The organism is Pseudomonas sp. FW305-20 (assembly GCF_058788075.1).
Window position 1 is genome coordinate 1 of sequence record NZ_JBYTAJ010000003.1, and the last position, 115,343, is coordinate 115,343.

The following is a 115,343-nucleotide window of genomic DNA, read 5'->3' on the forward strand; positions in this document are numbered from 1 at the left end:
GCCTTGCTGAAAGGGCAAAGCGAATATCAACCAAAAGCCAGTTGAGGGCTTTCCCTCAACCATAGAATCTCCCACAGGGGATTTTCGCTGGATCATGGAGATTGATCGCCGAATGCCTTTATCATGCGCCCCATGATTAAAGATCCCTTTGCAAGACTCGGCCTGGACCGTGAAGTCCTGACTGTCAGCCAGCTCAACGGCCGCGCGCGGGTGTTGCTCGAAGACGTGTTCAGCAACATCTGGGTCGAAGGCGAAATCTCCAACCTCGCCCGTCCGGCGTCCGGCCACGTGTATTTCACCCTCAAGGACAGTGGTGCCCAGGTGCGTTGCGCACTGTTCCGGCAGAACGCGGCGCGGGTGCGTCAGGCATTGAAGGATGGCCTGGCGGTCAAGGTACGCGGCAAGGTTTCGCTGTTCGAGGGCCGTGGCGACTACCAGTTGATCCTCGATACCGTGGAGCCGGCCGGCGATGGTGCGCTACGTCTGGCCTTTGACGCCCTGAAGGAAAAACTCAGCGCCGAAGGCCTGTTCAGCGCCGAACGCAAAGTGCCGCTGCCCGCGCATCCGCAACGCATCGGCATCATCAGCTCGCCCACCGGCGCGGTGATTCGCGACATCATCAGCGTATTCCGCCGCCGTGCTCCGCAGATCCAACTGACGTTGATCCCCACTGCCGTGCAGGGTCGCGAAGCCACTGCGCAGATTGTCCGCGCATTGAAACTGGCGGACGCCCGCGGTTTCGATGCCTTGATCCTGGCCCGTGGCGGTGGTTCGCTGGAAGACCTTTGGTGCTTCAACGAAGAAGCCGTAGCGCGCGCCGTGGATGCCTGCGTGACACCGATTGTCAGCGCCGTCGGCCATGAAACCGACGTATCGATCAGCGACTTTGTGGCCGACGTCCGCGCCCCGACGCCGTCCGCCGCCGCCGAACTGCTCGCGCCGGATTCCAGTGACCTGGTCCGTCGGCTCGAAAGCCTGCATCGACGGCTGGTGATGCGTATCCGCGACCGCTTGATGCGTGATCGACTGCGCCTGGAAGGCATGTCCCGCCGTTTGCGTCATCCCGGCGAACGTCTGCGCCAGCAAGCGCAGCGTCTGGACGATCTGGACATGCGCATGCGCCGCGCGTTCGAACGCAGCCTCAATACCCGTCGCGAACGGTTGATCCGCCTGGAAACCCGCCTCGCCGGGCAACATCCGGGACGGCAACTGGCGATGCTCCGTCAGCGCCTCGACAGCCTTGCCGAGCGCCTGCCCCGTGCCATGCGCGAAGGGCTAAAATCCCGTCGCCTGCAACTGCAAAGCCAGATGCAGACGCTGCATGTGGTCAGCCCGTTGGCGACCCTTGGCCGTGGCTACAGCATCTTGCTGGACGAACGCGGTAACGCAATCCGCAATGCCGCGCAAACCCACACCGGCCAGCGCCTGAAAGCCAAACTAGGCGAAGGCGAACTGCAAGTGCGGGTCGAAGACAATCACCTGACGCCTGTCACCCTTTCTTTACTGGATTGATCCATGCCGCGTTTTTTAGCTCCGCTGCTGTTGCTGTGCCTGACCTTCAATGCCCACGCCGACAGCTACATCACCCGCCTGTTGAACAAACCGGTGCCGGGCGGCGTGGCCGTGGTCGATCTGGGCGCCTCTGCCCAGGCGCCGAAGGCCAGCTATCAAGGCAAACCGGTATTGGTGGTCAAGGAACAGAACAACTGGCTGGCGATTGTCGGTGTGCCGCTGACGGTTAAACCGGGCACGCAGCAGGTCAGCAGTGGCGGGCGGAATCTGAGCTTCACGGTCGGCTACAAGAAATACCCGGAACAGCACATCACGTTGAAAAATAAGCAGCAGGTCAACCCGGATCCGGAAAACCTCAAGCGCATTGAACGCGAATTGGCCGAGCAGATAACTGCCTACCGCACGTTCAGCCCGAATACGCCGAGCAATTTGCTGTTGGACAAACCGGTGAACGGGCCGCTGTCGAGCAAGTTCGGCGTGCGCCGTTTCTTCAACGGAGAAGAACGTAATCCCCACTCTGGCCTGGATTTCGCCGTGGGCGCTGGCACACCGATCAAGACCCCGGCTGCCGGCAAGGTGATTCTGATCGGCAACTACTTCTTCAACGGCAACACAGTGTTTGTCGACCATGGGCAGGGGTTTATCAGCATGTTTTGCCACATGTCGAAAATCGACGTGAAGGTTGGTCAGCCATTGGCCCGTGGTGGGGTGGTCGGGAAAGTGGGCGCCACCGGGCGCGCGACCGGGCCGCATATGCACTGGAATGTCAGCCTGAATGATGCGCGGGTGGATCCGGCGATTTTCATTGGGGCGTTTCAGCCTTAAATTGCCGTTGAGACGACCGGCCTCATCGTCGGAACGCCGCCCGGAGCAGGCTCACTCCCACATTGGATTTGTGTTCACCACAGATCAACTGTAGGAGTGAGCCTGCTCGCGATGGCGGCGTAACAGACACCATCTATTCCGCTTCCAAGTCCTCAATCCCATGAATCTCCCTGTGCGCCAGGCACTCCTTGATCCACGCCCGGGTTTCCTCCGAAAAGCCCGCCAACTCTTCAGCGCTGATCAACTCATGCGTACACAGCCCCAGCAAGTGAGCAGGCGCCTCATTGCGTGAGTGACCGAACACGCCAAACGCCCAATACAGTTCCTGTTGACCTGCCTTCAACCTTTCCTCACTGGCTTCAATCCGCTCGTATGGCGCGATGCTTTTATCCAGCACTAAGCGCTCGACCTCATCCATGATGCGGATGCACAGCCGCTCATGGGCCAACGGACGCAGCGCACTGTAAAGCTTCCAATCCGACTCGTTCATTGTCGACTCCTGCCTGCCAGTAGTCCTCGGTGAGGCTTTAAGAATAGCCGCGCCGGCACGCCCCATCACCGAAAGCCTTCAATTGCGCATCGCTCAAACCTCGCGCAAACATAAAAACAATCAGCGCCCTTCACCGCAATAAAATCTCGATAACCACGACTTTTCGAGGATTCCTCTCAATTTTTTTCGACCGCTTGCCATCCTTCACCCTCGCGGTTAGGGTTGAGGGCATGAAAACCTCTCACACCCTCATTCAGCTTCGCCAGCACCGCAGCCTGTGCCTTGTCAGTGCACGACTGCCAGGCTGAATCGCGGTGCCTCGTCCTACGCTTTATCCCCAGAACATTTGATCCACCGGCAGGCCGCCTTTTTTCGGCCCACACAATAAGGATTTCCCGATGAGCATGCTCAAAGACCCGTCTTCGAAATACCGCGCGTTCCCGACCATCGACATCCCGGACCGCACTTGGCCATCGAAGACCATTACCGCCGCGCCGATCTGGTGCAGCTCCGACCTTCGTGACGGTAACCAGTCGCTGATCGAGCCAATGGACGCGGTCAAGAAGCTGCGTTTCTGGAAAACCCTGGTGTCGGTCGGCGTTAAAGAAATCGAAGCGTCGTTCCCGGCGGCTTCGCAAACCGACTTCGACTTCGTGCGCACCCTGATCGAAGGCAACCACATCCCGGACGACACCACCATTCAGGTGCTGACCCAGGGCCGTGAAGATTTGATCGAGCGCACCTTCGAATCCCTGCGCGGAGCGAAGAAAGCCATCGTTCATTTGTACAACGCCACCTCCCCGTCCTTCCGTCGCATCGTCTTCAACCAGGACAAGGAAGGGGTCAAGGCCATCGCCGTGAACGCGGCCAAGCTGTTCGTCAAATATGCCGCCCAGCAGCCAAACACCGAGTGGACCTTCGAATACTCGCCAGAAACCTTCAGCGCCACCGAGCTCGAGTTCGCCAAGGAAGTCTGCGACGCCGTCATCGAAGTCTGGAACCCGACGCCTGAGCACAAGGTGATTCTCAACCTGCCTGCCACTGTCGAATGCGCGACCCCGAACATCTATGCCGACCAGATCGAATGGTTCGGCCGTCACATCAACCGTCGTGACAGCGTGATCATCAGCCTGCACACCCACAACGACCGTGGCACTGGCGTTGCGGCTACCGAACTGGGCCTGATGGCCGGCGCCGACCGTGTCGAAGGCTGCCTGTTCGGCAACGGCGAGCGTACCGGTAACGTCGACTTGGTCACCGTGGCGTTGAACCTCTACACCCAGGGTATTCACCCTGAGCTGGACTTCTCCGACATCGACGGCGTGCGCAAAGTCGTCGAAGAATGCAACCAGATCCAGGTGCACCCACGTCACCCGTACGTCGGCGACCTGGTGCACACCGCGTTCTCCGGTTCCCACCAGGACGCCATCCGCAAGGGCTTCGCCCAGCAAAAACCGGACGCCCTGTGGGAAGTGCCGTACTTGCCGATCGACCCGGCCGACATCGGCCGCAGCTACGAGGCGGTGATCCGCGTCAACAGCCAGTCGGGCAAGGGCGGTATCGCTTACCTGCTGGAACAGGAATACGGCATCAGCTTGCCGCGTCGCATGCAGATCGAGTTCAGCCAGGTGGTGCAGCGTGAAACCGATCGCCTGGGCCTTGAGATGACGGCTCAGCAGATCCATGCCCTGCTGCACAGCGAGTACTTGCAGGCCAACACCCCATACGCGCTGGTCAGCCATCGCCTGCAGGAAGAAAACGGTCACAGCGCCGTGGAAGTGGAAGTCTCGGGCAAAGGTCAGGGTGAAACCAACCTGCACTGGCGCGGCAAGGGCAACGGTGCCCTGGAAGCGCTGGTGGCCGGTCTGCCGATTCCGGTTGAGATCATGGACTACAACGAACACGCCATCGGTTCGGGCACCAATGCCAAGGCGGCGGCCTACATCGAACTGCGTGTGAACGGCGAGCGTGCGGTGCACGGCGTCGGTATCGATGAAAACATCACCACCGCCAGCTTCAAGGCTTTGTTCAGCGCGCTTAACCGCTCGCTGAGCCAGCCGGAAGCGAAAGCGGCGTAAGCCTTCGCTGCAATGCAAAAGGCCCCTAGGTGAAAACCTCGGGGCCTTTTTTTGCTGATCGTTCCCACGCTCTGCGTGGGAATGCAGCCCGGGACGCTCCGCGTCCCATCAGAAGCCGAACGCAGAGCGTCCGTTGAGGCATTCCCACGCAGAGCGTGGGAACGATCGGTTACGTGAACTCGAAGGTATCGGCATCCAGATTCGCCGGAAACCGCGTGCGGTAAGCTTGAAGATCGGCAGCATTCAAAACAACCTGAAACACCCCGTCCGCCTCGCCTGCACTGAGCAAAGTCTCCCCCTGAAAATCCAGCACCTGACTGTCACCGGTATACGCAAAACCCTTTCCGTCAGTACCCACGCGATTCACCGCCGCCACATAGCAAAGGTTCTCGATCGCTCGCGCTGGCAGCAAACGGTTCCAGTGCTGACGCCGCGCCCCCGGCCAGTTGGCGGTGTACAGCAGCAAATCAGTGTCCTGAGCATCGCGGCTCCAGACCGGGAAGCGCAGGTCGTAGCAAATCAGCGGACGCACGCGCCAGCCCTTGAGTTCGAACTGCACCTGACGCTCACCCGGTGTGAAGTGGTTGTGCTCGCCGGCCATGCGGAACAGATGGCGCTTGTCGTAGTGCAACACCTCGCCGTCCGGCCGCGCCCACAACAGGCGATTGCGATGACTGCCGTCAGCCACCTGGACGATGATGCTGCCGGTGATCACCGCATCCAGTTTCGCGGCCTGAACCCGCAGCCATTTACTGGTGGGACCGTTTTCCGGCTCGGCGAGGGTCTCGGACTCCATCGAAAAACCGGTGGTGAACATCTCCGGCAGGATGATCAAATCCGCCCCGCGAGCCTGTTCCAGCAACGGCTCGAAATGCTCCAGATTGGCCTGACGATCGTGCCAGGCCAGGGTGGTCTGGATCAGCGCGATGTTCAGATTGGGCAGCGCACTCAGATCACGCATAGTTTTTCCGCTGCTTCACGCAGGGTCTCCTCACGTTTGGCAAAGCACAGGCGCACCAGGCGCTGGCCTTCGGGTGGGGTCTGGTAGAACACCGAGATCGGGATGCTCGCCACGCCATGTTCGCGGGTCATCCACAACGCCATCTCGACATCGTTGAGGTCCGGGCGGATCTGCGAGTAGTCGACCAATTGGAAATACGTACCGGTCACTCGGGTGAAACTGAAGCGCGACGGCATCAGCAGATCGCAGAACAGATCGCGCTTGGCCTGATAGAACGCCGGCAGTTCTTCAACGTGTTCCGGGTGCTCGGCCATGAAGTCGGCCAAAGCATATTGCAGCGGCGTTACACCGCAGAAACTGACGTATTGGTGAACCTTGCGCAGCTCCGCTGTGAGGGCCGGCGGTGCGACCACGTAGCCGGTTTTCCAGCCAGTGACGTGATAGGTCTTGCCAAAGGAGCTGACCACGAAAGCACGCTGATACAGCTCTTCGTGATTCAACACGCTGACGTGGGGCACGCCATCGAACACCAGGTGTTCGTAGACTTCGTCGCTGACGATGTAGATGTCGCGATCTCGAATCAACGCCGCCAGCTGATCCAGCTCTGCACGATTGATCAGCGCGCCACTTGGGTTATGCGGGGTGTTGAGGATGATCATCCGCGTGCGCGGCGAAATGGCTTCACCGAGCTTCTGAAAGTCGATGGCGAAGTCATTCAGGCCCAACGACACATGAACGCAACGACCACCGGCCAGTTCAACCGAGGGCTCGTAACTGTCATAGGCCGGGTCGAACACAATCACTTCGTCGCCGCTGCGAATAACGGCTTGAATAGCGCAGAAGATCGCCTGGGTTGCGCCGGGCGTGACGGTCACTTCATGGTCGACATCCACATTGACGCCGTAGCTGCGGGCGATCTTCGCCGCAATCTGCTGACGCAATGCCGGAAGGCCGGTCATCGGCGAATACTGGTTGTGGCCATTGGCGATATGCCGACCGACCGCATCGCACAGGGCTTGCGGGGCATCGAAGTCGGGGAAACCCTGGGACAGGTTCAGCGCCCCGGTTTGCGCCGCGAGCTGAGACATCTGCGTGAAGATAGTGATGCCGACATTCGGCAGCTTACTGGTGATCATCGGTGATTCCCTGCTCAACACCCGGCTCTAACGGCGGCGCGGGAGAGCCCGAGAATAGCCCAGACGACGCCCATAAAAAAAGGGCGCCATTGGCGCCCTTCTTCTAAAACATTCACCGCATAACCCTGTGGTGAGGGGGCTTGCCCCCGTTGGGTGGCGTAGCCGCCCCAAAACCATCCACTGCGGTCTGTCAGATTGACCGCGGAGCTGGTTTTACGACTGCTGCGCAGTCGAACGGGGCGATGCGGCGTTCCGACAAGCCCCCTCGCCACAACAAGCCCCCACACAAAATGGGGCAAGCCGTGAATCAGCGCTTGTCGCGGCGCTTCTTGTCGGCTTTCTTGTGGTGCGACATCATCCGGCGCTTCTTGTTGACCTGGCGGTCGGTCAGCGAGTTCTTGTTGCCTTCGTACGGGTTCTCGCCGCCCTTGAACTCGATGCGGATCGGCGTACCGACCAGCTTCAAGACACGGCGATAAGTGTTTTCCAGATAGCGCACGTAAGACTTCGGCACCTTCTCGATCTGGTTACCGTGAATCACGATGATCGGCGGGTTAGCCCCACCCAAGTGGGCATAACGCAGCTTGATCCGACGGTTGTTGACCATCGGCGGCGCATGCTCACCGACCGCATCTTCCAGAATCGTGGTCAGGCGGTTGGTCGGCCAGCGGGTGACCGCAGACTTGAACGAGTTCTGTACGGAGGCGTAGAGGTTGCCCACGCCCGTGCCGTGCAGGGCCGAGATGAAGTGAATGTCGGCGTAGTCAACGAAGAACAGTCGACGTTGCAGCTCGACCTTCACGAAGTCGCGCTCGCTCGGCGTCATGCCGTCCCACTTGTTGATCGCGATGACCAGCGCACGACCCGACTCAATGGCAAAGCCCAGCAGGTTGAGGTCGTGGTCGACCACACCTTCGCGGGCGTCCATCACAAAGATCACCACGTTGGCATCTTTGATCGCCTGCAAGGTTTTGACCACGGAGAACTTTTCAACTTCTTCGTGGATCTTGCCGCGCTTGCGCACGCCGGCGGTGTCGATCAGCGTGTACTTCTCGTCGTTACGCTCGAACGGGATGTAGATACTGTCGCGCGTGGTGCCGGGCTCGTCATAGACGATTACCCGGTCTTCACCGAGCATACGGTTGACCAGGGTCGACTTGCCGACGTTCGGACGGCCGATGATCGCGATCTTGATCCCGTCTTTTTCGCTTGGGCCAGGAATGCGCTTGGCTTCCTCGCCTTCGGCAACGATCTCTTCCTCGCCTTCTTCCGGCTCGTCATCGTCTTTCGGGAAGTCGCTGAGGGCGATTTCCAGCATCTGGGTGATGCCACGACCATGAGCACCGGCGATCGGGATCGCGTGGCCCATGCCCAACGGGGCGAATTCGGCGCGAGCCATTTCAGGGTCGATGTTGTCGACCTTGTTGGCAACCACGTAAGAACGCTTGTTACGTTTGCGCAAATGCTCGGCGATCATCTGGTCGGCGGCGGTGAAACCGGCCTTGGCATCTACCAGGAACAGAACGACATCCGCTTCTTCAATGGCCAGCAGCGACTGCTCGGCCATTTTTTCGTCCATACCGTGCTCGTCACCGGAGATACCGCCGGTGTCGACCAGAATGTAGGAACGCCCTTGCCACTTGGCCTCACCGTATTGGCGATCACGGGTCAGACCGGACAAGTCGCCGACGATGGCGTCACGAGTCCTGGTCAGGCGGTTGAACAAGGTGGACTTGCCGACGTTCGGTCGGCCCACCAGGGCGATTACGGGAACCATGCGGCTCTCCACTTCGTTATTTCAGAAAATACAAAAGCCGCTGCGAGGCAGCGGCTGGTGCTCGGGGCAGCGCTTGAGGGCGCTGCGAACCTTGCAGAGCAAGGCTGCCTGGGGTTAAACCCCAAGCATAGTCAAACCTTTACTTAATGGTCAGGGCTTCCAGCTTGCCACTGTTGCCATACAGATAAATCGTGTCACCCACCACCAGCGGACGGGCACGCAGGCCATCGCTGTCGATGCGCTCGCGGCCGACGAAACGACCGTCCACCTGGCTCAGCAGATGCAGGTAGCCTTCCATGTCGCCGACTGCAACGTAGCTGGAGAACACTTCCGGAGCCGACAGTTGACGACGAGCCAGCGAATCGTTGCTCCACAAGGCTGTGGTGGAACGTTCGTCGACGCCTTCAACGGTGCCCGAAGACAGACTCACGTAGACGTTGCCAAAACCCTGGGCGACACCGGCATAGCTGGAAGCATCACGCTGCCAGAGCTGACGACCGCTTTGCAGGTCCAGTGCCGCAACGCGACCCTGGTAGCTGGCGACGTACAGCGTTTCGCCGGAAAGCAGCAGGCCGCCGTCGATATCGACAACGCGCTCCAGTTCCGAACGACCCTGTGGAATTGCTACACGTTGTTCCCACACCGGCACGCCGTTGGAAATATCGAGAGCGACCACTTTACCGGTCGACAGGCCAGCCACCGCGAGGCGGTTGGTGACGATCGGCGCGCTGGTGCCGCGCAGGGTCAATACCGCTGGAGTGCTGTCATACAACCAGCGCTGGTTGCCGGTAGCGGCATCCAGACCGATCAGACGGTCATCCTGAGTCTGAACGACAACGACATCACCGTTGTTGGCCGGCGGTGCGAGGACTTCACTGGACACGCGAGCGCGCCATTTCTCTTCACCGTTGATGGTATCCAGGGCAACGATTTCGCCCTTGATCGTACCGATCAGGAGTAGACCGTAACTGACGCCGACAGCGCCGGAAACAGGCAATTCGAGATCTTTCTTCCATTTGACGTCGCCATTGCTGCGATCCATCGCCATCACCACACCGGTGACGTCGGCGGCATAGATGGTATCGCCATCGATCGCCGGAACCAGCATGTTGTACGACTGGCCCTGACCGTCACCGATCGAACGACTCCACTGCTTTTGCAGAACCACTTCTTCTTTGAAGTCGGTCAACTCGGCCGGCGGCAGTTCTTTTTTGCTGTTGCTGCTGCAACCCGCGGCCAATATGGCCAGAGCCAGCAATGCTGCATGTTTCCAACGAATCACGTCACGCATCCCCTTTGGCCAGATCGTCCAGCTTGATTTGCAGGCCACCCACTGCCGCTTCATCCGACAGTGCCGCCTTGGCTTTTTGATACGCCGTGTTCGCTTCGTCGGTACGACCCAACTGCACCAGCAGGTCGCCCTTGAGTTCTTCGCGAGTAGCCAGGAATGCTTTATCGGCATCGCCTTCGAGCAGTTTCAGGGCTTCATCGGCCTTGTTCTGCGCGGCCAGCACCTGCGCCAGGCGCTGACGAGCAATTTCGCCCAGCGCCGGGTTGGCCGGCTTGGCAACAATGGCTTTCAGCTCGCCGGCTGCGTCATCCAGCTTGCCGCTGTCGACCGCAACTTTTGCCATGAACAGGCTGCCGTACTGCGCGTAAGCGCTACCGCCGAACTCGCTGTTGAGCTTGCCGGCCAGGTCCGCAACACGGGCAGCATCAGGCTTGCCGTCAGGCGTCAGCGTGGTTTCCAGCAGTTGCTGATAGAGCACCGAGGCGCCTTGCGACTGAGTGCTCTGATACTTTTGAAAAGCCTGCCAGCCGAACACGATGACCAGCGCCAACAGGCCGCCAGTGACCAGGGGCTTGCCGTTGCGTGTCCACCAGTCCTTCAACTCCGCCAGATGTTCGTCTTCGGTACTCGACACCCCAATACTCCTTAATCGCTAAATCGGCTGTTTGACAGCTTCAACCCTGCACGACGCAGGTGGCCAGGTGTGCTGCAAGCGCATCCCAGGCAATGCTTTGTTGTTCGCCCTGGCCACGCAGGGGTTTGAAACCTACCACTTGCTGGGCCATTTCGTCGTCACCGAGGATCAGCGCGTACAACGCACCACTCTTGTCGGCTTTCTTGAACTGGCTTTTGAAGCTGCCGGCACCGGCATTCACTTGCAGGCGCAGGTTGGGCAATTGATCACGAACACGTTCACTCAGGGCCAGGCCGGCCAACTCGGCGGCTTCACCGAAGGCGCAGAGGTAGACGTCGACCTGACGGGAAATCTCTTCCGGGATCTGCTCCAGGGTTTCAAGCAACAGCACCAGGCGCTCGATGCCCATGGCGAAACCAACGCCAGGGGTCGGCTTGCCGCCCATCTGCTCCACCAGACCGTCGTAACGACCACCGGCACACACAGTGCCCTGGGCGCCCAGTTTGTCGGTGACCCATTCGAAAACGGTCTTGCTGTAGTAATCCAGCCCGCGAACCAGCTTCGGGTTGATCACGTAAGGAATGCCGGCGGCGTCCAGGCGAGCCTTGAGGCCCTCGAAGTGCACGCGGGATTCTTCGTCGAGGTAGTCGGCCATTTTCGGCGCGTCAGCCAACACGGCTTGAGTGTCAGCGTTCTTGGTATCCAGAACCCGCAAAGGGTTGGTTTTCAGACGCCGCTGGCTGTCTTCGTCCAGCATGTCCAAACGGGCCGAAAGGAACTCGACCAACGCTTCGCGATAACGACCACGGGACTCGGCAGTGCCGAGACTGTTGAGTTCAAGCTTGACCGCATCACGGATGCCCAGCTCGCCCCACAGGCGCCAGGTCAGCACGATCAGCTCGGCGTCGATGTCCGGACCGTCGAGGTTGAAGACTTCGCAACCGATCTGGTGGAACTGGCGATAACGGCCTTTCTGCGGACGTTCGTGGCGGAACATCGGGCCGATGTACCAGAGCTTCTGCACCTGGCCACCGCCGGTGATACCGTGCTCGAGCACCGCACGCACGCACGCCGCTGTGCCTTCGGGGCGCAGGGTCAGGGAGTCGCCGTTGCGGTCGTCGAAGGTGTACATCTCTTTTTCGACGATGTCGGTCACTTCACCGATGGAGCGCTTGAACAGCTCGGTGAACTCGACGATCGGCATGCGGATCTGCTTGTAACCGTAGTTATCCAGCAAACGCGAGACGGTGCCTTCGAAATGACGCCACAGGGGAGTCTGCTCGGGCAGGATGTCGTTCATGCCACGTATGGCTTGCAGAGACTTGCTCACTTTAAAATCCTTAAATTCGTTCGGCTCTTTAGTCAGGCTCAGCCACGCGCGATCAAGGCAGCGTCAGCTTCGACCTTTTCGGCCGCTTTCTGGCGGATCAAGCGTTCAAGCTCATCCACCAGATTGTCATTCGTCAGTTTCTGCGCCGGCTTGCCATCGATGTAAATCAGGTTTGGCGTGCCGCCGGTCAAGCCGATATGGGCTTCCTTGGCTTCACCCGGTCCGTTGACCACGCAACCGATGACCGCGACATCCAGCGGCACCAGCAGGTCTTCGAGGCGCCCTTCCAGCTCGTTCATGGTCTTGACCACATCGAAGTTCTGCCGCGAGCAGCTCGGGCAGGCGATGAAGTTGATGCCACGGGAACGCAAATGCAGGGATTTGAGAATGTCGTAGCCGACTTTCACTTCCTCGACCGGGTCGGCCGCCAACGAGATGCGAATAGTATCGCCAATCCCTTCGGCGAGCAGCATACCGAGGCCCACGGCGGATTTCACTGTGCCTGAACGCAAACCACCGGCTTCGGTGATGCCCAGGTGCAGCGGCTGGACGATTTCCTTGGCCAGCAAGCGGTAAGCGGCGACGGCCATGAACACGTCGGAAGCTTTCACACTGACCTTGAAGTCCTGGAAATTCAGGCGCTCAAGGTGTTCGACGTGACGCAGGGCAGATTCAACCAGCGCAGCCGGAGTCGGCTCGCCGTATTTCTTTTGCAGGTCTTTTTCCAGGGAACCGGCGTTCACGCCGATGCGGATGGGAATCCCGCGATCGCGAGCGGCATCGACTACCGCACGCACGCGGTCTTCGCGACCGATGTTGCCCGGATTGATGCGCAGGCAGTCAACGCCCAGTTCGGCTACGCGCAGAGCGATCTTGTAGTCGAAGTGGATGTCGGCAACCAACGGCACCTTGACCAGTTGCTTGATCTTGCCGAAAGCCTCAGCGGCATCCATGTCGGGCACGGAAATACGCACGATATCGACGCCAGCCGCTTCCAGACGATTGATCTGGGCCACGGTGGCGGCGACATCATTGGTGTCGCTGTTGGTCATGCTCTGCACAGCGATAGGCGCATCGCCGCCAACAGGCACGTTACCGACCCAGATCTTGCGAGATTCGCGACGTTTGATTGGAGATTCGCCATGCATGACTTATTGACCCAACTTCAGGCGAGCAGTCTCGCCACTGGTGAACGGAGCGACATCAACCACCTGCCCGTTGTAGCTGACCTGCGCGCCGCGGGCGAAGCCCAGACGCACGGAAAACGGTGGCTTGCCGCTCACGGAAACGTTTTCGCCTTTGCGCTTGAGACCGCTCAACAACACCTTGCCGGTGCCATCGGTCACTTGCGTCCAGCAATCGGCAGTGTATTGCAGTTGCACCTGACCCTGGCCGGCAACCGGAGCAACCGCTGCCGAAGGGGGAATGGTCGGAGTAACCGAAGCGCTCGCAGGCGGGGTTGATACCACAGGAGCTGTCGGGGCTGGCGCGACTGGAATGGAGACAACCGGAGCGGTGCTGTGGGCAGGTGCAGCAGGCGCTGGTGCAGCCGGTGCAGCCGCTTCAGTTTCGGCCGGTGCTTCAGCCGACGTATCGGCTTGCGGCAACGCAAGAGCGGTGGTGCCGTCAGCCTGACCTTGCGCGACAGCCTGGTCTTCCGGCTCGTCCAGCGGATGGATCTGGGTAGTGCCGTCAGCGCCTTCGACTTCCACGTGTTCCGGGCTCAGGCTAGTCAGGTCTTTGGTACGCAATGAGGTCTGATCCTGCCACCAGACAAAACCACCACCGATCACTGCAAACAGCAACAGCAGGCTGACCACTCGCAAAATGGTGTGGGAAACCCGAACCGGCTCTTCGATACGTCCCAGGCTATGGACGTTGCTGCCTTGGGAGTCGGTGCCGGTGGATTGGTCGAACTGCTGGACCAGTACGGTTTGATCCATGCCGAGCAATTTCGCGTAGGCGCGAATATAACCGCGAGCAAAGGTATGCCCAGGCAGCTTGTCGAAAGCGCCGGCTTCCAGATTGCTCAGGGAATTGACGGTGAGGTTGAGCTTGAGGGCCACTTCGGCCAGCGACCAGCCATTGCTTTCGCGAGCCTGGCGTAAAGTTTCACCGGGATTAACGCGATTCGCTGCTACAACTTCGGGATGCGCCGCTTTCATCATTGCTCCGACAGGTATTGCTGATATTCCGGCGTACCGGGATAGAGTCGTTTTAGTTGCAGGCCAAAACTGGCGGCCTTGTCGCGATCATCAAACACTTTTGCCAGCCGAACGCCGAGCAATAGACTACGTGCATTTTGCTCGGTGAGCAGGCTAAAACGATCGTAATAGTCGCGCGCGGGCACATAATGCCTGTCTTCGAAGGACAACTCAGCCATTTCCAGCAATGCACGCGGTTGTTGGCGATTCAACCGCAGGGCTTTTTCCAGCTGCTGCTGCGCCAGATCGCGCTGCCCCAGCTTCGAAGCGGTCATACCGAGGTTCTCGAACACCCGCGAACGCTCAGGATACAAAGTGTCAGCGGCGGCCTGTTCAAAGCGCTCGTAAGCTTCTTTGTAGCGTTTCTCTTCGAAAAGAAAACTGCCGTAGTTGTTCAGGATTCGCGCATCGTTGGGGCTGGAAGACAGCGCCTTGCGAAAATGCTTATCCGCCAGCTCCGGCTCCATCTCTGCCTGGAATACCAGACCCAGCGCAGCGTTGGCATCCGGGTCCGAGTCATCCAGGTCCAGGGCTTTTTTCAACGGTACTTTCGCCCGTTCGGTCATGCCCTGCTGCAAGTACCCCAACCCCAGCTGCACATAGGCAACACGCGCTTCATCGCGGCCCTTGCTGGTCTTCATCGGGTTGAAATCGCCCGACAGGACACAACCAGCACACAGGCTGGCCAACAGCAAAAGCAGCGCGAAGCGCAGGGACATAGAGATCCTCTCTTAATTATTGTTCGCAGCGTTCTGTGCGATATCGTTTTCGGCGCTCAACTCGCGCACGGCGATATAACGTTCGCTGCGACGGGTGCGATCCAGCACCTGTCCTACCAATTGGCCACACGCGGCATCGATGTCTTCACCGCGGGTGGTGCGGACGGTGACATTGAAGCCGGCATGGTGAAGCTGATCCTGGAAACGACGAATCGCGTTGTTGCTCGGACGCTCGTAACCGGAATGCGGGAACGGGTTGAACGGAATCAGGTTGATCTTGCACGGGATGTTCTTGAGCAACTCGATCATCTCAACGGCATGTTCAACCTTGTCATTGATGTCCTTGAGCAAGGTGTACTCGATGGTCAGCACGCGCTTCTCGCCCAGGGACGACATGTAGCGCTGGCACGACTCGAGCAGCATCTTAAGCGGATATTTCTTGTTGATCGGCACCAATTGGTTACGCAATGCGTCGTTCGGTGCGTGCAGGGACAACGCCAGGGAGACGTCGATGTGCTTGGACAGCTCATCGATCATCGGCACCACACCCGATGTAGACAGGGTTACGCGGCGCTTGGAGATCCCGTAGCCCAGGTCATCCATCATCAGATGCATGGCGGCCACGACGTTGTCGAAGTTCAGCAGCGGCTCACCCATGCCCATCATCACCACGTTGGTGATGGCACGGTCGGCGGTCGCCGGGATGCTGCCGAACGATTTATTGGCAATCCACACCTGGCCGATCACTTCGGCGGCGGTGAGGTTACTGTTGAAACCTTGCTTGCCGGTGGAGCAGAAACTGCAATCCAGGGCACAGCCTGCCTGGGACGAAACGCACAAAGTGCCGCGTTTGCCCTGGGGAATGTACACGGTCTCGACGCAGCTGCCGGACGCCACGCGCACCACCCACTTGCGGGTGCCGTCGGTGGAAATGTCCTCGCTGACAACTTCAGGACCGCGAACTTCGGCAATAGCCTTGAGCTTGTCGCGCAAGGCCTTGCTGACGTTCGTCATGGCGTCGAAATCATCGACGCCAAGGTGGTGAATCCATTTCATTACCTGACCGGCACGGAAACGCTTCTCCCCGATCGAGTCGAAGAATTTTTCCATTTCCTGTTGAGTCAGACCCAGCAGGTTAGTTTTTACAGTCGATGTAGTCATGGATTCACCTTCACTCTTAAGCCAATGCTTAGCGAGTGGTTACTTCAGTAGCTGCGAAGAAGTACGAGATTTCGCGAGCAGCAGCGGCTTCGGAGTCCGAACCGTGTACAGCGTTGGCGTCGATGGAATCAGCGAAGTCAGCGCGGATGGTGCCGGCAGCAGCTTCTTTAGGGTTGGTAGCGCCCATCAGCTCACGGTTCAGAGCGATAGCGTTTTCGCCTTCCAGAACCTGAACGACAACCGGACCGGAGATCATGAAAGCAACCAGGTCGTTGAAGAAACCACGAGCGCTGTGCTCAGCGTAGAAGCCTTCAGCTTCCGCTTTGGACAGTTGCTTCAGTTTCGAAGCTACAACGCGCAGGCCAGCTTTTTCGAAACGAGTGGTGATCTCGCCGATAACGTTTTTTGCAACAGCGTCAGGCTTGATGATGGAGAAAGTACGTTGAACAGCCATGGTGTAACTCCAGAAACGGTAATTTGCGAAAAATTAAACCCGCGAATTATACGCGGGTTCTTGGGTATTGCCTAACTGCATACGGCGCAGACTCAGTCTGCTTCTTCGATCCAGGCGGCCTGAATGGCTTCAAGCACCTTCTCGCCACCGCGGGTCGGATCATCACTGAACTCCGGCAATGCCAGCACCCATTTGTGCAGATCGACGAAGTTCACATAACGCGGATCCACATCCGGCTTGGATTCAGCCAGCTGGATCGCGATTTCCAGCACATCAACCCATTTCAGACTCATTTCAGTTCCTTGAATCAGTGCGGCGCTTCAGCCGCATGGTTGACCGAGTATTTTGGAATTTCGACAGTCAGGTCTTCATTCCCGACAATCGCCTGACAGCCTAGACGCGATTGCGCCTCCAGACCCCAGGCACGATCCAGAAAGTCTTCTTCCAGCTCATCCGCTTCTTCCAGCGAGTCGAAACCTTCGCGGATGATGCAATGGCAGGTGGTGCAGGCGCAGACGCCGCCACAGGCGCTTTCCATCTCGATATGGTGTTCGTGGGCCAGCTCGAGAATGGAGATGCCAGGCTCGGCCTCCACCACCATGCCGTCCGGGCAAAACTTATCGTGCGGCAGAAAAATGACCTGTGGCATCGTTATTCCTCAATCTCATTCAGGTTGCGCCCCGCCAGCGCGGCTTTCACCGTCGAGTCCAGGCGGCGAGCAGCAAAGGCGTCGGTCACTTGCGACAGACGCTTGGTCTGCTGCTCGATGGCGTAACCATCAGTACCTTTCATCAGTTCGGTCAGTTCTTGCATCTGCAATTCGATGACCATGCGCTCTTCGGCGTCGAGCAAGCGCTCGCCATCGACGTCGAGGGCGCCCTGCACCGCTTCGATCAGGCGCTGCGCATCGACCTGCTGTTCACGCAAGACACGAGCGACCTTGTCGTCGCTGGCGTGCTTGAAGGAATCCTTGAGCATCTTGGCAATTTCGCCGTCCGTCAGACCGTAGGACGGCTTGACCTGGATGCTGGCCTCAATGCCCGAACCCAGCTCGCGGGCAGAAACATTGAGCAGACCGTCGGCATCGACCTGGAAAGTCACGCGAATCTTCGCCGCACCGGCCACCATCGCCGGAATGCCGCGCAATTCGAAGCGCGCCAGGGAGCGGCAGTCGCTGATCAGCTCGCGCTCGCCCTGCAATACGTGGATCGCCATGGCCGACTGGCCATCTTTATAAGTCGTGAAGTCCTGAGCGCGGGCAACAGGGATGGTGGTGTTGCGCGGAATCACCTTCTCCATCAGGCCGCCCATGGTTTCCAGCCCCAGGGACAACGGAATCACATCGAGCAGCAGCAGTTCATCGCCATCGCGCTTGTTGCCGGCCAGCGTATCAGCCTGGATCGCGGCACCGATGGCCACCACTTGATCCGGATCGATTTCGGTCAGCGGCTCGCGACCGAAGGCTTCTGCGACGGCTTCGCGGACGCGAGGCACACGGGTCGAACCGCCCACCATGACCACCGCATGCACTTCGTCCAGCTCGATGCCGGAATCACGCACAGCGCGGCGACAGGCTTTCAGGCTGCGGGCAACCATTGGTTCGATCAGCGTATTGAAGGCTTCACGGGTCAACTCGGCTTTCCAGTCGCCATAAGTGACTTCAACGGACGAAGCATTGGTCAGCGCTTCTTTGGCCGCACAAGCGGTTTGCAGCAGATTGCGTTGCGCACCCGGATCGAGGTCGGCGGACAGACCGGCGCTCTCGATGATCCAGCCAGCGATGGCATGGTCGAAGTCATCGCCGCCCAGCGCGCTGTCGCCGCCGGTAGCCAAAACCTCAAACACACCGCCGGTCAGGCGCAGGATCGAAATATCGAACGTGCCGCCGCCCAGGTCATAAATGGCGACCAGGCCTTCAGCGTGCTGATCCAGACCGTAAGCCACGGCGGCGGCAGTCGGCTCGTTGAGCAGCCGCAGCACGTTAAGGCCAGCCAGTTTGGCCGCATCCTTGGTGGCTTGACGCTGAGCATCGTCGAAATAGGCCGGAACGGTGATTACCGCACCTACCAGTTCGCCACCCAACGTCGCTTCGGCGCGCTGACGCAGCACCTTAAGGATATCGGCGGAGACTTCGACCGGGCTTTTCGGGCCCTGGATCGTGTCGATGAACGGCATGTGCGACTCGCCGCCGACGAAGCGGTACGGCAGTTGATCGCCCAATTGCTTGACGTCGGACAGACCACGACCCATCAAGCGCTTGACCGACAGCACGGTGTTCAAAGGGTCGGTGGCGGCAGCCAGCTTGGCCGACTCGCCCACTTCAACGCGATCAGCGTGGTAGCGCACCGCGGACGGCAGGATGACCTGCCCGTCAGCGTCAGCCAGAGGCTCGGAAAGACCACTGCGTAACGCAGCGACCAGCGAATTGGTAGTGCCCAAGTCGATCCCCACAGCCAGACGACGCTGGTGCGGTTGAGGACTTTGGCCGGGTTCGGCGATCTGCAGTAGGGCCATCGTTATCAGGACTTATCTGTATATCAGGCGTGCGACCGGAGCGGCACTGGGTTAATCGTCGAGGCGCTCTTCTAACTGGCGCACTTCGTAGGTGAGCTTGTCGAGGAACTGCATGCGCCGCATCAGGCGTTCGGCCTGTTCACGTTGCGCTGCATCATCCCAACAGGCCGCGAAGCTTTCGTTCAGTTCATCCTGCGCAGTCTTCAGGCGACGCTTGAACACTGCAACACCCGCCAGGTCGGCGCTGTCTTGCAGGTCTTCGAGCTCTTCACGCAGCTCCATCTGCTGCAGAAGAAACTCCGGATCATGCACCGTGACCTCCAGCGGCAGCTCGCGACCGCCCATGGCGAGCAAGTAACGCGCGCGCTTTGGGGGACTTTTGAGCGTCTGGTAGGCCTCGTTGAGGCTCGCGGATTGCTCTAGCGCCAGCCGCTGCTCGCGCTCGGAAGCGTCTGCAAAGCGGTCCGGATGAACACCGCGCGCCAACTCACGGTAGCGCGTGGCCAACTGATCGAGATCCAGACGGAAGCTCGGTTTCAGCTCAAATAAAGCGAAATGACAAGGAGTACCCACGAGCAGCCTCAGATATTGAAGCTTTCGCCGCAGCCACATTCACCGCGAACGTTGGGGTTGTTGAACTTGAAGCCTTCGTTCAACCCTTCCTTGACGAAATCGAGTTCGGTACCGTCCAGGTAGGCCAGGCTTTTCGGGTCGATGATCACTTTCTCGCCATGACTTTCGAACACCTGATCCTCTGCAACCACCTCGTCGACAAACTCCAGCACGTAGGCAAGGCCGGAACAGCCTGTAGTGCGAACACCCAGACGAATTCCTTCACCTTTGCCGCGCCCGTTGAGGGAGCGTCGCACGTGTTGAGCAGCCGCTTCTGTCATGCTGATAGCCATCGGTGACTCCTTACTCGTCGCCAAATCTTGAAAGTCAGATCAAGCCTTTCTTCTGCTTGTAGTCGCGAACGGCCGCTTTGATAGCGTCTTCAGCAAGTACGGAGCAGTGAATTTTTACTGGCGGCAGAGCCAGTTCTTCGGCCAGCTGAGTGTTTTTGATGGTCTCTGCTTCATCCAGAGTCTTGCCTTTCATCCACTCGGTCGCCAGGGAGCTGGAGGCGATAGCCGAACCGCAACCGTAGGTCTTGAACTTGGCGTCTTCGATGATGCCTTGCTCGTTGACCTTGATCTGCAGGCGCATCACGTCGCCGCACGCCGGAGCGCCGACCATGCCGGTGCCGACATCTGGGTCTTCCGCGTCCATCTTGCCGACGTTGCGCGGGTTCTCGTAGTGGTCGATGACCTTTTCGCTGTAAGCCATGATTCTTAATCCTCACTCATCAGAGAGTCGCTCTTGAAGCCCTGCGCCCGAAGGTTCGCAGGGCCGGTTTGCGGCGACTTGAAATCAGTGTGCCGCCCACTCGATTTTCGAAATGTCGACACCGTCTTTGTACATGTCCCACAGCGGCGACAGAGTGCGCAGCTTGGTAACGGCCTCGCAGACTTTCTGCGCGGCGTAGTCGATTTCTTCTTCGGTGGTGAAACGGCCGAAGGTGAAGCGAATCGAGCTGTGTGCCAGTTCGTCGTTGCGGCCCAGGGCGCGCAGTACGTACGAAGGCTCAAGGGAAGCCGAGGTGCAGGCCGAACCGGACGAAACCGCCAGATCCTTGAGCGCCATGATCAGCGACTCGCCTTCAACGTAGTTGAAGCTCAGGTTCAGGTTGTGCGGTACGCGGGCGGTCATGCTGCCGTTGATGTACAGCTCTTCCAGGCCTTCGACCTGCTTGAAGAAGCGGTCACTCAGGGCCTTGATGCGGATGTTCTCGGCAACCATGTCTTCCTTGGCTACGCGGAAGGCTTCGCCCATGCCGACGATCTGGTGAGTCGCCAGGGTGCCGGAACGCATGCCACGTTCGTGACCGCCGCCGTGCATGGTCGCTTCGATGCGAACACGCGGCTTGCGGCTCACGTACAGTGCGCCGATGCCTTTAGGGCCGTAAGTTTTGTGGGCAGAGAACGACATCATGTCGACTTTCAGCTTCGACAGGTCGATATCGACCTTGCCGGTGGACTGAGCAGCGTCGACGTGGAACAGGATGCCCTTGGAGCGGGTCAGTTCGCCGATGGCTGCGATGTCGTTGATGGTGCCGATTTCGTTGTTCACGTGCATGACCGAAACCAGGATGGTGTCGTCGCGCAGGGCGGCTTCGATCATCTCCGGAGTGACCAGGCCATCAGTGCGAGGCTCGATGTAGGTGACTTCAAAGCCTTCACGCTCCAGTTGGCGCATGGTGTCGAGGACAGCCTTGTGCTCAATCTTGGTGGTGATCAGGTGCTTGCCTTTGGTGGCATAGAAATGCGCCGCACCCTTGATTGCCAGGTTGTCGGACTCGGTGGCACCGGAGGTCCAGACGATTTCACGCGGATCGGCGTTGACCAGGTCAGCGACCTGACGACGAGCGTTTTCGACGGACTCTTCAGCTTTCCAGCCGAACACGTGGGAACGGGACGCCGGGTTACCGAAGTTTCCGTCGACCAGCAGGCATTCACTCATCTTTTGCGCGACACGCGGATCAACCGGGGTGGTCGCAGAGTAATCAAGGTAAATCGGCAATTTCATGGACTATCTCCTAAATCAGGCTGGCTGGCGTGCCGCTAGCTCTTTGGCTGTCATTCGACGGCGGACGCTTCAATCTTGTCCAGGCGTGGCGCCTTGCTGTTGCAACGGCGCTGATCCTGACGCTGGGCTACTTCTTGTACCTCACGGCGAGTGACAAGGTCAGCCAAGCTGATACCGCTGAGAAATTCGTGAATCTGCAGGCTCAGATCGCACCACAAGTGGTGGGTCAGACAGGTGTCGCCTTGATGGCAATCACCCTGGCCCTGGCATTTGGTGGCATCGACCGATTCGTTCACCGCATCGATCACCTGGGCGACCTGGATACCCTGCATGTCGCGCGACAGCTGATAGCCGCCGCCCGGACCACGGACGCTGGACACCAGATTGCTGCGGCGCAATTTGGCGAAGAGCTGTTCGAGGTAGGACAGGGAGATGCCTTGGCGCTCGGAGATATCGGCCAGGGACACCGGCCCGTGCTGCGCGTGCAACGCCAGGTCAAGCATGGCGGTCACGGCGTATCGGCCTTTTGTAGTCAGTCGCATGGACAATTACCACGGAATTCGGAATGGGGCGAGTATGCAATTCCCGAGTATTTAAGTCAACTATAAGACCTAGTGCTTTACTCGGGATTACCCGCAAAAGAGCGGCCGCATCATAACAAAGGCTGGCGGCGTACAGCCAGCAATTGCGCGTTATCGTTCATCGCGAGCAGGCTCACTCCCACACCAGACCTTCGTCGAACACAGAATATGTGGGCACAGAAGATCCAATGTGGGAATGAGCCTGCTCGCGATTGAAGTCGACGCGGTTTAGCTGGCCTGGCTCTGATCCTTGTCCTTCACACAGGCAAAGTCTTCTTCGCGCAGCTCAGGCAGATCTTTCGCACAGTAATTACTGCCCAGGTCTTTCAGCGCCCCGCACATCCCCTCCAGGCGCCCATCAACCGCCTGCAAATGATCGAGCAACTGATTGATGGCACGCGCCACCGGGTCCGGCATGTCTTCACCCACCCCATAGGCATCGAAACCGATCTTCTCAGCCATGGCCTTGCGCTTGGCGTCCTGCTCTTCATCGGACTTGACGATGATCCGGCCCGGAATCCCCACCACTGTCGCCCCGGGCGGGACCGCCTTGGTGACCACGGCATTGGAACCAACCTTGGCGCCGGCACCGACAGTGAACGGGCCAAGCACCTTGGCCCCCGCTCCGACCACTACGCCATCTTCAAGCGTCGGGTGGCGCTTGCCCTTGTTCCAGCTGGTGCCGCCGAGGGTTACGCCCTGATAAAGGGTGACGTCATTGCCGATCTCAGCAGTTTCACCGATGACGATGCCCATGCCATGGTCGATAAAGAAGCGACGACCGACCTTGGCACCCGGATGGATTTCGATCCCGGTCAACCAGCGACCGAAGTTCGACACCAGTCGCGCCAGCCACTTCCAGCCCATGCCCCACAGAGCTGACGACAAGCGGTGGATCCAGATGGCGTGCATGCCCGGGTAGCACGTCAGAACTTCAAAGGCGTTGCGCGCTGCCGGATCACGATGGAAAACACTCTGGATATCTTCACGCAAACGCTCGAACATTTTTAATCCTTCCGCTTAAGAAGCTCACCACGGGCCGCTTTCTGGGTTTCCGTGAGAATGCCACGCAATATATTCATTTCCGCCCGGCTGACCGAGCTGCGTCCGTACAACCGGCGCAGGCGCGCCATCAAGTGCCGAGGCTTTTCCGGATCGAGGAACTCAATGGCCACCAGGGTTTGCTCCAGGTGCTCATAGAATCGCTCCAGCTCATCCATGGTCGCCAGCTCAGCGCTTTTGACGGAGGCCACTTCTTCCTTCTCGACCTTGCTTGGCTGGCCTTGGGCCGCCAGCCAGGACATGCGCACTTCATAACTCAACACCTGCACCGCCGCCCCAAGGTTCAGCGAACTGAACTCAGGGTCTGATGGGATGTGCACGTGATAATGACATCGCTGCAGCTCTTCATTGGTCAGGCCGGAATCTTCTCGACCAAAGACCAAGGCAATCTCGGCACCCTGCGCTGCCTCCTCGACCACTTTCACGCCGCATTCGCGGGGATCGAGCAACGGCCAGGGAATGCGACGGTCACGGGCGCTGGTGCCGAGCACCAGATTGCAGCCGACCAAGGCATCTTCCAAGGTGGCGACGACTTGCGCGTTTTCAAGGATGTCACCGGCACCGGAAGCACGAGCATCGGCCTCGTGGTGCGGGAACAACCGCGCTTCGACCAGCACCAGCCGCGACAGGCCCATGTTCTTCATGGCACGCGCAGCACCGCCGATATTCCCGGGGTGGCTGGTATTGACCAGGACGACACGAATGTTTTGCAGCAAGGGAGGCGCTCTCGAACACTTTAATGGGGAGCAGAATCTTACAGCTCAACCTACCGTTAAGCTATGAAAGCGAACACCGACCTTCTCCTGTAGAAACTTTCTGATAGAATGCCCGGCTTTCTTTAACAACCTTAGGTGACACATCCATGCAGCCCATGCTGAATATCGCGCTGCGCGCCGCCCGCAGCGCCAGTGAATTGATCTTCCGCTCCATCGAGCGCCTGGATACCATCAAGGTCGACGAAAAAGACGCCAAGGATTACGTATCCGAGGTGGATCGCGCCGCTGAGCAAAAAATCATCGACGCGCTGCGCAAGGCCTACCCGAATCACTCGATCATGGGTGAAGAAACCGGCATGCACGCCGGCACCGGGATCGAAGGCGAAGAGTACCTGTGGATCATCGACCCACTGGACGGCACCACCAACTTCCTGCGCGGCATTCCTCACTTCGCTGTCAGCATCGCCTGCAAATACCGCGGTCGCCTGGAACACGCTGTGGTTCTGGACCCGGTTCGCCAGGAAGAATTCACCGCCAGCCGTGGTCGCGGCGCTCAACTGAACGGTCGTCGTCTGCGCGTTAGCGGCCGCACCAGCCTGGACGGCGCCCTGCTGGGTACCGGCTTCCCGTTCCGCGATGACCAAATGGACAACCTCGACAACTACCTGGGCATGTTCCGCGCCCTGGTTGGCCAGACTGCCGGCATCCGCCGCGCGGGCTCGGCAAGCCTGGACCTGGCTTACGTAGCGGCCGGCCGTTTCGACGCCTTCTGGGAGTCGGGCCTGTCCGAGTGGGACATGGCTGCAGGCGCCCTGCTGATCCAGGAAGCTGGCGGCTTGGTGAGCGACTTCACCGGCGGTCACGACTTCCTTGAGAAAGGCCATGTCGTTGCCGGTAACACCAAATGCTTTAAAGCAGTACTGACGGCCATCCAGCCGCACCTGCCGGCCTCGCTGAAACGCTAAGCGAGCAGCCACAAAAAAGCACCTCTCGGGGTGCTTTTTTTATGCCTGAAATCCAATTCCCGAAAACACCACAGGTTCAATGTGGGAGCGGGCTTGCTCGCGAAAGCGGTGTATCAGCCACCGTCAATATTGAATGTGAAGCCGCCTTCGCGAGCAAGCCCGCTCCCACAAGGGATTGGTGGTGAGGCATAAATCCCGGGCACAAAAAAAGCACCCCGCAGAGTGCTTCTTTTTGATTTTGGCAATCAGCTGATTATTGAGCTGGAGCCGGCTCGTTCTGCGACAGGACCAATTTACCGTCCTTGTCGACCGGAATCTGGTTGCCCGGATCGCGATCCATCCGCACTTTGCCTTCCTTGCCATCCAGCGAATAACGCACGTCGTAACCTACAACCTTGTCGCTGATGTCATGCACCGTGTTACAGCGGGTTTGAGTCGTGGTGTAGGTGTCACGCTCCTGCATGCCTTCCTGCACCTTGTTACCCGCATAACCGCCGCCGACCGCACCGGCCACTGTGGCGATCTTCTTGCCAGTACCGCCGCCGATCTGATTACCCAACAGACCACCCGCCAGCGCACCAACCACCGTACCGGCGATCTGGTGTTGATCTTTTACCGGCGCTTGCCGGGTAACCGCTACGTCCTTGCACACTTCACGTGGCGTCTTGATTTGCGTCTTGACCGGTTCAACGGCTAGAACTTGCGCATATTCAGGGCCGCTATTAACCAGCTTGTAGGTGGCAACAGCACCCCCGGCTGTTACACCGACAGCACCCAATACCGCACCAACCAGCAACGACTTGTTCACATGAACCTCCTGACCATCACATACGGGACAAGCCCGCGCTTCTCCCAGCCTTGGAGCATAAAAAAAGGCGCGAGTTCAATACTCGCGCCTTTTCGGCCGACAGCTGGAAAACGATAGCCGTTATGGGCGGTCGTCGACTTCCTTGTCGGTAGCCACTGCCGGGATCAGATCCTCGGTGCTCAGGTTCAGCCAGATCAGCACGACGTTGGCGATGTAGATCGACGAGTAGGTACCCGCCAACACACCGATAAACAGCGCTATAGAGAAGCCGAACAGGTTGTCGCCACCAAAGAACAACAGGGCCGCGATCGCCAGCAAGGTGGAGATCGACGTCGCCATGGTCCGCAGCAGGGTTTGCGTGGTCGAGATGTTGATGTTCTCGATCAGGGTCGCCTTGCGCAGTACGCGGAAGTTCTCACGAACCCGGTCGAACACCACGATGGTGTCGTTGAGCGAGTAACCGATAATCGCCAGCACCGCCGCCAGCACTGTCAGGTCGAAGGTGATCTGGAAGAACGACAGGATACCGATGGTCACGATCACGTCGTGAATCAACGAAACGATGGCACCGACCGCGAACTTCCACTGAAAGCGGAAAGCCAGGTAGATCAGGATGCCGCCGAGCGCCATCAGCATGCCGAGGCCGCCCTGGTCGCGCAGCTCTTCACCGACCTGAGGGCCGACGAATTCGACGCGCTTGACCGTTGCCGGGTTATCGCCGCCAACCTTCAGCAGCGCTTCTGCCACTTGATGACCCAGCTGCGGGTCTTCACCTGGCATACGCACCAGCAAATCGGTAGTCGCACCGAAGCTCTGAACGACCGCATCGTTATAACCCGATGTAACCAGCTGCTCACGCACCTTGGTGACGTCGGCCGGACGCTCGTAGGTCAGCTCGATGAGCGTACCGCCGGTGAAGTCCAGGCCCCAGTTCATGCCCTTGGTGGCGACACTGAACAATGCCAGTGCCGTGAGGAACAATGTGACGCCGAACGCAAAGTTGCGAACGCCCATGAAGTTGATTGTACGTAACATGGCAGCCCCTTAAATCCACAACTTCTTGAAGTCACGACCGCCGAAGATCAGGTTGACCATCGCGCGGGTCACCATGATGGCCGTGAACATCGAGGTAAAGATCCCGAGGGACATGGTCACTGCGAAGCCCTTGACCGGGCCGGTGCCCATTGCAAAGAGAATCCCGCCGACCAACAAGGTTGTCAGGTTGGCGTCGAGAATCGCGGTGAATGCCCGGCCGAAGCCTTCGTTGATTGCCCGTTGCACGCTCATGCCCGCCGCGATCTCTTCACGTATCCGCGAGAAGATCAGAACGTTGGCGTCGACGGCCATACCCATGGTCAACACGATACCGGCGATACCCGGCAGGGTCAGCGTTGCACCCAGCAGCGACATCAGGGCCAGCAGCAGCACCATGTTCACCGCCAGCGCGACGGTGGCGATGATGCCGAAGAAGCGGTAGATGGCGATGATGAACAGCGAGACAAACAGCATGCCCCACAGCGATGCATCGATACCTTTGACGATGTTGTCGGCACCCAGGCTTGGGCCAATGGTGCGCTCTTCAGCGAAGTACATTGGTGCAGCCAGACCACCGGCACGCAGCAGCAGCGCCAGTTCGGACGACTCGCCCTGACCGTTCAGGCCGGTGATGCGAAATTGAGCACCCAGCGGCGACTGGATGGTCGCCAGACTGATGATCTTTTTCTCTTCCTTGAACGTCTGGACCGGCACTTCTTTCTCGACGCCGTTAACCACTTGCTTGACGTAAGAGGTAACCGGACGCTGCTCGATAAAGATCACGGCCATGCTGCGACCGACGTTGCTGCGAGTCGCACGACTCATCAGCTCGCCACCGTGGCCATCCAGACGGATGTTCACTTCCGGCGTGCCTTGCTCGCCGAAGCCAGCCTTGGCGTCAGTCACCTGGTCGCCCGTGATGATCAAGCCACGCTCGATCTGTGCGGGCGGACGATTGCCTTCACGGAACTCGAAGGTTTCGGAAGTGGCTTTCGAAGCGCCTGGCTCGGCAGCCAGACGGAACTCAAGGTTGGCCGTCTTGCCGAGGATACGCTTGGCTTCGGCGGTGTCCTGCACGCCCGGCAGCTCAACCACGATGCGGTTGGCGCCCTGGCGCTGAACGATTGGCTCGGCAACACCCAGCTCGTTGACGCGGTTACGTACCGTGGTCAAGTTCTGCTTGATGGAGTATTCGCGGATTTCCGCCAGCTTGGCCGGGGTCATCGCCAGACGCAGTACCGGCTGCCCATTGAGGTCGGCCGGAACAATATCGAAATCGTTGAAGCTCTTGCGGATCAGCGCACGGGCTTGTTCGCGGGCTGCTTCATCAGTGAAGCCCAACTGAATGGCACCGTTGAGTTGCGGCAGGCTGCGATAGCGCAGTTTCTCTTTACGCAACAGGCTCTTCACATCGCCTTCGTACACTTTCAAGCGAGCGTCGAGGGCTTTGTCCATATCCACTTCCAGCAGGAAGTGCACGCCACCGGACAAGTCCAGACCCAGCTTCATCGGGTGCGCGGCCAGGCTGCGCAGCCATTGCGGGGTGGTTTGTGCCAGGTTCAGTGCAACGACGTAGTCATCACCCAATGCCTTGCGCACGACGTCTTTGGCAGGTAGCTGGTCTTCAGCCTTGGTCAGACGAATCAGACCGCCCTTGCCGTTTTCCGCCAGGGTGGCAGCCTTGACGTTGATCCCGGATTCCTTGAGCGCTGCGCTCACACGATCCAGATCAGCCTGATTGACCTGCAGCGAAGTGCTTGCACCGCTGACCTGAATGGCCGGGTCATCAGGATATAGATTGGGAGCGGAATAAATCAGACCGACCGCTAGCACCGCCAGGATCAGAATGTATTTCCACAGAGGGTATTTGTTCAGCATCACGCCGCCCGCTTATGACGCGGGGCGCCTTGCGCGCCCCGTCGATTGAGTAGAAGTTGGAACTTAGATCGCTTTGAGCGTGCCTTTTGGCAGCGTGGCGGCAATGGCGCCTTTCTGGAACTTCATTTCGACGGTGTCGGAGACTTCCAGTACAACGAAGTCGTCGGACACTTTGGTGATCTTGCCGGCGATACCACCGGTGGTCACAACTTCGTCACCTTTTTGCAGGCTGCCCAGCAGGGTTTTCTGCTCTTTGGCGCGCTTGGCCTGTGGACGCCAGATCATCAGGTAGAAGATGACCAGGAAACCGACCAGGAAAATCCACTCAAAGCCGCCGCCCATTGGGCCTGCAGCAGGTGCAGCAGCGTCAGCCATGGCATTAGAGATAAAAAAGCTCATTTAGCACTCCAGTTGCAAATGTTGAATCTTGGGGTCAGAAAACTCAGTCCAAAGGCGGAACAGGTAACCCGCGTTTGGCGTAGAAGGCATCGACAAAGGCGGCCAATGTACCCTGTTGAATAGCCTCGCGCAAACCAGCCATAAGCACCTGGTAATGGCGCAAATTGTGGATGGTATTCAACATGCTACCCAGCATTTCGCCACACTTGTCCAGATGGTGCAGATAAGCACGGGAGAAGTTCTGGCAGGTGTAGCAATCGCAGGTCGGATCCAGCGGCGAATCATCATGGCGATGGAACGCGTTACGGATCTTCAGCACGCCTGTATCAATGAACAGATGCCCATTGCGAGCATTACGGGTTGGCATCACGCAATCGAACATGTCCACACCGCGGCGCACACCCTCAACCAGATCTTCCGGTTTGCCAACGCCCATAAGGTAACGAGGTTTGTCAGCCGGCATCTGACCCGGCAGGTAATCCAGCACCTTGATCATCTCGTGCTTCGGCTCGCCCACCGACAGACCGCCAATGGCCAGGCCATCGAAGCCGATCTTGTCGAGGCCTTCCAGGGAGCGCATGCGCAAATCCTGGTGCATGCCGCCCTGAACGATGCCGAACAGTGCCGCCGTGTTGTCGCCATGGGCTTCTTTCGAACGCTTGGCCCAACGCAACGACAGCTCCATCGAGACCCGCGCGACGTCTTCGTCGGCCGGGTACGGGGTGCATTCGTCAAAGATCATCACGATGTCCGAGCCCAGGTCGCGCTGGACCTGCATCGACTCTTCCGGGCCCATGAACACTTTGGCGCCGTCGACCGGAGAAGCGAAGGTCACGCCCTCCTCCTTGATCTTGCGCATCGCGCCCAGGCTGAACACCTGGAAACCGCCGGAGTCGGTCAGAATCGGGCCTTTCCACTGCATGAAATCGTGCAGGTCGCCGTGCTTCTTGATCACTTCGGTGCCAGGGCGCAGCCACAAGTGGAAGGTGTTGCCCAGAATGATTTCCGCGCCCGTGGCGGTGATATCCCGCGGCAACATGCCCTTGACCGTACCGTAGGTGCCCACCGGCATGAAGGCCGGGGTTTCTACGGTACCGCGTGGAAAGGTCAAACGACCGCGACGAGCCTTGCCGTCGGTAGCAAGTAACTCAAACGACATACGACTCATACTGTTTCCTCAGGGCCGCGTGGCGCCGGATTACGGGTGATAAACATCGCATCACCGTAGCTGAAAAAGCGGTAACCATGCTCCACCGCTGCTTTATAGGCAGCCATGGCTTCGGGATAACCGGCAAACGCCGAAACCAGCATCAACAGCGTGGATTCGGGCAAATGGAAGTTGGTGACCAGGGCATCGACCACATGAAACGGCCGGCCCGGGTAGATAAAGATGTCGGTGTCGCCACTGAACGGCTTGAGCACGCCATCACGCGCGGCACTTTCCAGGGAACGCACGCTGGTGGTGCCCACCGCCACCACGCGACCACCGCGAGCGCGGCAGGCTTCGACGGCATCGACCACGTCCTGGCCGACTTCCAGCCATTCGCTGTGCATGTGGTGATCTTCGATCTTCTCGACACGCACCGGCTGGAAGGTGCCAGCGCCGACGTGCAAGGTCACGAACGCCGTCTCGACGCCCTTGGCGGCAATCGCCTCCATCAGCGGCTGATCGAAATGCAGCCCCGCCGTCGGCGCCGCCACCGCGCCCAAACGCTCGGCGTAGACCGTCTGATAACGCTCGCGGTCCGAGCCTTCATCCGGGCGGTCTATATAAGGAGGCAACGGCATGTGCCCGACGCGGTCGAGCAGCGGCAACACCTCTTCGGCGAACCCCAACTCGAACAACGCGTCATGGCGCGCCAGCATCTCGGCTTCGCCACCACCGTCGATCAGGATCTTCGACCCCGGCTTCGGCGACTTGCTGGACCGCACATGGGCCAGCACGCGATGACTATCGAGCACCCGCTCCACCAGAATTTCCAGCTTGCCGCCGGAAGCTTTCTGGCCAAACAGCCGCGCCGGAATCACCCGGGTATTGTTGAACACCATCAAATCGCCCGGACGCAAATGCTCGAGCAAATCAGTGAATTGACGGTGTGCCAGGGCGCCGCTGACCCCATCAAGGGTCAACAGGCGACTGTTGCGACGCTCAGCCAAAGGATGGCGGGCGATCAGCGAATCAGGGAGCTCGAAGGTAAAGTCAGCAACGCGCATGATGGGGTTCGTCTAGCAGGGCCGGGAAGTCTAGCGGAAATATCAAAAATTCTCCATGTACCTGATTGACCGACGGTTATCTCATCTCTATACTTCGCCGCCATTGAGCCCTGATGGCGGAATTGGTAGACGCGGCGGATTCAAAATCCGTTTTCGCAAGAAGTGGGAGTTCGAGTCTCCCTCGGGGCACCAAAATTAAGAAAGGTCTTGCTTTGCAAGGCCTTTTTTTTCGTCTGTAGAAAAGCCAACCCACCCCGCCGCCCCGTAGGAGCTGCCGAAGGCTGCGATCTTTTTGATCTTGCTTTTCAATGCCACCACCCAAACCGCTCAGCCAACGAATCAAGGATTCACACAATGGAATTGCCACTGGAAACCGTTGCCCTTTTCGCCCTCAAGCTGGCTTATGAGACGGAAGGTGAAAGCCCGATTTTGCGGGATGATCCGATCATGAGTGACTATGAGCGGGAGGTGTTTGGGTTGTTGGTTCGCCGGGGTGATGTCGAGGGTATTCAGTTTAGAGTGGCGCATTGTGTAGGTTTGGCGCTGGACGCTATAGGCGGGGCTGATACGCCGCTAGGGCGAGAGCTGCAACGGTTGGCAGCTGATTTCAGCAGTGCGCGGACAATGGAGCAGCTTAATGCGCCGCTCATTGCGCTTAAGGACTACCTGAAAGATATTCAGTGAGTAATCAGGCTGCTCAAAGAGTGGTACATCTCATCCATGGACTGCGCTTGGCCGACCTGTATTGGTCGCCGCATCAGCGGGCTTGGTTATCGAGGGTTCTGTTTTTATTGCGTGCGTACAACACAGCTCCGCCCGTCGGCGACATCCCTCGAGTTTCCAATTCAAACCATTTGGATTGGCTGCGAATAAGGTCGCTGAGTTTGGTGTGGCCATACAGACGTGAGTCGAAGGCAGGACGTAGCTTGCTGATGTTTGTCCCCAATGTGGCCAGCAGCGCCCAACCATCCTCTTCGGCGATGTCGTCGAGAATCTTGGCGATGAACTCCACAGGTACTTTCGCGGGTTTGGCCGATTGTGGCGGCGTCGACTGTTTATCCATCTCCGTAACTGAATCAGTTGTTTTGGGAGCTTTTTCGCCTTGGCTGGCTGGCTCGACGACCTCTTCGGCACGAAGAATCTCGGTGTAAATGAACTTGTCACAAGCAGAGACAAAAGGCTTGGGTGTCTTCTGTTCACCAAATCCATAGACCGTCATACCCTCCTCCCGCAGGCGCGCCGCCAGCCGGGTGAAGTCGCTGTCACTGGAAACCAGACAAAAGCCGTCAAAACGGCGGGTGTAGAGCAAATCCATCGCATCGATGATCAACGAGCTGTCGGTGGCGTTCTTGCCCTTGGTGTAGGCGAATTGTTGGATGGGCTGAATCGAGTGCTCAAGCATGAGCTTTTTCCAACTACCCAATTGAGGTCCGGTCCAGTCGCCGTACATTCGTTTCACGCTGGCAATGCCGTATTTGGCAATCTCCTCAAACAACCCTTCGACGATCGAGGCCTGAGCGTTGTCAGCATCGATAAGCACCGCGAGGTGTTTTTGCTGGTTAGAGTGCGTGGACTTACTGACCATGGATCATCCTTGAAATGTGGCTGACAGGATCGGAAGTGAGGTGAACGGGTCTGAGCAAGCCGGATTCATCACGTCTTCTTTAACGGACATAAAAAGCCGAGACCTGGGGCGTGTTGTAACAACATTAGGGGAGGACTGCGAAAAAGGCCGCTGTTTTGCCATCGCCACGCCAACCGTCCACGTAGGGGAAAGAAAGTCTGCTGGTGAAAAAGTCTGACCACAACAAAGGTGACACCCACTACGGGGAGGAGAAATCATGGACTATCCCCGTATTTTTTCCCACGTTGACCGCGGCAAACACCACGCCCTCGCGCATGGATTTTCAGGAGTCGATGACTTCCTCCCCTTCCAGTACCAACCAAGCATAACTTCACGCCGTCGGCTTACCCGGCTCTTCCCGCCCCGCCGCTCGAACTGCAACTTCTATCGCTCGAACGCTGATCGCCGCAAATATCGCCGTCATCAGCACCCCGTTGAACCCCAGCAAAATCGCCAGAATCCGCGAGACGCCCAGTTTCGGCACGAGTTCTCCATAGCCGATGGTCAAACCGGTCACGAAGCCGAAATAGATGCCGTCCAAAGGATCCCAGCCCTCCAGGTAGCTGATGATCAGGCCGAACAGTACGACCAGCAGAAACAGTACGGAAAAAATCGGCCAGACAACGCGCAAATAGAACCCGATGGCTTTGAAGAATTCTCGACGGACGTGCGATGCATGAGAGGGCTTCATGTCATGGGCTTCCTGAGGTTTGCCTGAACGGTAGGCGTGTTCGCATCCCATCAGCTTGGCACAGGCGCTGGAAACTGTTGGTCAACTGATCCATTTCACTCCCGCCTTGATCAAATCTTTGTCTTCCAACCCGCCCATGACGTCAACCAACGGAGGGGACAACGCCTCTGGCAGTGCTCATCTAGACTTAATGGATAGTCGTAGGCAGAACTGAACACGTCGCTTTGGTGCGGTCGAATCAAAAGCAGCGTGGCAAGCTGCTTCAATGCCCTATAAAAGGTGCGGCGAAGACCGTGCCGGGCACTACAAGATGCCCGCTCAGGGTGCCCTGGCCGACGGCCTGAAATTGCCACGATTCCGTGACGTGGTGTGAGTGCCGCAGCCGACACTTTCGGACGACCGACAACCCTCTGGTTTGTCCGTGACCGTGAGGAATGCTGAATGCCTGATGAGATGTTGCAATTGCCGATGGTCAACAGCGTGCTGGAGCGCCACAAGGGCTCTGCTGGCGCACTGTTGCCGATTCTTCATGAGATTCAGGAGGGCATCGGTTACATCCCCGATGCGGCCGTCCCCGAGATTGCCCACGCGCTGAACCTGAGTCAGGCCGAGGTTCGCGGGGTGATCAGCTTTTACCATGACTTCCGTACCGCGCCGCCGGCCCGGCATATCCTGCGGCTGTGCCGCGCCGAGTCGTGCAAGAGTCGCGGCGCCGAGCAGCTTGCCGCGCAGTTGCGCGAGCGTCTGCAACTGGACGATCACGGCAGTAGCGCCGACGGCAGCATCAGTTTGCGTCCGGTATATTGCCTCGGTGCTTGCGCCTGCTCGCCCGCTCTGGAACTGGATGGCCAAGTGCATGCGCGGCTCAGTGCCGAGCGTCTGGATGCTTTGCTCGACGCTTGCCGGGAGGACGCATGATGCCGACGCTTTATTTGCCCACTGATTCTCTTGCCCGTGCCGTGGGTGCCGATGAGGTGGCGGTGGCCCTTATCACTCAGGCGCAGGAACGCAATCTGCCGCTGGAGTTGCAGCGCACCAGTTCGCGCGGCCTGTACTGGCTGGAACCGCTGCTGGAAGTGGACAGTCCGCAAGGCCGGATCGGTTTTGGCCCGCTGACCGCCGCCGATGTGCCGTCCGTGCTTGAAGCCCTGAAAGGCGAGCCGTCCGCGCATCCACTGGCCTTGGGCCTGGTGGAAGAACTGCCTTATCTCAAGACTCAACAACGCCTGCTGTTCGCCCGCGCCGGCATTACCCGGCCGTTGTCCCTGGATGATTACCGGGCCCACGGTGGCTTCGAGGGTTTGACCCGCGCCGTCGCAGTGGGCGGCGAGCAGACCGCGACGGAAGTGTTCGATTCAGGCCTGCGTGGCCGTGGCGGCGCGGCGTTCCCGGCCGGGATCAAATGGCGCACGGTGCGCGCTACCGAGGCTGCGCAGAAGTACATTGTGTGCAACGCCGACGAAGGCGACTCAGGCACTTTCGCCGACCGGATGTTGATGGAAGGCGACCCCTTCCTGCTGATCGAAGGCATGGCCATTGCCGGCATCACCGTCGGAGCCACTTACGGCTACATTTATGTGCGCTCGGAATATCCGGACGCCGTGGCCACACTGCGCCAGGCGCTGAACATTGCTCGGTCCGCCGGTTACCTCGGGGCCAATGTCGGCGGCAGCGGCCTGGCCTTCGATATGGAAGTGCGGGTCGGTGCCGGCGCGTACATCTGCGGTGAAGAAACCGCGCTGCTGGACTCGCTCGAAGGCAAGCGCGGGATCGTTCGCGCCAAGCCGCCGATTCCGGCCTTGAAGGGTCTGTTCGGTTTGCCGACGCTAGTGCACAACGTGCTGACCCTGGCCTCGGTGCCGCTGATTCTGGCCAAGGGTGCGCAGTACTATCGCGATTACGGCATGGGCCGTTCCCTCGGCACGATGCCTTTCCAATTGGCGGGCAATATTCGTCACGGCGGGCTGGTGGAACGGGCTTTCGGCCTGACCCTGCGGGAACTGGTGGAAGACTACGGCGGCGGGACCGCCAGTGGCCGGCCGCTGAAGGCTGCGCAGGTGGGCGGCCCGCTCGGCACGTGGGTGCCGCCGTCGCAATTCGATACGCCGCTGGATTACGAAGCGTTCGCCGCCATTGGCGCGATGCTCGGCCACGGTGGTGTGGTGGTGGCGGATGACACGGTGGACATGGCCCAAATGGCGCGTTTCGCCATGCAGTTTTGCGCCGAGGAATCTTGCGGCAAATGCACGCCGTGCCGCATCGGCTCGACCCGGGGCGTGGAGGTGATCGACCGCCTGCTCGCCGCGCCAGACCAGAGCGGTCGCGAAGAGCAGGTGATCATCCTCAAGGACCTGTGCGACACGATGCAATACAGTTCGCTGTGTGCGTTGGGCGGCATGGCCCCGTTTCCGGTGGCCAGCGCCCTCAAGTACTTCCCCGCCGACTTCGGTCTGCAATCCTCGGAGGCCGACCAATGATCACTCTCTTCGACCCGAAAACCGATATCGACCTGGGCACTCCTGCCCGCGACAGCGACGTGCAGGTGACCCTGAACATCGACGGGCGCAGCATCAGCGTGCCCGAAGGCACCTCGGTGATGCGCGCCGCTGCGCTGCTGGGCACCACCATTCCGAAACTGTGTGCCACCGACAGCCTGGAAGCCTTCGGCTCCTGCCGCATGTGCCTGGTGGAGATCGACGGCATGCGCGGCTACCCCGCGTCCTGCACCACGCCGGTCACCGAAGGCATGACCGTGCACACCCAGACGCCAAAACTCGCGACCCTGCGCCGCAACGTCATGGAGCTGTACATCTCCGATCACCCGCTGGATTGCCTGACCTGTTCGGCCAACGGCAACTGCGAGCTGCAAACCGTCGCCGGCCAGGTCGGCCTGCGCGAAGTGCGTTACGGCTATGAAGGCGACAACCACCTGGCCGACGTGAAGGACACCTCCAACCCCTACTTCGATTACGACCCGAGCAAGTGCATCGTCTGCAACCGCTGCGTGCGTGCCTGCGAAGAAACCCAGGGCACTTTTGCCCTGACCATTACCGGACGCGGTTTCGAATCCCGGGTCGAGGCCGCCGGTGGCGAGAACTTCCTCGACTCGGAATGCGTGTCCTGCGGCGCTTGTGTGCAAGCCTGCCCGACCGCGACCCTGATGGAAAAAAGCGTGGTCGAACTGGGCCAGCCCGAACGCAGCGTGATCACCACCTGTGCCTATTGCGGCGTGGGTTGCTCGTTCCGCGCCGAGATGAAAGGCGACCAGTTGGTGCGCATGGTTCCAGACAAGAACGGCCAAGCCAACCACGGCCATTCCTGCGTCAAAGGACGCTTTGCCTGGGGCTACGCCACCCACCCGGATCGCATCACCACACCGATGATCCGCAAAAACATCACCGACCCCTGGCAGGAAGTCAGCTGGGATGAAGCGGTGACCTACGCCGCCAGCGAATTCCGTCGATTGCAGCAGAAATACGGCCGCGATTCGATTGGTGGCATCACCTCCAGCCGTTGCACCAACGAAGAAACCTACCTGGTACAAAAACTGGTGCGTGCTGCGTTCGGCAACAACAACGTCGACACCTGTGCGCGGGTCTGCCACTCGCCGACCGGCTATGGCCTGAAACAAACCCTCGGCGAGTCCGCCGGGACCCAGAGTTTTGATTCGGTGATGCAGGCCGACGTGATCCTGGTGATGGGCGCCAACCCCAGCGACGCCCACCCGGTGTTCGCTTCCCAACTCAAACGCCGCTTGCGTGAAGGCGCGCGGCTGATCGTCATCGACCCACGGCGCATTGATCTGGTGGACTCGGTGCATGCTCGCGCCGAATTGCACCTGGCCCTGCGCCCGGGCACCAACGTCGCCATGCTCAATGCCCTGGCCCACGTCATCGTCACCGAAGGCCTACTCAATCAGCCCTTCATCGACGCCCGTTGCGAAGGCACGGATTTCGCCCACTGGAGCGAATTCGTCAGCCGCGCGGACAACTCGCCGGAAGTCCTCGGCGCCATCTGCGGCGTAGACCCTGCCGACATCCGCGCCGCCGCTCGCCTGTATGCCACTGGCGGCAACGCGGCGATCTATTACGGCCTGGGCGTCACCGAGCACAGCCAGGGCAGCACCGCCGTCATGGGCATCGCCAACCTGGCCATGGCCACCGGCAACATTGGCCGCGAAGGCGTGGGCGTGAACCCGCTGCGTGGGCAGAACAACGTTCAGGGCTCCTGCGACATGGGCTCCTTCCCCCATGAGCTGCCCGGCTACCGGCACATTTCCAACGAGGTGGTGCGGACCCAGTTCGAACAGGCCTGGAATGTCACCCTGCAACCCGACCCGGGCCTGCGCATTCCCAACATGTTCGAGGCTGCGTTGAGCGGTAGCTTCAAGGGCTTGTATTGCCAAGGTGAAGACATCGCCCAGAGCGACCCGAATACCCAACACGTCACCGCAGCCCTGTCCGCCATGGAATGCATCGTGGTGCAGGACATTTTCCTCAACGAAACCGCCAAGTTCGCCCACGTGTTCCTGCCGGGCAGTTCGTTCCTGGAAAAAGACGGCACCTTCACCAACGCCGAACGACGCATCTCCCGAGTGCGCAAAGTCATGGACCCTCTGGGCGGCAAGGCCGACTGGGAAGGCACCGTGGCCCTGGCCAACGCCCTGGGCTACCCGATGAACTACGCGCATCCATCAGAAATCATGGATGAAATCGCCAGCCTGACGCCGACCTTCACCAACGTCAGCTACGCCGAACTGGATCGCCACGGCAGCCTGCAATGGCCGTGCAACGCCGCCGCACCGGACGGCACGCCGACCATGCACATCGAGGAGTTCGTGCGCGGCAAGGGGCGCTTCATGCTCACCGGCTACGTGCCCACCGAGGAGAAGGTCAACAATCGCTATCCGCTGCTGCTGACCACCGGGCGCATCCTCAGCCAGTACAACGTCGGCGCTCAGACCCGGCGTACCGAGAACGTTGCCTGGCACGACGAAGACCGTCTGGAAATCCATCCGACCGACGCCGAGAGCCGTGGCATCAACGAAGGTGACTGGGTCGGCATCGGCAGCCGCGCCGGCCAGACCGTACTGCGTGCGCGGGTCACCGAACGGGTCGCCCCGGGCGTGGTGTACACCACGTTCCACTTCCCTGAATCGGGGGCCAACGTGATCACTACCGACAACTCCGACTGGGCCACCAACTGTCCGGAGTACAAGGTCACGGCCGTGGAAGTCAGCCGCGTCTATCACCCGTCCGAGTGGCAAAAACGCTATCAGGAATTCAGTGACAACCAACACCGCCTGCTCGACGAACGCCGTAAGGCGCGTGGCACTAAAGCCGAGGTACGCCGATGAGCACTGAAAACCTGATCAAAATGGTCAACCAGATCGCCCAGTACTTCGCCACCGAACCGGATCAGCAACAGGCCGTGCTCGGTGTGCGTAATCATTTGCAGATGTACTGGACGCCCGGCATGCGCAAGGAATTGCTGGCCTGGCAGACGGAGCATCAAGGGGCAGACTTGCATCCACTGGCACAAGCGGCGGTCAGTGGCGCGGGCTGGGAGGCTTAGGCCCACACGATCTGAAGCCGACCAAAAAAACCTGTGGGAGTGAGCCTGCTCGCGACGAGGGAGTGTCAGTCGACCGATATGGCGCCTGACACTCCGCTTTCGCGAGCAGGCTTGCTCCCACAGGGGCTACTCATCAGCATCGGTCGAATCATCAACCTGGATGCACCGGCAACACCACCAACGCCTCCAACCCACCCTTCGACCGATTACGCAGTGTCAGCTCGCCTCCGTGTTCCAGCACAATCGCCCGCGCCGCTGACAACCCCAAACCAACACCCCCGGTGCTCTTGTTCCGCGAACCTTCCAACCGGAAAAACGGCACGAACACTTGTTCAAGGCTGGCCTCCGCAATCCCCGGCCCACGATCCAGCACTTTGATCCTCACCTCGCCAGCTCCCGGGCTCAGTTCAATCGCCGGCTCACTGCCGTACTTGATCGCGTTATCCAGCAGATTGGTCATCACTCGCTTAAGCCCCAACGGTCGCCCGAAATACACCCACCGCAGCGGCCCGCTGAACGTAATGTCGACGCCCTGATCCCGATAATCGTCCAGCAGCGTTTGCAGCAATTCCGCCAGATCGAACTGGGTCGCAGGCTCAAGCCGCGCATCATCGCGAAAGAACTCCAGCGCCGAGTTGATCATTGCCTGCATTTCATCCACGTCCCGAAACAACCGCTGCTGTTGCTCGCTGTCTTCAATGAATTCCCCCCGCAAGCGCATCCGCGTCAGGGGCGCGCGCAGGTCGTGGGAGATGGCGGCGAGCATTTGCGTGCGGTCGCGGATGAAGTGCTGCAACTGGGCCTGCATGGCATTGAACGCGAGGATCGCCTGGCGGATTTCGTGGGGGCCGAGCGGTTCGATCGGCGGTGCGCGAAAGTCCACGCCGAAGCGCCGGGCCCCTTCGGCGAAGTGCTGCAACGGTGTGGCGAGGCGCCGGGTGGCGATCAGCGCGACCACGGCGGTGGAGATCAGCACCAGCAGGATGACGATCAGGTAGCGCGGCGTTTCGTCGAGCCCCCAACTGCGCGAGGGCGCGGAGAACATCAGCCATGTCGAATCCGATAGCTCGATCAATAACGCGTAATGGGCATCGGCCGTGTGTTCCGTCCAGTCGGCCGGTTCATAGGCTTCGATGCGTCGGTCAGGGGTCTTGAGCATGGGCTGCAGAATGGTCGAGCCGATGCCGGATTTCGGATCTTCCACGGCGGGCAAATTGAGATCGTGCCTATCAGGATGCCAACTGACGGTAAAGCCGTTCTCGCTGGCCGCTTGCGCCAATGAGTTGCGCAGGGGCGCCGGAGCGGCCTCGACCACACGAGTGATGGCGGCAGCTTTTTCCAGCAGGCCGATTTCGGTCAGCGGCGGGCGCGCCCAGACGCCGGCCAGTTGGATAAACAGCCCATTGAGCGCCAGTGAAATGAGCATGGCCAGGATGATCGTCAACGCGATCCAGCGCGCCACCGTATCTTGCGGCCAGTCTCGGGCGCGCATCCGCTTCAACCCGCTCATCGCCGCGTCACGCTGGGCGTGAACAGGTAACCGCCGTTACGCACCGTGCGAATCATCGCCGGCCGCTTGGTGTCGGACTCGAGTTTGCGGCGCAGGCGACTGACCTGGACGTCGATGCTGCGATCGAACGCTTCATGACAATGCCCGCGCGCCAGGTCCAGCAATTGCTCGCGGGTGAGAATGCGTTGCGGGTGTTCGACGAAGACCAGCAGCAAGTCGAACTCACCGGCCGACAGCGGAATCATCACGTTGTCCGGCGAGCGCAGTTCACGTCGCGTGACGTCCAGGTGCCAGTCGGCGAAGTCGATCAGCGGCCGTGGCCGTTCCTGCAATACCGGACGGCGCTCATCCACGCGGCGCAGCACGGCGCGCACTCGGGCCAGCAGTTCACGGGCGTCGAAGGGTTTGGTCAAGTAATCGTCGGCGCCCAGTTCCAGGCCGACGACCCGATCACTGAGTTCACCCATGGCGGTGAGCATGATCACCGGTATCGCGTATCGGATCCGCAGTTGCTGGCACAGGATCAGCCCGCTGTCCCCGGGCAACATCACATCAAGAATGATCAGGTCTGGCGGCTGTCGCTCGATGGCCGCCCACAGCGACGCGCCATCGGTGGCGACTTCGACGCTGTAGCCGTGCTGCACGAAGAATTTTTTCAGGAGGTCGAGGACTTCAAGGTCGTCGTCCACAATTAAAAGGCTGTTCACCAAAGGTCACTTAAGGGGCGAATGGAACCGCCATCTAAAACCATTCACGGCAGCGCGTCATATATTTCAATCCTGTAATAAAACGTCAGCGGCGCAATAAACCAGACATCTTTGCGCAAGGCTTGGGGCTCAGCATCTCGGCGAATTCCTCCCGAGAATCGCATTCATGTTGCCTTTCAATTGTGCTCCCTGGCTGACCCGCAACACCTCGATTGCCGTGCTGGCCGCCGGGTTGGCGGGTTGCAGCAGTCAGCCGCCGGCCACCGATGTGAGTTGCGCCGACATCGCCTACACGGTGTACGACCCGGCGGAACCGTTCAACCGTGGGGTTTTTGCGTTCAATCGGGTGGTCGATGACTATGCCCTGGCGCCGGTCGCTCGCGGCTACCGCTACTCGCCGGATTTTTTCCAGACCGGTGTGCATAACTTTGTGGCGAACTTCGGCGAGCCCAAGGTGTTCATCAATGACCTGCTGCAAGGCAACCCGATGCGCTCGGCCAATACCCTGGGGCGTTTCGTGCTGAACACCACGGTCGGTGTAGTGGGCTTGATCGATGTCTCCGGCATGGCCGGCATCCCGCGTCACGACGCGGACTTCGGCCAGACGTTCGGCGTGTGGGGCATCGGCAACGGGCCGATCGTCGAACTGCCGTTGCTCGGCACTTCCAACAGCCGCGACGCGGTCGGCCGGGTGCTCGGTTTTGTGGTCGATCCGTTTGGCAGCAACAGCGACACCGTGGACACATTGGCCACGATCAGCACGGTCGGCGGCTTCGTCGATGGCCGCGCAGAAGCCTTACCGCTGACCGACAGCCTGCAAAAACTGCCGGACTACTACAGCGCGTTACGCAACGTCGTCGCCGAACATCGTGCCGCTTACGTCGCCGATGGAAAACAAGGCTCGGCGCAACCAACCAAACCTCAATGCACAGGAGCACCGGCCGATGGTTTCTGAAGGCAATGGCCTGATTCTGCAGCAACGAGTCACCCAGCAAGACCCGGCCACTCTGCACTGTCGGGAAATCACCCTGCGCCTGTCGGCGGACTGTCGCCATCTGGTGCTCAGCCGCTACACCGAACACTATGGCCCGGCGCAAGTGCGATGCATCGAGCGGAGCCACACGGTGTCCGTCACAGAGCTGTTTCGCTGGCTGGTGGCCAATGGCGAGACGGATGTAATGACGGCGGGCAGCGAGCAGTTGCCTTGACTGTCAGATTCGAGCCAGTTGCGTTTCATTGACATCAGCTGCGTTATCATCGCGCGCTTCTCTGTTCCAGAAACCCGGATGTCCATGTCTTTGCCGCTGCCTGACGATCATCAATCCCTGCCCCCTGTCCTGGTCGGGCCGCTGTTGCGGCGTCTGGAGCCCACGCGGCTGGTGATGTGGCTGGTGGGGTCGCGGGCGCTGTCGCTGACGTTGCGTCTGCAAGACCGCGACGCTATCCACCTCGACGCGAGTCAGTGCACGGTCATTGCGGTGGGCACCCAGGCCTTTGTTCATTTGATCGATGTGTCGCTGGACGCCGCCCTGCCCTGCGACACGTTAATCGAATACGACCTGTTGATTGACGACGCCGGCATCGCCGATTGGGCCCCGCACTTGCTGTACGCAGACGCCCGTAGCCCAAACTTCGTCCTGCGTACACGGGCCGATCATCTGTTGCACGGTTCCTGCCGCAAACCTCACCACCCGGCCACGGACGGTTTGCTGTGCGTCGATCGTTTGCTGGAGGCGGAGCCGGATGCACACAAACGCCCGGCGCTGTTGATGATGAGCGGCGATCAGGTGTATGCCGACGATGTCGCGGGGCCGATGCTGCGAGCCATCCATGCCTTGATCAAGCGGCTTGGGCTGTTCGAAGAGCACCTCGAAGGCGCAGTGGTCAGCGACAGCGCCAAACTCTACGAGCACCCCGCCAGCTACTACCATCGTGCGGATTTGTTACCGGCGCTGGAGAGCAACAAAACCCTGCGCGAGCGATTTTTCGGTGGGGCGCGTAAGCCGATTTTCACCAGCAGCAGTGCCGACAACCATCTGGTGACGTTCGCCGAAGTCATGGCCATGTACCTGCTGGTGTGGTCGCCGATTGCCTGGACATTGATCGCCCCGCAACCGCCGGTACTGACACCGGAAAGACGCGAGCGTTATGCGCTTGAGCAAACGCGCATCGATGGCTTCAAGGCCGGCCTGGGAGGCGTCGCCCGAGCGCTCGCGCACCTGCCGTGCCTGATGATTTTCGACGATCACGACATTACCGATGACTGGAATCTTTCCGCGCAATGGGAGGAAACGGCCTACGGCCATCCGTTCTCCAGGCGCATCATCGGCAATGCACTGATTGCCTACATGCTGTGCCAGGGCTGGGGCAACAACCCGGATGCGTTCGGCGCTGTGCTGAAGAAGGCCAGCGGATTGAGCGCGACCGGACATGACCGCTACCTCGACAGTGACATTCAGGACGAGTTGATTGACGAACTGCTGAGATTTCAGAACTGGCATTACGTGCTGCCCACCAGCCCGGCCATCGTCGTACTCGACACCCGCACCCGGCGCTGGCGCAGCGAGATGAACCTCAAGCAGCCTTCGGGTCTGCTGGACTGGGAAGCCCTCAGCGAACTGCAACAGGATCTGCTCGATCACCCGTCGGCCATCATCGTTTCGCCGGCACCGATTTTCGGCGTCAAACTGATCGAAACCGTGCAGCGCGTCTTCAGCTGGTGCGGTTATCCCCTGCTGGTGGACGCCGAAAACTGGATGGCCCATCGCGGTGCAGCCCAGGTGATCCTGAACATTTTCCGACACTCGCGTACACCCGGTAATTACGTGGTGCTGTCGGGCGATGTGCATTATTCCTTCGTCTACGAAGTACTGATCCGACACCGCAAGGGCGGCCCGCGCATCTGGCAGATCACCAGCAGCGGCATCAAAAACGAATTCCCGCCCGCGCTGCTCGAGTGGTTCGACCGCCTCAACCGCTGGCTCTACTCGCCCCGCTCACCGCTGAACTGGCTGACCAAACGCCGGCGCATGCGCATTGTTCCGCATGTCCCGGAACATGCTGAAGCGGGTGAACGGCTGTGGAATTCGGCGGGGATCGGGCAAGTGTTCTTTAATGAAAAAGGACAGCCGCAGGAGATCTATCAGCACAACTCAAACGGCTCGCCGAAGACGCGAATGGTTGCGCCTGACAGCGAAGACTGACCGCTGAAGACTGAAGGCTGAAGGCTGAAGGCTGATAGATCGTTCCCACGCTCTGCGTGGGAATGCAGCCCGGGATGCTCCGCGTCCCTTATCGAGAGCTGGAACGCGGAGCGTCCCTTGAGGCATTCCTTTGCTGCGCGTGGGAACGATCGGATTACGGCTCCCTGACATGATCGGTGTCGCTCATGAACCTCACCCGAACCCTGATCATCGGCAACTCCGGTTCTGGCAAAAGCTGGCTGGCCGAACGACTGGCCAAGTACCTGCAAGTGCCGTGGGTCGATCTCGATTCGATTCACTGGTTGTCCGATGAACACAGCATCCCCCGCCCTCGCGCCGAGGCGCTGGTCATGGCACGGCTCGCGGCAAATGAAGAACGCTGGGTGATCGAAGGCGTTTACGGCTGGATCACCAGCGAACTCTTGCCCCAGGCGACTGCATTGATCTGGCTGTGCGTTGAAGATGAGGAATGTGTTGCCAACATTCGTCAGCGAGAAGCGCAGCGGGACGAGAATGACGAGTTGTTGATTGCATTGCTCGACTGGGCCGGCAGCTATCGGATGCGCGAAGATTCCAGCGGATTTGCCGCGCATCAGCAATTGTTCGAAGGGTTTGGCGGTTCGAAACTCAAGCTCAGGGATCGCACCGAAATCACAACATTCGCGAACACCGTGTTACAAGCCAGCTAACTCACAGTGTTTCGATCGTTCCCACGCTCCGCGTGGGAATGCCTCTTGTGACGCTCTGCGTCACGCTTTTTAGGACGCGGAGCGTCCTGGGCTGCATTCCCACGCGGAGTGTGGGAGCGATCAATGGTGTATCAGGCCGTTTTCACCGCCCGGCAAACCCCTCTGACAATCATCTCCACTTCCCGCTCATCAATCGTCAGCGGCGGCAGCAAGCGAATGGTCTTGCCTCGTGTCACGTTGATCAACAAGCCGTGATCCCGTGCAGCGATCGATCGTTCCCACGCTCCGCGTGGGAACGATCAATGGTGTATCAGGCCGCGCTCACTGCCCGGCAAACCCCTCGGACAATCATCTCCACTTCCCGCTCATCAATTGTCAGCGGCGGCAGCAAGCGAATGGTTTTGCCCCGTGTCACGTTGATCAGCAAGCCGTGATCCCGCGCGGCGATCAGGGTCAGGTCGCGAATCGGTTGTTTGAGTTCGATGCCGATCATTAATCCCTGTCCACGGATCGCCAATACATTCGGGTCGTCCGCCAATTCGATGCGCAATCTGGCGAGCAAACGTTCGCCCTGAAGTTTGGCGTTTTCCAGCAGTCCTTGTTCTTCGATGATCTCCAGCACGGTGCAACCCACGCGGCAGGCCAGTGGATTGCCGCCAAAGGTGCTGCCGTGACTGCCGGGGGTGAAGAGGTCGGCGGCTTTGCCTCGGGCAAGGCAGGCGCCGATGGGAATGCCGTTGCCCAGGCCTTTGGCCAGGGTCATGACGTCTGGAAAGATGCCTTCGTGCTGAAAGGCAAACCACTGGCCGGTGCGGCCGATGCCGGTCTGGATTTCGTCGAGCATCAGCAGCCACGCGTGCCGAGTGCAGCGTTCGCGAATGGCTTTCAGGTAACCGGGCGGGGCCATTTGGACGCCGCTTTCACCCTGAATCGGTTCCATCAGGATCGCCACGATGCGCGAGCCGTGGGCTTGCTGCACCTTGTCCAGCGCCTTGAGATCGCCGAAGGGCACTTTGACGAAATCCCCCGGCAACTCGTTGAAGCCCAGGCGCACGGCCGGGCCATCACTGGCGGACAAGGTGCCCAGCGTGCGGCCGTGAAAGGCGTTCTCCATGACCACCACCAGCGGTTGTTCGATGCCTTTGTGCCATCCGTACAACCGTGCGAGTTTCAACGCGGTCTCGTTGGCTTCGGCACCGGAGTTGTTGAAAAAGGCTCGCTCCATGCCCGCCAATTGCGTCAGTTTCTGCGCCAGCCGCTGCTGCCAATCGATGCTGTAGAGGTTGGATGTGTGCAACAGCAGCCCGGCCTGTTCACTGATGGCCGAGACTATTTTCGGATGGGAGTGACCGACGTTGGTCACTGCCACGCCCGCCACCGCGTCCAGGTATTCACGACCGGCCTGATCCCACAGGCGCGTGCCCAGGCCCTTGCTGAAACTCAAGGCCAAGGGTTGGTAAGTGGTCATCAGGCAGGCGGCGGTCATGACATCAAGCTCCATCAATGGTCGGGGTTTTTGCAGTATGGTTAGCCACTTGAGCTGGATAAACTCTGCAACACTTCAATCATTTTAAAGCTGGGCTTGATAATGGATTTATTCCAGGCAATGACCGTTTACGTGCGGGTGGTGGAAAGCGGCAGCATGACCGCCGCCGCGCTGCAGTGCGAAATGTCCACCACCATGGTCGGCAATCACCTGCGGGCGTTGGAGCAACGCCTGGGTGTGCGCCTGCTCAACCGAACAACGCGACGCCAGCGGTTAACGGAATTCGGCACCGCTTATTACCAGCGTTGCCTCGAAGTGCTGGGGTTGGTGGCCGACTCCGAACGGTTGGCCGAGCAGGCCCTCGACGAACCGAGTGGAACCCTGCGCATCACCGCGCCACTGACCTTCGGCAGCGAAAAACTAGCGCCCGCCCTGAGTGAGTTCACTCTGCTGTGTCCACGCGTCAAATTGGATGTGGTCCTCACCAATCGCCGTCCGGACCTGCTCGAAAACGGTTTCGACGTGGCGTTTCGCCTGGGCAATACACAGGAGACCCACCTGATCGCCCGTCCACTCCTCGACTACAACCTGACCATGTGTGCATCACCGGAGTATTTGGCGCGCAAAGGCACACCGGAAAAACCTGATGATCTGCAACACCATGACTGCCTGTCCTTTGCCTATCCGGCCGGGGATGACTGGCAGTCGGTGGAAAAACACTGGCGCTTGACCGGTCCCGAGGGCGAAGTGGCGGTAGCGGTCAATGGACCGATGTTGATCAACAGTTCGGCAGGACTGCATCAAGCGGCGCGAACCGGCATGGGCATCGTGGTATTGCCTGATGCGTTGATGGAGCAGGATCTCAAGGACGGAAAACTGGTGGCATTGATGCAGAATTACTTGCCGCCAAGCCGACCGATGAACCTGATGTATGCCCAGGATCGTTTCCGTTTGCCAAAACTGCGTAGTTTCGTCGACTTTGCCTTGCAGAGATGGGGCAAGCACTAGCCGACCGAATACCCCATCGACTAATCTCCTCGACGTGCGGGTCACTTAGCTATCAGGGCGACAGGGAGTGCGGAGATGGGTGAGGCGTCGAATATCGAGCCGTTGAAGTTCAATCTGTCGGATTTGAACGAAGACATGCTGCACACCATTCTGGAACTGGTCAGCGACGGCATCTGGGACTGGAACGCCAACACCGGGTTCGTCTATCGCAACCCCGGGTGGTACGAGATGCTCGGCTACCCGCCTCATTCCCTGAATAACAACGTGTTGACCTGGGAAAACGTGATCCACCCCGACGATTACCCGCAAGTCATGGCGCTGTTCGACGACTATCTGAGTGAACGCGCGCCCGGCTATCAGGCCGAATATCGCTGCCGCATGCAGGACGGCAGCTACACCTGGATCGAAGACCGTGGCTACGTACTGGCACGCAATGCCGACGGCTCAGTGGCGCGGATGGTCGGCGCACACCGCAGCATCGACGACAAGAAGCGCCTGTACGAAGCGCTTGAGCGGCGCAACCAATCCCTTGAAGCAATCGTTGAAGAACGCACCCGAGAGTTGTCTCGCGTCAATCAGCAACTGCAAATCCAGCTCGAAGAAAACCGCAAACTGGCGGAAACCGACTCACTGACCTCAATCGCCAATCGCTATCTTCTGGAAAAAGCCCTGCCCCAGGAATGCGAACGCGCCCAGCGTTTTCGACAACCGCTGTCACTGATCGCCATGGACATCGATGACTTCAAGAACATCAACGACCACTATGGCCACGCGCTGGGTGATGCAGCATTGGTGCGGGTGGTCGATAGCGTGAAGCACTGCGTGCGTGAGGGCGATCTGCTTGCGCGTTGGGGTGGCGACGAGTTCATCCTGATCCTGCCCAACACACCACTCGCCGACGCCCGGGCGCTCGCCGAACGTATCCGCCATGGCCTCGCAAGCCTGCTGCCCGTGGGAGATTTTCCAGTAACCATGAGTTTCGGCGTGGTTCAGCGCTTTGACGAAGAACAACAGACCGGGTTGCTGGCCCGGGCCGATCAGGCGCTATATCGGTCGAAGATCGCGGGCAAGAATGTGATTTCCGGATGAACAATACCTGGCATGTTCGCGATGTACTGGCCACGGAAGTAGAGTCCTTGCACCTTTTTCTGGGGCAAAACGGATGGGCTCACCGCACAGGTTCCGCTGAGCATTTTGCGCAGTTGATCGCTAACTCCCAACGCACAGCCCTTGCTATGAAGGACCGCCAGATTATCGGTTTTGCCCGAGGTATCACGGACGGCCTATCAAACGGTTATCTGTCGATGGTCGTTGTCTGTGGACAACATCGACGTGAAGGTATCGGGCGCGCGTTGGTTGAACATGTCATGGGCGAAAACACCGACATTACCTGGGTTCTGCGAGCAGGCAGGGAAGGTGCTTCGGAATTCTTTTACAGCCTGGGTTTTGAAACGTCGACCATTGCGATGGAGCGCCCACGTCGTAAATAGCCAATCCGCCATTCACATCCCCGCCTTCACCAACACCGGTTTTTCCTGATACCGATCCGGATAAAGCTTTTTCAGCTGCGCGACCTTCGGCAGATCGTTGATCACGATGTAGGGATAGGTCGGGTGCTCGGTCAGAAAGTCCTGATGTTCCTCCTCGGCCGGGTAGAAACCGTTGTAGGTTTCCAGCGTGGTGACAATGGGTTTGTCGAACGACCGGGCAGCGTCCAGCTGGGCGATGTAGGCCTGGGCGACACGTTGCTGTTCGCTGTTTTCCGGGAACAGCGCCGAGCGATACTGAGTGCCGTGGTCAGGTCCCTGGCGGTTGAGTTCGGTAGGGTTGTGCGCCACCGAGAAGTAGATTTGCAGCAAGGTGCCATAGCTGACCTGACGAGGATCGAAGGTGACTTCGACAGCTTCCGCATGACCGGTATCGCCACTGCTGACCCGCTCGTATTGGGCGGTGCTTGCAGCTCCACCGGCATAACCGGAGACCGCTTTCTTCACCCCTTTCACATGCTGGAACACGCCCTGGACGCCCCAGAAGCAACCGCCAGCAAAGACCGCCCTTTCGCTGTCGGCCTGGGTGGTTTCGTCGAGGGCGGGTGGAGGAATGATGACCGCGTCTTGCGCCGCACCGAAAGAGAACGCCAGGCATTGGCCGATGACACCGGCGGCGACCAGGCCCAACAGGGTGCGGCGCCAGGTAAACAGGGTTTTCATGAGGCTGATTCCTGAATGAATTAAATGAGTTCAACCGAACGTAGGAACGAAGCGCCGGGACGCGGCCGGGCATGGGCCTGCAAAAGTGAGTGAAAGTAAGTACCCGCGGATCAAGTTGCCTTTGGCACAAAAGTCATCGCCAGGCCATTCATGCAGTAGCGCAAGCCGGTGGGGTGGGGCCCATCGTCGAAGACATGGCCCAGATGACCGCCACAACGCCGGCAGTGGACTTCCTCACGCAGCATCCCGAAGGCGCGGTCCTGACGAGTGGCCACAGCGTTGTCCAGCGGTGCCCAGAAGCTCGGCCAACCGGTGCGGCTGTCAAACTTGGTCGCAGAAGAAAACAGCGGCAGGCCGCAACCGGCACAGGCAAACGTACCTTCACGGTGCTCGTTGTTCAGCGGGCTGCTGTAGGCCCTTTCGGTGCCCTCCTCGCGCAGGATTTCATACTGCTCGGCGCTGAGCATGGCGCGCCATTCGCTGTCGCTGTGAGACACCTCGAACACCTCCGCCGCGCTGGCATCACTGACCAATGCAGAACGCGCAGCAAATTTTGGCAATACACCGATGACCAGGGCTGCAGCGCCTAGCCCGCCGCTCGCTACGAGAAACTGTCGCCGTGAAAACATGGTCGTCTCCGAAAATTCCAGGTGCCTGTCATGGAACACAGCCTAGGCTTGGGTTGATCGCCAAATCCTCACGAGAAGTTAAACAATTCGTGATAACTCAGGCCCCGGAAAACCCGCACAATGCGCTCATTGCGCCGAAGGATTGAGCTTGATGGAACAGACCAAACGCGTCCTCGTGGTCGAGGACGACCTGCATATCGCCGACCTTATCTGCCTGCATCTACGTGATGAGCAGTTCGAGGTGGTGCACTGCGCCGACGGCGATGAAGGCATGCGCCTGCTGCAGCAAGGAAGCTGGGACGCTCTGATCCTCGACCTGATGCTGCCCGGCGTCGACGGCCTGGAAATCTGCCGTCGCGCCCGCGCCATGGCCCGCTACACACCGATCATCATTACAAGTGCGCGTTCCAGCGAAGTACACCGGATTCTCGGGCTCGAACTCGGCGCCGACGATTACCTGGCCAAACCCTTTTCGATGCTCGAACTGGTGGCGCGGGTCAAAGCGCTGTTGCGGCGGGTCGATGCCATGGCCCGCAATCTTAAAATGGACGCTGGCAGCCTGATCATGGACGGCCTCTCCATCGACCCGATCACGCGCGATGTGTCCCTTGACGGTCGCCGCCTCGACCTCACGCCACGGGAGTTCGACCTGCTGTATTTCTTCGCCCGTCAGCCCGGAAAAGTGTTCTCGCGCATGGACCTGCTCAACGCCGTCTGGGGCTACAGCCACGAAGGCTACGAGCACACGGTCAACACTCACATCAACCGCCTGCGGGCAAAGATCGAAGCCGATCCGGCACAACCTGCGCGCATCCTCACGGTGTGGGGGCGAGGCTACAAATTCGCGGCCAGGGAGGAGCAACCGTGAGACTGACCCTGACTCAGCGCCTGTCGCTGGTGTTCGCCGTTTTGCTGCTGGTGTGCTGCGGCACGTCGGCCTGGATGCAGGTGCGGTCCAACAAGATGCATGAGCTTGAGGTGGTGCAAGGGTTGTCGCGGGACCTGGCCCGGCACATCGCCCATGACACCGTGCTGATGGACGCCAAAGGCCTGATGCCCGACGCCGTGCGCGACCTGTTCAGCCAACTGATGCTGGTCAATCCCAGTGTCGAGGTCTATCTGCTCGACCCCGAGGGCCGGATTGTCGGCAGCGCTGCGCCCGAGGGTCGGATACGCCGGGAGCGGGTCGATCTGGCGCCGATCCAGCGCCTGATCAAGGGCGACGCCCTGCCGGTTCTTGGCGACGATCCGCGCAGCGTCGATGGCCGCAAAGTGTTCAGCGCCGCGCCATTGCAGGTCGATGGCAAACAGGTGGGTTATCTCTATGTGGTGCTGCTGAGCGAAGAGCACGACCGCTTCGCCGAACGCGGTGCCACCAGCGCCGCCCTGAATACCGCACTGTTGTCCATCGGGCTGGTGGCGTTGCTGTGCCTGATTGCCGGTCTCACGGCGTTCGCCCTCATTACCCGACCTTTGCGCCGTTTGACCGAAACCGTCAGCCGGTTCGACATTAATGGCGCTCCGGTGACCCCGCCGGCATCCGTCCCGGTGGAAAAGGCCGCCAGCCACGATGAAATTGCCATACTCGACGCGACTTTCCGGCAGATGCAGGCGCGCCTCGGCGAGCAATGGCGTTCGTTGACCCGCCAGGATCAGGAACGCCGCGAACTGGTGGCGAATATCTCCCACGATCTGCGCACGCCTCTGGCCTCGCTGCACGGTTACCTGGAAACCTTGTCGCTCAAGGACGCCACGTTGTCACCCGCCGACCGCCGCCGTTACCTGGGCATCGCGCTGGACCAAAGCCGCAAGGTCGGTGGGCTGGCGCAATCGCTGCTGGAACTGGTGCGCCTGGAACATGGTTTCGTGCAACCGGTGCTGGAGCGTTTCTCGTTGACCGATCTGGTGCAGGACATTTTCCAGAAATTCGAACTGACGGCCGAGGCGCGCCAGGTCGAACTGAAGGCCACTTTTGCACCCAATGTTTCGGCGGCCTGCGCCGACCTTGGATTGATCGAACGGGTGCTCACCAACCTGTTCGACAACGCCCTGCGCCACACCCCGCCAGGAGGAGAAATCGAGCTCAGCCTGCGCCCTCAAGGACCGTTTATCGAAGTCACCGTCAGCGACACCGGCCCCGGCATTGCTGCCGAATTGCGCGAAGGTCTGTTCCTGCGCCCGTTCAACATTGGCGGCGCACGGCGTGATGGCGGACTGGGATTACGGATCGTGCACCGTATCCTGCAATTGCATGGCCGCGAGATCCAGCTGATTGAGGTTCCTGGCAGGGGCGCGACCTTCCGCTTTTCGTTGGCGGTGGATCAGCAAACAGCCGAACAATTGGCGGTTCGGTCGATGAATCTGAATTCGCTGGGGAAATAGTCGGCTGCCTGAGCCACAACAACGGCTAATATCCCGGCTCCCATTTCGGCAAGGATGCTGCGCGATGCTCAATACCCTGCAAAACACCCCATTGTGGGTTTACGCGATATTTCTGCTGCTGTGCTACTACGGTGTCAAAGCCCTGTCCCCGAGCCGTGAAAGCAAAACTTCATTGCTCGTCACGGCGCCGATCTTGCTGGGCTGGTCTCTGTATTCGCTGAACCTGACGCTGAATCCACTGCTATCGGTCGGTTGTTGGCTGGCCGCCGTCATCCTGGGCAGCCTCGCGGCGTTGCTGATGTTCCCACGCAAGGGCATTGCGCTGGATGATCCGCAAACCGGCCTGATCGTGCCGGGCACAGCAAAAATCCTGGTGTTGTATCTGCTGTTTTTTGCGGTGAACTATTACTTCGGTTACCAGGATGACGTTCACCCGGAAATGGCCGCCACCCTTGAGATGTTGCTGCTCAAGGCGTCGGCTTCCGGCTTCGTCTGTGGACTGATCAGCGGTCGGGCGTTGACGTTTTATCGGCTGCTGCTGTCACTTCAGGCAAAACGCCCCCCGATAGCCGCCGGTTAAAAGCCGCTGTACCAAAAATGATGACCAGCCGCCTGTTCATCCGTGACAACGCCGCCTCGGTCCAATAGATTAGGCGGCCTGAAAAGGCCCAGAGCTTTCTCGCCTCAATCCAAGTTAAAAGAAGTAGTGAAATTTCAATGTCCGATTCCAATACCGCTGAATCCGTAGTCACCTTGTCGTCCAAAGCGGAATACGAAAACTCCATCAATCTTTCACAGCACGTGCCCCAGGCCAAGACCATCAGCGAGATGGTCCTGGACGCTTTCCAGTCCACCCGGGAAAGCGACCAGATCCGCGAGCTGCGCGCCGCGATTCGCCAGGCTCACGACAGCTTCGACGACGATAAAGCCTACGAATTGATGGGTGAACTCAAGCAGCTCAAGGACGCCGAAGCTGCCGACATTGCTGCCCTGGAAGACTTGAGCAGCAAATTCCCGATCAGCCGGATTCTCTCCAGCTTCAAGGATGATCCGGCATTTCAGGAATTGGTCTATGGCCTCGCACTGAAAGTGCTGAACCAGACCCACCAGGCCATCAGCAACCCAAGCAGTGGCAAAAGCAAAGTGGCTCGCGCCAAGAAAGATGTCGAAGTGTTCACCATCAGCAAAGACGGCATCAGCGTCACACTGCCGTTGCGCACCCCGCGTTCGCGACTGAACGTTGACCGTGAAGCGCTGGAATTCCTGGGCTTCACCTTCGTCGGCGAAGGCGAAGAAGCGGAGCTGGAAAGCGAGACCTTCCTGGACAATGCCGGGGCCGAACAAGCGGTTAACCGCAAGAACATCATCACCGCGCTTCAGCAACAAACCGCGTTCGATGGCTACAGCATCGCCGCTCAGTAACACGCACCATCAGCGGCGCTTCGGCGCCACTGACCCAAGAGCCCCGCCCTAGAGCGGGGCTTTTTATTGCCCGTGGTTTTACAAAACCCACAATTTCCTTTCCTGTCATCGCCGCCCACACCGCGACAGTTGCAAAGTGCCACCCCGTTCGGCAATCAATGCCCACAGGCACTCATGCCACGGTGATTCGGCGCCAAAAAAACACTTTTCCTTAACCCTTCAGCACCACGGGTCCGCCTGCAGGGAGCGTCAACTCACTTTCCAGCCCAAGACTTCAGTGGTGCGATTGCTGAGGTCATCATGAACACAACTCCCCTTTACCGTCAGTTGGCCAACCACTACCTCGACGCGATCCGCAGCGGCACCTTGAAAACCGGTGAACGATTCCCCTCCATTCGGCTGATGATGGAAAAACATGCCGTTAGCCTGTCGACCGCCGTGCAGGTTTGCCGGGAACTCGAGGACTGTGGCGTGCTGGAAGCCCGGCCGCGCTCCGGCAACTACATTCGCCAGCCCGATACGTTGCGCAAACCCGTCCCGATCGCTCCCCCGCCGCCGCTGGACACCGGTGTCTATGTCGGCATTCACGAGCAGGTGTCATCAGTACTCAAGGCCAGTCAGCGCGCGACGATCAAGGTCAATTTCGCCAGTGCCTTCTGCGCGCCGGAACTCTATCCGTTGAAGATCCTGCAAGACCATATGATCAAGGCACTGCGTCACGATCCGCACTTGCTCGGTGCGGCGGGTTCCACCTGTGGCAATAGCACGTTGCGCAGTATTCTTGCGCGACGGGCGCTGACCACAAAGGCCAACCTGCCAGCGGAAAAAATTGTGATCACCAACGGCGCGACCGAAGCGATCAACCTGGCTTTGCGCGCAGTCACTCAACCGGGCGATACCGTCGCGGTGGAGTCGCCGACCTTTTATGGTTTGCTGCAAATTCTTGAAAGCTTGAATCTACGGGTACTGGAAGTACCGGCGACTTCGCATGCCGGCATCAATCTGTTCGCCCTCGAACAATTGCTACAAGGCCCCGAACGGATTCAGGCGCTGATCGTCATTCCCAATCTGCAAAATCCGCTGGGCAGCATCATGCCCGACGCCAACAAGGCGCGGCTGGTGCAGCTGTGCGCCGAGCATGCCACGGTGCTGATCGAAGACGACACCTATGGCGATCTGGTGGATACCGAACAGCCGCTGTCCACGCTCAAGCACTGGGACCGCACCGACAACGTGATCTATTGCGCCTCCCTGAACAAAACCCTGGCACCGGGCATTCGCCTGGGCTGGATCAGCGCGGGGAAATGGCACGACCGCGTGGAAATGCTCAAACACACTCAATCCCGGGGATGTGAGGCGCTGTCGCAACTGGCGGTCAGTGCGTTCATGAAGACACCGTCCTACGAACGTTACCTGCGCCGCTTGCGGAAAATCCTGACTCACCAACGCCAGCAAATGAGCGCTGCGATCCTTCGCTATTTTCCCGCCGGCACCAGCGTGACCACCCCTCGGGGCGGTACGTTGTTATGGGTGGAATTGCCGCGCCAGCATTCATCCATGGCGTTTTTCCATGAGGCATTGAAGGCCGGCATCCAGATTGCACCTGGGGATATCTTTTCCAATGCCCAGCGTTTCAATCACTTTGTGCGCATTGGTTGCGGTGCGCCGTATTCACCGCGGATTGAGGAAGCGCTGGCGACCCTCGGCCAACTCCTCAAAAACCAGGACTAAACACATCCTTGTAGCAGCTGCCGAGCCTGCGAGGCTGCGTTCGGCTGCGCAGCAGTCGTAAATCCTGCCATTTCGGTTTACCTGAAACACCGTAGTGGATGGTTTTACGACGGCTTCGCCGCCGAACGCAGCCTCGCAGGCTCGGCAGCTGCTACAGGGTTTAGTGTTGGGTTCAGAGGGGGCTTTGGTGCAGGCAAATGATGTGCGGATCGTTATTCCAATGCGGGAAACGTTCAGCGATTAGAGGATCATGGCCGGGGATGACGTGATCTTCGCCGTCGGCAAGGCTGTCGATCAAGCTGAATGCTTCAAGCGTCTGCGCCAGATCATCCAGAATCGGAAACGGACTGCGCTGACGGATGTTCGCCCACAAGTGCGCGGCATCCGAGGCCAGGACAATCCACCCGCGCTCAGTGTTCACCCGCACCACTTGGCTACCCGGTGTATGCCCGCCCACCGGGTGCAACGTCACACCGGGAATCACCTCGACCGTGCCGGTGTGCAAACGCATCCGGCCTTCAAACAACGGCGGAAGCGCCGACATCACGTCGTCGACCTCGTAGGTTTTGTTAACCGTGTGATGGGCCATTTTCGGCCCGGTGCAAAAGCGCAGTTCCGCTTCTTGCAAATGCACCGTGGCCTTGGGGAAAAGCCCCAGGTTGCCGGCATGGTCCCAGTGCAAATGGGTGAGGATCAGGTTGTCGACCTGCGCCGGATCAATATCCAGTTGGCGCAGGGATTCTTCCGGCAGGCGATACATCTGACGGTTGCGCCGATCCGCCGTGGCTGGTTGAAAACAGGTGTCGACCACGATCGCTTGCTGCTCGTTACGAATGACCCAGAAGTAATAATCCAAGGGCATCGACGCATTCGGATCACCGCAGCAAGCGTCGTAGAGAAAGTTCTCCCGGGCGGTGCGCTGGGCATTGGCGCCGACACGGATCGCGAACACTTCGTACACAGGAACGGACATATTCACCTCCGGGTTCAGGCCGCTGCGGTGGCTTTGAGGGTCGGACGAAAGTCGAAATCAATCTCGTCGCTGATGCCCAGATCCTGGGCCAGACGATGCAGGCCGCTGTAGTCACGCATGATCGTGGCGTTCTTGTTGCTCTCCCGGGTGTCAGCGATGATCACCGCGGCGTCCTCGACCCCAAGCTGCGTGAGAATTGCCTCCCACATTGAGTAGTCCTGGGCGACAAAGGCACTCAGCGCCACCGACAACGTGCGAGCAAAAAACGCCCGATGGGTCGGCTGCATGTTCGCGTACATGACCTTCGCCACTTCCGCGAGAATCTTGCTGTGGGCATATTCATCGCGGTTATGCAGTTCGGCCACGCGGCGGTTTTGCGGTTGAATGCTCCGGTCGTCGGCCAACAGATCCAGATAAGCATTGACGCTGATCTCGGCCACCACCGCAAAGGTGATCGCCGCGAGGTCGCGCTGCCACTGCTCCGGCAGTTCTTCGCGAAGGGCGATCAGCCGCAGATAGGTGACTGACGGCGGCAACTCCAGATCCTGATCGAGTGCCCGCTCCTGCTTGGTCCGTTCGATGGCCCGCAGGTGCATGAGCGTGTGGTAGTGCTCGTCGATCAACGTCTGTTGCATGGCCTCGCGAAAATGCCAGTCGTCCTTGCCCAGGTATTGATTGGCGATGACGCTCAGCGCCGGGTTCACCACGTGTTCTTCGGCGGTCACCGTGCGCAGGTTGTAGCCGATCCAGCCCCAGGTCACCACGGTGCTCTTGAGTTCATCGCTCAGTGCCTGGAACTTCGGGTGATGGAAAAACGGCACCATGCACTCCGGGTAATCCGGGCGCGCCGGATCGAACGCTTCGCTGGCCTCGGCCTTGTCCGGTGCGCACACCGTGGCTCTCTTGGTCCAGGCCTGATTGAGCCGCACGACCAGTTGATGATCGACCTTGGCGATCTCGATTGCTGTTTGCATGACGCGATACCTGTAGGACGCGTACCCGATGACGGGTACGCCAATGAAATTAAGGGCGACGGATGAATCAGGCCAGCCAGTAGCGGGTCAGGTTTCGCGCCGGGTCAGTGTATCGGCTGCGGGCATGGATCATCCGCCAGTTGTCCCAAATCAGCAGGCATCCATCGGGAATCAGCACCGGTGTGTTGTGCTCAACGAAATACGCTTCGCCCAGGACTGCAAACCTGGCCAGTGACGACGAGCTGTTGGCGACTTGCGAGTGAAGCAGATCTTCCTTGGAAGGATTCACATCACCGTAGTGAAACTGGTTGTAGCTGAAGCGGAAAATGTCCCCGTCCTCTGTAGGCGTCAGGATGTATTCCTTGACCCGGCGTTGCGCGGCCTCACCGGGCTTGGCGGTGGCGACAAACTCCACAGGCGTGTCGTCGATCCATTCACGCAGCTCGGGATCGGTGCGCTCAAGGAACGCCAGCAATTCATACCCGTCCACCAACCCCGTGTGTCCGCCACCGCACGTGGCCTGTTGATGACAATGCAACGCCAGGTAGCGCGGCGGCGGACCGTACACTGGCGCTTCGGTGTGTGGGCCGATGCCGTTCATGCTCTGGGAATACGGCAAGTCTTCGTACCCCGGCTTGCGGGTGATGGCGAATGCGGTCTGCCCGTTGAATTGTGGTATGACCGAGCCGAACGCTTGCAGCGTGCCGAGCACATCGTCGGCGAACTCATCCGACGTCAACACCGTCCAGCCTCGCGCCGACAATTCTTCGTGGCGGTGGCCCAGTGAAACGTAAGGTTTGGACGCGACAATCCCTTGATCTGACATGGTGAGATTCCTGGCTGTTTATCAGGCGTTGACGGTTGAGGTGTAGGCGGCAATGAAGTCGCGACAGGCGTTGCCCGGTCGATAGCGATGTTCATCGATGAGCTGCACGGGGGTGATTTCGGCCGCGGTACCGGTGAGAAAACACTCGTCGAAGTCGCCAAGCTCCGTAGGAACAATGGTTCGCTCGACCACTTGGTAATCCAGCGCCTTAGCGAGTTCGATGACGGTCTGACGGGTAATGCCGTTGAGGAAACAATCCGGCACCGGGGTGTGCAACGTCCGACCCTTGACGAAGAACACGTTGGCGCTGGTGGCTTCGGCAACGTTGCCGCGCCAGTCGAGCATCAAGGCGTCGTGATAGCCGTTGTTTTCAGCATCGTGCTTGCTCAGGGTGGCGATCTGATAATGCCCGGATGCCTTGGCTTCAAACGGGCTGCAGCTCGGTGGCGGACGACGCCACTCGGCGGTTTTCAAGCGAATGCCGGCCATGTGCCCGGCCGGGTCGAAATAGCTCGGCCATTGCCAGCAGGCGATCGCCACGTGGACGCTGTTGAAGCGGGCCGAGGTGGAAATCATTTCACTGCCGCGCCAGGCCACTGGCCGCAGATAACCGTCGACCACGTTGTTGCGCTGCAGCAGTTCATGGCTGGCCGCTTCCAGCTCGGCCAGCTCATAGGGAATGACGAAATCCATCAACCGGGCCGAGCGATACAAACGCTCGCTGTGTTCGCGCAGTTTGAAGATCTTGCCGTTGTAGACACGTTCCCCTTCATACACCGTGCTCGCGTAGTGCAAACCGTGGGTCAGCACATGCAGCCGAGCCTGGGACCACTCGACGAACTCGCCGTCGAGCCAGATGTAACCTTCTCGCTGATCAAACGGAATACCGCTCATGTCCATATCTCCTGATGAATCGTCCTACGCCGTTTCGAGCAGAACCGGTATTAATTCGGGCGCCGACGCAACCACACGATCAGGCTCGGACTGAAAGAAGAACGAGCGCTCACCGAACGCCGGCCGCAACTCATCGAACCAGGTCGCTTGCGGATCGAAGCGCGCGTAGAACGTGCGCAACACCCATCGCGGATCGCGAGCCTGGAGAAACTGCAGCACGAAGACTTTCTCCCCGGCCACGGTTTCGATGCCGTTGATCAATACCTTGCCGTAGAAGGTGCTCATGGACGGACCGCGAACCGTGCGCGCCAACCCGGACACCGAGCGATACGCCGCCTGAAAGATCTCGAATGCCCGGGCCAGCGGCATCGCGAAGTAATGACTGGGGCCGGTATCGCGCTCGACAAACATGTAATAAGGCACTGCGCCGAGCCGCACGCCTTCGGTCCAGAGCGCCGCCCAATCCGCGGGGTTTTCGTTGATGTGCCGAATCACTGGAGCCTGCATGCGCAACGTCGCACCGCTGGAACGAATACGTTCGATGGCTTGGCGGGCGATGGCCTGGCGGATCTCCACCGGGTGGTTGTAGTGCCCCATGATCGAAAGGTTTTTCCCCGCCGCGACGATTCGCTTGAACAGCTCCAGCAACTCGGGCGCGTCCTTGTCGCTGACAAACCGTTGCGGCCAATACGCCACGGATTTGGTGCCGATGCGGATGTTTTTCAGGTGGGGCAAGTCCAGCAACGGCTCGATGTAACCGGCCAGCGAACGGGTGTTCATGATCATCGGATCGCCCCCGGTGATCAGCACGTCGGTGACCTCGGTGTGCACCCGCAGGTAACTCACCAACTCCTGGGATTCGCGCGCATTGAACTTGAGTTCTTCTTCGCCGATGAACTGCGCCCAGCGGAAACAGAACGTGCAGTAGGCGTGACAGGTCTGACCGGCACCGGGGAAAAACAGCACGGTTTCGCGGTACTTGTGCTGTATGCCCGGCAGGACCTTGCCATCAAGAGTCGCGCCGTTATGCGTCAGTTGCCCGGCCGGATGCGGGTTCATGCGCAACCAGATCGCCTCGATCCGCCGCTTGATGGCGGCAGTGTCATCCAGGTCGATCAGTTGCTTGAGCGAGGCGTATTCGTCCGGCAGCAGCATGTCCTTGTGGGGAAAGGTCATGCGGAAAATCGGATCGTCCGGGATGTTGCTCCAGTCGATCAATGTACCCAGTACGTATTCATTGGTGCGAAACGGCATGACCCGGGCCACGACGGTCATGGCTTCCTGCAACGCCGGCGTGAGTTTCTGCCAGTACGGCGTGTCTCGAATGGTGCGTGAGTTATAAGGCTTGTATCTTTCCTGCTCCGACATTCCCTGCATGACAGCGCTCCTGGTGATTGGCTGGCAGTTCTTACTGGATGGCCGGCGCTGCGCGCTCTATGTCCATCCATGCCCGAACACTGTCGCGATCCCACTGGCGGCGGACGTACGCGGCGAGTCGGGAGGGAACCTCATCACCATTGGCGACCAGTCGGTTGAGCATGATTGCCAAGTCGGTGTCGGCAATGCTCCAGTCACCGAACAGATGCTCGGCGCCGCCCTCCAGCAACCGATCGGCGACAAAAAATAACCGGTCGACGGCGGCCAGGGCATCGTCGGACAGCGGGGTATCTTTTTTGCCGAAATAAATAAGATCCGCCGGGCGTTCTTTGCGAATGACCAACAAATCACTGCGCAACCAGGCCTGGAGTTGACGGGCTCGGGCGCGCTGCTTGATGTCCAGCGGCAATAGTCGGTTATGCCCCGGCGCTATTTCTTCCAGGTATTCGGCAATGGCCGAAGATTCCGACAATGCGAAGCCCTGGTGAATCAGCGTGGGAATCTTGCAGGTGAGAGACAGATCACGATAGTTCGCTTGATAGTTCTCGCGCGCTTTCAAATCCAGCGTGACAAGTTCAAATGAAAGTTGCTTTTCCTTGAGTGCCACAAAAGCCGACATCGCAAAAGCACTGACAAAATCTGCACCGACATAGAGTTTAAGCTTTGTACTTTCCATAGAACGCTCCCTTGCACTAACCACATTAATCCGTTGCCTTGGAAGTGATCGTAGTTAGTTGCTCAAGCGCTGAACAGATACAGAAATTATCTGTTTCTATCGATACAGAAAGTTAAAAAGCGCAGAACGCCGGGAGGATTTGACAGGGCCGCAGAAAAGAAAAAGGGAGTCAGCGAACGCTGACTCCCTGGTGTGCAACGAAGGGAAAGTGATGGTTGGACAGTGATCAGGCCTGGCGATCGTCCAGGCTGGAGAGCGACGCCATTTGCGGCATGTTGCTCATATTGAGCATCGCCAGCGGCTCGTCGTCGCTGGTGTTGACGAAGCCGTGTCGGGTCCATGCCGGCACCAGCAGCACATCGCCAGTGCTGACGCTTACTTCATCGGCATCCCCCAGGGTCAAGGCGCCGCGGCCGGACTGAATGATGAACAGGTGCCACCACGAATGAGCATGCCCATTCAACACCGCACCCGGTTTCAACCATTGCATGGACACCGCCATCCCTGGGGTCAACTTGCAACCTTCGATGCTGTTGTCGTGAGCCAGCGCAACAATATCGACGTCGCTGGCCTCGAGACTCTGCCGCATGTCTGTCAGTTCGCCCCTCTTCCACACCTGTGCACTGACCGACGGCTGATGCAAACTCTGGCGAAAGTCCTTATATGAAAAAAACGCACCTTGAACATTATTCATCGCGAGTTCCAACTTATGTTGTCGACTTGATTGGCCGAACCTTAGGCCAACCATTCAACACTGTAAAGCCGAACAACCAACACTTATAACGCCGACGGTTTCAGCGCCACAATCATGTCAACTTCTATCGCGGCATTTTTCGGCAATTGATAAACACCCACGGTCGTTCGGGTATGTTTACCGGCGTCCCCCAGCACATGGCTGAATACATCCGACGCACCGTTGGCCACTTCACTGAGATCAACAAAGTCCGCCGTGGATTTGACATAGACCGTTATTCGTACCAGCGACTTTATTTTATCCAGCGAACCAATCGCATCAACGATCAGCGCCAGCCCGCGCATCGCGCTGATGCTGGCTGCGGTTTGCGCATCTGCCATGTTCAATTCCAGGCCGACTCTGCCGGGGTTCTGGATCTTGCCGTTCATGCGCGGCACCAGGCCACTGATGTACAGCTCGTCATGATGCCGAATCAGCGGGGCGTAATGCCCGCCAGCGGTGTTCTCGCCGTAGATGTCATAGCCAAGCTCTTTTGCCAGGTCGATGAAACGCTCATCACAGCTCTTTTGCTCAATCATTTACCAAACCCTCTGAATCAATCATGCAAAAAAACGCAGGTCCCGACGGCTCAGCCAAAGGCCCTCGTCGCCGGGGCCAGGCAGGTGACCTCGACGCGAGACTCGATCGCTTCTGCCAGCCGCAACAGGTTGTCGCTGAGTTGTCCGTAGTCCTTGCTGAACAACACGATGTGGCCGATGAATGAGGTGTTGTCCTTCACCAATGCCATGACCGAATCACCGACGCGCTTGGCATACACCGCTTCCACCAGTTCAATGTTCAGTTTCCGGGCCAGCGATTCGATGTCTGGCGTGGCGCGCAAAATACCGTCAGCCGGCGCTCTGAACAGACGGATGCCGCAATAACCCCGGGCGACGGGATCCCGGTGTTCGGCCTTGCCTTCCACCGCCCATCTGACCCATTTTTCCCACGGATCGAAATCCACGAACGCCAGGCGGGCCAGGTCCCAGATGTGCATGCCGCCGGGGCGCATGTTGGTTTCCACGGCAGAGGTCAGCCCGCCGGAGCGCAGGAACACTTCGTTGTGGTAGGCGCCGTTATCCACCGAGACCAACGCCGACATGTGCCGACCCGCTGCCGACAATCGAGCCTGCACGTCGGCCGTCAACGGCGCCGGCACTACCTGCTGGATTTCCGCGCGATAGGCGCCTTCGGTGGTGGTTTTTTCGGTAACCCAGGTGATGCCGGCCACGTAATCCCAGCTGTATTCCCGAGCGTTCTGGATCAGCTCTTCAAGGACGATCCCGCCTTCGCGATACGGCTTGAGTGCGTGCCAGGCCTCGTCGCATTCGGATGGATGATGAATGACCCGACAACCTCTGCTCGCCCCTTCACAAGCGGGCTTGATAAAGGCTTTGCCGCCCAGCTCGATGACCCTCTGGCGCAGTTCGGCCAGGCTCGCGATGCGTGCGGAAAACACCGGACGGTAATGCTCCGGTGAAGTACTGGCAGCCGCTTCCAGCTTGCGAAAGATCTGCTTGTCCAGCCCGGCCCGCGCCTCGTCCGGGGTGATACCGGGCAGGCCGAAATGGCTAGCCAGTGCGGCACCGAGTAACACGCCACGGTCGGAAAATGGCAGAACGCCGATCAGCTTCCATCGATCGGCATTCAAGCATCCCACCACCAGCTCGAGGGAGGCCGCTACCTCTTCGGGCGCCAGTGAAGTGCTGCAGACGTGATCGGCCACTTGCTCGTCAGCGGGCTGAATCTGATCGACCACCAGGATAAGCCGGGCGTTATAGAGCGTCTTGCAGAGCTCGCGCAGTTTCTGGATGTCGTGCACCCGATTGCCGTTGTACCCGACCACGACTACGCATGATGTCGTATTCATGAAGCCTCCGACCTGTGAAGTGAGTAACGCAACCGAGATGAGTCAGTCGTGCAACGACGCATTGGATTTACGGTTGAGGTAGTACCAGGCGAGGATCCCGCCCGCGCCAATGGCGGCCAGCACCAGTGCGTTGTACGGCGGCGGCACGACCCGCATGATCAGCACCGTCAGGCCTGCGCCGACACCGAGGGAGACTTCCTTGACGAACATGTTGTTTTGTTTGACGGAGAAGTAATCGAGGTAGCTGAACGCACATTCGGCGAGGGACAGCAGCGCCACCCAGATCAACGCGCCGACGAGGGTTTCGACGTGAAAAGCGGCCGGAGACGAAAGCACCGCAAAACCGCCGACGATGATCCCGATCACCGCGACCACCTTGAAGCGCCCGGTGCGTTCGATCAGCTTCATCATCGGCACCTGAGCGAACACCACCACCGCGCTGTTGAGGATCAGCATCAGGCCGTACCAGGCAGGTAATTCACCGGTTTCGAGCAGGATGGCTTGCGGCAGGATCGAGAATACGCCAAACAGTTTGATCCCCATGATGATGCCGGCGATCACCCACGGCAGTTTGTTGCGCCAGCCGCTGCCGTCGTGGGTCACCGGGTGGGCCACGACCGCTTGAGTGGTGAACGTCGCCCCCATGGCGATGGGCAGGCAGAGCAGCACGAAAGCGGCAGCGCCGAGGAAAAACATGGTTGGGGTCAACAAGGGCGACAGCAGGATCAACCCCGCCAACAGGCTGCCCATGTTCATGGCGACCCGGTTGTAGGCTGCGCCCTCTTTGGTCTGGGCCGCTTCGCTCTTGATCAGGTAGCCGGCGATGGCAATGCCGTAGGCAAACAACGCAGCGGCAAACATCACCATGCCCTGGTTGCTGGTGACCGCGAGCAAGACCAAGCCGAGGGCGGCGCACAGCAACGTAACGCTCAGCGAACGCCGGCCCAACACCAACAAGGTCAACGGCAACAGCAACAGCAAGGCCCGATAGCCGAGGGCGAGGATGCTGTTGGTGGCGGTGTCGAGCCAGACGTTGGCCTTGCCCAACACGGCAAACAGCGACACCGCCGTGATGATCCGGATTGTGAACAGGCGAATGTTAATCACCGGTTTGGCGATCGCGACCGTTGTTTCTACACTCATGCAACACCTCTGGAACCAAGCGATTGCCGAGGCCACAGCGCCGACAATCAAGAAAGTCTGTAAGGTGATGGTAGTGAGAGACGCTTGTTTTCATCAGAGCAAGTTCGTATAGAATCCAACGAACTTTACTGCCGGAGTGACCAGTAAAATGCAGGTTCAGCGCGCAGTGATCGCCGCTATCGAGTTCCAGCAGGGGGTTCCGCTGGTTCAGCAGATCGTCGATCAATTATCGGAGGCAATCAGCCACGGAGGCCTGCCTCACGGCTCCCGGCTGCCGCCGATTCGCGAACTCTCCGAGTTGCTGAACGTGGGCAAATCCACGGTGGTGGATGCTCTGGACCGCTTGCGGGCCAAGGGTTTGGTGGTTTCACGCCAGGGCTCGGGGCATTACGTGCACCGTTCCAGCATCACGATCAAGACCGATGCCGGCCCGGACCTGCAACCTCAAGACACGCTCAGCGTGGTCCGCCGCGCGGTGCTGCTGGACAACGGGGCGCTACGCCCTGGGGCCGGTTTCCTGCCGTCCTCGTGGCTGCCGGCTGACGAGTTGCTGAAAGCCGTGCGCAGCACGTTGCGCGCCACCTCCCTGCGCATGGGCGAATACGGCGTCGCTGGCGGTTACCTGCCGTTGCGCGAGGCGTTGCGGGTCAAGCTGTCGGCCTTGGGCATCGAAGTGCCGGTGGAGCAGATCATCACCACGGCCAACACCGTGCAGGCCATCGACATGCTGATGCGCCTGCTGGTCAAGCCCGGCGACACGGTGCTGCTCGACGATCCGTGTTACTTCACCATGCACACCAATCTGGCCCTGCATGGTGTCAGGGTGGTCACCATCCCCCGCGGGAGCGACGGCATGGACCTCGAGACCTTCGAGCGACTGCTGATTGCCCATCGTCCCGTGCTCTACATGACCAACAACACCTTGCACAACCCGACCGGGCATTCGTTCTCCCCGGCCCAGGTTTATCGCTTGCTGGAGTTGAGTCACCGTTATGGTTTCCACATCGTCGAAGACGATTTGTATTGCGACTTGCAGCAACGAAGCACGCCACGCCTGGCAGCGGGTGGGCTGGACAATGTCAGTTACGTGTCCGGTTTCTCCAAGACCCTGACGGCTAACAGCCGCGTCAGCTACGCAGTGCTTTCACCGCAACTGGCCGCACGGCTGGTCACACTCAAGATGGCCGCTGGTGGCATGACCTCAGAACTGGCGGAGCAGATTATCTGCACGATGCTCAGTGATGGCAGCTATGCCAAACATACCCGGCGCACGGTGGATCGGCTTTACGAGTCGAGCAGTCGGGTGTCGAGTTGGCTGGTGGAGGCGGGTTGTTCCGTTTCTTCGCTGCCGCATGAAGGGTTGTTCATCTGGACGCGCCTGCCCGAAGGGCTGCATGCCGAAACACTGGCAAGGAAAGGCCTGGAAATCGACCTTGTACTGGCACCGGGCACCCTGCTCAGCAAAGCGCCGGACGCTAGCCGTTTCCTGCGTTTCAACGTGGCGCATAGCGATAACAGCCAGGTGCGGGAACGGTTTTTCCGGTTGCTTGATAGCTGAGTTTTCTCTCGGATAAACCGCGGTGCGGCCTTCGCGATCAATGCATACAAAAAAGCCCCGCTCTTCTCTCGAAGGCGGGGCTTTTTGTGCAGAGTCTGAACCTTAAGGCGCGTAAGTCAGCAACAGCTCACCCGGCACTTTGAAGTCTAGCGACATCATCACGCTCAACGCGGTAATGGTGAAGATCGAGAACACGAACAGCTTGCGTGCCCAGACCGTGTCATCCACTGCCTTGTAGCCGGTCCAGGCCATGTACAGCCAGTACATGCCCATGGCCGCGGCGACGGCGAGGTAGCTCATGCCGGCGTAGCCGCTGAAAGTCAGCATCAAGGTCGCCACGAGGAACGCCAGGATGTAGAGCAGGATGTGCTTCTTCGCCACTTCAATTCCGCGCTTCACTGGCAACACCGGAATCGATGCGGCCAGGTAATCGTTGAAGCGGAAGATCGCGATGGCGTAGGAATGCGGCATCTGCCACAGGCTGAACATCACCAGCAACGTCAGTGCGGCCATGTCGAAGTTGTTCGTCACAGCCACGTAGCCAATCACCGGCGGCATGGCGCCCGACAGACTGCCCACCAGCGTGCCGTGAACCGACTTGCGCTTGAGGTACAGGCTGTAGAAGCCGACGTAGATGACAAAGCCGATCACCGCGAACAAAGCGGCCAACGGGTTGGCCACTGTGTACAACAATGCAACGCCGAAAACACCCAGGACGGTCGCAAAAGCCAGGGCCAGTTTCAGGGAGATCAAGCCCTGGACCAGCGCCCGGTTTTTGGTGCGTTCCATCTTAAGGTCGATGTCGCGGTCGATGCAGTTGTTGAACACGCAACCGGAAGCCACCACCAGCGACGTGCCGATCATGGCGGCCAGGAAAATGGCCAGATCGACATGCCCTTTCGAGGCCAGGAAAAATCCGCCTGCCACAGAAAGCACGTTACCGAAAATGATCCCCGGTTTGGTGATTTGGATAAAGTGCTTAAAGGACATCCGGACTTTCCTCAGTGCGCCATCATGTTGGTGTGGATGCTGAACATGATCCACAGCGACAGGCCTACCAGCAGGACAATCACGATCGCGGCGAAAACAAACGCAATCACGTTGTTACGCTGCGCGGCCGAACGGTCCAGGTGGAGGAAGTACACCAGGTGCACCAGCACCTGGATGACTGCGAAGGCCAGTACGATCCACAGGGTCATTGCTTTGGGCAGCGATGGGTACATCACCAGGCCGAAAGGAATGACGGTCAGGATCACCGACAGAATGAAGCCGATCGCGTAGGACTTGACGCTGCCGTGGCCGGCGTCGTGGCCATCGTGGGAGTGTGCGTTAGCCATTTACATAGTCCCCATCAGATAAACAACGGTGAATACGCAGATCCACACCACGTCCAGGAAGTGCCAGAACAGACTCAGGCAGCTCAGACGGGTCTTGTTGGTCGCCGTCAGGCCGTTCTTCTGCACCTGGTACATCATGATCGCCATCCAGATCAGACCGCTGGTCACGTGCAGACCGTGGGTGCCGACCAAGGTGAAGAACCCGGACAGGAAGCCGCTGCGGCTAGGACCGAAGCCCTCGGAAATCAGTACGTGAAACTCGTTGATCTCCATGCCGATGAAGCCGGCGCCGAACAGGAAGGTCATGCCCAGCCAGCCCAGGACCTGGTTCTTCTTGCCTTTGAACAACGCCAGCATGGCGAAGCCGTAGGTGATCGAACTGAACAGCAGCAGAGCGGTTTCGCCCAGTACGTACGGCAGTTCGAAGATGTCGTGGCCCGACGGGCCACCCGCTACGTTGTTAACCAGTACCGCGTACGCTGCGAAGATCGACGCAAACAGGATGCAGTCGGTCATCAGGTAGAGCCAGAAACCGAATACGGTCATCTCGCCCGAGTCGTGGTGATGGTCGTCGTGCCCATGGTCCGTGCCATGGGCGTGTCCAGCAGTGGTCACTAAGTTCGACATGGTTTAAGCCTGTTCCAACGAGGTTTCAACACGGGTGGCGGTGGCTGGAACTTTCCCGGCCGCTACCAGACGCTTGTGCTGCTCGGCTTCGATGCGCTCGATCACGTCGACCGGCACCATGTAGCCTTGATCATCACGGGCAGCGTGGATCACGAAATACACCACGGTGCCAACCAGGCCAACGATGGCCAACCACCAGATGTGCCAGATCATTGCGAAACCGAACACGGTCAACAGAGCACCCATGACCACACCGGTCGCGGTGTTGTTTGGCATGTGGATCGGTTCGTACCTGGCCGGAGCCTTGTACGCGGTGCCGTTTTCCTTGGCTTCGGTGAATGGGTCGATGGTTTCCGCTTTTGGCAGCACGGCAAAGTTGTAGAACGGTGGTGGCGACGAGGTCGACCATTCCAGCGTGTGGGCATTCCACGGGTCACCGTGTTCGCACATGTTTTCCGGCTTGTTGCGATCACGCACGCTGACGTACAGCTGGATCAGCTGGCAGGCGATACCGACCGCGATCATCACCGCACCGAACATGGCGACGTACAGGTACGGCACCCACTCAGGGTTGGTGGTGGCGTTCAGACGACGGGTCATGCCCATGAAGCCCAGTGCATAGAGCGGCATGAACGCGACGAAGAAGCCCGAGATCCAGAACCAGAACGCTGCCTTGCCCCAACCTTCGTGCAGCTTGAAGCCGAACGCTTTAGGGAAGTAGAAGCCGAAGCCTGCGATGTAGCCGAATACCGCGCCGCCGATGATCACGTTGTGGAAGTGAGCGATCACGAACAGGCTGTTGTGCAGGACGAAGTCCGCACCCGGAATGGCCAGCAGTACGCCGGTCATGCCGCCGATGGCGAAGGTCACCATGAAGCCCAGGGTCCACAGAACCTGGCTGGTGAAACGCAGACGCCCTTGGTAGATGGTGAACAGCCAGTTGAATAGCTTCACCCCCGTCGGGATCGAAATCAGCATCGTCGCCAGACCGAAGAAGGCGTTGACGCTGGCACCCGAACCCATGGTGAAGAAGTGGTGCAACCAGACCATGAAGCCCAGGATCGAGATCGCGCCCGATGCGTAGACCATCGAGTGGTGGCCGAACAGACGCTTGCCGGTGAAGGTCGAGATGACTTCGGAGAAGATCCCGAACGCTGGCAGAATCAGGATGTAAACCTCGGGGTGACCCCAGGCCCAGAACAGGTTGACGTACATCATCGGATTGCCACCAAGTTCATTGGTGAAAATGTGGAAATCCATGTAACGGTCAAGCGTCAGCAGTGCCAGGGTAGCGGTCAGGATCGGGAACGAGGCCACGATCAGGACGTTGGCCCAGGTGCAGGTCCAGGTGAAGATCGGCATGTCCATCAGCTTCATGCCCGGTGTACGCATTTTCAGCACGGTGGCCAGGAAGTTGACCCCCGTCAGCGTCGTACCCAACCCGGATAGCTGTAGCGCCCAGATGTAGTAATCCATCCCCACGCCAGGGCTGTATTGCAGGCCCGACAGCGGCGGATAGGCAACCCAGCCGGTCTTGGCGAATTCGCCGACGCCCAGGGACAGGTTGATCAGCACCACGCCGGAAACCAGCAGCCAGAAACTCAGGGAGTTCAGGAACGGATAGGCAACGTCACGCGCGCCGATCTGCAGCGGCACTGCAAGGTTCATCAGGCCGGTGAAGAATGGCATCGCCATGAAGATGATCATGATCACACCGTGAGCGGTGAAGATCTGGTCATAGTGTTCAGGCGGCAGGTAGCCAGGCGAACCCTCGGTGGCCATGGCCAACTGGGTACGCATCATGATGGCGTCGGCAAAACCGCGCAGCAGCATGACCATGGCAACGATGATGTACATCACGCCGATTTTCTTGTGGTCGACCGAGGTCAGCCACTCGGTCCACAAATACGTCCACTTCTTGAAGTAGGTGATTGCAGCGAACAGCGCCAGACCACCGAGCGCGATCATGGCGATGGTAATCATCACGATCGGTTCGTGGAACGGGACCGCTTCCCAACTTAATTTACCAAACATCGTTTACTCCTCTGCCCCGGCAGCTGAATGCGAACTCATGTCCATCCCTTCCATGGCGGCCATTTCGTGCTCTTTCTTCTCGTGGTGCATCGGCTTGCCCGGTTTCATGCCTTCGTACTTGTCGACGATGATCTGGAACAGGTTCGGCGTGACCGAGGAGTAGAGCTCGACTGGGTTGTTCTGGCTTTGCTTGGACAGGGCTGCGTATTCAGCTTGTTCAAGCTGTTTAGGTGCCTTTTTGACTTCGCTGACCCAGGCGTCGAAATCTTCCTGAGAGGTGGCGATAGCTTTGAATTTCATGCCGGTGAAACCAGCGCCGCTGTAGTTGGCGGAGATACCGTCCATTTCAGCGTTCTGGTTGGCGATCAGGTGCAGCTTGGTCTGCATGCCGGCCATCGCGTAGATCTGGCCGCCCAGGGCCGGGATGAAGAACGAGTTCATCACGGAGTCCGACGTCACCTTGAAGTTGATCGGGGTATGCGCCGGGAACACGATCTTGTTGACGGTGGCGATGCCTTGCTCTGGGTAGATGAACATCCACTTCCAGTCCAGCGCGACCACTTCAATGGTGATCGGCTTGACGTCGGATTCCAGCGGCTTGTAAGGATCCAGCGCGTGGGTCGACTTGTAGGTGACGTAGCCCAGGGCAATGATGATCAGCACTGGAACAGCCCACACCGCGATTTCGATCTTGGTGGAGTGCGACCATTTCGGCGTGTAGACGGCGTCGGTGTTGGACGCGCGGTATTTCCAGGCGAACAGGAAAGTCATGACGATGACCGGAACCACGACCAACAGCATCAGCAGCGTTGCGGTGATGATCAGGTTTCGCTCGTCCAGGCCGACCTGGCCCTTGGGATCGAGCAAGGTCATGTTGCAGCCTGACAGCAACAACGTGCCGATCAGCGGCAATAAGCCTAGTAGTCTGGGGTACCTGTTTTTACTCATCTCACGACCTCTAAAGCAGCTTGCGCAATGCAGTTGGGTTTTGATCGCCAACACTTCACCCTGCCAAGGGTTGGCATTTTTCTTGGATTGAATAAGTGGCTGCCCGTCGCGCGTCAGACGCTGCTCGACAAATCCTGGGCCAGCGTTGAGTTCTTATTCGAATTCGTGGTCAAAGGCCTAGTTACAGACCAATTCCATTTGGTGCGGATAATTGGAAGGCGCCGACACCTGGGAGTCGCATGAAGCCTAAGAGCCTCTCGACGCCCTATTCCTGCTCAGGGATGAGCAGTGCCGGGAATTCAGTGCGGGCGATTGTAGATATGTAACGTTTTATAAACCATGTCTCATCCCGAAATAATTTTTATCCATTCCAGCAACAATCATTAACGGTATTTGCAAAAGTGCGCCATGGTATCGAAATTCATTCTCAACAAAAACACCAAAAATTGTAGGTCTACCTCAGGCAGTTCAGACAGTATCGAAGGCTCTGCGACCACCTTCGACCCTGCCAAAGCCCCCATGTGACAAGGGCTTCGCCAATTCGCCAGGCCCTGTTAAAACTGCCTGTTCCGGATTTTTGGGGCTGAAGTTGCCCGACGTTTGAAAAGGCCAATTTTGTTGCGCGACCGTGTACCAATTCGGCGCCTGGAAATGCCTTGCGACACTCGCGCTGTGACAACATGTCGCACACATGCCGCGCCCAGACTTGTCGCGCATCAAGGTCATTTCACCCGAGCCCTGAAATGCAAAACGCCCCGGCCTCCTCAACGAGGGCCGGGGCGTTTTTTTTGTCGGCAGCGGTGCGGCGGATAACCTCAGCGCAGGGCTTTGCGGTTACGCGAAGTGAGCAGCGGCACCAGCACCACGATCAGCACAAAGGCCAGCAACGCCCATTGGGCAAGCGACAAACCGAGGATCGGCGGGTACGGCGTGGAGCAGAAGCCGTCGACCTGAAAGCCCAGCGGGAAGATCTTCGCCAGTGGCAAACCGTCGACGATCGGTTGCAGTACATCGATGCCGCAGCTGACTGCCGGATAGAACTGGGTATAGACGTGATGCCCGGCCACCCCGACGCCTGCAATTGCGCAGATCACCACCAGGGTTTCAAAAACCGTGATGCTGCGGCGGGTGCGCATGGCCGCGCCGATGAACGCGAAGAGCGCAATCAGCAACAACGCATAACGTTGCAGGATACACAGCGGGCATGGCGCCTCACCCAGCACAATTTGCATGTACAGCGCGCCACCAATCAGGCCCAGGCAGATGATGCCCAGCAACACCAGATAGCGCCGTTCACGGCCCAACCGCATCGTTTCCTCGCTCATTGCGTTTCCCTTCTAAATATCGATTGCCCGCAAGTCTACACGCTGGCCCTGACCTTTGAGAGTCCGGCAGGCGCAGCGGGGTATCGGGGAATAGACGACGGGCCGGTTAAGAAGGGATTAAATTCGGGCTATTTCCAGAGATGATTTGCATGATCCCGCGACCGCATCACCAGCAGGCTGGCTCCCACTTTGGATTGCATTCACAGGCTGGCCCATTTTGGAATGCATTCGCAGGTTGGCTCCCACTTTGGAATGCACTCACAGGCTGGCTCACTTTGATTGCATCCACAGGCTGGCCCACTTTGGATTGCATTCAACTGTGGGAGCCAGCCTGCTGGCGATGGGATTGATCAGTCGCCGTAGATATCGGACTTGAAGTACTTATCCGAAATCTTCTGGTATTCGCCACTGGCGCGAATGCCGTCGATGGCCGTGTTCAGCTCGGAGACCAACTCGGTGTTGCCCTTGCGCACCGCAATCCCGGCGCCCTCGCCCACGTACTTCGGATCCTTGAGCTCCGGCCCGACAAAGGCATACCCCTTGCCACGCGGCATCGTCAGGAAGTCATTCAGCGGGATGGTGTCGGCAAAAATGGCATCGAGGCGACCGGCCGCCAGATCCATGTAGATCTCTTCGTTGTTGCTGTAACGCTTGACGTTGATACCTTTGGGCTCAAAAACCTCGGTGGCATAACGGTCAGTGGTGGTTGCGCGTTGCACGCCAACTGTCTTGCCCTTGAGGCTGGCGTACTGATCATCCACTGTCGCGCCTTCCTTCATTACCAGACGCGATGAGGTGAAGTAATACTTGTGGGTGAAATCCACGGACTTCTTTCGGTCTTCGTTGATGGTCATGGACGACAGCGCCATGTCGATTTTCTTCACTTTAAGGGAAGGAATCAGACCGTCGAACTCACCTTCGACCCAGACACACTTGACCTTCATCTGTGCGCACAGGGCATTGCCGATGTCGTAGTCGAACCCGACAATCTCACCTTTCTCGGTTTTGGAGGCGAACGGCGGATAAGCCGCTTCGATACCAATGCGCAGGGTTTTATCGGCGGCAAACAGGGAACTGCACGCCAACAGGCTTAGAGCCAGACCGGTGATGAGGGGGAATTTCTTCATATTCGTTCTCTCGCGGGTTGTTGTTGGTTTGGCAAGACAGAAGAAAGAGCAGAAACGGGGGAAGCGCTTTTTTGTACTTATAAATCCATACTGGACTTTTATGTATTAATCGTCAATCGGGGCGATCGAGGATGTGTGGCCCGGTGGTCGGGCGGTGAGTATTGGGAGTTTTGGTGTTGCTTGTGGCCTCTTCGCGAGCAGGCTCGCTCCCACAGGGAATCTATGTCGTACACAGCATTTGTGTGGGAGCGGGCTTGCTCGCGAAGGCAGACGGCCTGTCAATGAAGAACCAACTGGCTGTTTACCGCTTCCAGCGATCCGCCGCCGCATGATCGCTGTCACGCCCTTCAACCCAGCGCGCGCCGTCAGGGGTGTTTTCTTTCTTCCAGAACGGTGCGCGGGTTTTCAGGTAGTCCATGACAAAGGCGCAGGCATCGAACGCGGCCTGGCGGTGGGCGCTGGCGGCGCCGACGAAGACGATCGGCTCACCCGGTTCCAGGGCTCCGATGCGATGCAGCACTTCAAGCTTGAGCAGCGGCCAACGCTGCTCGGCTTCTGTGGCAATCCTGGCGAGGGCTTTTTCGGTCATGCCCGGGTAGTGTTCAAGGAACATCCCGGCGACGTCGAGTCCGTCATTGAAGTCGCGAACATAGCCGACGAAACTCACCACCGCCCCAACGCCCACATTGGCGGCGTGCATGGCATTGACTTCAGCACCCGGATCGAACGCCGTGGATTGCACGCGAATCGCCATGGCTCAGCCTCCGGTCACGGTCGGAAAAAAGGCCACTTCATCGCCATCGCTCACCGGCTCATCGAGCTGGCACAGGTCTTCGTTGCGGGCGCACATCAGGTTTTGCTCGCTCAACACTTCGGCACCGTCACGCCGGGCCAGCAGCGCACGCACATCGTCGACCGTGGCGAAATCACCTTCAACCTTCACCGAGTCCACGCCGAGCGCTTCACGATAACGGGCAAAAAACTTCACGGTGACGTTCATGGCTGATCCGCCTGGAAATGGCCGCTCTTGCCTCCGAGCTTCTCCAGCAGCCGCACGCTTTCAATGGTCATGCCGCGATCCACGGCTTTGCACATGTCATAGATAGTCAGCGCCGCGACGCTGGCGGCGGTAAGGGCTTCCATCTCGACGCCGGTCTGCCCGGACAACTTGCAGCGCGCGACGATGCGCACGGTGTCGTCGCCTTCGGCACTGAGCTCGACCTTGACGCCGGTGAGCAGCAGCGGATGGCACAGAGGAATCAGATCGCTGGTTTTCTTCGCCGCCTGAATGCCGGCGATACGCGCCACGGCGAACACATCACCCTTGGGGTGACCGCCGCTGACGATCATCTGCAGGGTTTCGGGCAGCATGCGCACAAGCGCCTGGGCCGTTGCTTCACGGAACGTCATGGCTTTTTCAGTGACGTCGACCATATTGGCGCGACCTTGGGAATCGAGATGAGTCAGCACAGGGATACTCCTGATCAGGAGCCCCGATTGTAAACCTGTGGGTCAAAATTCCGCACGCTTGATTATCAGACCACCACATGGGATTTGTGTGAGCATAAAAAACCGGGCGACTTTGAGGTCGCCCGGTTCTTGTGAGGGGGTTACAAATGCGATTCGGCGTATTCGGCCAGAATCGAGCGTGGCACCCCTTGCAGGGTGATGTGCACACCGTTGGGGAAATCCTTGAAGCGTTCTGTCAGGTACGTCAGCCCGGAACTGGTCGCGGACAGGTAAGGGGTGTCGATCTGCGCCAGGTTACCCAGGCACACCACTTTGGAACCGGCGCCGGCACGGGTGATGATGGTTTTCATCTGGTGCGGCGTGAGGTTCTGGCATTCATCGATCAGGATCAGACTCTGCTGGAAGCTGCGGCCTCGAATGTAGTTGAGGGATTTGAACTGCAACGGCACTTTGCTGAGGATGTAATCGACACTGCCATGGGTGTTTTCGTCATCCATGTGCAAGGCTTCGAGGTTGTCGGTGATGGCGCCCAGCCAAGGCTCCATTTTTTCCGCTTCAGTGCCGGGCAGGAAACCGATCTCCTGGTCCAGGCCCTGCACGCTTCGGGTCGCGATGATCCGGCGGTAGCGTTTGCTGACCATGGTCTGCTCGATCGCCGCCGCCAGTGCGAGGATGGTTTTACCGGAACCGGCTGCCCCGGTCAGGTTGACCAGGTGAATATCCGGGTCGAGCAAGGCGTACAGCGCCAGGCTTTGATAGATGTCACGCGGTTTCAGGCCCCAGGCTTCCTGGTGCAACAGGGGTTCCTGATGCAGGTCGAGAATCAGCAGCTTGTCTTCCTCGATCTCCTTGATCCAGCCGACAAAGCCCTGTTCATCGATGATGAACTCGTTGACGTGTACCGCCGGCAGGTTGTCGATCAACTGAACCTGGTGCCAGGTGCGGCCATGGTCCTGACGGGTATCGACATTCCTCACCCGGTCCCAGAAGGAGCCGGTCATGTTGTGATAACCGTTGGGCAGCAGCGATACGTCGTCGACCAGTTGGTCGGTGCTGTAGTCCTCGGCCGCGATCCCGCAAGCCCGGGCCTTGAGGCGCATGTTGATGTCTTTGGTGACCAGCACCACAGGCAGTTCCGGTTCCCGTGCGTGCAGGTCGATCAACTGGTTGATGATGATGTTGTCGTTCAGGTGCTCGGGCAGAATGAGGTTCGGTTCTGCTCGCTTGCTCATCAGAATTGACAGCAAACCCTTCGGTCCGCTTTTGCCGCGCTGGATCGGGACGCCGAGCTCGACGTCTTCAGGACTGGCATCGCCCAGGGTCTTGTCGATCAGGCGAATCGCCTGACGGCATTCCGCAGCCACGCTGTGATGCCCGCTCTTGAGCTTGTCGAGCTCTTCAAGCACGGTCATCGGGATGGCGACGTGGTGTTCTTCGAAGTTAAGAAGGGCGTTTGGATCGTGAATCAATACGTTGGTATCGAGTACATAAAGGATTGGCTGGTTGGAGGAAAAGCTACGTCCGTGATCATCCATACTCGGTCACCTTTGTGGGAGCCAGTCGACGCAATACCGTGACAGTGCTGCGCCTCGAAGTGGCCACCGAATTCACCTGCGAGGACTCAAGTGAATTGCACACAAATGGGGGTCTTGGAAGACGCCACCTGTCTGCAGGTTTCGGCGGTCTGTCTTCGTAATACTCCAAAACCTGTGACAGAAAAAAGTACTTTGACGTTTTTTTGAAGTTTATTTTTCAGAGTGACCAATAGCACTAGGCGGATGGCCATCACCCCGTTAAAGTCGGAAGTCCGCCTGCACCGAATTCTCGTCCAAAATCACCCTTTCACCAATGTTTACGGCCTTTCGTCGTTTTCAGCGAAACGCGTCCTGACAGTCTTCCCAGCCGATTCCACTTTGCGCCGTTTGCGTGATGAGCCAGGGCATCGCCGTTTTCAGCGCATCCTGCTTCACGTTGAAGTTGATCACCCCGTGGCGCCACAACAACATCAGGCTCAACACCCGTTGCCCGCTCTGATTGGCTTTCAGCTTGCCGGCACCATCCTGGGCATCGATATCCCACAGCGCCACCTGCAAGCCCTGGGATTTGAAGAATCTTTCAGCGTCAGACCGACGCTGACCATCGGGCGGGCGAAACAATGGCACGTAGTTCTCGGGCAGTTTGCTTTTGACCAGTTCGACGCTGCGTCGCACCGAGTCCTGCCAGTCCTGCCAGTGGCTGTGGGAGCGAAATTCCCAGCCTTGCGCGCCAATGCACTGCTTCGAGTACGTCGCTTGCAGGCTGGCTACCGAACGATCGGCCAGACGGGCCTGGATGTCTTTGCCGAGGACGAAGAACGTGCCACTCATGTTCGACTTGCGCAGGTATTCCGCGGCCCAGGCAGTGTTATCCGGCACGGCATTGGCGCCGCTGTCGAAGGTCAGCAGAAACAGCCGATCATGCATCTGATCGCCGTTGCGCTCATAGTCGCCAAAACGATCGACTTCGCTGCTGGTTTGCGGAAACAGCGCGGCCTTGCGCAATTGCTCGTCCAGGTACTGGGCGTGGAACAGTCGACTTGGTTCGGCCCACTTTATGTAGTAGCTCTCATCGCTGACCTGAAACTTGGCGGCTTGCTGGCGCAGGGTGTCCATGTCCTCGACCAAAAAACAGAAGGAAGCATCCTGATCGCAGCTCTGCTGGGCGTAGTTGTAGTTGGTCAGCAGTCGCTGCCACATGCGCTGGCGCAGATTGTTGATCGATTCCAGATTGATTGTGCGCAACCCCAGGCGCTGGGCCAGGCTCGCTTCATCCAGGGATTCGCTGGCCAACAGAACGCGAGTAAACATCAGGATTTCGGCCCGTGATGCCACATCGAACAGGGTTGGGCTGTTGAGCTGTTCAGGCCAAGTGCTGCGATCAAGCGTTGCCACATCGCCCGGCGCCGCCATGGCACCGAAGCTCAACAGCCAAGCCGAGAATAGAAAAACGATACGCAATGGGATGTCTCCATAACAAAACCCGCGCGGCACTATAGCTGATCCGACTGACATGATCGTTCCACCGATCATCACCTATGGACTTGATAGCTGGAGTCAACAAGGACAACCCCCTAGAATCGCCCCACGATTAAAGGAGACGACTTCATGCTGATGGTGATTTCCCCCGCCAAGACCCTCGATTACGAAACACCGCCGGCGACCCAGCGCTTCACCCAGCCACAATACCTCGACCATTCCCAGGAGCTGATCCTGCAATTGCGCGAACTGGCCCCAGCGCAGATCAGCGAGTTGATGCACGTCTCCGACAAGATCGGCGGGCTCAACGCCGCGCGTTTCGGCAGCTGGACACCCGCCTTCACTCCGGAAAATGCCAAGCAGGCACTGCTCGCCTTCAAGGGCGACGTTTACACCGGGTTGAATGCTCAAACCTTCAGCGAGGCCGATTTCGATTACGCCCAGCAGCACTTGCGCATGTTGTCCGGCCTGTATGGCCTGCTGCGCCCACTGGACCTGATGCAGCCGTATCGACTGGAGATGGGCACCAAACTGGCGAATGCCCGTGGCAAGGATTTGTATGCCTTCTGGGGCACACGGATCAGCGAATGGTTGAACGAAGCACTGGCCGATCAAGGCGATGACGTGCTGCTGAACCTGGCCTCCAACGAGTACTTCTCGGCGGTCAAACGCAACGCCCTGAATGCGCGCATCATCAATACCGAATTCAAGGACTTGAAGAACGGCCAGTACAAGATCATCAGTTTCTATGCGAAAAAGGCCCGCGGCATGATGAGTCGCTTCGTCATAGAAGAGCGCATCAATGACCCGCAAGCTCTCAAGCAGTTCGATGTACAAGGTTATCGCTACAGCGCCGAGCATTCCAAACCCGACAATCTGGTGTTCCTGCGCGATCACGCATCCGAGTAAACAGTCGGTTGGCGCACGCCTCATTTAAGGTCGTGCGCCACGCCTGTAGACCAACAATTCCCCGCGCTATTCGTCACTTCGCTGACGTCAAAAACCAATCACTCGATTTCCTAACTTTAGTTTCACTCGACTTCGCTGATTTTTTTCAGTAGTGGCACCAAATTTTTTTATCAGTAGTGGCAAATAACTATCTAGCCCGAGAATAACCCTATGTATCAAGGGCGAAACAGGTGTTGCTATCAATATGAAAGCAGTGCCATCTTTTTCAATATTTCAAGAAATTTCAGAATTCGCGATGGGCGGACAGGAACTATGTCCAGATGCGTCGCTCATACCACCGGTAACCATTCTCTCTGAGCTTGTACGAGATAACTTACACAGAGAAGAGATCCACATAGCAAAGTTGTCACATTAACTTCTGCTTACTGATCCCTGATTTGGGCAACACATGAAGGATAGGAGATAAGCCTCATAAATATCCCCTACAAGGCCAAGGCCGCGCCCCTATAAACGTGCTCACGTGAGCACTCAAGCGCTTGATTTACGGGCTTCTGGCCTGGCATTGAGCGCGCAAGACCTTTGCACGAATGTCTTCTGATTAGAAGATCAGCTGCATAACAGGGCACGCCATAACAATAAAAGCCTAGTTGCGCACATTTTGAGTGCACTTATTTAGACACTCGGAACTTATATGCCTGCACGCGGCATTGTGACGCCTTTAAGGCGCACTTCCGAGTGCACTACGACCGCTGAACACCATTAACTCCGGCCATGTTATGGCTTGATAAACACAGAGGTAATTGCGATGCGCATCAGCATATTTGGTTTGGGTTACGTCGGCGCAGTATGTGCCGGTTGCCTGTCTGCACGGGGCCATGACGTCGTTGGCGTCGATGTTGCCAAAGACAAAATCGATATGATCAACGCCGGTAAATCGCCGATCGTTGAACCGGGTCTGGGCGAACTTCTGCAGAAGGGTATCGAGACGGGCAAACTGCGCGGCACGACCAACTTCGCCGAAGCGATTCGCGACACCGACCTGTCGATGATCTGCGTCGGCACGCCGAGCAAGAAGAACGGCGACCTGGAGCTGAACTACATCGAAGCCGTGTGCCGCGAGATCGGTTTTGTCCTGCGTGACAAGACCACTCGTCACACCATCGTGGTTCGTAGCACCGTCCTGCCAGGCACTGTGGCAAACGTAGTGATCCCGATCCTCGAAGACTGCTCCGGCAAAAAAGCCGGTGTCGACTTCGGCGTTGCAGTGAACCCTGAGTTCCTGCGTGAAAGCACCGCGATCGCCGACTACGACCTGCCGCCAATGACCGTCATCGGTGAGTTCGACAAGGCTTCGGGCGACGTACTGCAATCGCTGTACGAAGAACTCGACGCTCCGATCATCCGCAAGGACATCGCAGTGGCCGAGATGATCAAGTACACCTGCAACGTGTGGCACGCCACCAAGGTGACCTTCGCCAACGAGATCGGCAACATCGCCAAGGCTGTCGGCGTCGATGGTCGCGAAGTGATGGAAGTGGTCTGCCAGGACAAGACGCTGAACCTGTCCCAGTACTACATGCGCCCTGGTTTCGCGTTTGGCGGTTCCTGCCTGCCGAAGGACGTTCGCGCCCTGACCTACCGCGCCGGCTCCCTGGACGTGGAAGCACCACTGCTCAACTCGCTGATGCGCAGTAACGAGTCCCAGGTGCAGAACGCTTTCGACATCGTCACCAGCCACGGCAAACGCAAAGTCGCCCTGCTGGGCCTGAGCTTCAAGGCCGGTACTGATGACCTGCGCGAAAGCCCGCTGGTTGATCTGGCGGAAATGCTGATCGGCAAGGGTTACGACCTGAGCATCTACGACACCAACGTCGAATACGCCCGTGTCCACGGTGCGAACAAGGATTACATCGAGTCGAAGATCCCTCACGTCTCGTCCTTGCTCAACGCTAACTTCGACGACGTGATCAATAACGCCGACGTGATCATCCTCGGCAACCGTGACGAGAAGTTCCGCGCCCTGGCGCAGAACGCTCCACACGGCAAGCAAGTGATCGACCTGGTCGGTTTCATGTCTCAAGCCACCAGCGTTAGCGGTCGCACCGAAGGCATCTGCTGGTAATGCGGTCGTAGGAGCTGCGTAGGAGCTGTCGAGTGAAACGAGGCTGCGATCTTTCCAGATCCACTTGAGTTTCAAACGAAAGATCCAAAGATCGCAGGCTTCGCCAGCTCCTACAGGATTTCTGGCGTCATCCACACCGGATGTCGCCAGTTTTCGTAAGCCTGCCTTAACCCCATCGGGCCACCCCACAGGCTCGCCCGAGATAGAGACGGATGCAGATTATGCACAGGCTAAAGCACGGCCTACTTCAGGTCGCCGGTTGGCTGTTTTACTTAAGTATTTTGATGGGCATCGCCATGGCGTTGCCTGCGTCCACGTTCGACTCCGAGTCGAAGGACTTCATCTTCCTGATCGGTATCGTCGGTATCTGGCGCTACTCGATGGGTGCTACGCACTTTCTGCGCGGCATGCTGTTTCTGTACGTGGTCTACCCGCACCTGCGGCGCAAAGTGCGCAAGCTGGGTGAAGCGGCAAACCCGTCCCATGTGTTTCTGATGGTCACCAGTTTCCGTATCGACGCGCTGACCACCGCCCAGGTCTACGCCTCGGTGATTCGCGAAGCCATCGACTGCGGCCTGCCGACCACCATGGTCTGCTCCATCGTGGAAATGTCCGATGAGAAGCTGGTGAAAAGCCTCTGGACCAAAATGAATCCACCGGCTCGCGTCAAGCTCGACTTCGTGCGCATTCCCGGCACCGGCAAGCGCGATGGCCTGGCCTACGGTTTCCGCGCCATCTCCCGCCATTTGCCGGACGACCGCGCCGTGGTTGCAGTGATCGATGGCGACACCGTGCTTGCCGAAGGCGTCGTGCTCAAGACCGTGCCGTGGTTCCAGCTGTTCGGCAATGTCGGCGGCCTGACCACCAACGAGTTCTGCGAAGTGCGCGGCGGCTACATCATGAGCGAGTGGCACAAACTGCGCTTCGCCCAGCGTCACATCAACATGTGCTCGATGGCCCTGTCCAAGCGCGTGCTGACCATGACCGGGCGGATGTCGGTATTCCGCGCCACTGTGGTGACCAACCCGGACTTCATCGCCGACGTGGAAAGCGATTCGCTGCAACACTGGCGCCTGGGTCGCTTCAAGTTCCTTACCGGTGATGACAAGTCGAGCTGGTTCAGCTTGATGCGCCTGGGCTACGACACGTTTTATGTGCCGGACGCCGCCATTCACACCGTGGAACACCCGCCGGAAAAAAGCTTCATCAAGGCCAGTCGCAAACTGATGTTCCGCTGGTACGGCAACAACCTGCGGCAGAACTCCCGCGCCCTGGGCCTGGGGATGAAACGTCTCGGCCTGTTCACTTCGGTGGTGCTGTTCGACCAGCGTGTGTCGATGTGGACGTCGCTGCTGGGCCTGACCGTCGCGCTCATCGCCACCTTCAAGTACGGCGCCGCGTTCATCCTGGTTTACCTGCTGTGGATCGGCATTACCCGCCTGATCCTGACCGTGCTGCTGTCTTTGTCCGGTCACACGATCGGCCCGGCCTACCCTGCGATTCTCTATTACAACCAGATCGTCGGCGCGCTGGTGAAGATCTACGTGTTCTTCCGCCTCGACCGACAGTCCTGGAGTCGCCAGCCCACTTCCCTGACCCGTGATCTCGCCAGCTTTCAAGGTTGGTTCAACACTTGGTCGTCTCGGACCATGACCTTCTCCGCCGGCAGCATTTTTGTTGCCGTGCTGCTGATGATGGTCTGACCGAACTCGCCTGAATTAACTAGGAAATCGTCCATATGAATACCGCCGTCAACGCCAACGTAGTGCATGAATCAGAAGCCCAGCGCCAGCATGCCCGGGTAAAAATCCCGGCCAAGCTGCGCTTCTTCGGCCCTGACCGGACCCCGGTAGAAGCTCGGGTCATCGACCTCTCCGCTGGCGGCCTGGCGTTCAACGCCGGTCAGCTGCCATTGAAGATCGGCGACGTGTACAAGGCGCGTTTGCAGTTCGTCATCGATAACCTTGGCCTGGCCATGGACGTCGAGTTACTGGTGCGCTCCCACGACCGCGAAACCGGTCGTACCGGTTGCCAGTTCCAGAACCTCGAATCCCAGGACATTTCCACCCTGCGCCACCTGATCACTTCTCACCTGGCCGGCGACATCGTCACCATGGGTGAAGTGCTGGCCACCCTGCAACGCGACAACTTCACCAAGGCGCGCAAGAACAAGGATGGCGGCCACGGCATGACCCCGTTCGGTCGTCTGCGTGCCGTGACCTTCAGCTTGGCGATCTTTCTCGTCGGCCTGACGGCATTCGGCTTCATCTTCAAGTCGGTGTACGGCATGTACTTCGTCAGCCACGCCCAGGCCGGTCTGGTCAGCGTAGCGGGCATGAACATCACCATGCCGCGCGATGGCACCGTGAAGAGCCTGATCAAACCCGACGGCGTTGCCGCCAAGGGCGCGCCGCTTGCGACCTTCAGCACCAGCATGCTCGATGTGCTCAAGGGCCATCTTGACGACAATCAATTGCAACCGGCCAAGGTTGAAGAACTGTTCGGCAAGCAAATGACCGGCACCCTGACGTCGCCGTGCGATTGCACCGTAGCGCAGCAAATGGTCGCCGACGGTCAGTACGCCAACAAGGGCGACGTGATCTTCCAACTGGTGCCGCGTAACAGCGAAGCCAACATTGAAGCGCGCTTCTCCTATCGCCAATTCGGCGACGTGCTGCCAGGCAGCTCGGTCAGCTTCCAGATTGCCGGCGAAGACAAAACCCGCTCCGGCACGATCGTCAGCAGCACCAGCCTGAAAAGCGCCGACCTGTCGTCCGACATCCGCGTGCTGATCAAGCCTGATGAGCCGCTGGACAGCAAATTCGCCGGTCGCCCGGTTGAAGTCAACGCCAACCGCGGTCCGAACCTGAACTGGCTGATCGATAAAGCCATGGCCGCCGGTCGTTAAAAACAAGAGGACATGCCCCGTGACTAGCCCACTCAGAATCCTGCCAGTCCCGCTGACTCTGGCCATGGCAATCGCCCTGGCCGGCTGCGCAGGCCTGCCCGACCAGCGTCTGGCCAACGAAGCCCTCAAGCGTGGTGATACCACGCTGGCGGCGCAGAATTACCAGCAATTGGCAGACCTGGGCTACAGCGAAGCACAGGTTGGCCTCGCCGATATCCAGGTCGACAGCCGTGACCCGGCGCAGATCAAGAAAGCCGAGGCGACTTATCGCGCCGCGGCCAGCGTCTCGCCGCGAGCCCAGGCTCGCCTGGGTCGCCTGCTGGTGGCCAAACCTGGCTCCACCGAAGCCGAGCAGCACGAAGCCGAAGGCCTGTTGAAGAAAGCCACTGCCGCAGGCGAAGGCAACACCTTGATCCCGCTGGCGATGCTATACCTGCAATACCCGCACAGTTTCCCGAACGTCAATGCGCAACAGCAGATCAGCCAATGGCGCGCCGAAGGCAAGCCGGAAGCGGGCCTGGCCCAAGTGCTGCTCTATCGCACCCAGGGCACTTACGACCAGCATCTGGACGAAGTGGAAACGATCTGCAAAGCCGCGTTGAACACCACCGACATCTGCTACGTCGAACTGGCCACGGTCTATCAGAAAAAAGCCCAGCCAGAGAAACAGGCCGAGCTGATCAAGCAAATGCAAGCCGGTCAGGCTCGCGGCGTGGTTTCCGCCCAGCGGGTGGACAGCGTGGCTCGCGTACTGGGCGATGCATCCCTAGGCACCACCGACGAGAAAACCGCCCAGTCGCTGCTCGAAGGCATCGCACCCGGCTACCCCGCTTCCTGGGTTAGCCTGGCGCAATTGCTCTACGACTTCCCGGAACTGGGTGACGTCGACACGATGATGAAGTACCTGGACAACGGCCGCGCCGCCGACCAGCCGCGCGCCGAACTGTTGCTGGGCAAACTCTATTACGAAGGCAAAATGGTGCCGGCCGACGCGAAGCTCGCCGAAGAACACTTCAAGAAAGCCGTCGACAGAGAAGTGGCCGCCGATTACTACCTCGGCCAGATCTACCGTCGCGGTTACCTGGGCAAGGTCTATCCGCAAAAAGCGCTGGACCACCTGCTCAAGGCTGCGCGTAACGGCCAGAGCAGCGCCGACTTCGCCATTGCCCAACTGTTCTCCCAAGGCAAGGGCACCCGGCCCAACCCACTTAACGCTTATGTCTTCAGCCAATTGGCCAAGGCCCAGAACACCCCGCAAGCCACCGAGCTTGCGCAAACACTCGAAACCCAACTGCCGCCTGCCCAGCTCGCCGAGGCCCAACGCCTGTTGAAACAAGAACAGGCCGTTCGTGGTGCCTTGAGTCAGAACACGCTGGAACTGCATGCCCTGGAAGAAGAAGACGGCGAGGAATCCCTATGAAGTTGAATCCATTCGTTAAGGCCGGTATCGGCCTGTCATTCGCCCTGCTGTGGTCGTGCCCGACCCTGGCGGCCCTGACTGAAAGCAAGAACTACGGCCTTGACGTGAAAGTCACCGCCCAGTCCGAAGACGACACCGACCTCGGTACGCAGAGCGGCGGCGACGTCAACGGCGTAGGCCTCGACTTGCGTCCATGGATTTATGGCGAGAGCGGCGCATGGAGTGGCTACGCCATGGGTCAGGCGGTGACGTCCACCGACATCATCGAGACGGACACCCTGCAACAGTCCGACAGCGACGGCACCCAGGCCACCGACAGCGGTGATCGCAAAAGCAAGAAAAACTACCTGGCGATGCGTGAGTTCTGGGTCGGTTACAGAGGCCTTACGCCGTATCCCGGCGAGATGCTCAAGCTCGGTCGCCAGCGTCTGCACAATGACGATGGCCAATGGCGCGACACCAATATCGAAGCCCTGAACTGGACCTTCGACACCACTCTGTTGCGCGCCAACGCCGGTGTTGCCGAGCGCTTCAGCGAGTACCGCACTGACCTTACAGAGCTCGCCCCCAAGGACAAGGATCGCCTGCACGCTTTCGCCGATGCGGCGTACCAGTGGACCCCGGGCAACTGGGTCGGCATTCGCGGTCATCACACCCACGATGACGGCAAGCTCGACTACGCGCAGCCGGGTGTTCCCGCCGATTCCCTGGACAAGAAAGAGAACGGCGACATCAGCTGGATCGGCCTCACCGCCGACAGCGATGCCTACAACTGGCGCAACACCAACACCGTTAATTACTGGGGCAGCGTCACCGGCATGAGCGGCGACCGCGACAAGGTCAACCCGCTCAACGCCGATGGCACCGCTCCAGCACAAGCCAAAACCAGTGGCGATGTCGATGGCTGGGCCACTGACCTGGGCGTGCGTCTGCGCCTCGATCCGCAATGGCAAGTCGGTGCAGCCTATGCCCGTGCCAGCGCCGATTACGAACAGAACGGCCTGGAAAGCAACCGCTCGAACTACACCGGTACTCGCTCGCGGGTTCACCGTTTCGGCGAAGCCTACCGTGGCGAAATGCAAAACATGCAGTCCGCCACTCTGTTCGGTTCGTGGATGCTCAACGACGAATACGACGCCAGTGTGATCTACCACAAATTCTGGCGCGTAGACGGCAACAAGCCTGTCGGCAGCAACGGCATTAACGCCGTCGAGAACAACACCGACGACGCGACCGGCGCAATTCTTTCCACCACGTCCCTGCCGCTGGAAGATGGCAACAAAGACCTCGGCCAGGAAATGGACGTGGTCGTCACCAAGTACTTCAAGCAAGGCCTGCTGCCCGCGTCCTTGAGCCAGTCGATCGATGAGCCTTCGGCCCTGGTGCGCTTGCGTGGCGGTGTGTTCAAGCCCGGCGACGCGTATGGCAAAGGCGTCGACTCGTACATGCACCGCGCGTTTGTCGACGTGATCTGGCGCTTCTGATGCGAACCGCTAAGGGAGTTCCTGACATGAACAGTCCGAAGAGAGGCTCGATGACCTTGCTGGCCGGCGCATTGTTGCTGGCCAGCACGGCAGCCTTCGCCTCAGTGGAGCCGGCCTCGCCCGTTCAAAAAGGGCAACCGGCGACCATTGCCAAAGGGTTGCAACAGGCCAAGACCTACACCGTCAGCAGCGCCCCGACCGCGCCGCTGGAGCTGGCCGCGCCGAAACTGCCGGACACTTCAGGCTACACCGCCGAAGCCATCGCCGCGAAAATCGTGCGTAGCAAGCCCGGCAAAATCAGTGTGCGCCGGATGATGCAGGAAAACGCCCTGAAGGACTTCATTGGCGGCGATAACAAGATGGCCGAATGGGTCGTGCGTCAGCACGGTATCCCGCAGGCGATCTTCATCGACGACGGCTACATGAACCTCAAGGATCTGGCCAAGAAAGTACCCAAGCAGTACTTCAGCGAAACTTCGCCGGGTGTGTTCCTGGCGAAGCTGCCGATCGTGGTGGGTGAGAAAGGCATCCTGGAAATCGACAAACAGACCCAGGAACTGCGCCTGTCCCAAGAGGGTGGTTCGTTCCTGGTCAATGACGGCCAGTTGTTCGTGCGTGATACCAAAATCACCGGCTGGAGCGAGAAAGCAAACGGCCCGGCGGCCTTCAAGTCGGCGAAGGAATTCCGTCCGTTCCTGCTGTCCTGGGGCGGCACCCAGACCTACATCGCCAACAGCAAGATCGCCAGTTTCGGCTACGCCAACAGTAAGTCCTACGGCGTGAGTATTTCCCAATACACGCCGAACATGGCCAAGGTACTCAAGCGTCCTGAACCGAGCGGCTGGATCATCGACTCCGAATTCTCGGACATGTGGTACGGCTTCTACTGCTACGAAGCCCGCGACTTTGTGGTCAAGGGCAATACCTACAAAGACAACATCGTCTACGGCATTGACCCGCATGACCGTTCCCACGGTCTGATCATTGCCGACAACACGGTGTACGGGACCAAGAAGAAGCACGGGATCATTATTTCCCGTGAAGTGAACGACAGCTTCATCTTCAACAACCGCAGCTACGACAACAAGTTGTCGGGCCTGGTGATCGACCGTAACAGCGTCAACAACCTGATCGCCTACAACGAGATCTACAAGAACCACACCGACGGCATCACCCTCTACGAGAGTGGCGACAACCTGCTGTGGGGCAACAAGGTGATCAGCAACAAGCGCCACGGCATCCGGATTCGTAACAGCGTGAACATCCGCCTCTACGAAAACCTGTCCATGGCCAACGGCTTGACCGGTGTCTACGGGCACATCAAGGACCTGAGCGACACCGACCGTGACATCAAGCTCGACCCGTTCGACGCCCAGGTGTCCCTGATCGTGGTCGGCGGCGAACTGGCCGGCAACGGCAGCGGCCCGCTGTCCATCGACTCGCCGCTGAGCGTCGAGTTGTATCGCGTGTCCATGCTCGCACCGACCAAATCCAGCGGCATCAGCTTCTCGGGGATTCTCGGCGAGCGCCAGGATGAAATTCTCGACCTGCTGGTACGCCAGCAGAAAGCCGTGCTGATCGACCCTGTCGAACGCCAGACCGAAATGCGGGACTGAGGATAATTTTATGCACCCACACTTGATCAAATTACTCAGCCTGTCGGCCCTGACCGCCGGCATTCTCGCGGCCAGCACCGGTGTTCGCGCCGCTGACGCCGCCAGCGCAAGCGCACCGACATTCAAGGCCGATGATTGCTGCAATCTTTGCCCTGAAGCCCACGACCCGAAGAACTACACCACGCGTTACCAGCAGAACTTCACCACGCTGGTGCAGGCTCAGGGCGATTGGCTGTTCCGTACGCAAGAAGATTTGCGCACCGAGTTCAACACCACCCCCGCCGGCTACAAGCGCATGAAAGAGCTGCACGATGCGTTCAAGAGCAAAGGCGTGGAACTGGTCATCGTTTACCAGCCGACCCGTGGCCTGGTGAACCGCAACAAGCTCAACCCGGCAGAGAAGGCGAGCTACGATTTCGACAAGGCGTTGAGGAACTACAAGACCATGCTCGGACGTTTCGAGCAGATGGGCTACGTGGTGCCTGACCTGTCGCCGCTGACCAACGAATCGCTGCCCGAAACCCTGCCCGCCCACGACTTCTACTTCCGCGGCGACCAACACTGGACGCCGTATGGCGCCCAACGCACGGCGAAAATCGTTGGCGAGAAAATCAAGCATTTGCCGGCGTTTGCCGACGTGCCGAAGCGCGAGTTCGAGAGCCATAAGTCGGGTCGCATGGGCAAGACCGGAACGTTACACAACATGGCTGGTCAACTCTGTGGCACCAGCTACGCGATCCAGTACATGGATCAGTTCACCACCGAGCCGAAAGGCGAAGCAGCTGATGGCGATCTGTTCAGTGATTCCGGAAATCCGGAGATCACCCTGGTCGGCACCAGCCACAGCGGCAAGAACTACAACTTCGCCGGTTTCCTCGAAGAGGCCATCGGCGCCGACATTCTCAACGTGGCGTTCCCCGGCGGTGGCCTGGAAGGTTCGATGCTGCAGTACCTGGGCAGCGAAGAGTTCCAGACCAAGCCACCGAAGATTCTGATCTGGGAATTCTCGCCGCTCTATCGCCTCGACCAGGAAACCATCTACCGCCAGATGATGGCGCTGCTGGACAACGGTTGCGAAGGAAAGGATGCACAGCTGACCGGCAGCACCACGTTGAAACCGGGCAAGAACGAATTGATGGTCAACAGCAAGAACCTGAACCTGCAAAACAGCAGTCACCAGGTTGATATCCGCTTCGCCGATCCGTCGGTGAAAAATCTACAAGCCACCCTCTGGTACATGAACGGTCGCCACGAGGACATCAAGATCGAAAAGCCGGAAACCTCCGACACCGACGGGCGTTTCGCCTTTGAGTTGCGCACGGACGAAGACTGGGCCTCGCAGAATCTGCTGGCCGTCGAAATCCAGGGTCCTGAAGCAGGTGCCGCGCCACAGAAAGTCGAAGCGAAAATCTGCAAACGCAACGTGTTCCCTGGCGCTGGGCAGCGTACCGCTCAAGCCGGGCAATGAGGCAACCTCTATGACATGCATGCAAACCCGAACTTTGAAAAGATTGATCGCGCCCTCCCTGCTGACTCTGGCGATGTTCGCCGGAGCCACCCAGGCCGCCGCACCACTGCGCCCGCCACAGGGGTATTTCGCGCCGATTGAAAAAGTCAAAACCGGCGACAAGAGCGAAGGCTGTGACGCGATCCCGACGCCGTACACCGGTTCGCTGCAATTTCGCAGCAAATACGAAGGTTCCGACAAGGCCCGTTCGACCCTGAACGAGGCCTCGGAAAAAGCCTTCCGTGACACCACGGCCGACATCACCAAGATTGAACGCGGCACCAGCAAGCGCGTGATGCAGTACATGCGTGACGGTCGTCCGGAACAGCTGGAATGCACCCTGAATTGGCTGACCGCCTGGGCCAAGGCCGATGCGTTGATGTCCAAGGACTTCAACCACACCGGCAAGTCCATGCGCAAATGGGCGTTGGGCAGCATGGCATCGTCCTATATCCGCCTGAAGTTTTCCGACTCGCATCCGTTGGCGAACCACCAGCAAGAGTCGCAGTTGATTGAAGCCTGGTTCAGCAAAATGGCTGATCAGGTGGTCAGCGACTGGGACAACCTGCCACTGGAAAAAACCAACAACCACTCGTACTGGTCCGCCTGGTCGGTGATGGCAGCCTCCATCGCCACCAACCGCCGTGACCTGTTCGACTGGTCGGTGAAGGAATTCAAGGTCGGCGCCAATCAGATCGACGCCCAGGGTTTCCTGCCTAACGAGCTCAAGCGCGAGCAACGCGCCCTCGCCTACCACAACTACGCCCTGCCGCCGCTCGCGATGATCGCCAGTTTCGCTCAGGTCAACGGTGTGGACTTGCGTCAGGAAAACAACGGCGCATTGAAACGCCTCGGTGATCGAGTGCTCGCGGGTGTCGAAGACCCGGAAGAATTCGAGAAGAAGAACGGTAAGGAACAGGACATGACCGATCTGAAAGACGACTCGAAATTCGCCTGGCTCGAACCGTTCTGCACGCTCTACACCTGCTCGCCGGATGTGCTTGAGAAAAAGCACGAAATGCAGCCGTTCAAGACTTTCCGCCTGGGGGGTGACCTGACCAAGGTCTACGACCCGGCGAATGCAAAAGGCAACAAAGGCTCTTAAGACTTAACACTTTCCATTGTGGCGAGGGGGCTTGCCCCCGTTGGGTGCGCAGCACCCCAAAAACCGAAAAACGCGGTGAATCAGGCAAAACGCGTTTGCTGGTTTTACGACTGCTTCGCAGCCGAACGGGGCGATGCGGCGTTCCGACAAGCCCCCTCGCCACAGGGTCTGTGCTAGACGCAAGTTTTTGTGTGATGTGTCCCCCGGTTTTCGGTGGGGGGTTTGGGGGGGCTGCGGCCCTTGACTGTTGTTAAACATGGAGAGACCGGGATGGTATTTTCATCCAACGTGTTCCTGTTTTTGTTCTTGCCGATCTTTCTCGGCATGTATTACTTGAGCGGAATACGCTATCGCAACCTGCTGCTGCTGATCGCCAGCTACGTGTTCTATGCCTGGTGGCGTGTGGACTTCCTTGCGCTGTTCGCAGCCGTCACATTGTGGAACTACTGGATCGGCCTCAAAGTCGGTGCCGCAGGCGTTCGGACCAAACCGGCACAACGCTGGTTGCTCCTGGGCGTGGCCGTCGACCTGTGCATTCTGGGCTACTTCAAGTACGCCAACTTCGGCGTCGACAGCATCAACGCGATGATGACCTCCGTCGGTCTGTCGCCGTTCATCCTGACCCACGTGCTGTTGCCGATCGGGATCTCGTTCTACATCTTCGAGTCCATCAGCTACATCATCGACGTCTACCGTGGTGACACACCGGCGACCCGCAACCTGATCGACTTTGCCGCGTTCGTGGCGATCTTCCCGCACCTGATCGCCGGTCCGGTGTTGCGCTTCCGCGATCTCGCCGACCAGTTCAACAATCGCACCCACACCCTCGACAAGTTCTCCGAAGGTGCGACGCGATTCATGCAGGGCTTCATCAAGAAGGTCTTCATCGCCGACACCCTGGCGGTCGTGGCGGACCATTGCTTTGCCTTGCAGAACCCGACCACTGGCGATGCCTGGCTCGGCGCACTGGCCTACACCGCGCAGCTGTATTTCGACTTCTCCGGTTACAGCGACATGGCCATCGGCCTGGGCTTGATGATGGGTTTCCGCTTCATGGAAAACTTCAAACAGCCGTACATCAGCCAGTCGATCACCGAGTTCTGGCGTCGCTGGCACATCAGCCTGTCCACCTGGTTGCGTGACTACCTGTACATCACGCTGGGCGGTAACCGCAAAGGTACGCTGATGACCTATCGCAACCTGTTCCTGACCATGCTGCTCGGTGGTCTGTGGCACGGCGCGAACATCACGTACATCATCTGGGGCGCCTGGCACGGCATGTGGCTGGCGATCGAAAAAGCCCTCGGCCTGAACACCTCGCCGCGCAGCATCAACCCGATCCGCTGGGCGCTGACCTTCCTGCTCGTGGTCATGGGCTGGGTGATCTTCCGCTCGGAAAACCTGCACGTCGCCGGTCGTATGTACGGCGCGATGTTCAGCTTCGGCGAATGGTCCCTGTCGGAACTCAACGCGGCCAGCCTCACCGGCCTGCAAGTGGCGACCCTGGTGGTGGCTTACATGACCCTGGCGTTCTTCGGCATTCGTGACTTCTACAGCAACCTGCCGCCTGAGAAGACCAAGCCTGCTGCGAACGTCGAGGCCGATGGCCCGGCTGCCGCAACACCTGGAATGATCAAAGCCGTACCGGGCGACAACCCGGGCAGCATCCACCAGCCTGGCTACACCGTCGGCGTTGAAGCGACTGTGCAACCGGCCTACTGGACCGCGGACTGGTCTCGTTACGTGATGCGCACGCTGGTACTGGTGCTGTTCATCGCCTCGATTTTCAAACTCTCGGCGCAAAGCTTCTCGCCGTTCCTTTACTTCCAGTTCTGAGGGATCTGACTATGACCCGCTCATTACGCATCCTCTACATCGGCCTGTTCATGGTGACGCTGTTGGTCCTGGGCTTGTGGTCCACGCGCAGCTTCCTGGGCTTCAGCACCTCTGCGGAAACGACGGTGCTCAACGGCCGCTGGGCCAAAGCCGTGGAGACGCACTACGACGAAGAGTTCCCGATCAAGCGCCTGGGCACCAACCTTTGGGCCGCGCTGGATTTCAAACTGTTCAACGAAGGTCGTCCGGGCGTCGTGCTCGGTCGCGATCAGTGGTTGTACAGCGATGAGGAATTCAACCCGATCGTCAACGAAGAGCTGAACCTGCAAGGCAACTACGCGCTGGTTGAAGGCGTGCGCCAGGAACTGAAGGCCAAAGGCGTGAAACTGGTCATGGCGATCGTGCCAGCCAAGACTCGCCTGTACCCGGAACACCTGGGTGAAGTGAAGCCTTCGAGCATCCACGCCAACCTCTATGAAGACTTCCACGCTCGTGTGGCGGCCAACAAGATCCTCGCTCCCGACCTGTTCGGCCCGATGTTGAAAGCCAAGCTGGACGGTCAGCAAGTGTTCCTGCGCACCGACACTCACTGGACCCCGGAAGGCGCGCAAATCGCTGCCGAAGCCCTGGCGAAAACCATCGCCGAAAAAACCCCGTTGAACGGCGAGCCGCAACACTTTGTCACTGAGCCTGCGGAGAAGGTGACTCACAAGGGCGACCTGCGGTTGTTCCTGCCGCTGGACCCACTGTTCGAAAACATGATGCCCAAGACTGAGCCGTTGCAGAAGCGCAACACCGTTGCGGCGCAAGACCAGCCAGCCGGTGATGACGCCCTGTTCGCCAACGCTGAAGTGCCGGTGGCCCTGATTGGCACCAGCTACAGCGCCAACCCCAACTGGAACTTCGTCGGAGCGCTGAAACAAGCGCTGAACAGCGACGTGGTCAATTACGCCGAAGACGGCCATGGCCCGATTCTGCCGATGCTCACCTATCTGAAAAGCGATGCTTTCAAGAACAGCCCGCCACAGGTGCTGATCTGGGAGTTTCCTGAACGTTATCTGCCTGTGAACAACGAAATCGGCGACGCCGACCCGAAGTGGGTCGCAGAGCTCAAAGAAGCCGGCGCGCGCCAACAAAACGTAGCAGCAAACACTAAATCCGAGACGCCCGACCGGGCGCAAAACTGAAAGAGAGGTACACCATGACTTTCACTACTACTCCTCGCCGTCTCGCCAAGACCTTCGCACTCGTTGCAGGCATGAGCGTTCTGTCGATGTCCGCCTTCGCAGGCGACGCCGCGCTCTACGGCCCGACCGCACCGAAAGGCTCGAGCTTCGTGCGTGTCTACAACGCCGGTAACGCTGAAGTCAGCGCCACCGTCGGCACCACCAACCTGGCCGAAGTCGCGCCGCTGTCCAGCACCGACTTCAGTTTCATGCCGGGCGGCGACTACAGCGCAAAGGTCGGTAGCCAGTCCCTGCCGGTGAAACTGGCGGGTGATCACTATTACACCCTGGTCAACAACGCCAGCGGCGCACCGCAACTGATCGAAGAGCCGCCGTTCAAGAACAAGCAGAAATCCCTGGTCCGCGTGCAGAACCTCAGCGACAAGGCCCTGACCCTGAAAACCGCTGACGGCAAGACCGAAGTGGTTCCGTCCGTAGCGGCCAAAGGTCGTGGCGAGCGTGAGATCAACCCGGTCAAGGTCAGCCTGGCACTGTACGACGGCGCCACCAAAGTCGGCGACGTGAAACCAGTTGCCCTGGAACGAGGCGAAGCCGCAGTGCTGTACGTCACCGGCAGTGGCAGCAGCCTGTCGCCAGTGTGGGTAAAACGCCCGGTTTCGACGCGCTAATACATTTGCCTGATTAACGCTGTTCCCTGTGGGAGCGAGCCTGCTCGCGATTGCGATCCGACATCCAGCATCGATGTCGACTGACACTCAGTCATCGCGAGCAGGCTCGCTCCTACAGTGGATCGAGGCGTCAATTGGGACACGGAACAAGAACAAGAGTGAAACGACAGAACGCAGTAGCTCTGACCCAATCGATTTAAAGGAGTAACAACATGATTCCGGTGATCTTGTCAGGTGGTAGTGGCTCACGTCTTTGGCCGCTTTCGCGCAAGCAATTCCCTAAGCAGTTTCTCGCCCTGACCGGCGAACACACGCTGTTCCAGCAGACCCTGGAGCGCCTGGTGTTCGAAGGCATGGACACCCCCATCGTGGTCTGCAACAAGGAACACCGTTTCATCGTCAACGAGCAACTGAGTGCCCGTAACCTGGACACCCAGCGCATCCTGATGGAACCGTTTGGCCGCAACACCGCACCAGCCGTGGCCTTGACCGCACTGATGCTGGTCAACGAAGGTCGCGATGAATTGATGTTGGTGCTGCCAGCCGACCACGTACTGGAAGACCAGAAAGCCCTGCAACGCGCGCTGGCCCTGGCCACCGTCGCTGCCGAAAACGGCGAAATGGTGCTGTTCGGCGTCCCGGCCACCAAACCGGAAACCGGCTATGGCTACATCAAGTCGACCAATGATTCCCTGCTGCCAGAAGGCGTCAGCCGCGTTTCGCACTTCGTCGAAAAACCAGACGTGAAGCGCGCCACCGAGTTCGTCGAATCCGGCGGTTACTTCTGGAACAGCGGCATGTTCCTGTTCCGCGCCAGCCGTTTCCTCGAAGAGCTGAAAAAGCACGATCCGGACATCTACGACACCTGCGTACTGACCCTGGAACGCAGCGTACAAGATGCCGATACCGTCGACATCGACGCCGCCACCTTCGCTTGCTGCCCGGACAATTCCATCGACTACTCGGTGATGGAAAAAACCCAGCGCGCCTGTGTTGTACCGTTGACCGCGGGCTGGAGCGATGTCGGCTGCTGGTCGTCGCTGTGGGAAGTGAACAAAAAAGACGCCAACGGCAACGTCACCAAAGGCGATGTGATCATCCAGGACAGCAAAAACTGCATGATCCACGGCAACGGCAAACTGGTGTCGGTGATCGGCCTGGAAAACATCGTGGTCGTCGAAACCAAGGACGCCATGATGATCGCCCACAAGGACAAGGTCCAAGGCGTGAAACAGATGGTCAACACCCTCAACGAACTGGGCCGCAGCGAAACCCAGAACCATTGTGAAGTCTATCGTCCGTGGGGTTCCTACGACTCGGTGGACATGGGCGGTCGCTTCCAGGTCAAGCGCATCTCGGTCAAGCCGGGCGCGTGCCTGTCGCTGCAAATGCATCACCATCGCGCCGAACACTGGATCGTGGTCAGCGGCACTGCTGAAGTGACCTGCGACGAAAACGTGTTCCTGCTCACTGAAAACCAGTCGACCTACATCCCGATCGCCTCGGTCCACCGCTTGCGCAATCCGGGCAAGATCTCGCTGGAAATCATCGAAGTGCAATCGGGCAGCTACCTGGGCGAAGACGATATCGAGCGGTTTGAAGATATCTACGGTCGCTCCAACCCGATCGAACGCGGCGTGTCGGTGAAAACCATCGCGCAGTAAGCGTTCAGCAAAACAAGAAGCCCTCGTCCAGCCCGCTGCGTTTTCCCTATCCGCAGCGGGTTGGGTGGGGGCTTTTTTTTATCCATTGACCCGTTTATTCGCCGTAACCACCTGCTTGGCCATGGTCTTTCTGATCTTCGTCTGTGAATAAACGGAAACAGCAGCGTTCGAGCGACTGAACAAACCTGTTTTGCCCGGCGCGTAGCGTTCGATACTGCTCGCCCCTTGAATAGTCTGATAGTGAATATTCCAGACCTGTTGTTTTCGATCGTATTTCATAAAGGCGAAGCCGGTTGTGACCTGTTCCTGTTGGCCTTGCTCGTTCGAGGCATATCCGTAGTCCTGAAACTCCATCGCCGCGCTGAGCCCCATCCCATGCTCCCCAGAAGAAAGTTCATTGTATTGCGCGTTCTCCTTCGAACCCTCCACGTGTCGAACGCGAAGCACGTTGTCGTTTAGTTGATCCACCGTCAGGGAACAACCACTAAAACCTGGCGTGAACACATGATCAGGATCGGTTCCCGTGGGTTTTAGAGGTATATCAACATAACCGCCCTGAGGAGCCCAGAAACCTGATACCGCATTGTCTTTGTCAGGTATCTCGCCTTTCGGAATATCGACGATTCTTAATGCATTGAACGCCCCTTTGCTCTCTCCTGAATAAGTGAGTTTATCCATTGTGAAGATAAACTCGCTCCCGCCACTTTTTTTGTTCACCCCTGAAACAGTAGTGCCCGAATAGCGACCGGGGACCGGGTCCAGGAACTTGGTGCTAACCTCCACCCGGCTAAACTCGCCTATCCCCAGAGCGTTATGAATGTTGGTCGGTTTACCGGTCGCCGGCACACTCAATTTTGGTTTGCCGCTATCGATATGTCGCGCGCCCGGAATATCGCGCGCAGCGCCCGCTGCAATGACCGGCTCCCACAATCCGTTGGCCAGCTTTTGTCGCGTGATGGCTCCATCATCATCAATAAAGGTAACCGGGTTGTTCAGGGCCATCCGATACAGATTGAGCCCATCGATTGCCCCGGCAGGATCCGGATTCAGCCAACGCTGCAACCAGGGTATGTAGTACCGAAATCCATAGTAATAAAGCCCCGTCGCATCCCGTTCCTTGCCCGAATAGCGAATGGTTTTGTAATCCCCATCGGTGTCGTTCGGGCCGGCAGACCAGGCTGTTGTACCAAACGGATGATAAGTTTCCTGGCTGATGACTCGCGCATCATCGGCGAGTTCCAGCGTGCAGGAGTTCAGATGATCCACCAGGCTGTAACGGTACTGATCGTTGCTCACGCCGGACGGCGGATCGGTTTCCCAATGCAATACCCGAACACTGTTGAGCCCGGCCTGCGCGGTGATGACCTCTAGTACCTTTCCGGTGCCGCTGTCGGCGCGAATTTCCACCCCAGGTAAATAACGCACTTCAGCCACCACGGTTCGGATATTGGTTTGTAACGAGCGGATTTTCCGCACGCGCTGACCACCGCCATCGTAGACATAGGACTCTTGATCATTGAGCCCCGAGTCGCGCTCCACTGGGCTGATCGACTGCAACTGGTTACGCAGGTCCCACCTCAGGAACCGTCCCTGATCCAGCTCCAGACAATTGCCCTTGGCATCGAACGCAGCAGCGATTTCCTCTTCGGTGGGCGGTACGCCGTTGCGCCAGGGCAAACAGCGGTTGCTGTACCGCGCCGCCTTCAATTCACGCCCCGGATTTTGCGCCCCGACGTGCGTCAGCTTCAGCAGGTTGCCGCTTTCGTCGTAACTGTAGGTCTGGCGGTAGTTGCTGACCGCCGCTGGATCGGCCTGCCCCACGGATTCCGGTCCCTGGTTGGGGCCGCCCGCCTCCCAGCCAGAAGCCTCGATCAATTGGTAAAGGCTGTCGTAGCTAAAGCGACTGATGGGCTCGATGCGCTGGTTGGCGAAGTAACGCACCGGCAGTGCCTTGTCCTCGATGCTCAGGACATTGCCTGTCCGGTCATAGTCATAGATCAAGTGCTGCAACCACCGGGCACTCGCGTCCTGTGCCCGACGCTCAGTCAACACACCGTCTTCAACACGGTAAAGGAGGGTGGTTTCTACACCGTTACCGGCGGTTTCATGCGTCACCTGCCCCTCGGCGTTGTACTGAATTTCTTTGACCAGCGTTTGCCAGGTAGTCAGCCCTTGAAGTTGCAGACGCGTCTCACGCAAGCGACCGTCAAGGGTCAGGCTGAAGACCTGGCGGTTGCCCTTGGCATCGACCTGTTCCAGCACATCCTTCAGCGGACCGAAGCTCCACGTCGAAACGGCACCGTCCCCCGGCTCAAGCAGCCGCTGGCGATCGGCTTCCAGCTCCGGCCAATCAGGTGCAACAGGGGCCAGGGTGAAGTGACGGACTTGCTTCACGCATTTGCCGGTGATTGAAAACGCCTCGAACAGCACCGTCCCGGCGGGGTCGTCATGACGGATCAACTGTCCGCATTGATTCCGGGCGCCATGATCGGGACCGCCATAAGTCATGCGCTCAACCGCCCTTCGCGGCTCGGTCGTGCCTTGCTCGAATACCACTAACGGACGAAGCAAGTCATCGTATTCGACCTCACGTCCGGCACCTCGGCTGTCCCACCCCTGCAACACTTCATTGCCCAGACCTGGCAGGTTGAGCTGCCAACCGGCATCGACGCTGTCAGTGAACAGCGCGTTACCCGCCAGCGAAAACACCGTGGTGAGGTTAGCGCGCCTCAATGGATCTTCTTCTGACAGCGCCCAAAGCCGAGGGTCCCACTGTTCAACCGCACGGCCTGCGGCATCGTGAAAGGTGCGATTGATGCGTGCCTGCGTGGGATCACCTTCGACCTCACGCCAATAATCAACCGAACGGATCGGCAGACCACGCGGGTCGACAACGGACAATCCGGGTGTTTGGTGGTGCATTCCCATCGTCGAGGCCTGCATGCCGGTCGCGTCCCTGTTTGCCAGCAGTCATCTAACCGTTCGTGGGCAGGCCAGGCTACTGTCAGAAATTACAGTGCCGACCAACGGCAACGGACCTTGATCGGCGAATGTCCATTCCTTCAGCCCTTCGGTAGGATGGTGGTCATGAGTTCAAGGAGCGTTCAAACATGTTCATCGGCGTCCTGCTGGTTATCACCTGGCTGATTTTGTTGCTGCGCTACCCGACCAAGGCGTTGCCGGTCTCTGTGGCGGCAGCCATCGGATTGGGTGTGGTGGCAATGTGGGTGATCTGGATGGACAACCGCGAGGTCAAGCAACTGGCGCGCCTGGAGTTGCGTATCGCCTACGCACCCGAACGCTGCCCGGCGGACCGGCCGTTGCATCTGACAATGAACAACGGCAACGACGTGCCGCTGACCGAGTTACGCTGGCGCGTCGCCGCGTATGCGCCGGGCGACACGGTCAACCTGGCCGACAATCAATACGCCGCCCCGCGCTATCGCGGCCCCGGCGAATTGCAGGCCGGCGCGAACTGGGAAGACTGTTTGCCGCTGCCGCCGCTGCGCCCTGGCTATCGCCCGCAAACACTGGAGTTTCGCGCCGAGCGTTTGCAGGGTAGTTTCTCCGACTAATTCTCTTTCTCTTTGCACAAGGACCGCGCCATGCCCGTTGCGTTGATTACCGGTTGTTCCAGCGGCATTGGCCGCGCCCTCGCCGATGTTTTCAAAAATGCCGGATACGACGTCTGGGCCAGTGCCCGCAAGGCTGAAGACGTGGCGGCGCTGGTCGCTGCCGGTTTTACCGCCGTGCAACTGGACGTCAACGACGGCGCTGCACTCGAACACTTGAGCGAGCGCATCAACCAGCAACATGGCGGCCTCGACGTGCTGATCAACAATGCCGGTTACGGCGCCATGGGGCCGTTGCTCGACGGCGGTGTTCCGGCCATGCAGCGGCAATTCGAAACCAATGTGTTCGCCATCGTCGGCGTCACCCGCGCCCTGTTCCCGGTGCTGCGTCGCGCCAAGGGCCTGGTGGTGAACATCGGCAGCGTGTCCGGGGTTTTGGTCACGCCATTTGCCGGTGCCTACTGCGCCTCGAAAGCGGCAGTGCACGCCTTGACCGATGCCTTGCGCATGGAACTGGCGCCGTTTGGCGTGCGGGTCATGGAAGTTCAGCCGGGCGCCATCGCCTCGAGTTTTGCCACGAATGCCGGCCATGAGGCGGAGCAACTGATTACCGAACAATCACCGTGGTTTCCGCTGCGTGACGGCATTCGCGCACGGGCCAAGGCCTCCCAGGACAACCCGACCCCGGCCAGTGAATTTGCCGCCGGTTTGCTCAAGGCCGTGCAGCACAGCAAACCGCCGCGCCTGATTCGTCTGGGCAATGGCAGTCGGGCGTTACCGTTGCTGGCGGGGTTGTTGCCTAAAGGGCTGCTGGAGGCGGGGTTGATGAAGCGGTTCGGGTTGCGCGGGCAACTCTGAGACCGAGTCGACGCCATCGCGAGCAGGCTCGCTCCCACCGGGATCTTTGGTGTGAATACAATTTATGCCACGCAGCAGAACCCTGTGGGAGCGAGCCTGCTCGCGATGGCGTCAGAACCCACGCAGAAAATTTCAGGAAACATGTCCATGACCGACTACACCGAATACTTCGACGAAGTGATCCAGGCCCACGTCGCCATCGAGCAATGGCTGGCCGAGGAACAGGACGAGCCGGCGCTTGAACAATTGCTGATGCGTTTTTCGCCGCAGTTTTCCATGGTCTCGCCGTTGGGCCGGGTGCTGGATTTCGACGCGTTGAGCGAATTGTTCTTGATGGCGGGCGGCAAGAAGCTCGGGTTCAGAATTGAGCTCAGCGAGTTGCGTGGCATCGCGCTGTACGACGGTGGTGCAACGGTGAGTTATCGCGAGCAGCAGACGGATGCAACCGGTCTGCATTCTGACCGGCGGTCGACGGTGGTGTTTGAGAAACAGGCGGATGGCAAGGTGGTTTGGCGGCATTTGCATGAGACGTTTTGCAAGGGCTGAACTGCCGCTATCTGTCAGTGGGACCGAGTCGCCTTCATCGCGAGCAGGCTCACTCCCACAAGGGGTGGCGTCGTTCACAAAATCTGCATTCGAACTCGGTCAATGTGGGAGTGAGCCTGCTCGCGATGAAGGCGACTCGGTCTTACAGTCAGTTAACTACAACGGTGCAAGTAATCCCCGCCGCCAACAGCACCCCCTCCGGCACTTCATCTATGTGAATCCGCACCGGCACCCGTTGCGCCAGACGCACCCAGTTAAAGGTCGGGTTCACATCGGCAATCAGCTCGCGACTTTCCGGGTTATCACGGTCGTAGATACCGCGAGAAATGCTTTCCACATGCCCCTTCAACACTTCCCCGCTCATCAGTTGCATGTCGGCTTTATCGCCGACCCGCACGTGGGGCAATTTGGTTTCTTCGAAGAAGCCGTAGACCCAGAACGAGTTCATGTCGACCACGGCCATTTTCGCTTCGCCGATGCGCGCGTAGTCGCCGCGATGCACATTGAGGTTGGTCACATAACCGTCCACCGCTGCGCGGACCTCGGTGCGTTTGAGGTTGAGTTCGGCGGCTTCGAGCTGTGCCTGAGCATGCTGGTAATCGGCCAGGGCCGAGTCGGCGATGTTGCTGGCGTCGTCGCGGTTTTCCCTGGAGATCACCAGGTTGTCCATGTCGGCGCGGCGGTGAGCGTTGACCTTGCGCATTTCCCAGGTCGACTTGCGCGAGGCCACCAGCGCCTGCGCCTGCTTGACCGTGATGCGGTAGTGCTCGGGGTCGATCCGCATCAGCAAATCGCCCTTCTTCACCTGTTGGTTGTCGCGTACCGGCACGTCCACCACTTCCCCGGTGACGTCGGCGGCGACGTTGATGATGTCGGCGCGCACCCGGCCGTCGCGGGTCCATGGCGTGTCCATGTAATGCACCCACAGGGTCCGGCCGATCCACATCGCAAGGGCCAGCACCAATAAAGTGGCGAGCAGGCTGAAAAGCTTTTTCATCAGGGCCTCAACGGTAAACAGTCAGCGCCAGGGCGCCGAACAGACAGGTAAACAGGCTCAGGCGCAGCAGCGCCGGGTGCCAGAAGAAGCGGTACAGATCAAACCCGGACAGGAACCGGTCGAATGCCCAGGCCAGCGCTGCCGCGATGAAAAACATCAGGGTCATGGTCGGCATGTACACGCCGTGGAAGGCAATTTCACGAGGCATGTTCAAGTCCTTTGGCATAAGCGGCGAGCGGTGATTGCGGGTCCAGCAACGAAGTGCGGATGAAGTGCAAATAGCTCTTCACCCGACGCAGGGCCGAGGTGTCGAAGTGCGGCGCGAAAGGTTCGTCGGTGGCTTGCACGCGGCTGATCGCATGATCGACGGCGATCAATCCACGCTCCAGATTGCTCTGGCTCGGTTGCAGATACAGCCGCACCAGCGAGCGCCCCATCACCCGGATCGCCTGACGCCACGGCTGCGATTCGGCATAGGCCGGATGCACCGGCAGGATTGCCTGTTCCTTGCGCAACTCGATAATCGCGTGGCCGACTTCCTGCACCACGAACATCCAGCGCAGCAAGTCCCGTTGCACCTGCGGCTGCCCTGTGGCGAGACCGTAGGCCTGATGCAGCAGGTCGCGGGTGCGGCTTTCGAAACTCGACGCCAGACCCTTGAGTTTGCCGCTGATGGCGTACACCACTTGCCCGCGCAAATCCTGCTCCAGCCGACGCCACAACCAGCGGCTGTTGGGCGGCAGAATGATCGCCCCGGCCGCCGCGCACACCAGCATACCGAGCACCATGGCGATGTAGTCGTTGATAAAGGCGTAAGGGTTGTAAACAGTGAGGTTGTCCGGCACCGAACCGGTGCTGAAGAAGATCAGCAAACCGAGACCGACACCGGCGTATTGCGGCCGCGAAGTGAGAAACGAACCGAGCACGATCACCGGCGCGAGCATCACGCAGAGCAATGGAAAACCGTCGATCCACGGGAAGATGAAAAACATCTCGACGAAACCGATCAATGCCCCAAGGAACGTCCCGCAAGCCATCTGAAAGGCCATGCGTTTTGGGTTCGGCGTCGCCGCCGAAAGGCCCACGGTCGCGGCGGCGATCAGGGTCATCGTCGCCCCGCTCGGCCACGCGGTGGCGACCCAATAGCTGCCCAGAACCACCAGAATGAATGCCGCGCGAATCCCCGAGGCGGCCGACGCCATCCAGTTGGTTTGCGGAGTGAACGGCTCATCCCATTGCTCGCGCGCGTGGCTGTGATCGGCCAGCGACGCGTGGGTCTGAGCATAACTGTACAAATCGTCGACGAAGCGATAGAGCAGTTCATACGCGGTATGAAAATCCAGCTGCTCGGTGTCGCTCGGGGCGCTCTCCTGAAAAACCGCTCGCAAGCTGCGAACCCGCGCCGGCAGACCTTCTTTATAGGCGGTCAGCGCGATGACCAGACGGCTCGCATCGGCGTCGGTCAGGGCACGGCCGCTGAAGCCATCGAGCAGTTCGGCGAGGTCCTCCAAACCCGGCTTGATCGCCGTCACCACGTGATCCGCCTCACTGCTGCGCAGGCGTTCGAGCAACTGGTGCAAGGCATTGAAGCGCGTGGTGACACCCATGAACTCGCTGTTCAAGCGGCTGAGCCGACCGTTGCGCCGACGCATGTGCGGGTCTTCGAACACGGTGACGCTGCGCAACCCTTCCAGCCCCACGGCCTCGGCGATGAAGCGCACGTTGCTCGCCTCGAAAGCTTCCCGTTTACTGCGACCGCGCAAGCCATCCGTGACGAATAGCGCGAACACCCCGAAGCGCTGATACAAGGCGTTGCGCATGGCGGCACTGGCGGATTGCGGCAGGATCGCGGCGCTGACCAGCGTGGAGCAGATAATTCCCAGGGAGATTTCCAGCACCCGCCAGACGGCGGCCATGAACGCGCCGTCCGGGTGCGCCAATGCGGGCAAACCGACCATCGCGGCGGTGTACCCGGCGAGCACAAAACCATAGGCGCGGAAGTTGCGATAGCGCGCCGCGCCCGCCGAACAGATGCCGACCCAGATCGCCAGCGAACCGAGGAACAACTCGGTGTTCTGCGCAAACAAGGCAATCAGCGCGACCATCACCGCCGAGCCGGCCAATGTCCCAAGGAAACGATAGAAACTCTTGGCCAACACGTGACCGCTTTGCGGCTGCATGACGATGAACACGGTAATCATCGCCGTGCGCGGTTGCGGCAACTCCAGGCGCATGGCCAGCCACAGCGTCAGAAACGCGGCGAACAGCACCTTGAAAATATAGACCCAGGTCACGCCATCACTGCGCGCCCAGTCGAAAAAACCCCGGCGCCATTCAAGGGAATACAGCCAGCGCAAAGGTGCGGGCAAGGGAGTCATGGAATCCTGCTCATTGAAATTAAGACCGGGCGCGGCACCAGTGGGAGCGACGGTGCGACGATTCGACCTGCTCGCGATTGCGGTGTGTCAGGCGACATCATCATTGACTGACACACCGCTATCGCGAGCAGGCTCACTCCCACAGGTTTTGTGTTCAATTCGAGAGGCTCTTAAGCAGGGCCGGGGTTTTCGGCGCCTGGGTCTGGCTGTCTTTCGGCACGTCGTCACCCGCACCCAATCCGCCGCCCAGTGCCGTCACCAGCTCAGCATGAGCACCGAGGCGCGCCGCCTGCACCTGCTGCTGAACCTGCTGCTGTTTGAACAACAACGTCTGGGCGTTGAGCACGTTGAGGTAGTCGGTGAGCCCGCGCTGGTAGGCGATCATCGCGATGTCGTAAGTCTTCTGGGCCGTGGCCACCGACTCGGCGGCGAAGGTTTGCTGCTTGTCCATGGATTCGCGGCGGATCAACTGGTCGGAGATGTTTTTCAGCGCGTTGACCAGCGTCTGGTTGTACCGGGCCACGGCGATGTCGTAACCCGCCGAGGCTTCGCCCAGCTCCGAGCTCAAGCGGCCGCCGTCGAAGATCGGCAACGAGATCGCCGGGCCGACGCTGTAGTTGAGCTTCTTGCCGGTCAAAAACTCCAGCGCTCCACCGCCGGTGGCCATGTAGCCGAGGCTGCCGACCAGGTCGACGTTGGGGTAGAAACCAGCGTGCGCGACATCAATTCCCCGTGCCTGGGCCGCCACTTGCCAGCGACTGGCGACTACGTCCGGGCGTTGACCGAGCAACTGCGCGGGCAACGACGACGGCAGTTTCAGCGCGGCGCCTAACGACAACGTTGGCCGCTGCAATTGCGCGCCCTCCCCCGGACCTTTGCCGGCAAGGGCCGCGAGCTGGTTGCGACTCAGGGCGATTTCTTCGTCCAGTGCATCGATCTGGCGGTGGGTTTCCGGCAGCGGCGTTTCAGCCTGACTGACTTCGAAATGGGTGCCGATGCCACCGCTCAGGCGCTTCTGCGCGAGGTCGAGAATTTGCTGCTGCTGATTCAGGGTCGCCTTGACGATGTCCCGTTGCGCGTAATGCAACGACAGCTCGATGTAGGCGCGCACTATGTTGTTCTGCAATTCGAGCTGCGCCAGCCGTGCTTCGGCGGCCGTCATGTGAGCCATATCGACGGCGCGCTCGGTGGCGTTGCTTTCGCGCCCCCAAAGATCGAGGGCGTAGCTGAAGCCCAGCGCGGCGTTGTTGTCCCAGGTGGTGGTGTTGGCCAACTCGCCCGGCCCGTAGAACTGATCGGTGGGCCAGTTGTGGCGTTTGAGCGTGGATTGGCCATTGATCTGTAGCGACTCGGCGGACTCGGCGATCCCGGCCATGGATTTGGCCTGGCGCACTCGCGCCGCCGCCATGGCCATGGTCGGGCTGCCTTGCAGCGCAAGGTCGATCCAGCGGTTCAATTGCGGGTCGCCATAGGCCTGCCACCATTGCGCGGTGGGCCAGTGAGCGTCTTGTTCGGCGTTCTGGATGGCTTCGTCGGTGGCCAATGAATCGGCCTCCAGCGCCTTACCCTGCGGGGCAATACCTCCGGTACCGATGCAGCCGCTGATTGTCAGGGTTAAAGCCAAAACACTGAGCGTCTGAAGCGCTCTGTTGATGCGACGCGGCACTGCTGCGATTTCCTGAGGTGGGGAGTTGTTCCTGAGGTTGGCAATTCTAGGGGGCGGCCTTGTTGGCGATAAGCTGGGAATCCTGTGAATCTTTGTTACCGTTAACGCGATAATCCGTTAGTCGGGGTCTCAGACCCTGAAACTTCGTGTCACAATTTGCCATCGCCTCCGAGAGCACCCCATGGACACTTTGCAAAACATGCGCGCCTTCAGTTACGTGGCCGAGGCCGGCAGCTTCACCGCCGCCGCCGTGCAACTCGACACCACCACGGCCAACGTTTCGCGCGCGGTCTCCAACCTGGAAGCCCACCTGCAAACCCGCCTGCTCAACCGCACCACCCGCCGCATCGCCCTGACCGAGGCCGGCAAGCGCTATCTGTTGCGCTGCGAGCAGATCCTCGCCTACGTCGAAGAAGCCGAAGCCGAAGCCAGCGACGCCCACGCTCGCCCGGCCGGGCAGCTTAAGGTGCACACCATGACCGGCATCGGTCAGCACTTCGTGATCGACGCCATCGCCCGCTATCGCAAAACCCACCCGGACGTGACCTTCGACCTGACCATGGCCAATCGCGTGCCGGACTTGCTGGACGAGGGCTACGATGTGTCCATCGTGCTCGCCAGCGAACTGCCGGACTCGGGCTTCGTCTCCCAGCGCTTGGGCATCACCTACAGCATCGTTTGCGCCTCGCCCGCGTATGTAAAAGCCAACGGCTGCGCGCACAAGCCCAGCGATTTGCTGAACCACGCGTGCCTGCGTCTTGTGAGCCCGGTGATTCCGCTGGAGAAATGGACCTTCGACGGCCCCGAAGGCCAGGAAATGGTGACGATCAATAGCTCACCGTTTCTGGTGAACTCCGCCGACGCGATGAAGACGGCGATCATCAGCGGCATGGGGGTTGGGGTGTTGCCGGTGTATGCCGCGATTGAAGGGTTGCGCAACGGTACGCTGGTGCGGGTGATGCCGAACTACCGGTCGCAGGAATTGAATCTGTATGCGATCTACCCGTCGCGGCAGTATCTGGACGCGAAGATTAAAACGTGGGTCGAGTATTTGCGCGGCTCCTTGCCGGAGATATTGGCGGCACATCAGGCGGAATTGGTGGCGTATGAGTTGAGCGGGAGCATGGGCGGGGTTCGGGTGGCGAACTGATTTCCAGCCCAACCGATCGATCGTTCCCACGCTCTGCGTGGGAATGCATCCCGTGACGCTCCGCGTCACAGCGGCGTACACCCGGCAATCCGGGCACTCGCATAAAAGCTCGGAAGAATGTTAGCGTGCTTGGCATTCACCTGCGCCCGAGAGCCCTCCTCCCATGAAAAAGACCGTCCTCGCCTTCAGCCGCGTCACCCCGGAAATGGTCGAACGCCTGCAACAAGACTTCGACGTTATCGTGCCAAACCCAAAAAACGGCGACATCAACGCCCAGTTCAACGAAGCCCTGCCCCACGCCCATGGCCTGATCGGCGTCGGTCGCAAACTCGGTCGCGCACAGTTGGAAAACGCCGCCAAACTGGAAGTCGTCTCCAGCGTCTCGGTCGGCTACGACAACTACGACGTCGCCTACTTCAACGAACGCGGGATCATGCTTACCAACACCCCCGACGTCCTCACCGAAAGCACCGCCGACCTGGCCTTCGCCCTGCTGATGAGCAGCGCCCGCCGCGTCGCCGAACTGGACGCCTGGACCAAGGCTGGCCAGTGGCAAGCCACCGTAGGTGCGCCGTTGTTCGGCTGCGATGTACACGGCAAGACCCTGGGCATCGTCGGCATGGGCAACATCGGTGCGGCCATCGCCCGTCGCGGGCGGCTGGGCTTCAACATGCCGATTCTCTACAGCGGTAACAGCCGCAAGACCGAACTGGAGCAAGAACTCGGCGCGCAGATGCGCAGCCTGGATCAACTGCTGGCCGAAGCTGATTTCGTCTGCCTGGTGGTGCCGCTCAGCGAAAAAACCAGACACCTGATCAGCCATCGTGAACTGGCATTGATGAAACCCGGCGCGATTTTGGTGAACATTGCCCGCGGCCCGGTGGTGGACGAACCCGCCCTGATCGAAGCCCTGCAAAACAACCGGATTCGTGGCGCAGGGCTGGACGTTTACGAGAAAGAACCGCTGGCTGAGTCCCCTCTGTTCCAACTGAAAAACGCGGTGACATTGCCGCACATCGGCTCGGCCACTCATGAAACCCGCGAAGCCATGGCCAACCGTGCCTTGGCTAACTTGCGCAGCGCTTTGCTGGGTGAGCGACCACAAGATCTGGTGAACCCGCAAGTGTGGAAAGGTTGATCAATACGGGCAGATGTTTTTAAACGTCTGCCCACTGGTTTACACAACTTGCAATTCAGTCAATCCACGTAAAACAGTTAAGCACTATAAACTCCCCGCTACTTATCCGACTCAACGGAAAACAGTGACGGAGAACACAAGCTTGAACAACCTTACAACCGACAAGCTCATCAGATATATAAAAATCCTGCTAATTATCTATATAAGCTTTTTTGGCCTGCTAGTGATGTACAGCAACTTCACCGACTACGCATCAAACTATGAATACGTCGGCCACGTGCTAAGCATGGACACCACCCGGAGCAACCCCAGACTGAGTTACAGGGCAATCACCTCGCCCATGCTTCACCACCGAATTTACTGGTTAATCATTACCTTGGAAGTTACCTTCACAACCTATTGCCTGATAGGCGCCTTTCATCTTTATCGACAAATAAACGGGTCTGCGGAAGAATTTCACGAGGCAAAAAAGTTTTCACTCATTGGTTTAATGATTGGTATTTTTGTCTATTACGTTTGCCTGCAGGTTATCGGAGTCGAATGGTTCAACATGGACACCTCACAAGTTTGGAACGCCAAGGACTGGGCTCGGCATATAGTTGATTTCCTACTTCCATTGCTGATATTCGTCGCGCTCAAGACCGAGCGCTGAGCTGCCTCAACGCTCCACCCGAACCTTTACGCGAGTTTGCCGTTGCCCTGCACCATCGGCACCCTGGGCTTACGAAACACCAGCACATTGCCCAGCATCACCAGTACCAAACCCACCAAGGCGGGCGCGGTCCATTGATAGCCTTCGGCAAACGCCGACACGTTCAGCGCCACAACGGGGAACAGTACGGTGCAATAGGCGGCGCGCTCGGGCCCCATCCGCCCGACCAACGTCAGGTAGGCCGTGAAACCGATCACCGAACCCGGAATCACCAGGTACAGCAGCGAGCCGATGTAGCGCGCATTCCATTCCATGTCGAACGGAATGCCTTTGACCAGACACCACACCGACAACATGGCCGCGCCATAAGCCATGCCCCAGGCGTTGGTGGTCAGCGGTTTGAGCCCGGCTTTCTGTTGCAGGCTCGACAGCATGTTGCCCGCCGAGAAGCACAGTGTCCCGAGCAACGCCAGGCCCAACCCGAGCAAGGTTTGCGGGCTCGCGGTGTGGCCCGCCACCTCAGGCCAGAACAACAGGCCAAGCCCAAGCAGCCCCAGCGCACCGCCCATCAGCACATTGCGCGCGACTTTCTGGCCGAAGAACACGCGCGCATTGAGTGCGTTCCACAACGTGGCGGTGGAAAACACCACCGCGACCAGACCGCTGGGGATCCACTGGCTGGCCGTCAGGAAACACATGAAATTGATGCAGAACAGGCACAACCCCTGCGCCAGACAGATCAGGTGCCCGCGACGGTTCATCACTTGCAGGCGGCGACTGAGCAGTAGCATCACGAACAGCACCAACGCTGCGAGGCCGAAGCGATAAACGATCGACACCGGAATCGCCACCACGCCCAGTTGCCATTTCAAGGCAATCCAGGTGGTGCCCCAGATCAGCACGGTCAGCAGATACAACGAAAGGTTCATGGCAAAGACTCTCCTGAATAGGCCTTCAGTGTCCTGCGCCAAAGCCTTTCGCACTTGCATAAACTTGCGCTTTTGTCGGGCCACAGGCTGGCAGCCGAACGGCTACGGAGTAGGATGCAAGGCGTCAACGAGAAGCCATCATGCCTGCACTGGAAACCCTGCAAGTCTTTCAAGCCCTCAACCGCTCGCCCAATGCTCGCCTCGAGCACAGCGCCGAGCTCGGTGACGGCATGGCTGCAGCCTTGTGGAGCAACCATCACGACGCCCAGGATTACGAAGCGCCGAGTCATCACACCCTGTCCTGCTACATCGCCGGCGGCACCGGCACTTTTCGCCGCGACCAGCCCGGCACCAAGGGCGGCCCGGACAAGCTGTGCATCCTGCCGGCCGAGCATCAATCGGGTTGGGTGATCAACGGCGACATACGCCTGGCCCACGTGTATTTCAGCCCCGAACAATTCGCCCTCGGTTGCGTCACGCTGCTTGACCGCGAACCTCGCGAACTGCAGCTGCGCGAAGCGACCTTTCTGGACGACCCGGCACAAGCCCGGCGCTTTCGGCAAATGCTCACACTCAACTGGAACGAGCCCGGCGAACGCGTGCTCACCAGCAGCCTGGCCCATGAAATGCTCAGCCACGTCCTGCTCGGCCAGGTCGGGATGCGTGAGGGCTTGCGACTGAAAGGCGGATTGGCTGCGCATCAGCGGCGGCAGTTGGTGGAGTTCATCGACAACCAATTGACCGAGGCCATCAGCCTGGGGCAGTTGGCGGCGTTGTGTGCGTTATCCGAATACCACTTTGCGCGGATGTTTCGCGAGAGTTTTGGCTTGCCGCCGCATCAGTATGTGTTGTCGCGGCGACTGAGCCGGGCGCGGGAGTTGTTGCGTTCAACGTCGCAGCCATTGGGGGAAATTGCACTGGCGTGCGGGTTTGCCAGTGCGAGTCATTTCACCAATCGGTTTCGGCAGGCATTGGGGGGAACGCCTGGGGAGTATCGGCAGGCGTTTTTGCGGTAGGCCTGAAGTCTTCAGTATCTGGGATGCCGCCATCGCGAGCAGGCTCACTCCCACATTTGGAATGCATTCCCATGTAGGAGTGAGCCTGCTCGCGATGAACGATGACGCGGTCTGCGGTCAGAACTCCAACGTGCTCGACAAGGAGATCTGCCGCGAATCCCCCATCGACACAAAGAACCGGCTCGCCGCCGAGGTGTAGTAAGTGCGGTCAAACAGGTTCTTCACGTTGAGTTGGAACTTGACCTTCTGCCCCTCGACTTTGGTGTCGTAGGTTGCGAACGCATCGGCCACGGTGTAGCTCGGCAGGTCGAAATCGTTCACCGCGTTACCCGCTCGCTCACCGACATAGCGCGCGCCCGCGCCAACCCGCAGCTGATCGCCACCGACGATAGTGCCGAAGTCATAAACCGCCGACAGCGAGCCACTGTTCTTCGCTACGTTTTGCAGTTTCTTGCCTTTGTAGATCGGGTCTTCCGTGACTTCGGCATCGGTGTAGGCATAGCTGCCGATCATGCTCCAGCGATCACTCAACTGACCGCTCAAGTCCACTTCCAGCCCTCGGGAACGCACTTCACCGGCGGCGCTGTAGATCGTCACCGGGCCTTCGGAATTAGCCACCAGCACGTTGCGTTTCTTGATGTCGAACAGCGCGACGTTACCGGTGACGCGGCCCGGCATGTCGAGCTTGGCGCCGATTTCCCAGGACTTGGCTTCTTCCGGCGCGACGCTGCCGTCCAGCACGGTGCTGCTGCCGCTCAACGGTGCGATGGTCGAGTTGGGTTTGAACGACTCGGTGTAGCTGCCATAGAACGACAGTTCATCGGTGTAGCGGTACACCAGGCCGGCGCGAGGCACCCATTTCTGGCCGTTGCTGTCAGTGTTGGCCTTGAACGGTACGCCTTTGCCGGCGTACTGGTCGTATTCCTGGAAGCGCGCGCCGGCGACGAAAATCCATTGATCGGTCAGGTGAATCGAGTCCTGCAAAAACACCGAATCGCTGCGCAGTTTGTCGGTCTGCGCGCTGTCGGCCGGGCTGACCGTGGTGCCGGCGACTTCGCGACCGTAAACCGGGTTGAGGTAACTGAAGGTGCTCAGGCTTTTCTGACGGATCAGGTCTTCGCGGTAGATCTTGCGGTATTCATCATCGACGCCGAACACCAGGTCATGTTTCATCCCAGCGAGCTGGACATTGCCTTCCAGGCTGGCGGTGGTGAAGCGGTCGGTGCTGATCGCGTTCTGAGTGCCGTCCATGCTGCGGGTCAACGTGCCTTTTTTGGTGTCGATGGCGGTGATGCGCACCTGGCTGGCGTCGTAGGTTTCGCGGTTCCAGCTGTAGCCGAAGTGGGCTTTCCAGTTGTCGTTGAGCTCGTGATCGGCCTCGAAGTGATACAGGTCCGAGCGGCCTTCCATGTTATTGAAGGGCTCGTCGAGGCGACGCTCGCGGGAGATGTCCAGCGGATGGTTGTCACGCGGGTCGATGATCGTGCCGCGGTCGAACGGGGTCAGGAACTCGCGGTGTTCGTAGGCGAACAGCAGTTTGGTGCTTTCGCCGAACCAGGCCAGTGACGGTGCGACCAGTGTCTCGCGGTGAGTACCGAAGTTGCGCCAGTAATCTTCGTCTTCGTGGTCCAGGATCATGCGATAGGCCAACCCGGATTCACCCAGCGCACCGGTGCTGTCGAGGCCGCCACCGCTGCCGTTTTTGCCGTCGCCATAGGTCGAGCCACGCAGGGTCAACGCGTTGTACTGCTCAAGTTCGGGCTTTTTGCTGACCATGTTGACCACGCCGCCCGGGTCCTGGATGCCATAAAGAAGCGAGGCCGGGCCCTTGAGCACTTCGACCCGGTCCACGGTCGCATTCATGCCACGGCCCTGCACGATCGGCATGCCGTCGCGCATGATCGAGCCGTTGCGGTTGTCACCGAAACCGCGAGTCATCACCGAGTCCTGAGTGCTCGCCAGCGTGTTGCCTTGAGTAATGCCGCTGACGTTGGCCAGCGCGTCATCCAGATTGCGCGGCGCCTGATCGCGAATGACCTGCGCCGGAACCACGTTGACGGTCTGGGGGATTTCCTGGATCAAGGCCGACGAGCGCATCACCGAACTGGTGGGCGGTGGCTGATAGCTCATGGATTGATCGGCCACCGAGGTAATGGTGGTCGCGCCCAGGTTCAAGGCACCATCGGTAGGCAATGGCTCCAGCACCAAGGTGTGGCCGTCGGTGCGACGGAAGGTGAACCCCGAACCGCTGAGCAAATGCTGCATCGCCTGCTCGGCACTCATCTGCCCGCTGAGCGCTGGAGCGTTGATGCCGTACGGCGCCTCATCGGTGTAGACCACGCTGATACCGGTGATCCGGCTGAAATCGCTCAAGGCCTGGGGCAACGGTTTGGAGGCCATTGCAAAGGTGAACGGCGCACTCTGTCGGGCACTGCCAGCCTCAGCCGCCACCGCCACAGTCAACGGCAGCAACGCCAACGCCGAAAAGCTCAAGGCACACGTACCCAACCATTGTTTGACCGAACCCGATTTTGCCCTGGACTTCATTGCTCATGACCTGTGTAGAACCTACGGAATGCGAATGACTCGCAGTTTCAGTCACTACACGGATGGCGTCGGGGTTTACCTCACCAGAATTTTGAAATTATTTTCAAAACACTTCGCTCGTTCCCACAGGGGAATGTAGTCAATTGTGGGAGCGAGCCTGCTCGCGATGGGGCCAGCAGCCTCAGCGCAAAATAATCAGATGCCCCAAAACCTTGTGCTGCTCAAACCCCAACACCCCTTGCAACGAACTCAACACCGCGAGCGGATCCTTGCTCGGAAAACTGCCACTGACCCGCCGCGCCGCCAGTTCATCGTTGAGCAGCACAA

At 59.1% G+C, this 115,343-nt stretch carries 106 protein-coding genes, 1 tRNA gene and 2 pseudogenes (1 of these 109 running past the window's edge); 43 read left to right on the top strand and 66 right to left on the bottom strand.

The genetic code is table 11. The annotated features are described in order from the left end of the window. Positions 1 to 132: 132 nt before the first annotated feature. The gene (gene xseA / locus AC3WP4_RS03390) at positions 133 to 1,512 is read left to right on the top strand and encodes an exodeoxyribonuclease VII large subunit (protein ID WP_074873959.1); all 1,380 of its coding nucleotides are present in this window, start codon (positions 133 to 135) and stop codon (positions 1,510 to 1,512) included. A 3-nt stretch (positions 1,513 to 1,515) separates the two neighbouring features. Continuing rightward, the gene (locus AC3WP4_RS03395; RefSeq protein ID WP_102616799.1) at positions 1,516 to 2,337 is read left to right on the top strand and encodes a peptidoglycan DD-metalloendopeptidase family protein; all 822 of its coding nucleotides are present in this window, start codon (positions 1,516 to 1,518) and stop codon (positions 2,335 to 2,337) included. 133 nt (positions 2,338 to 2,470) lie between these two features. Here the strand turns inward: AC3WP4_RS03395 and AC3WP4_RS03400 are convergent, their stop codons facing one another. Beyond that, positions 2,471 to 2,827, bottom strand: a complete 357-nt coding sequence (locus AC3WP4_RS03400; RefSeq protein ID WP_074873957.1) for a hypothetical protein — start codon at positions 2,825 to 2,827, stop codon at positions 2,471 to 2,473. Positions 2,828 to 3,225: 398 nt separating this feature from the next. On the opposite strand from AC3WP4_RS03400, the gene leuA reads away from it, so the two are divergent. Further along, positions 3,226 to 4,905 carry a 2-isopropylmalate synthase gene (gene leuA, locus AC3WP4_RS03405; protein ID WP_008147766.1) on the top strand — a complete coding sequence of 560 codons (1,680 nt, stop codon included), beginning with the start codon at positions 3,226 to 3,228 and terminating at the stop codon, positions 4,903 to 4,905. Positions 4,906 to 5,074: 169 nt separating this feature from the next. Here leuA and AC3WP4_RS03410 read toward each other — a convergent pair whose 3' ends face one another. From AC3WP4_RS03410 to trmJ, 21 genes are all read right to left on the bottom strand, one after another. Then, positions 5,075 to 5,866 carry an amidohydrolase gene (locus AC3WP4_RS03410; RefSeq protein WP_074873956.1) on the bottom strand — a complete coding sequence of 264 codons (792 nt, stop codon included), beginning with the start codon at positions 5,864 to 5,866 and terminating at the stop codon, positions 5,075 to 5,077. Beyond that, positions 5,854 to 7,002: a pyridoxal phosphate-dependent aminotransferase gene (locus AC3WP4_RS03415; protein WP_102616118.1), complete on the bottom strand. Its 1,149-nt coding sequence runs from the start codon at positions 7,000 to 7,002 to the stop codon at positions 5,854 to 5,856. The genes AC3WP4_RS03410 and AC3WP4_RS03415 overlap by 13 nt, the downstream gene beginning before the upstream one ends. A gap of 307 nt (positions 7,003 to 7,309) precedes the next feature. Beyond that, positions 7,310 to 8,779 (bottom strand): ribosome biogenesis GTPase Der, encoded by a 1,470-nt coding sequence (der, locus tag AC3WP4_RS03420; protein WP_074873955.1) that lies wholly within the window; start codon positions 8,777 to 8,779, stop codon positions 7,310 to 7,312. A 139-nt stretch (positions 8,780 to 8,918) separates the two neighbouring features. Then, a complete protein-coding gene (gene bamB, locus AC3WP4_RS03425; protein ID WP_102616119.1) occupies positions 8,919 to 10,070 on the bottom strand; it encodes an outer membrane protein assembly factor BamB in 1,152 nt (383 codons plus the stop codon). Beyond that, complete coding sequence (locus AC3WP4_RS03430; protein WP_102616120.1) at positions 10,063 to 10,704, bottom strand: YfgM family protein; 642 nt, start codon at positions 10,702 to 10,704, stop codon at positions 10,063 to 10,065. The genes bamB and AC3WP4_RS03430 overlap by 8 nt, the downstream gene beginning before the upstream one ends. 40 nt (positions 10,705 to 10,744) lie before the next feature. Next, positions 10,745 to 12,034: a histidine--tRNA ligase gene (gene hisS, locus AC3WP4_RS03435; protein WP_076028532.1), complete on the bottom strand. Its 1,290-nt coding sequence runs from the start codon at positions 12,032 to 12,034 to the stop codon at positions 10,745 to 10,747. Between the two features lie 38 nt (positions 12,035 to 12,072). Then, a complete protein-coding gene (gene ispG, locus AC3WP4_RS03440) occupies positions 12,073 to 13,182 on the bottom strand; it encodes a flavodoxin-dependent (E)-4-hydroxy-3-methylbut-2-enyl-diphosphate synthase (RefSeq protein WP_076028533.1) in 1,110 nt (369 codons plus the stop codon). A gap of 3 nt (positions 13,183 to 13,185) precedes the next feature. Further along, positions 13,186 to 14,199, bottom strand: a complete 1,014-nt coding sequence (locus AC3WP4_RS03445) for a RodZ domain-containing protein (RefSeq protein WP_102616121.1) — start codon at positions 14,197 to 14,199, stop codon at positions 13,186 to 13,188. Further along, entirely contained in the window at positions 14,199 to 14,957 is a 759-nt protein-coding gene (gene pilW, locus AC3WP4_RS03450) for a type IV pilus biogenesis/stability protein PilW (protein ID WP_074873949.1), read from the bottom strand. Before pilW ends, AC3WP4_RS03445 begins: the two co-directional genes overlap by 1 nt. Positions 14,958 to 14,969: 12 nt before the next feature. Continuing rightward, entirely contained in the window at positions 14,970 to 16,118 is a 1,149-nt protein-coding gene (rlmN, locus tag AC3WP4_RS03455) for a dual-specificity RNA methyltransferase RlmN (protein ID WP_074873948.1), read from the bottom strand. Positions 16,119 to 16,146: 28 nt separating this feature from the next. After that, the gene (gene ndk / locus AC3WP4_RS03460; protein WP_007903599.1) at positions 16,147 to 16,572 is read right to left on the bottom strand and encodes a nucleoside-diphosphate kinase; all 426 of its coding nucleotides are present in this window, start codon (positions 16,570 to 16,572) and stop codon (positions 16,147 to 16,149) included. 92 nt (positions 16,573 to 16,664) lie between these two features. After that, the gene (iscX, locus tag AC3WP4_RS03465; protein ID WP_008147746.1) at positions 16,665 to 16,865 is read right to left on the bottom strand and encodes a Fe-S cluster assembly protein IscX; all 201 of its coding nucleotides are present in this window, start codon (positions 16,863 to 16,865) and stop codon (positions 16,665 to 16,667) included. Positions 16,866 to 16,879: 14 nt separating this feature from the next. Continuing rightward, positions 16,880 to 17,221, bottom strand: a complete 342-nt coding sequence (fdx, locus tag AC3WP4_RS03470) for an ISC system 2Fe-2S type ferredoxin (protein WP_102616122.1) — start codon at positions 17,219 to 17,221, stop codon at positions 16,880 to 16,882. Positions 17,222 to 17,223: 2 nt separating this feature from the next. Next, positions 17,224 to 19,086, bottom strand: a complete 1,863-nt coding sequence (gene hscA / locus AC3WP4_RS03475) for a Fe-S protein assembly chaperone HscA (protein WP_102616123.1) — start codon at positions 19,084 to 19,086, stop codon at positions 17,224 to 17,226. A gap of 51 nt (positions 19,087 to 19,137) precedes the next feature. Continuing rightward, positions 19,138 to 19,659 (bottom strand): co-chaperone HscB, encoded by a 522-nt coding sequence (hscB, locus tag AC3WP4_RS03480; protein WP_008070981.1) that lies wholly within the window; start codon positions 19,657 to 19,659, stop codon positions 19,138 to 19,140. Positions 19,660 to 19,667: 8 nt separating this feature from the next. Further along, the gene (iscA, locus tag AC3WP4_RS03485) at positions 19,668 to 19,991 is read right to left on the bottom strand and encodes an iron-sulfur cluster assembly protein IscA (protein WP_007903589.1); all 324 of its coding nucleotides are present in this window, start codon (positions 19,989 to 19,991) and stop codon (positions 19,668 to 19,670) included. Positions 19,992 to 20,025: 34 nt separating this feature from the next. Then, complete coding sequence (gene iscU / locus AC3WP4_RS03490) at positions 20,026 to 20,412, bottom strand: Fe-S cluster assembly scaffold IscU (protein ID WP_003443374.1); 387 nt, start codon at positions 20,410 to 20,412, stop codon at positions 20,026 to 20,028. A gap of 84 nt (positions 20,413 to 20,496) precedes the next feature. Continuing rightward, a complete protein-coding gene (locus tag AC3WP4_RS03495) occupies positions 20,497 to 21,711 on the bottom strand; it encodes an IscS subfamily cysteine desulfurase (RefSeq protein WP_074873944.1) in 1,215 nt (404 codons plus the stop codon). 50 nt (positions 21,712 to 21,761) lie between these two features. After that, positions 21,762 to 22,253, bottom strand: a complete 492-nt coding sequence (gene iscR / locus AC3WP4_RS03500) for a Fe-S cluster assembly transcriptional regulator IscR (protein ID WP_007903581.1) — start codon at positions 22,251 to 22,253, stop codon at positions 21,762 to 21,764. Positions 22,254 to 22,520: 267 nt separating this feature from the next. Continuing rightward, a complete protein-coding gene (gene cysE / locus AC3WP4_RS03505) occupies positions 22,521 to 23,297 on the bottom strand; it encodes a serine O-acetyltransferase (RefSeq protein ID WP_007903579.1) in 777 nt (258 codons plus the stop codon). A gap of 2 nt (positions 23,298 to 23,299) precedes the next feature. After that, positions 23,300 to 24,070, bottom strand: a complete 771-nt coding sequence (gene trmJ / locus AC3WP4_RS03510; protein WP_102616124.1) for a tRNA (cytosine(32)/uridine(32)-2'-O)-methyltransferase TrmJ — start codon at positions 24,068 to 24,070, stop codon at positions 23,300 to 23,302. A 146-nt stretch (positions 24,071 to 24,216) separates the two neighbouring features. Here trmJ and suhB point away from each other — a divergent pair, with 146 nt between their 5' ends. Further along, positions 24,217 to 25,035, top strand: coding sequence for a type III secretion system regulator SuhB (gene suhB / locus AC3WP4_RS03515; RefSeq protein ID WP_007982736.1), 819 nt, complete (start codon positions 24,217 to 24,219; stop codon positions 25,033 to 25,035). A 253-nt stretch (positions 25,036 to 25,288) separates the two neighbouring features. Here suhB and AC3WP4_RS03520 read toward each other — a convergent pair whose 3' ends face one another. From AC3WP4_RS03520 to queA, 6 genes are all read right to left on the bottom strand, one after another. Further along, positions 25,289 to 25,843 carry a glycine zipper 2TM domain-containing protein gene (locus AC3WP4_RS03520; protein ID WP_076028537.1) on the bottom strand — a complete coding sequence of 185 codons (555 nt, stop codon included), beginning with the start codon at positions 25,841 to 25,843 and terminating at the stop codon, positions 25,289 to 25,291. A gap of 120 nt (positions 25,844 to 25,963) precedes the next feature. Then, complete coding sequence (gene secF / locus AC3WP4_RS03525; RefSeq protein ID WP_076028538.1) at positions 25,964 to 26,878, bottom strand: protein translocase subunit SecF; 915 nt, start codon at positions 26,876 to 26,878, stop codon at positions 25,964 to 25,966. A gap of 9 nt (positions 26,879 to 26,887) precedes the next feature. Next, complete coding sequence (gene secD, locus AC3WP4_RS03530) at positions 26,888 to 28,756, bottom strand: protein translocase subunit SecD (protein WP_074873940.1); 1,869 nt, start codon at positions 28,754 to 28,756, stop codon at positions 26,888 to 26,890. 63 nt (positions 28,757 to 28,819) lie between these two features. Further along, on the bottom strand, positions 28,820 to 29,155 hold the full coding sequence (gene yajC / locus AC3WP4_RS03535) for a preprotein translocase subunit YajC (RefSeq protein ID WP_007903559.1): 336 nt from the start codon (positions 29,153 to 29,155) through the stop codon (positions 28,820 to 28,822). Positions 29,156 to 29,198: 43 nt separating this feature from the next. Further along, positions 29,199 to 30,314 (bottom strand): tRNA guanosine(34) transglycosylase Tgt, encoded by a 1,116-nt coding sequence (gene tgt, locus AC3WP4_RS03540; RefSeq protein ID WP_162130615.1) that lies wholly within the window; start codon positions 30,312 to 30,314, stop codon positions 29,199 to 29,201. Positions 30,315 to 30,319: 5 nt separating this feature from the next. Then, positions 30,320 to 31,369, bottom strand: a complete 1,050-nt coding sequence (gene queA, locus AC3WP4_RS03545; RefSeq protein WP_074873938.1) for a tRNA preQ1(34) S-adenosylmethionine ribosyltransferase-isomerase QueA — start codon at positions 31,367 to 31,369, stop codon at positions 30,320 to 30,322. Between the two features lie 107 nt (positions 31,370 to 31,476). Here queA and AC3WP4_RS03550 point away from each other — a divergent pair. Together AC3WP4_RS03550 and AC3WP4_RS03555 are read left to right on the top strand one after the other, a co-directional pair. After that, positions 31,477 to 31,561 (top strand) — tRNA-Leu (locus AC3WP4_RS03550). Between the two features lie 162 nt (positions 31,562 to 31,723). Further along, positions 31,724 to 32,053, top strand: coding sequence for a hypothetical protein (locus AC3WP4_RS03555; protein ID WP_102616125.1), 330 nt, complete (start codon positions 31,724 to 31,726; stop codon positions 32,051 to 32,053). A gap of 73 nt (positions 32,054 to 32,126) precedes the next feature. Here AC3WP4_RS03555 and AC3WP4_RS03560 read toward each other — a convergent pair whose 3' ends face one another. Together AC3WP4_RS03560 and AC3WP4_RS03565 are read right to left on the bottom strand one after the other, a co-directional pair. Then, a complete protein-coding gene (locus AC3WP4_RS03560; protein ID WP_076028540.1) occupies positions 32,127 to 32,954 on the bottom strand; it encodes an NYN domain-containing protein in 828 nt (275 codons plus the stop codon). 370 nt (positions 32,955 to 33,324) lie between these two features. Next, a complete protein-coding gene (locus AC3WP4_RS03565) occupies positions 33,325 to 33,684 on the bottom strand; it encodes a potassium channel family protein (protein WP_102616126.1) in 360 nt (119 codons plus the stop codon). Positions 33,685 to 34,125: 441 nt separating this feature from the next. On the opposite strand from AC3WP4_RS03565, the gene AC3WP4_RS03570 reads away from it, so the two are divergent. The 4 genes from AC3WP4_RS03570 to AC3WP4_RS03585 are packed head-to-tail and all read left to right on the top strand — an operon-like array spanning position 34,126 to position 39,258. Continuing rightward, entirely contained in the window at positions 34,126 to 34,602 is a 477-nt protein-coding gene (locus tag AC3WP4_RS03570) for a formate dehydrogenase subunit gamma (RefSeq protein WP_074873929.1), read from the top strand. Continuing rightward, on the top strand, positions 34,599 to 36,161 hold the full coding sequence (locus tag AC3WP4_RS03575; protein WP_173860440.1) for a formate dehydrogenase beta subunit: 1,563 nt from the start codon (positions 34,599 to 34,601) through the stop codon (positions 36,159 to 36,161). The genes AC3WP4_RS03570 and AC3WP4_RS03575 overlap by 4 nt, the downstream gene beginning before the upstream one ends. Continuing rightward, positions 36,158 to 39,040 (top strand): formate dehydrogenase subunit alpha, encoded by a 2,883-nt coding sequence (gene fdhF / locus AC3WP4_RS03580; protein ID WP_074873928.1) that lies wholly within the window; start codon positions 36,158 to 36,160, stop codon positions 39,038 to 39,040. The genes AC3WP4_RS03575 and fdhF overlap by 4 nt, the downstream gene beginning before the upstream one ends. After that, on the top strand, positions 39,037 to 39,258 hold the full coding sequence (locus AC3WP4_RS03585; RefSeq protein ID WP_074873927.1) for a formate dehydrogenase subunit delta: 222 nt from the start codon (positions 39,037 to 39,039) through the stop codon (positions 39,256 to 39,258). Before fdhF ends, AC3WP4_RS03585 begins: the two co-directional genes overlap by 4 nt. 151 nt (positions 39,259 to 39,409) lie before the next feature. On the opposite strand, the gene AC3WP4_RS03590 is transcribed toward AC3WP4_RS03585, so the two are convergent. Together AC3WP4_RS03590 and AC3WP4_RS03595 are read right to left on the bottom strand one after the other, a co-directional pair. After that, positions 39,410 to 40,768: a sensor histidine kinase gene (locus AC3WP4_RS03590; protein ID WP_102616127.1), complete on the bottom strand. Its 1,359-nt coding sequence runs from the start codon at positions 40,766 to 40,768 to the stop codon at positions 39,410 to 39,412. Further along, entirely contained in the window at positions 40,765 to 41,475 is a 711-nt protein-coding gene (locus tag AC3WP4_RS03595) for a response regulator (protein ID WP_074880485.1), read from the bottom strand. The genes AC3WP4_RS03590 and AC3WP4_RS03595 overlap by 4 nt, the downstream gene beginning before the upstream one ends. A 166-nt stretch (positions 41,476 to 41,641) precedes the next feature. On the opposite strand from AC3WP4_RS03595, the gene AC3WP4_RS03600 reads away from it, so the two are divergent. From AC3WP4_RS03600 to AC3WP4_RS03615, 4 genes are all read left to right on the top strand, one after another. After that, on the top strand, positions 41,642 to 42,430 hold the full coding sequence (locus tag AC3WP4_RS03600; RefSeq protein WP_102616128.1) for an MlaA family lipoprotein: 789 nt from the start codon (positions 41,642 to 41,644) through the stop codon (positions 42,428 to 42,430). Beyond that, on the top strand, positions 42,420 to 42,683 hold the full coding sequence (locus tag AC3WP4_RS03605) for a hypothetical protein (RefSeq protein ID WP_074873924.1): 264 nt from the start codon (positions 42,420 to 42,422) through the stop codon (positions 42,681 to 42,683). The genes AC3WP4_RS03600 and AC3WP4_RS03605 overlap by 11 nt, the downstream gene beginning before the upstream one ends. Before the next feature lie 78 nt (positions 42,684 to 42,761). Further along, the gene (locus AC3WP4_RS03610; protein WP_102616129.1) at positions 42,762 to 44,678 is read left to right on the top strand and encodes an alkaline phosphatase D family protein; all 1,917 of its coding nucleotides are present in this window, start codon (positions 42,762 to 42,764) and stop codon (positions 44,676 to 44,678) included. Positions 44,679 to 44,863: 185 nt separating this feature from the next. After that, a complete protein-coding gene (locus AC3WP4_RS03615; RefSeq protein ID WP_102616130.1) occupies positions 44,864 to 45,367 on the top strand; it encodes a P-loop NTPase family protein in 504 nt (167 codons plus the stop codon). Between the two features lie 131 nt (positions 45,368 to 45,498). On the opposite strand, the pseudogene AC3WP4_RS03620 reads toward AC3WP4_RS03615, so the two are convergent. Beyond that, positions 45,499 to 45,636 (bottom strand): annotated as a pseudogene (locus AC3WP4_RS03620) (aspartate aminotransferase family protein); the annotation flags it as partial. Between the two features lie 41 nt (positions 45,637 to 45,677). Then, the gene (locus tag AC3WP4_RS03625) at positions 45,678 to 46,853 is read right to left on the bottom strand and encodes an aspartate aminotransferase family protein (RefSeq protein ID WP_102615014.1); all 1,176 of its coding nucleotides are present in this window, start codon (positions 46,851 to 46,853) and stop codon (positions 45,678 to 45,680) included. Between the two features lie 102 nt (positions 46,854 to 46,955). Here AC3WP4_RS03625 and AC3WP4_RS03630 point away from each other — a divergent pair, with 102 nt between their 5' ends. The 3 genes from AC3WP4_RS03630 (at position 46,956) to AC3WP4_RS03640 (ending at position 49,351) form a co-directional block, all read left to right on the top strand. Then, the gene (locus tag AC3WP4_RS03630; protein WP_076028549.1) at positions 46,956 to 47,861 is read left to right on the top strand and encodes a LysR family transcriptional regulator; all 906 of its coding nucleotides are present in this window, start codon (positions 46,956 to 46,958) and stop codon (positions 47,859 to 47,861) included. 75 nt (positions 47,862 to 47,936) lie between these two features. After that, a complete protein-coding gene (locus AC3WP4_RS03635) occupies positions 47,937 to 48,950 on the top strand; it encodes a sensor domain-containing diguanylate cyclase (protein WP_102615015.1) in 1,014 nt (337 codons plus the stop codon). After that, a complete protein-coding gene (locus AC3WP4_RS03640; RefSeq protein WP_076028551.1) occupies positions 48,947 to 49,351 on the top strand; it encodes a GNAT family N-acetyltransferase in 405 nt (134 codons plus the stop codon). The genes AC3WP4_RS03635 and AC3WP4_RS03640 overlap by 4 nt, the downstream gene beginning before the upstream one ends. Before the next feature lie 12 nt (positions 49,352 to 49,363). Here AC3WP4_RS03640 and msrA read toward each other — a convergent pair whose 3' ends face one another. Together msrA and msrB are read right to left on the bottom strand one after the other, a co-directional pair. Beyond that, complete coding sequence (gene msrA, locus AC3WP4_RS03645; RefSeq protein ID WP_074873918.1) at positions 49,364 to 50,071, bottom strand: peptide-methionine (S)-S-oxide reductase MsrA; 708 nt, start codon at positions 50,069 to 50,071, stop codon at positions 49,364 to 49,366. A gap of 110 nt (positions 50,072 to 50,181) precedes the next feature. After that, entirely contained in the window at positions 50,182 to 50,700 is a 519-nt protein-coding gene (msrB, locus tag AC3WP4_RS03650) for a peptide-methionine (R)-S-oxide reductase MsrB (protein WP_102615016.1), read from the bottom strand. A 151-nt stretch (positions 50,701 to 50,851) separates the two neighbouring features. Here msrB and AC3WP4_RS03655 point away from each other — a divergent pair, with 151 nt between their 5' ends. The 5 genes from AC3WP4_RS03655 (at position 50,852) to AC3WP4_RS03675 (ending at position 56,235) form a co-directional block, all read left to right on the top strand. Beyond that, positions 50,852 to 51,568 (top strand): response regulator transcription factor, encoded by a 717-nt coding sequence (locus AC3WP4_RS03655; RefSeq protein ID WP_074873916.1) that lies wholly within the window; start codon positions 50,852 to 50,854, stop codon positions 51,566 to 51,568. Next, positions 51,565 to 53,082, top strand: coding sequence for a sensor histidine kinase (locus tag AC3WP4_RS03660; RefSeq protein ID WP_102615017.1), 1,518 nt, complete (start codon positions 51,565 to 51,567; stop codon positions 53,080 to 53,082). The genes AC3WP4_RS03655 and AC3WP4_RS03660 overlap by 4 nt, the downstream gene beginning before the upstream one ends. 64 nt (positions 53,083 to 53,146) lie before the next feature. Next, on the top strand, positions 53,147 to 53,662 hold the full coding sequence (locus AC3WP4_RS03665; RefSeq protein WP_102615018.1) for a hypothetical protein: 516 nt from the start codon (positions 53,147 to 53,149) through the stop codon (positions 53,660 to 53,662). A 137-nt stretch (positions 53,663 to 53,799) separates the two neighbouring features. Beyond that, entirely contained in the window at positions 53,800 to 54,504 is a 705-nt protein-coding gene (locus tag AC3WP4_RS03670; protein ID WP_074873913.1) for a hypothetical protein, read from the top strand. 300 nt (positions 54,505 to 54,804) lie between these two features. Beyond that, positions 54,805 to 56,235 (top strand): aminotransferase-like domain-containing protein, encoded by a 1,431-nt coding sequence (locus AC3WP4_RS03675; protein WP_074873912.1) that lies wholly within the window; start codon positions 54,805 to 54,807, stop codon positions 56,233 to 56,235. A 172-nt stretch (positions 56,236 to 56,407) separates the two neighbouring features. Here AC3WP4_RS03675 and AC3WP4_RS03680 read toward each other — a convergent pair whose 3' ends face one another. From AC3WP4_RS03680 to AC3WP4_RS03725, 10 genes and pseudogenes are all read right to left on the bottom strand, one after another. Continuing rightward, the gene (locus AC3WP4_RS03680) at positions 56,408 to 57,208 is read right to left on the bottom strand and encodes an N-acyl homoserine lactonase family protein (protein WP_102615019.1); all 801 of its coding nucleotides are present in this window, start codon (positions 57,206 to 57,208) and stop codon (positions 56,408 to 56,410) included. A 14-nt stretch (positions 57,209 to 57,222) separates the two neighbouring features. Continuing rightward, complete coding sequence (locus AC3WP4_RS03685) at positions 57,223 to 58,182, bottom strand: diiron oxygenase (protein ID WP_102615020.1); 960 nt, start codon at positions 58,180 to 58,182, stop codon at positions 57,223 to 57,225. A 67-nt stretch (positions 58,183 to 58,249) separates the two neighbouring features. Continuing rightward, on the bottom strand, positions 58,250 to 59,008 hold the full coding sequence (locus AC3WP4_RS03690) for a TauD/TfdA family dioxygenase (protein WP_102615021.1): 759 nt from the start codon (positions 59,006 to 59,008) through the stop codon (positions 58,250 to 58,252). 21 nt (positions 59,009 to 59,029) lie between these two features. Then, positions 59,030 to 59,902 (bottom strand): branched-chain amino acid aminotransferase, encoded by an 873-nt coding sequence (locus tag AC3WP4_RS03695; protein ID WP_102615022.1) that lies wholly within the window; start codon positions 59,900 to 59,902, stop codon positions 59,030 to 59,032. Positions 59,903 to 59,926: 24 nt separating this feature from the next. Then, on the bottom strand, positions 59,927 to 61,279 hold the full coding sequence (locus AC3WP4_RS03700) for a KamA family radical SAM protein (RefSeq protein ID WP_102615023.1): 1,353 nt from the start codon (positions 61,277 to 61,279) through the stop codon (positions 59,927 to 59,929). Positions 61,280 to 61,310: 31 nt separating this feature from the next. Further along, positions 61,311 to 61,955 carry a glutathione transferase gene (gene yfcF / locus AC3WP4_RS03705; protein WP_102615024.1) on the bottom strand — a complete coding sequence of 215 codons (645 nt, stop codon included), beginning with the start codon at positions 61,953 to 61,955 and terminating at the stop codon, positions 61,311 to 61,313. Positions 61,956 to 62,190: 235 nt separating this feature from the next. Further along, positions 62,191 to 62,649: pseudogene (locus AC3WP4_RS03710) on the bottom strand (cupin domain-containing protein); the annotation flags it as partial. Between the two features lie 83 nt (positions 62,650 to 62,732). Further along, a complete protein-coding gene (locus AC3WP4_RS03715; RefSeq protein WP_074873904.1) occupies positions 62,733 to 63,227 on the bottom strand; it encodes a RidA family protein in 495 nt (164 codons plus the stop codon). Between the two features lie 50 nt (positions 63,228 to 63,277). Continuing rightward, positions 63,278 to 64,558, bottom strand: a complete 1,281-nt coding sequence (locus AC3WP4_RS03720) for a biotin carboxylase (protein ID WP_102615026.1) — start codon at positions 64,556 to 64,558, stop codon at positions 63,278 to 63,280. Between the two features lie 42 nt (positions 64,559 to 64,600). Beyond that, on the bottom strand, positions 64,601 to 65,701 hold the full coding sequence (locus AC3WP4_RS03725; RefSeq protein WP_074873902.1) for an MFS transporter: 1,101 nt from the start codon (positions 65,699 to 65,701) through the stop codon (positions 64,601 to 64,603). 148 nt (positions 65,702 to 65,849) lie between these two features. Here AC3WP4_RS03725 and AC3WP4_RS03730 point away from each other — a divergent pair, with 148 nt between their 5' ends. Continuing rightward, a complete protein-coding gene (locus AC3WP4_RS03730) occupies positions 65,850 to 67,259 on the top strand; it encodes an aminotransferase-like domain-containing protein (RefSeq protein WP_074873901.1) in 1,410 nt (469 codons plus the stop codon). 102 nt (positions 67,260 to 67,361) lie between these two features. On the opposite strand, the gene cyoE is transcribed toward AC3WP4_RS03730, so the two are convergent. The 12 genes from cyoE to AC3WP4_RS03790 form a co-directional block, all read right to left on the bottom strand. Further along, on the bottom strand, positions 67,362 to 68,249 hold the full coding sequence (cyoE, locus tag AC3WP4_RS03735) for a heme o synthase (RefSeq protein ID WP_074873900.1): 888 nt from the start codon (positions 68,247 to 68,249) through the stop codon (positions 67,362 to 67,364). An 11-nt stretch (positions 68,250 to 68,260) separates the two neighbouring features. Then, entirely contained in the window at positions 68,261 to 68,596 is a 336-nt protein-coding gene (cyoD, locus tag AC3WP4_RS03740) for a cytochrome o ubiquinol oxidase subunit IV (protein ID WP_074873899.1), read from the bottom strand. Then, entirely contained in the window at positions 68,597 to 69,223 is a 627-nt protein-coding gene (locus AC3WP4_RS03745; protein ID WP_074873898.1) for a cytochrome o ubiquinol oxidase subunit III, read from the bottom strand. It lies immediately after the preceding gene. A gap of 3 nt (positions 69,224 to 69,226) precedes the next feature. Beyond that, complete coding sequence (cyoB, locus tag AC3WP4_RS03750; RefSeq protein WP_074873897.1) at positions 69,227 to 71,257, bottom strand: cytochrome o ubiquinol oxidase subunit I; 2,031 nt, start codon at positions 71,255 to 71,257, stop codon at positions 69,227 to 69,229. A gap of 3 nt (positions 71,258 to 71,260) precedes the next feature. Continuing rightward, entirely contained in the window at positions 71,261 to 72,205 is a 945-nt protein-coding gene (gene cyoA / locus AC3WP4_RS03755) for a ubiquinol oxidase subunit II (protein ID WP_074873896.1), read from the bottom strand. A gap of 815 nt (positions 72,206 to 73,020) precedes the next feature. After that, positions 73,021 to 73,530: a disulfide bond formation protein B gene (locus AC3WP4_RS03760; protein ID WP_074873894.1), complete on the bottom strand. Its 510-nt coding sequence runs from the start codon at positions 73,528 to 73,530 to the stop codon at positions 73,021 to 73,023. A gap of 350 nt (positions 73,531 to 73,880) precedes the next feature. Continuing rightward, positions 73,881 to 74,657 (bottom strand): ABC transporter substrate-binding protein, encoded by a 777-nt coding sequence (locus tag AC3WP4_RS03765; RefSeq protein ID WP_074873893.1) that lies wholly within the window; start codon positions 74,655 to 74,657, stop codon positions 73,881 to 73,883. Between the two features lie 301 nt (positions 74,658 to 74,958). After that, a complete protein-coding gene (moaE, locus tag AC3WP4_RS03770) occupies positions 74,959 to 75,411 on the bottom strand; it encodes a molybdopterin synthase catalytic subunit MoaE (RefSeq protein ID WP_074873892.1) in 453 nt (150 codons plus the stop codon). Positions 75,412 to 75,414: 3 nt separating this feature from the next. Then, positions 75,415 to 75,657, bottom strand: coding sequence for a molybdopterin converting factor subunit 1 (moaD, locus tag AC3WP4_RS03775; RefSeq protein WP_074873891.1), 243 nt, complete (start codon positions 75,655 to 75,657; stop codon positions 75,415 to 75,417). Next, entirely contained in the window at positions 75,654 to 76,127 is a 474-nt protein-coding gene (gene moaC / locus AC3WP4_RS03780; RefSeq protein WP_074873890.1) for a cyclic pyranopterin monophosphate synthase MoaC, read from the bottom strand. Before moaC ends, moaD begins: the two co-directional genes overlap by 4 nt. Positions 76,128 to 76,267: 140 nt before the next feature. After that, complete coding sequence (locus tag AC3WP4_RS03785) at positions 76,268 to 77,662, bottom strand: PhoH family protein (RefSeq protein WP_074873889.1); 1,395 nt, start codon at positions 77,660 to 77,662, stop codon at positions 76,268 to 76,270. Between the two features lie 336 nt (positions 77,663 to 77,998). After that, entirely contained in the window at positions 77,999 to 79,123 is a 1,125-nt protein-coding gene (locus tag AC3WP4_RS03790; RefSeq protein ID WP_102615027.1) for a polysaccharide deacetylase family protein, read from the bottom strand. Between the two features lie 147 nt (positions 79,124 to 79,270). Between AC3WP4_RS03790 and yaaA the strand changes: the two genes are divergently transcribed. The 13 genes from yaaA to AC3WP4_RS03855 all read left to right on the top strand — a co-directional run bounded on the left by yaaA (position 79,271) and on the right by AC3WP4_RS03855 (position 97,567). Then, on the top strand, positions 79,271 to 80,050 hold the full coding sequence (gene yaaA / locus AC3WP4_RS03795; RefSeq protein WP_076028565.1) for a peroxide stress protein YaaA: 780 nt from the start codon (positions 79,271 to 79,273) through the stop codon (positions 80,048 to 80,050). An 805-nt stretch (positions 80,051 to 80,855) separates the two neighbouring features. Next, on the top strand, positions 80,856 to 82,172 hold the full coding sequence (locus AC3WP4_RS03800; protein ID WP_102615028.1) for a nucleotide sugar dehydrogenase: 1,317 nt from the start codon (positions 80,856 to 80,858) through the stop codon (positions 82,170 to 82,172). A gap of 221 nt (positions 82,173 to 82,393) precedes the next feature. Continuing rightward, entirely contained in the window at positions 82,394 to 83,875 is a 1,482-nt protein-coding gene (gene alg8, locus AC3WP4_RS03805) for a mannuronan synthase (RefSeq protein ID WP_371916898.1), read from the top strand. Positions 83,876 to 83,910: 35 nt separating this feature from the next. After that, positions 83,911 to 85,080, top strand: a complete 1,170-nt coding sequence (locus AC3WP4_RS03810; RefSeq protein WP_102615029.1) for an alginate biosynthesis protein Alg44 — start codon at positions 83,911 to 83,913, stop codon at positions 85,078 to 85,080. 64 nt (positions 85,081 to 85,144) lie between these two features. Continuing rightward, the gene (gene algK, locus AC3WP4_RS03815; protein WP_074873883.1) at positions 85,145 to 86,500 is read left to right on the top strand and encodes an alginate biosynthesis TPR repeat lipoprotein AlgK; all 1,356 of its coding nucleotides are present in this window, start codon (positions 85,145 to 85,147) and stop codon (positions 86,498 to 86,500) included. Continuing rightward, entirely contained in the window at positions 86,497 to 87,984 is a 1,488-nt protein-coding gene (locus AC3WP4_RS03820) for an alginate export family protein (RefSeq protein WP_074873882.1), read from the top strand. Before algK ends, AC3WP4_RS03820 begins: the two co-directional genes overlap by 4 nt. Positions 87,985 to 88,010: 26 nt before the next feature. Further along, positions 88,011 to 89,600: a mannuronan 5-epimerase AlgG gene (algG, locus tag AC3WP4_RS03825; protein ID WP_074873881.1), complete on the top strand. Its 1,590-nt coding sequence runs from the start codon at positions 88,011 to 88,013 to the stop codon at positions 89,598 to 89,600. A gap of 10 nt (positions 89,601 to 89,610) precedes the next feature. Further along, on the top strand, positions 89,611 to 91,068 hold the full coding sequence (locus AC3WP4_RS03830) for an alginate O-acetyltransferase (protein ID WP_074873880.1): 1,458 nt from the start codon (positions 89,611 to 89,613) through the stop codon (positions 91,066 to 91,068). A gap of 10 nt (positions 91,069 to 91,078) precedes the next feature. Beyond that, positions 91,079 to 92,212 (top strand): mannuronate-specific alginate lyase, encoded by a 1,134-nt coding sequence (locus AC3WP4_RS03835; RefSeq protein WP_102615030.1) that lies wholly within the window; start codon positions 91,079 to 91,081, stop codon positions 92,210 to 92,212. A 270-nt stretch (positions 92,213 to 92,482) separates the two neighbouring features. Then, a complete protein-coding gene (locus AC3WP4_RS03840) occupies positions 92,483 to 94,048 on the top strand; it encodes an MBOAT family O-acyltransferase (RefSeq protein WP_102615031.1) in 1,566 nt (521 codons plus the stop codon). An 11-nt stretch (positions 94,049 to 94,059) separates the two neighbouring features. After that, positions 94,060 to 95,235 carry an alginate O-acetyltransferase gene (locus AC3WP4_RS03845; protein WP_102615032.1) on the top strand — a complete coding sequence of 392 codons (1,176 nt, stop codon included), beginning with the start codon at positions 94,060 to 94,062 and terminating at the stop codon, positions 95,233 to 95,235. Positions 95,236 to 95,249: 14 nt separating this feature from the next. Next, positions 95,250 to 95,903, top strand: a complete 654-nt coding sequence (locus AC3WP4_RS03850) for an alginate O-acetyltransferase AlgF (protein ID WP_074873876.1) — start codon at positions 95,250 to 95,252, stop codon at positions 95,901 to 95,903. Between the two features lie 212 nt (positions 95,904 to 96,115). Beyond that, positions 96,116 to 97,567 (top strand): mannose-1-phosphate guanylyltransferase/mannose-6-phosphate isomerase, encoded by a 1,452-nt coding sequence (locus AC3WP4_RS03855; RefSeq protein WP_102615033.1) that lies wholly within the window; start codon positions 96,116 to 96,118, stop codon positions 97,565 to 97,567. A 78-nt stretch (positions 97,568 to 97,645) separates the two neighbouring features. Here the strand turns inward: AC3WP4_RS03855 and AC3WP4_RS03860 are convergent, their stop codons facing one another. Continuing rightward, positions 97,646 to 100,510 carry an RHS repeat-associated core domain-containing protein gene (locus AC3WP4_RS03860; protein WP_256581155.1) on the bottom strand — a complete coding sequence of 955 codons (2,865 nt, stop codon included), beginning with the start codon at positions 100,508 to 100,510 and terminating at the stop codon, positions 97,646 to 97,648. 167 nt (positions 100,511 to 100,677) lie between these two features. On the opposite strand from AC3WP4_RS03860, the gene AC3WP4_RS03865 reads away from it, so the two are divergent. The 3 genes from AC3WP4_RS03865 to AC3WP4_RS03875 all read left to right on the top strand — a co-directional run bounded on the left by AC3WP4_RS03865 (position 100,678) and on the right by AC3WP4_RS03875 (position 102,543). Next, a complete protein-coding gene (locus AC3WP4_RS03865) occupies positions 100,678 to 101,142 on the top strand; it encodes a multidrug transporter (RefSeq protein ID WP_102615034.1) in 465 nt (154 codons plus the stop codon). A gap of 30 nt (positions 101,143 to 101,172) precedes the next feature. After that, complete coding sequence (locus AC3WP4_RS03870) at positions 101,173 to 101,997, top strand: SDR family oxidoreductase (protein ID WP_102615035.1); 825 nt, start codon at positions 101,173 to 101,175, stop codon at positions 101,995 to 101,997. Positions 101,998 to 102,144: 147 nt separating this feature from the next. Further along, entirely contained in the window at positions 102,145 to 102,543 is a 399-nt protein-coding gene (locus AC3WP4_RS03875) for a DUF4440 domain-containing protein (RefSeq protein ID WP_102615036.1), read from the top strand. 148 nt (positions 102,544 to 102,691) lie between these two features. Here AC3WP4_RS03875 and AC3WP4_RS03880 read toward each other — a convergent pair whose 3' ends face one another. The 4 genes from AC3WP4_RS03880 to AC3WP4_RS03895 form a co-directional block, all read right to left on the bottom strand. Further along, on the bottom strand, positions 102,692 to 103,540 hold the full coding sequence (locus AC3WP4_RS03880; protein ID WP_102615037.1) for an efflux RND transporter periplasmic adaptor subunit: 849 nt from the start codon (positions 103,538 to 103,540) through the stop codon (positions 102,692 to 102,694). 7 nt (positions 103,541 to 103,547) lie between these two features. After that, entirely contained in the window at positions 103,548 to 103,748 is a 201-nt protein-coding gene (locus tag AC3WP4_RS03885; protein WP_074873870.1) for a DUF1656 domain-containing protein, read from the bottom strand. After that, on the bottom strand, positions 103,738 to 105,918 hold the full coding sequence (locus AC3WP4_RS03890) for an FUSC family protein (protein WP_102615038.1): 2,181 nt from the start codon (positions 105,916 to 105,918) through the stop codon (positions 103,738 to 103,740). Before AC3WP4_RS03890 ends, AC3WP4_RS03885 begins: the two co-directional genes overlap by 11 nt. A gap of 154 nt (positions 105,919 to 106,072) precedes the next feature. After that, positions 106,073 to 107,584, bottom strand: a complete 1,512-nt coding sequence (locus AC3WP4_RS03895; protein ID WP_102615039.1) for an efflux transporter outer membrane subunit — start codon at positions 107,582 to 107,584, stop codon at positions 106,073 to 106,075. A gap of 181 nt (positions 107,585 to 107,765) precedes the next feature. Here AC3WP4_RS03895 and AC3WP4_RS03900 point away from each other — a divergent pair, with 181 nt between their 5' ends. The 3 genes from AC3WP4_RS03900 (at position 107,766) to AC3WP4_RS03910 (ending at position 110,524) form a co-directional block, all read left to right on the top strand. Next, positions 107,766 to 108,734 (top strand): LysR family transcriptional regulator, encoded by a 969-nt coding sequence (locus AC3WP4_RS03900; RefSeq protein ID WP_074873867.1) that lies wholly within the window; start codon positions 107,766 to 107,768, stop codon positions 108,732 to 108,734. A 163-nt stretch (positions 108,735 to 108,897) separates the two neighbouring features. Next, positions 108,898 to 109,872: a 2-hydroxyacid dehydrogenase gene (locus tag AC3WP4_RS03905; protein WP_102615040.1), complete on the top strand. Its 975-nt coding sequence runs from the start codon at positions 108,898 to 108,900 to the stop codon at positions 109,870 to 109,872. Between the two features lie 142 nt (positions 109,873 to 110,014). After that, a complete protein-coding gene (locus AC3WP4_RS03910; protein WP_074873865.1) occupies positions 110,015 to 110,524 on the top strand; it encodes a DUF2165 domain-containing protein in 510 nt (169 codons plus the stop codon). Positions 110,525 to 110,550: 26 nt separating this feature from the next. Here the strand turns inward: AC3WP4_RS03910 and AC3WP4_RS03915 are convergent, their stop codons facing one another. Continuing rightward, the gene (locus AC3WP4_RS03915) at positions 110,551 to 111,453 is read right to left on the bottom strand and encodes a DMT family transporter (RefSeq protein WP_074873864.1); all 903 of its coding nucleotides are present in this window, start codon (positions 111,451 to 111,453) and stop codon (positions 110,551 to 110,553) included. A gap of 140 nt (positions 111,454 to 111,593) precedes the next feature. Here AC3WP4_RS03915 and AC3WP4_RS03920 point away from each other — a divergent pair, with 140 nt between their 5' ends. Then, a complete protein-coding gene (locus tag AC3WP4_RS03920) occupies positions 111,594 to 112,469 on the top strand; it encodes an AraC family transcriptional regulator (protein ID WP_102615041.1) in 876 nt (291 codons plus the stop codon). 117 nt (positions 112,470 to 112,586) lie between these two features. On the opposite strand, the gene AC3WP4_RS03925 is transcribed toward AC3WP4_RS03920, so the two are convergent. Further along, entirely contained in the window at positions 112,587 to 115,016 is a 2,430-nt protein-coding gene (locus AC3WP4_RS03925) for a TonB-dependent siderophore receptor (protein ID WP_102615042.1), read from the bottom strand. Between the two features lie 181 nt (positions 115,017 to 115,197). Continuing rightward, positions 115,198 to 115,343, bottom strand: partial view of a FecR family protein gene (locus AC3WP4_RS03930; RefSeq protein WP_102615043.1) — the end only. Its footprint extends 844 nt past the window's final position; 146 of the gene's 990 nt are visible here — the last part of the coding sequence; its start codon lies off the right edge, out of view; the stop codon is at positions 115,198 to 115,200.

Coding starts and splice junctions, on each gene's coding strand:
- AC3WP4_RS03605 (WP_074873924.1), top strand. CDS start 42,420: ATGGTTTCTGAAGGCAATGGCCTGATTCTGCAGCAACGAGTCACCCAG.
- iscA (WP_007903589.1), bottom strand. CDS start 19,991: ATGGCTATCAGCATGACAGAAGCGGCTGCTCAACACGTGCGACGCTCC.
- AC3WP4_RS03395 (WP_102616799.1), top strand. CDS start 1,516: ATGCCGCGTTTTTTAGCTCCGCTGCTGTTGCTGTGCCTGACCTTCAAT.
- AC3WP4_RS03885 (WP_074873870.1), bottom strand. CDS start 103,748: ATGCCTCGTGAAATTGCCTTCCACGGCGTGTACATGCCGACCATGACC.
- yaaA (WP_076028565.1), top strand. CDS start 79,271: ATGCTGATGGTGATTTCCCCCGCCAAGACCCTCGATTACGAAACACCG.
- AC3WP4_RS03820 (WP_074873882.1), top strand. CDS start 86,497: ATGAAGTTGAATCCATTCGTTAAGGCCGGTATCGGCCTGTCATTCGCC.
- bamB (WP_102616119.1), bottom strand. CDS start 10,070: ATGCGTGACGTGATTCGTTGGAAACATGCAGCATTGCTGGCTCTGGCC.
- cyoB (WP_074873897.1), bottom strand. CDS start 71,257: ATGTTTGGTAAATTAAGTTGGGAAGCGGTCCCGTTCCACGAACCGATC.
- AC3WP4_RS03625 (WP_102615014.1), bottom strand. CDS start 46,853: ATGACCGCCGCCTGCCTGATGACCACTTACCAACCCTTGGCCTTGAGT.
- AC3WP4_RS03865 (WP_102615034.1), top strand. CDS start 100,678: ATGTTCATCGGCGTCCTGCTGGTTATCACCTGGCTGATTTTGTTGCTG.
- AC3WP4_RS03690 (WP_102615021.1), bottom strand. CDS start 59,008: ATGTCAGATCAAGGGATTGTCGCGTCCAAACCTTACGTTTCACTGGGC.
- AC3WP4_RS03585 (WP_074873927.1), top strand. CDS start 39,037: ATGAGCACTGAAAACCTGATCAAAATGGTCAACCAGATCGCCCAGTAC.
- AC3WP4_RS03810 (WP_102615029.1), top strand. CDS start 83,911: ATGAATACCGCCGTCAACGCCAACGTAGTGCATGAATCAGAAGCCCAG.
- AC3WP4_RS03570 (WP_074873929.1), top strand. CDS start 34,126: ATGCCTGATGAGATGTTGCAATTGCCGATGGTCAACAGCGTGCTGGAG.
- AC3WP4_RS03800 (WP_102615028.1), top strand. CDS start 80,856: ATGCGCATCAGCATATTTGGTTTGGGTTACGTCGGCGCAGTATGTGCC.
- AC3WP4_RS03695 (WP_102615022.1), bottom strand. CDS start 59,902: ATGAGCGGTATTCCGTTTGATCAGCGAGAAGGTTACATCTGGCTCGAC.
- alg8 (WP_371916898.1), top strand. CDS start 82,394: ATGCACAGGCTAAAGCACGGCCTACTTCAGGTCGCCGGTTGGCTGTTT.
- AC3WP4_RS03665 (WP_102615018.1), top strand. CDS start 53,147: ATGCTCAATACCCTGCAAAACACCCCATTGTGGGTTTACGCGATATTT.
- AC3WP4_RS03745 (WP_074873898.1), bottom strand. CDS start 69,223: ATGTCGAACTTAGTGACCACTGCTGGACACGCCCATGGCACGGACCAT.
- moaD (WP_074873891.1), bottom strand. CDS start 75,657: ATGAACGTCACCGTGAAGTTTTTTGCCCGTTATCGTGAAGCGCTCGGC.
- AC3WP4_RS03670 (WP_074873913.1), top strand. CDS start 53,800: ATGTCCGATTCCAATACCGCTGAATCCGTAGTCACCTTGTCGTCCAAA.
- fdx (WP_102616122.1), bottom strand. CDS start 17,221: ATGCCACAGGTCATTTTTCTGCCGCACGATAAGTTTTGCCCGGACGGC.
- AC3WP4_RS03720 (WP_102615026.1), bottom strand. CDS start 64,558: ATGAATACGACATCATGCGTAGTCGTGGTCGGGTACAACGGCAATCGG.
- AC3WP4_RS03890 (WP_102615038.1), bottom strand. CDS start 105,918: ATGACTCCCTTGCCCGCACCTTTGCGCTGGCTGTATTCCCTTGAATGG.
- xseA (WP_074873959.1), top strand. CDS start 133: ATGATTAAAGATCCCTTTGCAAGACTCGGCCTGGACCGTGAAGTCCTG.
- algK (WP_074873883.1), top strand. CDS start 85,145: ATGGCAATCGCCCTGGCCGGCTGCGCAGGCCTGCCCGACCAGCGTCTG.
- AC3WP4_RS03880 (WP_102615037.1), bottom strand. CDS start 103,540: ATGAAAAAGCTTTTCAGCCTGCTCGCCACTTTATTGGTGCTGGCCCTT.
- iscX (WP_008147746.1), bottom strand. CDS start 16,865: ATGAGTCTGAAATGGGTTGATGTGCTGGAAATCGCGATCCAGCTGGCT.
- AC3WP4_RS03765 (WP_074873893.1), bottom strand. CDS start 74,657: ATGAAGAAATTCCCCCTCATCACCGGTCTGGCTCTAAGCCTGTTGGCG.
- iscR (WP_007903581.1), bottom strand. CDS start 22,253: ATGCGACTGACTACAAAAGGCCGATACGCCGTGACCGCCATGCTTGAC.
- AC3WP4_RS03840 (WP_102615031.1), top strand. CDS start 92,483: ATGGTATTTTCATCCAACGTGTTCCTGTTTTTGTTCTTGCCGATCTTT.
- AC3WP4_RS03700 (WP_102615023.1), bottom strand. CDS start 61,279: ATGCAGGGAATGTCGGAGCAGGAAAGATACAAGCCTTATAACTCACGC.
- msrA (WP_074873918.1), bottom strand. CDS start 50,071: ATGAAAACCCTGTTTACCTGGCGCCGCACCCTGTTGGGCCTGGTCGCC.
- secD (WP_074873940.1), bottom strand. CDS start 28,756: ATGCTGAACAAATACCCTCTGTGGAAATACATTCTGATCCTGGCGGTG.
- AC3WP4_RS03635 (WP_102615015.1), top strand. CDS start 47,937: ATGGGTGAGGCGTCGAATATCGAGCCGTTGAAGTTCAATCTGTCGGAT.
- AC3WP4_RS03915 (WP_074873864.1), bottom strand. CDS start 111,453: ATGAACCTTTCGTTGTATCTGCTGACCGTGCTGATCTGGGGCACCACC.
- AC3WP4_RS03555 (WP_102616125.1), top strand. CDS start 31,724: ATGGAATTGCCACTGGAAACCGTTGCCCTTTTCGCCCTCAAGCTGGCT.
- AC3WP4_RS03575 (WP_173860440.1), top strand. CDS start 34,599: ATGATGCCGACGCTTTATTTGCCCACTGATTCTCTTGCCCGTGCCGTG.
- fdhF (WP_074873928.1), top strand. CDS start 36,158: ATGATCACTCTCTTCGACCCGAAAACCGATATCGACCTGGGCACTCCT.
- AC3WP4_RS03855 (WP_102615033.1), top strand. CDS start 96,116: ATGATTCCGGTGATCTTGTCAGGTGGTAGTGGCTCACGTCTTTGGCCG.
- cyoA (WP_074873896.1), bottom strand. CDS start 72,205: ATGAGTAAAAACAGGTACCCCAGACTACTAGGCTTATTGCCGCTGATC.
- cyoD (WP_074873899.1), bottom strand. CDS start 68,596: ATGGCTAACGCACACTCCCACGATGGCCACGACGCCGGCCACGGCAGC.
- AC3WP4_RS03610 (WP_102616129.1), top strand. CDS start 42,762: ATGTCCATGTCTTTGCCGCTGCCTGACGATCATCAATCCCTGCCCCCT.
- AC3WP4_RS03760 (WP_074873894.1), bottom strand. CDS start 73,530: ATGAGCGAGGAAACGATGCGGTTGGGCCGTGAACGGCGCTATCTGGTG.
- AC3WP4_RS03920 (WP_102615041.1), top strand. CDS start 111,594: ATGCCTGCACTGGAAACCCTGCAAGTCTTTCAAGCCCTCAACCGCTCG.
- queA (WP_074873938.1), bottom strand. CDS start 31,369: ATGCGCGTTGCTGACTTTACCTTCGAGCTCCCTGATTCGCTGATCGCC.
- AC3WP4_RS03415 (WP_102616118.1), bottom strand. CDS start 7,002: ATGATCACCAGTAAGCTGCCGAATGTCGGCATCACTATCTTCACGCAG.
- AC3WP4_RS03630 (WP_076028549.1), top strand. CDS start 46,956: ATGGATTTATTCCAGGCAATGACCGTTTACGTGCGGGTGGTGGAAAGC.
- AC3WP4_RS03675 (WP_074873912.1), top strand. CDS start 54,805: ATGAACACAACTCCCCTTTACCGTCAGTTGGCCAACCACTACCTCGAC.
- AC3WP4_RS03590 (WP_102616127.1), bottom strand. CDS start 40,768: ATGAGCGGGTTGAAGCGGATGCGCGCCCGAGACTGGCCGCAAGATACG.
- AC3WP4_RS03410 (WP_074873956.1), bottom strand. CDS start 5,866: ATGCGTGATCTGAGTGCGCTGCCCAATCTGAACATCGCGCTGATCCAG.
- AC3WP4_RS03725 (WP_074873902.1), bottom strand. CDS start 65,701: ATGAGTGTAGAAACAACGGTCGCGATCGCCAAACCGGTGATTAACATT.
- AC3WP4_RS03905 (WP_102615040.1), top strand. CDS start 108,898: ATGAAAAAGACCGTCCTCGCCTTCAGCCGCGTCACCCCGGAAATGGTC.
- AC3WP4_RS03715 (WP_074873904.1), bottom strand. CDS start 63,227: ATGATTGAGCAAAAGAGCTGTGATGAGCGTTTCATCGACCTGGCAAAA.
- der (WP_074873955.1), bottom strand. CDS start 8,779: ATGGTTCCCGTAATCGCCCTGGTGGGCCGACCGAACGTCGGCAAGTCC.
- secF (WP_076028538.1), bottom strand. CDS start 26,878: ATGTTACGTACAATCAACTTCATGGGCGTTCGCAACTTTGCGTTCGGC.
- cysE (WP_007903579.1), bottom strand. CDS start 23,297: ATGTTCGAGCGTTTGCGTGAAGATATCCAGAGTGTTTTCCATCGTGAT.
- iscU (WP_003443374.1), bottom strand. CDS start 20,412: ATGGCTTACAGCGAAAAGGTCATCGACCACTACGAGAACCCGCGCAAC.
- leuA (WP_008147766.1), top strand. CDS start 3,226: ATGAGCATGCTCAAAGACCCGTCTTCGAAATACCGCGCGTTCCCGACC.
- AC3WP4_RS03560 (WP_076028540.1), bottom strand. CDS start 32,954: ATGGTCAGTAAGTCCACGCACTCTAACCAGCAAAAACACCTCGCGGTG.
- AC3WP4_RS03870 (WP_102615035.1), top strand. CDS start 101,173: ATGCCCGTTGCGTTGATTACCGGTTGTTCCAGCGGCATTGGCCGCGCC.
- AC3WP4_RS03565 (WP_102616126.1), bottom strand. CDS start 33,684: ATGAAGCCCTCTCATGCATCGCACGTCCGTCGAGAATTCTTCAAAGCC.
- pilW (WP_074873949.1), bottom strand. CDS start 14,957: ATGTCCCTGCGCTTCGCGCTGCTTTTGCTGTTGGCCAGCCTGTGTGCT.
- AC3WP4_RS03830 (WP_074873880.1), top strand. CDS start 89,611: ATGCACCCACACTTGATCAAATTACTCAGCCTGTCGGCCCTGACCGCC.
- ispG (WP_076028533.1), bottom strand. CDS start 13,182: ATGCATGGCGAATCTCCAATCAAACGTCGCGAATCTCGCAAGATCTGG.
- AC3WP4_RS03400 (WP_074873957.1), bottom strand. CDS start 2,827: ATGAACGAGTCGGATTGGAAGCTTTACAGTGCGCTGCGTCCGTTGGCC.
- AC3WP4_RS03445 (WP_102616121.1), bottom strand. CDS start 14,199: ATGAAAGCGGCGCATCCCGAAGTTGTAGCAGCGAATCGCGTTAATCCC.
- rlmN (WP_074873948.1), bottom strand. CDS start 16,118: ATGACTACATCGACTGTAAAAACTAACCTGCTGGGTCTGACTCAACAG.
- yfcF (WP_102615024.1), bottom strand. CDS start 61,955: ATGGAAAGTACAAAGCTTAAACTCTATGTCGGTGCAGATTTTGTCAGT.
- AC3WP4_RS03860 (WP_256581155.1), bottom strand. CDS start 100,510: ATGCAGGCCTCGACGATGGGAATGCACCACCAAACACCCGGATTGTCC.
- AC3WP4_RS03730 (WP_074873901.1), top strand. CDS start 65,850: ATGCAGGTTCAGCGCGCAGTGATCGCCGCTATCGAGTTCCAGCAGGGG.
- AC3WP4_RS03640 (WP_076028551.1), top strand. CDS start 48,947: ATGAACAATACCTGGCATGTTCGCGATGTACTGGCCACGGAAGTAGAG.
- msrB (WP_102615016.1), bottom strand. CDS start 50,700: ATGTTTTCACGGCGACAGTTTCTCGTAGCGAGCGGCGGGCTAGGCGCT.
- suhB (WP_007982736.1), top strand. CDS start 24,217: ATGCAGCCCATGCTGAATATCGCGCTGCGCGCCGCCCGCAGCGCCAGT.
- cyoE (WP_074873900.1), bottom strand. CDS start 68,249: ATGTCCTTTAAGCACTTTATCCAAATCACCAAACCGGGGATCATTTTC.
- AC3WP4_RS03785 (WP_074873889.1), bottom strand. CDS start 77,662: ATGGATGATCACGGACGTAGCTTTTCCTCCAACCAGCCAATCCTTTAT.
- AC3WP4_RS03925 (WP_102615042.1), bottom strand. CDS start 115,016: ATGAAGTCCAGGGCAAAATCGGGTTCGGTCAAACAATGGTTGGGTACG.
- AC3WP4_RS03685 (WP_102615020.1), bottom strand. CDS start 58,182: ATGCAAACAGCAATCGAGATCGCCAAGGTCGATCATCAACTGGTCGTG.
- moaE (WP_074873892.1), bottom strand. CDS start 75,411: ATGGCGATTCGCGTGCAATCCACGGCGTTCGATCCGGGTGCTGAAGTC.
- algG (WP_074873881.1), top strand. CDS start 88,011: ATGAACAGTCCGAAGAGAGGCTCGATGACCTTGCTGGCCGGCGCATTG.
- AC3WP4_RS03835 (WP_102615030.1), top strand. CDS start 91,079: ATGACATGCATGCAAACCCGAACTTTGAAAAGATTGATCGCGCCCTCC.
- yajC (WP_007903559.1), bottom strand. CDS start 29,155: ATGAGCTTTTTTATCTCTAATGCCATGGCTGACGCTGCTGCACCTGCT.
- AC3WP4_RS03875 (WP_102615036.1), top strand. CDS start 102,145: ATGACCGACTACACCGAATACTTCGACGAAGTGATCCAGGCCCACGTC.
- AC3WP4_RS03495 (WP_074873944.1), bottom strand. CDS start 21,711: ATGAAATTGCCGATTTACCTTGATTACTCTGCGACCACCCCGGTTGAT.
- AC3WP4_RS03845 (WP_102615032.1), top strand. CDS start 94,060: ATGACCCGCTCATTACGCATCCTCTACATCGGCCTGTTCATGGTGACG.
- AC3WP4_RS03900 (WP_074873867.1), top strand. CDS start 107,766: ATGGACACTTTGCAAAACATGCGCGCCTTCAGTTACGTGGCCGAGGCC.
- AC3WP4_RS03655 (WP_074873916.1), top strand. CDS start 50,852: ATGGAACAGACCAAACGCGTCCTCGTGGTCGAGGACGACCTGCATATC.
- AC3WP4_RS03600 (WP_102616128.1), top strand. CDS start 41,642: ATGTTGCCTTTCAATTGTGCTCCCTGGCTGACCCGCAACACCTCGATT.
- tgt (WP_162130615.1), bottom strand. CDS start 30,314: ATGTCGTTTGAGTTACTTGCTACCGACGGCAAGGCTCGTCGCGGTCGT.
- ndk (WP_007903599.1), bottom strand. CDS start 16,572: ATGGCTGTTCAACGTACTTTCTCCATCATCAAGCCTGACGCTGTTGCA.
- hscA (WP_102616123.1), bottom strand. CDS start 19,086: ATGGCCCTACTGCAGATCGCCGAACCCGGCCAAAGTCCTCAACCGCAC.
- AC3WP4_RS03680 (WP_102615019.1), bottom strand. CDS start 57,208: ATGTCCGTTCCTGTGTACGAAGTGTTCGCGATCCGTGTCGGCGCCAAT.
- AC3WP4_RS03850 (WP_074873876.1), top strand. CDS start 95,250: ATGACTTTCACTACTACTCCTCGCCGTCTCGCCAAGACCTTCGCACTC.
- AC3WP4_RS03615 (WP_102616130.1), top strand. CDS start 44,864: ATGAACCTCACCCGAACCCTGATCATCGGCAACTCCGGTTCTGGCAAA.